The sequence below is a fragment of the Arthrobacter sp. AFG7.2 genome (assembly GCF_002892835.1).
Taxonomy (GTDB): domain Bacteria; phylum Actinomycetota; class Actinomycetes; order Actinomycetales; family Micrococcaceae; genus Arthrobacter.
Genome location: NZ_PJMB01000006.1, coordinates 57,672 through 169,474 on the forward strand (window position 1 = coordinate 57,672; position 111,803 = coordinate 169,474).

The window sequence follows — 111,803 nt, forward strand, 5'->3', positions numbered from 1 at the left end:
ACGTCGTGGCGTTCGGGGATATGCCCAACGACATCGAGATGCTCCGCTGGGCCGGGCACGGCTATGGCATGGCCAGCGGGCATCCGGAAGCGATTCGTGCCGCTGGCCGGCAGGCGCCGCATTTTGACGACGACGGCGTGGCCCAGGTCCTGGAGTCACGGCTGGCCTCACTGGGCGTTCAGCTCAGCTGATCCTGGCGAAGGCGGCACCCCGCCACGCGGCATTCCGGACGGTATGCCGCGCCAATTACACAGCTGGCGCTCACCTGGCGTTCACTTTTGAGCCCTAGCGTGGGACGCGGAGAGCCCAACCTCTCCATTCCGGCTCGAGGGGTAGCAATGGCAAGAAAAGCGAAGTTTGACACCGCGGAGGCGCCCCTGCGCCAGGCAACACCTGCGCCGCACTGGGAAACGCTGAGGCAAGGTGACCGGGTCCGGGTCCTCCTCGCTCCGGGTTTCGAGGCCAATGGCCTGGTTGACGCCATCACCGCCGACCACTCTGCCGTATGGATCGATTTCGACGGCGGGCGCGGCAGGACGCTGCTGCACTGCAGCGACGGGGTGGATATCGTTCCGCGCGAAAGCTGACGGGTTGCCCGGGGCTGAAGCCCGCAAACCGGAGCGAACGGACGGGAGTACGCTCGAAGCGTGAGCCTGCCGTTCTTCGACCACACCGGCCCCGACGGGTCGCCCTTGCCTATCGCGATGGCCCATCGCGGGTTTTCACGCGAGGGCCTGGAAAACTCGATGGCCGCGTTCCGCGCCGCCGTCGACCTGGGCTATCAGTACCTGGAGACCGATGTCCACACCACGGCGGACGGCGTGGTGCTCCTCTTCCATGACGGGACGCTGGACCGGGTGACAGATGGCAGCGGGAAGGTCTCCGAGCTCCCCGCCGCGACGGTGGCCGGGGTCCGCATCGCCGGGCAGGAGCCCATTCCCCGGCTGGATCAGCTGCTCGCGGAACTTCCCACAGTTCGGCTCAATGTGGACGTCAAGGACTGGAACTCCGTACGCAGCATCGCTGCCGGCATTGAAGAACACCAGGTGCACCACCGGGTTCTGCTGACCAGTTTCTCGGACCGCCGGCGGCGGGCGGTGTTGAAGTTGCTGAGCCGGCCGGTCGCGGCATCGGCCGGGGTTGTGTCGGTGGGCCTGTTCACCGTGCTGGGCCGCCTGCTCCCGGGGCCGGTCTTCAGATGGAGCATGCGGTGGAACCTCCGCGGAGTCCACGCCCTGCAGGTGCCGGTGCGCTACGGCAGGGTGGAAGTGGTGACGGCAGGTTTTGTCCGGCGGGCGCACGCCCTCGGCCTCGTGGTCCATGCCTGGACCATCAACGACCCGGGGGAGATGCGCCGCCTTCTCGAACTGGGCGTGGACGGGCTGGTGACCGACCGTGCGGACCTGCTCCGTGATGTGCTGCTGGAACGCGGAGAATGGCCGCACAGCTGACTTAGCCGCACACTTGCTCTGCCGCGACCGGCTGCCCCGATCCCCTCCTGAGGTTCTCCCGCCTGCTGACGCTTTGGCTAGCCGCGGCCGGTGCTGGTGGACGGGTCCTGGTCGCCTTCCGTCGGGTCGGCCCGCAACTCGCCAGGGTTACTGTCGGGCAGGCCTGCCGACCCCGAAACGCCGCCGGGATCTGCCCCTGTCCCGCTGGTGGGGGCAGAGGCACTGCCGGCCAGGCCGCCGTCGTCCTGGCCTGCTCCGCCTTGCTCCTGGCTGCCCTGGCCCCCGCCGGTCTGACTTGTGCCGCTGTCCTGCCCCGTGCCGCCGTCCGGTGCATTGGTGTCCTCGTCCCCGCCGAAGGGATTCTCAGCTACAGGGCCCGGAGCTGCGCCGGTCTTCAGTCCCGGAGCCTTTTGCTTTTCCGCTTCCATCGCATTGGAGCCCTCGCTGAGGGAGGAATGCACTTCCACCTCGTCATTGGGATCAGTGGGATCAGGAACGTGCGTTTTCTCAGTGGCCTTGGACGTCCCTGCCAGATCCTCCATGGCGTTCTCTGCTGCCTTGCCGATGCTGTCGCCGATACCCATGTCACTGCTCCTTCTGACTTCGTGTCCCGGCCACCCCAGCGGATGCCCGGATTACCCTTCCAGAATTATCAGCATGCTTACAATTAGTCCAGAGCCGGGGAAAGGAACCGCGGCCGGGCAGGAAGGACGCCAGCATTATGAGCAGCTACCATCCGGAAAACGATCCCGCGAACCCTGACCAGCCAGGCAAGGACCGGCGTGACGAGGGCCAGGCAGGTGCAGGGCAGGCCGGCGGCCGGGAGGGCAGTGCGGAGTCCGCGGGCTCGCCGAATCCGGACCCGGCCGAAGGCAATGTGACTGGTCTGGAACCGGGCGGGGGAGTGCCTCCGGGCGAGACTCCGCCGGCAGAAGACCAGATGAGCCGCGACCAGGGCCACAGCGAATAACGGCGTTGGCGGGCCGGCAGCCGGCGGCCTTGAGGACTCCTCGGGCCGCCGGGCCGCCGTCAGCCGTAGCGGCGGGTTGCGTCAGTGCTGTTCGTTTGTGCCGGAAGGTCCGCCGGACTGCTCACGTCCCACAAGCTGGCGCTTGAGCCCGTCCACGTCAAGGCGGGTGTTCCAGCTGGCCCAGTCCTTGGGCCGGACGGATGGCCTGCCCAGCAGGTAGCCCTGCCCGGCGGAGATTCCCAGCTCGGTAAGGACCTGGAGCTCTCCAACGGTTTCGATGCCCTCCGCCACGAGGGTGGTGCCTATCTGCTCGGCGAAGTCCACCAGGCAGGCGGCCAGGGCGCGCTGGATGCCGTCCTTGTCCACGTCTCCAATGACGTTCCGGCCCAGCTTCAGGAAGTCAGGCCGGAGGTGCACCATCCGGCTCAGCGCTCCCGCCCCTGAGTGTGTGTCGTCCACGGCGATCCGCAGGCCCTTGTCCCGCAGCGGATTAATGGCGGAAATGAACTGCGGGTATTCCTCGTCCTTGACGGTGTCCGTCAGTTCAAGCACCACGCGGTCAATGGGAAGCTCGATATGCTCGAACAACTCCGGCAGCCGCGGGTCCAGGCAGGAATCGGGCGAAATGTTGAGGGACACGAACATGTTCCCCGGAAGGGCTTTGGCGGCAGCGGCGGCGGATCCCAATGCAGAGAATTCGAGGTTGGCGCCAAGACCCACGGCGGCCGCCTCGGCAAACCACAATTCAGCGGCGGCCCCGTCGTCGCTGACGAACCGGGACAATGCCTCCACTCCCAGCACGCTTTTGTCTTCCAGCCCGTAAATGGGCTGGAAAGCGGTCATCAGCATGTTGCTTTGGAGCAGCGCGCTGATGCGCGACATGCTGCGGATGGCGTCGATTTGCTCCGCTACTTTCGGCGGAATTGCGGGGGTGAGCCGCATCTGCCGGGCGCTCTCCAGCGTTTCCGCCGTGTTGGCGTCACTGCGCCGCGTTTCCAGCAGGTACTCGAGCAGTGCCCGTTCCGGCACGCCGGGATTTTCATCCAGGCTGGTGCTCAGGCGCTGCCGGACAGCGGCTCCGGACGGATCAGTATCCGCCAGGACGCCAGCAATAATTCCCCATGCTTGTATTCGAACCGACATTAGCTACGCCCCCAGTTGACGAAGTAATGACCCAGTGGCCCTTTTATTGTTCAATTTCCAGATGCCTTTAGAGTCCGGTGTATCTGCTAATCCTGATTTTCGCGGCGACGAAAACCAGACACCGCACGATGATCGTATATCGCGGAAACCAAAAGCGCAGTACTTTCAGGTCGGGCGGGCAGCGCTTTCCGCCTGGCCAGCCAGCAATTCCGGAATTTGTTCAGGCGGGACCGGCCTGCTGAAGAAATAGCCCTGCGCGCTCAGGCAGCCCAGGCTGCGCAGCATTTCCGCCTGTTCGGCTGACTCCACGCCTTCCCATACCGCCTCCAACCCGCAGGCCCTGATCAGCTGCAGGACCGCTGCCACCAGGTCGGGCTGCGAGGGGTCTTTTCCCAGCCCGCTGATCAATGACCTGTCCACCTTGACCCGGTCCACTGGCAGCCGGCGCAAATAGCTGATCGATGAGTAGCCGGTGCCGAAATCATCTATTTCGATGCCTACGCCCAGGCCCCGCAGCCCGCCCAGCGAATAGCGGTCCAGTTCGTTGCCTTTGACGATGGCCACTTCCGTCAGCTCCAGCACCACCTGGTCCGGCTGCACGCCGGTTTCCTTGAGGATGTTCCGGACGTCCTCGATGAACTGCAGGCTTTGCAGGTCCGTGGCGGAGATATTGATCCGGACGGAGAACTGTCTGTCCACCAGTCCGGCGTTGATCCAGTCGCGGAGCTGCCTCACCGCGGTGCGGAGCACCCACAGCCCCAGTTCGGAGATCAGCCCGGCTTCCTCGGCCAACGGAATGAACTCGTCGGGCATGATGAAGCCGCGTGTGGGGTGGTTCCAGCGCACCAGCGCCTCCACACCTTCAATCCGTCCGGTGGCCAGCTCCACCACGGGCTGGTAATGGAGCGTCAGTCCGCCGTCCTTGATGGTGGCACGCAGGTCCTCCACCAGCTGGCTGCGGAGCCTGCGGACCAGCAGGAGCCCTGGCTCGAAGCGGTGCAGCCGGTTCTGGCCTTCAGCCTTCGAGGCATACATGGCGACGTCGGCCTCCATCAGCATGTCCTCGGGCGTCTTGCCGGCGATGCCTGCACTTAGTCCGATGCTCGCACCGCAGCGCACGGTGCGGCCGGGCAGTTCCACGGGCTGGCCCAGGGCCGCCAAAATGCGGTGCCCCACAATGCTTGCCTGGTCCGGGGAGGCCGAAGGCAGGACGATGGCGAACTCGTCCCCGCCGAGGCGGGCAACAACGTCGCTGTCGCGGACGGCACCGCGGATCCTTTCCCCCACAGTGACCAGCACATGGTCTCCCGCAGTGTGGCCCAGGCTGTCATTGATGGATTTGAATGCGTCCAGATCCATTAACAGGAGCACCGGGCCCTCACCTGAACCGCGTCCGGAATCTTTGCTGAGCGCGGCCTTCAAAGCATCAATCAAGGCAGAGCGGTTCGCCAGGCCCGTGAGCGGATCCTGCATTGCCATCTTCTGCATTTCCAGATGGGCTTCGTGCAGGAGCTGGGTCCGGACCTGCACCCGCTGTTCGAGCTCTTCGTAGATGATCTGCAGATCCTCGGCGAGCAGGTTGGTGCCCATGATGATCGCGTCGAGCTCGTCGCGCGCCGGGGACACCTCGATCCGGGAGCTGAGGTCGCCGGATGCCAGCCGGACAATGCCTTCCAGGAGCCGGGAGAGCCGCGGGTCGTTATCCGCAAACATCGTATTCCTGCATGGTGCTCAGTTTTCCCGGCTGCGGTGGATATCGAGGGGGAGGCTGACTGTGACTGTCGTGCCGGTGCCGAGGGTGGAAGAGACATCTATCCGGCCGCCGTGGCGGGAAACAATGTCCTTGGTGATGGCCAGCCCCAGGCCGGTCCCGGGGATGGCGCCGGCCATGGCGTTGGAGGCCCGGTAGAACCGGGTGAAGACGTGGTCGATCTCGTCGCTGGAGATACCGATGCCGTTGTCCGCTACACGGACCGTAGCCCAGCGGGAACCGTCAGCGTCCGCATGGGACTGGCTGCCCACGTCGATCCGCCCACCGCTCGGAGTGAACTTGATGGCGTTGGAAACCAGGTTGGTGAAGACCTGTTGCAGCTGGACCTCGTCGGCGAGGATCTCCGGATCCTCCGGGACCGGCTCCACGGCAATGGTTACGTTTTGCAGTGTGGCCAGCGGACGAAGCGCGGCCGCGACAAGGTCCAGGGTCTGGCCCAGCCGCACTGGGGTGAGATGCATCAGGCTGTCATCGAGGCCATTGCGTGAGACGCTCAGCATGTCTTCGATGAGGATCCTGAGACGCTCAGTGTTCCGGACCACGATGTCCAGCATCTGGTGCATCTCGGGTGACACGGGCTGCTCGGTGCTTTCCTGGATCATGTCCAGATAGGCCATGATGGACGTCAGTGGCGTCCTCAGCTCGTGGTTCACCGTCGCCAGGAAATCCGTTTTGGCTTTATCGAGCTGCTGCAGCTGCTTCACGACCTGCTGCTGGCTGCTGATCAGGTGGCTCTGGATCAGCCCGTGCGCCGTGTTGCCCGCCACGTGCTGGATGAGCCCCAGCTCGGTGCCGGACCACGTCCGCTGCTCATCGAGCATCACTATCCAGATGATGCCCAGGGAGGTGCTGCCCTCGCCCATGGGCACTGCCAGGGCTGAGGCGGCGTTGGCGATGCCAGGTGCAGGAGCCCCGCCCGCCGCCGGCTCCTCCGTTCCGCCTGTGGACAATGTCCCCGCTTCGGCCCACAGCCGGTCAGCAGTCTGCCGCTCATACTGGTCGTCCGGAAAGGCCTGCCCGGGCAGCGGATCAAGGCCCGTCCTGCTCCAGGCGGCGTTAATCCGGGGAACCCGGGTGTCCTCGAAAGTGGACAGCAGGACGTGGTCGGCCTTGAAAGTCCGGCCGAAGCCGGCCACAACCAGGCGCGCGATCTCCTGGGGGTCGTTGGTTGCCCGAACCGCGGCGGATACAAGCCGAAGCTGTTCCCGAAGCGCTTCGGTTTCCTCCCTCGCGGCTTTGCGCCGGGCCACCTGGTCGACCAGGACAGCGGTCCGGTGGACCAGTTCCCTGGGCGGCGGCGGCTTGGCGATGCAGTCGTGGATTCCGGAGGGCGTGACGGCCGCCAGCTCCGCAGGATTGTCCAAATCGACCACCACAAGGACCGGCGCGGCCGCGTCAACCCCGGAGAGGGACGCGTCAACCACAATGACGGAAGGGTGGGAGGCGTCCACTGCCGCAGCGAGTTCGGCAGCGTCCCCGGCGCAGAGGACGCTGTAGCCGGCATCCCGCAGGATCCTTGCATACGATGCCAGCCGCCCGCCGTCGGGATCTCCCACGACGGCGGTGCGCGGCGCGCGCAGGCCACTCGGCGTTTCAGCCGCCACAGTGCCCCCTTCCCTCCCAGTTGACTACATTGTATGGCTGCCGCCGGCGTGCGGGCGGCGAGAATCGGGACGTGAAGTGTGGAGCCGGGTCCGGCGTCCGGCCGCGGCGGGTGGGAAGACCGGGAACGGAAGACATGCCGGCGCAATAATGCAGCGGGAGCGCTGCCCCGGATCGGCCTGCACCTATATTTGATCCGTGCCCTCCCCAGTGAACTTTCCGGCCGTAAAGACTCTGCGATCAACCCTGCAGAAGTACTTGCTGATCCCCAGGCTCATCGGCCTCTCCCGTTCTGCTCCCAAGGACCGGCCGCTGGCCTGGGACACCTACTGGGCCGGTATCCGCGGAAGGGGCGCCGGCAGCGGAATTCTTTGGGACTCCGGCACGGACAATGAGTTCCTTGGCTACAGGGACGTGCTGCTCCGTTACCTGGACCGCGAACTCCCCGTTGTGGACGTGGGCTGCGGACACGGCCGCTTCACCAGGGCCCTGGCCGGCGTCTTTCCCCAGGCCATCGGTGTGGACATTTCCGGGCATGCCGTAGCCCACGCCGGCGCGCACAGTTCATCCCGTGGTTCCCATGGCGCAGCCGGCAGCATCCGGTACGCGGCGCGGGACATGACTGTTCCGGGCGCGGCCAGGGAGCTGGCGGGCCAGGGTGATGCGAATGTCTTCATCCGGGGCGTTCTCCATGTCCTGGATGAGGCGGACAGGGCAGCCCTGGTGGAGAACGTGAGGCTGCTGGCGGGAAGCCGGGGCACCGTGTTCCTGGCGGAAACAAATTTCCAGGGCAACCCTGTGGAGTACGTCTCCCTCCTTGGCGCAACAACCCAAAGCATTCCGGCGCCGCTTGAAATGGCAATCCGCGGGCTGCCCATGCCCGGCCACTTCGGCCCGCAGGAGCGCGCGCTGGCCTTCCCGGCTGAGGCCTGGGAACTGTTGGAAGACGGCGACGTGGCCATCGAAACCCACCCGCTGACCGGGGTGGCAGGGCAGAGCCAGGTCCCCGGATACTTTGCGGTGCTGCGCCCTCAGGGTTAGCGGCTGTCCCCTGTCCGTACCCTGCATATACCCACAGTTGTTCCGCAAGGTGCTGCCAAAACCCTTGACACGGGTGCCGGTCCGGAGGCTACATAATAAGTAGACTTACTAGTTATGGCCCTGGGGAAAGGATGCCGCCGTGGCGCAGGACAAGGGCAACAGGTCCCGTGAAGCTGACGCGGGCGCAGACGTGGATGACCTGGGTCCTGGCCCCGATGACGGCAAGGTCCGCACTGGTCCCGAGTCTTCAAAATCCCTCAAATATTCACAGGAGGTCACCTCAACGGAGGACGAACCCGAGCGCGAGGGCCGGAGCCTGGCCACCACGCACCACGAAGTGATCCGGCAGTGGGCCGAAGAGCGCGACGGCGTTCCGGCCACCGTGGAAGGCACCGAGCACGGTGACCATCTGGGCGTGCTGCGGATCGACTTTGGCGGTGAAGACGACAAGCTCCGCCACATCAGCTGGGAGGAATGGTTTGAAACCTTCGACTCCCGCGGGCTGAACTTCATCTATCAGGAACAACGCAGCGACGGGCGGCAATCAAACTTCTTTCGGCTGGAAAATCCCGGCCGGGAAGACGCCTGAAGCCGCAACCCTCCAGTAGCGGACCCCAGCACCGGACCAATACAAGCCGGCGCAGCTCCGCTACCGGCGGACGTGAAACGTACAGGACCTACCATGCGCAAACTCATTCCCTCGGGAACCCTCCGCACCATGCTGCTGCCCCCCACCTACGGCCAGCACGTCACGCATTCCACGGAGTTCACCGTTCTCTCGGTCGAAATCTGGGCCACCGGACTGGTGGTCAATATCCATCTGGCCTCCGATGGCGGCCCGGAGCCACGAATCATCCTCCAGGACCACTTCGGCACGGAATATTCCTTCCGTGAGTCTGCGACGGTGGGGTCCCGCAACCTGCAGACGTTCACGCCGTCGGTGCCTCCCGGTACCAGGAGCCTGACAGTGCGGTCCGCCGATGATCCGGACGGCCGCCCGGTGGTGACCTTTGCCGTGCCGTTGATGGCGGTGCCTGATGAATCCCGCTCCCCGCAGGACGGAAACTACCAGGAATCGCGGGAACTCCGCCGCCCGGCCTGACCCGCAACACAGCCTCATCTTCCGTAACGTGATGCCCGCTCCAACCGACCGAAAGGCTGCCCCATGCAGGACACCGCAGAATTCGCCCCAAGCACCGCCATCGTGACCGCATCCGACTCCGGCATAGGGAAGGCAACCGCCGTCGCCCTCGCCCGGGCAGGAATGGATGTCGGTGTCACCTGGCACTCGGATAAGGCGGGGGCCGAGGACACCGCCGAGGAAATCCGCCAGCTGGGCCGCAGGGCCGTGGTGCGGCAACTGGACACGACGGAGCTGCGGGCAGCCGCTGCCGTAATCGACGAACTGGCGGACGAGCTGGGCGGAGTTGACGTCTTCGTCAACAATGCCGGCACCGGTGACGGGACCAAATTCCTGGACCTGGAGATCGACACCTGGATGCAAACCCTGGACACCAACCTGAACGGGGCGTTTGTTTGCCTCCAGGCGGCCGCCCGGCGGATGGTCAAGGCGGGCAGGGGCGGCCGGCTGATCGCCGTCACCAGCGTGCACGAATTTCAGCCCAGGGTCGGGTCTTCCGCATACGACGCGTCCAAGCATGGCCTGGGCGGGTTGATGAAGACCCTGGCCCTCGAGCTGGGGGAGTACGGGATTACGGCCAACAGCGTGGCTCCGGGCGAGATCGCCACCCCGATGACCGGCCAGGACAATGAAGACCCCACCACGAAGGACAGGCCGGGCGTTCCGCTCGGACGGCCGGGCAATGCCTGGGAAATCGCAGCGGTCATTGCGTTTCTGGCTTCACCCGCCGCCAGCTACGTCAACGGGGCCTCCTGGCCCGTGGACGGCGGCATGCTGCAGATGGGTCCGCAGGCAGGCTCGCACATCACCAGCAACGAGTGGCGCGAGGCGTAGCCCGGGGCCGGAGGCGCTGACGCGTCCGGCCGGGGCTAATGGATGTCCGCATAGCGGATTTGGCAAGCGCTTTCCCGCGCGCTGCTGGCATGATGGAGCGCATGCGCATTCTTATTGCTCCGGATAAGTTCAAGGGTTCCCTGACCGCGGCCGAGGCCGCCGCCGCCATTGCCGAAGGCGCACTGCGCGTATACCCCGACGCCGTCGCCACCCAGTTCCCCATCGCCGACGGCGGTGAGGGCACCCTGGAAGCGGCGGTGGCCGCCGGCTATGAGGAGCACATCAACGCCGTTGTAGGCCCCATCCTTGCGCCGCTTGGTGCTGCCTGGGCCACCAGGAAAGACGACGGCAACGTTGCCGCCGTGATCGAGACGGCCCAGGCGTCCGGCCTCGCGGACATGGAGCCCACCCCGGCCAATGCGCTCCGTGCCCACAGCTATGGCTGTGGACAGCTCATCGCGGCGGCGCTGGACGCGGGTGCCACCGAGATCGTGCTGGGGCTCGGCGGATCGGCCATGACCGACGGCGGCAGCGGCGCCCTGCGCGCCCTCGGGCTGAAGCCGCTCGACTCGGCCGGAAACGTGGTGCCCCTGGGCGGCGGCTCGCTCGCCGACGTCGTGGCACTGGACACCAGCGGGCTGGACCCGCGGCTTGCCGCCACCACCTTCCGCATCGCCGTCGATGTACGCAACCCGCTCTACGGGAACCTGGGCGCGGCGCACGTCTTCGCCCCGCAGAAGGGTGCCGACCCGGACGCCGTGGAACTGCTCGACGCCGGCCTTCGCAACTGGGCATCGGTGCTCCGTACCGCCACCGGCCGGGACGTCAATGTCCCCGGGGCCGGGGCTGCAGGCGGCTTCCCGGCGTCGTTCCTTGCCTTCACCGATGCCACGCTGGAAGGCGGGTTCGCGTTGGTTGCCGGACTTACCGGCCTGGCCGCGCAGCTCAGTGAGGCCGACCTGGTGATCACCGGGGAAGGATCCCTGGACTCGCAGTCACTGACCGGTAAGGCGCCCATTGCGCTCGCTGACGCTGCCCGGGACCGGGGCATTCCGGTGATTGTGGTGGCCGGCAGGATCCTGGTCACGCCGGAGGACCTTGCCGGGCACGGGGTGGTGGCGGCCGCGCAACTGCTGGACGTGGCACCCAGCCCGGAGGACGCCGTCGCACACGCCGCCAAGTACCTGGCCTGGGCAACAAGCCAGGTACTCGAGGGCGCGTAAGAACCTAGACGATGGTGGTGTTGCGGCGCCGCCGCCAGATCAGCACCACAATCAGTGTGGCCAAGGCGATCCCGCCAATGACCCAAGGCGCAAAGTTGACCCTGGTGGACTCGTTTTGAGCTGATTCGCCGGTCCCTGGGTTGGCAGGGCCGGTGGAAGCGGTATCCCCGGGAGACGGCGTGGGAGATACGGCCGTCATGGCCCACGCCCCTCCTGAGGATCCCGTACCCGATTCCATTGCGGCTGGTGCAGGGCCCGCCGCGGGGGTGGCGTGTGCCGTCCCCAGCGAGAGCGCAGGCGCGGAGATCAGCAGCAGGGCAAAAAGGGCAGTTCTCAGGATCTTTCGCATACGGTTTTCCTTTCGTAGGGCATTGTCATTCCTGCCGGGGGCCGGAGGAGCCTGTTCCGGCAACGGCGCGCTTGTTCAGGTGGATGGGAACATAGACCAGAAGGACCAGCATGACCGCCATCAACGCTCCGCCGGCAGTAAGCCCCGCCTGGCGCCCCGCGGTCACATCGAAAACCAGGGCCGCAGTACCTGCACTGAGCAGCGCGATTCCGGCGAGCGTGATCTTGGCGATGGTGTCCCCGCTGGACACCAGGGTTTCCTTGAGCCGCTTACGGAAAAGCCGCCGGTGCACGCTGACCGGCAGGAGGATGAGCGCGGTAGTCAGCGCGGCGATCACCACGTTGGTCAGGTAAAGCCCAATCTGGAAATCGTCGAGGTCCTCAAACCGTTCCTGGAAGGGGAGCGTCAGGAGGAAGCCGGCGAGGATCTGGACGCCCATCTGCAGCACGCGCATCTCCTGCAGCAGTTCGGCCCAGTTACGGTCCAGCTGTTCCTCACGGGTCTCGTTCCTTCCCGTTCTGCCCGTGTAATCCTCAACCTCGGACATGTGGCTCTCCTTCCTCCTGCCGGCCTGGTCTCTGTTCTACTCTTCCCATACCCAAAAACAAGGCCGGCGTTGCGCCATGGCCAGCATTTGATAAGTTTACTGATTATTCCTTCCGAGCGGTGGACTTTGCTCCTCCGGCCGGGATAGCTTCGAAGAGCCGGTACATGGCGGAGCCCTTCGAAAACCGACACAGGGAGCAGGCGGACTATGAGCGGGACAGACAAGCAGACAGACCAGCCAAAGGATCCCCGGGGCGGCTACCACTCGGGCCCGTTCCCGGAGCAGGAACAAAAGCAGCCCGGCCTCACAGCGCCCATGGAACCGAAGCCGGACCACGGGGAACTCAGCTACGAGGGACACGGAAAACTGCAGGGAAAGGCGGCGCTGATCACCGGCGGCGACTCCGGAATCGGCAAGGCCGCCGCCATCGCCTTCGCACGTGAGGGCGCAGACGTGGCCATCTCCTACCTCCCGGAGGAGGAGGAAGACGCGCAGGACACGGCGGACTGGATCCGCAAGGCAGGCCAGCGCGTCCTCCTGTTTGCCGGAGACGGCCGGGAAGAGGAATTCAGCACCCGCATCGCAGAGGAAACAGCGGCTGAATTCGGGCGCCTGGACGTGGTGGTCCTGAACGCCGCGTACCAGAAGAACCGGGAAAGCCTGGAGTCGCTGCCCACCGAGGAATTCGACCGGGTTTTCAAGACAAACCTCTACTCCCTGCTTTGGACCGCGAGGGCCGCAGTGCCGCACTTGAAGGCCGGAGCGTCCATCATCACCACGGCGTCCATCCAGGCGTTCAACCCGTCGCCGGGACTGATCGACTATGCCATGACCAAGGCTGCCCAGGTGGCGTTCACCAAAGCGCTGGCCCAGGAACTCGGACCCAAGGGTATCCGGGTGAACGCCGTAGCGCCGGGGCCAATTTGGACCCCACTGATTCCGGCCACTGAATGGCCGGAGAAGCTGCCAAAATTCGGCCAGGACACGCCGCTGGAACGCGCCGGCCAGCCGGCGGAACTCGCCGCCGCCTACGTGCTGCTGGCCTCCGAGGACGGCTCCTACATCTCCGGGGCAGTGCTACCGGTGACCGGCGGCAAAGGCCTCTAGCGGTACAGCCAGAACAGTTTTATCCGAACGGACAACAGGAGGAACCATGACGCAGGAAAACCAGCACGCCCAGCCCGAAACGGACCCGGGCGGATACGGCACTCCCACTGCTGAGCAGGAGATGGGCGGAGCCCAGGCCTCCGCTGACGGCAGTGGCACGGACAGCGTCGGCACCAACGAGCCGCAGTCCAACACCAGCGAAGATCCTGTGCCCCGGGACGTGGACCTTCCCTCAAGCGCCGCCGAAATCGATGAGTCCAACGACGACTCCCAGGGGTCCGCTCCGGTTTCCTCCGAGCCCGGACAGGAAGCCACCGGAATTCCGGACGGCAGCGGCAACGACCTGCCGGAGGAGAAGTCACCGAACGACGACGGCGGCGAGAGCTTCGACGCCGGCTGACAAGTGCGTGCCGCCCTGAGGGGCAGCGCGGGGATTGTGTGAAGGCCTCCGCCCCTGTTGTTCCTGAGGAACCACAGGGGCGGAGGCCTTTGCCGCGCCGGCATAGATCCCGGTGATGTGGGTACGGATGACGACGAACCCGATTCGCTATCTACGCCGGTGCCGGCGGCAGGAGGTGGGCTGTGAGCAGGAGATCATCAGAACAGTGGGGACAGCGGGTCGAGCTGCCGCGCAGGGTGGACGTGGACGTACTGCTGCCCACGTGCAACCGTCCGGGTGAGCTCGCCGTCACCCTCGCGGGCCTTGCGGCGCAGTCCGAGCCGGCCTTCGCCGTCGTTATCAGTGACCAGTCAACGGCCAGCCCCGGCTGGGAACATCCTGCCGCCGCTGCCATGGTGCGGGTCCTCGAAGCGCAGGGCCGGCCCGTCACCCTCCTGCGCCACCTGCCGCGCCGCGGCCTGGCCGAACACCGCCAGTTCCTGCTGGAGCAGTCCACCGCGGAAAAATGCCTCTTCCTTGACGACGACGTCTGGCTCGAACCCGGAGCGCTGGACAGGCTCAGCTGCGCCCTGGACACGCTGGAGTGCGGATTCGTGGGAATGGCACCCCAGGGCCTGTCTTATCTGGATGACAGGCGGCCGGAGCAAACAGCAGTCTTCGAGGCCTGGGACGGTCCGGTGACGGCGGAGCGGATCCGCCCCGGGGCCCCCGGTTTTGAGCGGTGGCCCCTCCACAGCGCCGCAAACCTCAGCCACGTCAGCGCAGACCTGTCGCTCCAGCCGGGCCAGTGGGTGCCTTACCGGGTGGCCTGGCTGGGCGGCTGCGCCATGTACCGCCGGGATGCCCTTACTGCCGCCGGTGGCTTCAGTTTTTGGGACAGCCTCCCGGCGGACCACGCAGGCGAGGACGTCGTGGCCCAATGGCAGGTGATGGAGCTGTTCGGCGGCGCCGGCATCCTTCCCTCGGGGGCCGTGCACCTGGAGTCACCCACCACGGTGACCGACCGGCGGGTGGAGGCGTATGACCTTGTGCTGGCCCAGGAGCAGAACGGCTGATCCGCACTGCCCCTCCCTTGAATGGTGCCGGGGACGTATTCTTAAAGGTGAGGTTTTGCAGTAGGCCGCAGCGCTCGACCAAGGCGTAAATTATGGCCGCTGAACCCGCAGGGCAACTCGGCTGGGGACCTTTTCCATTACCCCCGGAGCAGGTATTCGACAGCAAGGACGTCGAAGCCTACCTCTGGGAGGTCACCCGTGACTTCATGCGGGACATCAAAGGCGACCAGCGCGGGATCAGCTGGGCAGCGACCCTCTTCCGCCTGGGGCAGGCACGCACTGTTGCCGCCGGCAGCGACACGGCCCGTGAGGCAAACCGGGAACAATGCTCTTTCGCTGACGGGCCCGTCATGGAAGCGCTCCGGACCGGCGAATTTGTGCTGCTGTCCGATGTCAGCCGGGACCGGCGCTGGCCGGGCTACTCCAACGCGGCGGCAGGTCACGGCGTGCAGTCGCTTCTGTCCATGCCCATCGCGTCCGAGGGGGGAACAAGTGCGGCCATCAGCCTCTACGCTGCGTTTCCGCACGTTTTCAGCAGTGATGACCTTCTGCGGAGCCGGAGCTACGCGGAGCAGGTGGCGCGTGCACTGCGCGTGGTAGTGCGGGTGGCCGAGCGTGCCGAGGCGACAGCCGGGATGGCGGTCGTGCAAAGTTCCCTGGTCCTGGTGGACCTGGCGGTGCGCAGCCTTATGGACGAGTACGGGCTCAGCCGCGAGGGCGCCCTCCGGTTCCTGCAGACCCAGGCATTGCACCACGAGCTCGACCTGCGTGATGCAGCCCTGAATGTTGTTGCGCCCAATCCGGCCAGGGACACTTCCCGGGTGGGGGATTCCGGCAGGGAGCCTGCCGGGCTCAGGCAGGGAACGCCCGACGGCGTGGGGGACTTCCGCCTGCTTCCCCCGGCCGAGCTGGACCAGCAGGAGGAAACACCCCGCGGCCGTAAAGGCAGGCGGGGCAAGGGTCCTCCACACCCTGCGGAAGGGAGGACGGCATGACCGCGGAAAAGCAGGAGTACCCTGCCGGGGAGCGGGCAGAACCTGGATTGACGCGTCCGGGGGAACAACCTCCCGCGGCGGTGCAGCACCAGTGGCACCGTTTCGTGGCTCTCGGCGATTCCTACACGGAAGGCATGGGCGACCCCGAGCCGCGCAGCCCGGGAGGACTCCGCGGATGGGCGGACAGGGTGGCTGAGGAACTGGGCAGCGGCCGGCCGGACTTCACCTACGCCAACCTGGCAGTCCGGGGCATGCTGCTCCAGCAGATCCTTGACCGGCAGCTCGCCCCGGCCCTGACCCTCGCGTCGGACCTGGTGGCAATGTCCGGCGGGGGCAACGATATTATCTTCCGCCGGGGCGACCCGGACAAGCTTGCCGAAATCATGGACCAGGCAGTGGGCCGGCTCGCGGACACAGGCGCCACGGTTCTTCTGTTCGCCGGTCCCGACTGGGGTACCACCCCGCTCCTGGGCCAGGTCCGCGGACGGGTGGCCGTGTATAACGAGAACCTCCATACGATCGCCGCGCTCCACAAGGCCACCATGGTGGACCTGTGGTGCCTGCCTGAACTCCAGGATGTCCGGATGTGGGACCGGGACCGGCTGCATCTTTCCCCGCTGGGCCATCACACCGTGGCCGTGGCAACCCTCGAGGCGCTGGGCGTGAACCACACCCTCAAGCCGCTCATGCCGCGGCCTGCGCCCGTCCACGGCTGGACCCAGGCCAGGGCGGAGGACCTGATCTGGGCGGGGCAATACTTCCTGCCCTGGGTGCTGCGGCGGCTGCATCCACGCCCTGCCGATGAGTTGCTCGCGGCAAAGCGGCCCGAGCCGGGCCCCGTCCTCGGCCTGGGCCGGCCTGGCCAGAGGCCGGGTCCGCCGGTGCAAGGACCGGCGCAAGGAGAAGTCGCCTGACCGGAGTGTTCCTTGCGGAGCTACCGCTTTTTGGGCGTCCGCTTGGCTGCGTTGATTGCGGCCTTTGCTGCCGGTGGCAGGCCGGCGTGCTCCGTCTCGGGCTCCGCTACGGTGCCCCGTGCCTTCGCAATGGCCTTCATGCCGTGGTAGATCACCAGGGCTGCGGCGGAGCCGAGCGCGATGCCCGTGAACGTCAGGTCACCGATGGTCCAGGTGTAATCCGCGATGCCGATGATCAGGGCTACGGCGGCTGTGGTCAGGTTGACCGGGTTGGAGAAGTTCACCTTGTTCTGCACCCAGATCTTGACGCCCAGGATGCCGATCATGCCGTACAGCATGGTGGCCGCGCCGCCCAGCACTCCCGCCGGGACAGTGGCGATGAGCTCGCCGAATTTCGGAGAGAAACTCAGCAGGATGGCGAAGACGCCCGCCACCCAGTAAGCCGCCGTGGAATACACCTTGGTGGCGGCCATGACCCCGATGTTTTCGGCATAGGTGGTGGTGCCGGAACCGCCGCCGAAGCCGGCCAGGACGGTGGCGGCGCCGTCGGCCATCAGCGCTCGGCCGGAGACGCCGTCGAGGTTCTGGCCCGTCATGGCCGCCACGGACTTCACGTGGCCGATGTTCTCAGCCACCAGCACCAGCACCACGGGCACGAACAGGCCCAGGACGCCCACATGGAACTCGGGGGTCTGGAACTGCGGCAGCCCGATCCAGGCGGCGGCCTCCATCTTGTCGTAGCTCACCTCGCCGCGCAGCATGGCCACGAGGTAGCCCACCACCACGCCCACCAGGATGCTCAACCGGCCCAGGATCCCGCGGAACAGGACACTGACCAGGATGATGGTGGCCAGCGTAACGACGGCGGTGACGGGAGCGGCGTCGAAATTGTTCTTTGCTGCAGGGGCGAGGTTGAGCCCGATCAGCGCCACGATGGCGCCGGTGACGATCGGCGGCATGAGCTTATTGATCCAGCCCGCCCCGAACTTCTGCACGATGGCGCCCACCAGGGCAAGGGTGGCGCCGGCGAGCACCACGCCGCCCAGTGCCCCAGGAACGCCGAATTGCTGCTGGGACGCCATGATGGGGGCAATGAACGCGAAGCTCGAGCCGAGGTAGCTGGGCACCCGGCCCTTGGTGATGACCAGGAACAACAGGGTTCCAATGCCGGAGAAGAACAGCGTGGTGGCCGGCGGCATGCCAGTGATGATGGGCACCAGGAACGTGGCGCCGAACATGGCGACAACATGCTGCATCCCCACACCGATGGTCAGCGGCCACGCGAGGCGCTCGTCCGGAGCCACCACATGGCCGGGCTTAATCGACTTGCCGGTGCCGTGCAGCTTCCATTTGATTCCGAGCATGCTCATGGGCGGAGGCCTTTCAAGGGGGTTGCCGCGGAGGGCGAAGAGTAACGGGTCAAGAATACCGCCCGCGCCGGGCCCCGGTCTGCTGTGCTGGACGTCACGTACCGTCACGGGAAGAGGACGCAAGTACTTGAAGTTGCAACTATGGAAAGCAACGAGGCCCCACCCGTAGCAAGCGGGGAGGCACAGCGAAAGGGAAGCCAATGACCACTGCCCATGAAGAAGCCGTTATCGACCCGGCCGCGGTCGACGCCATCTTCGCGCAGGCCCGCACCGCCAACTCGTTCACCGGACAGGTGACCGACGAGCAGGCGCAGGCCATCTACGAGCTGACCAAGTTCGGGCCCACGGCTTTCAACTCCCAGCCGCTGCGCGTCACCTATGTCCGCTCCGACGAGGCCCGCGCCACGCTGGTGGACGCCCTGATGCCGGGCAACCGTGCCAAGACCGCATCCGCCCCGCTGGTGGCCATCCTCAGCTACGACACCGACTGGGCCGGTCAGTGGGACAACTTCCTCCCCGGCTACAACGCACCCAAGGCCATGTACGACGCCAACCCGGAACTCGCCGCCGCGACGGGCAACAACAACGCCCACCTGCAGGCGGGCTACTTCATCCTGGCTGTCCGCTCGCTCGGATTCGCCGCAGGCCCCATGACCGGTGCCGATTTCGGTGCCATCGATGCGGCCTTCTTCCCGAACGGCGACCAGAAGAGCTTCCTGATGGTCAATATCGGCCAGCCGGCAGAGGATGCCTGGGGCGAAGCCAAGCCCAAGTTCGCCTACGAGGACGTTGTCCGCACCGTCTAACCGTCGGTTGCTCTATCACTTATGGTCCCCATCCACTCGGAATGGGAGCCATGAGTGATAGAGCATCGTGTTTAACGGGGGCAGTGGCAGACTGGGCAGATGCGGAACCTCATCCTCGTGGCCTTCGTCGAGCCTGTGACGGACGGGCTGGTGTTCCCGCGCACTGCATGGCCGCTGCACATCACCCTGGTGAGGTTCGACGTCGGCACGGATGTCCTGGCCGAAAGAGTGGCAGTGCTGGCCGCGCCGCATGCAGAAGCTGCACTGGGTGCCACCCTCGCAGTGGGCGAGGACGCCGGTTTCGGCCGGAACGGCTCGGTGCCCGTCAGCCTCATCCGGCCGCAGCAGGACCTGCAGGCCCTGCACGAGCAGCTTGTCAGGGCAGCGGACAGCCTCGGCGGGACAATCCTCACCCCGGCCCACACCATGTCCGGCTACCGGCCGCACGTCTCACACCATGGTGAGAAACGGCTGAACCCGGGCGACGCCGTCGTGCTTGACCGGGTCGCACTGGTGGACATGGCGCCGGACGGTGACCGCACCGTCCGGCGCATCCTGCGGCTGTGGAGCCGCCCGGAAACCGGAGTCAGCTGAACTAGGCGATGACGCTGTCCACAAGGGCCTTGGCCTCGGCCTGCACCTGCTTGAGGTGCTCTTCGCCCTTAAAGGACTCTGCGTAGATCTTGTAGACGTCCTCGGTCCCGGACGGGCGGGCAGCAAACCAGGCGTTCTCGGTAACCACCTTGAGCCCGCCGATGGACGCGCCGTTGCCGGGCGCCTCGGTCAGCTTGGCGAGGATCGGCTCGCCGGCCAAGGTGGTAGCGCTGACGTCCGACGGCGACAGCTTGCCGAGTGCCGACTTCTGCTCCCGCGTGGCTGCTGCGTCAATCCGGGCGTAGACGGGGGCTCCGAACTGGTCCGTCAGGCCTTTGTAGAGCTGGGACGGGGACTTGCCGGTCACCGCGGTGATCTCCGAGGCGAGCAGGGCCAGCAGGATGCCGTCCTTGTCCGTGGTCCATACACTGCCGTCCATCTTGTTAAACGAGGCGCCGGCCGATTCCTCGCCGCCGAAGGCGCCCTCGCCGGAGAGCAGGCCCGGCACGAACCACTTGAAGCCGACCGGAACCTCAACCAGCTTGCGTCCCAGGCTTTCGGCAACCCGGTCAATGATGGAGGACGACACGAGGGTCTTGCCCACCACGGAGCCCGGGTTCCAGCCGCTGCGGTTGCGGTACAGGTAGTCGATGGCCACGGCGAGGTAGTGGTTCGGGTTCATCAGGCCGCCGTCGGGGGTCACGATGCCGTGGCGGTCCGCGTCTGCGTCGTTGCCGGTGGCAACATCGAAGGCTCCGCCGTCGGACATGCGCTGGATCAGCGAGGCCATCGCGGCCGGCGAGGAGCAGTCCATCCGGATCTTCTCATCCCAGTCCAGGGTCATGAAGGCCCACTGGGGATCCACTGTGGGATTCACAACGGTGAGGTTCAGGTGGTGGCGCTCGCCGATTTCACCCCAGTAGTCCACGGAAGCTCCACCCATGGGGTCAGCTCCGATGCGCACGCCCGCCTCCCGGATAGCGTCCAGGTTCAGCACCGAAGGGAGATCGTCAACGTAGCTGCTGAGGAAGTCGAACTTGCCGGTGGTATCCGCGGCCTGGGCGTCGGCCAGGGGAATGCGCTTCACACCGCGGAGGTCGTTTTCGAGCAGTTCGTTGGCCCGGTTCGCGATCCAGCCGGTGGCGTCAGAGTCGGCAGGTCCGCCATGCGGGGGGTTGTACTTGAAGCCGCCGTCGGCCGGCGGGTTGTGGCTGGGCGTGACAACGATGCCGTCAGCCTGCGGAGCGCCGGCACCGGCGTTCCTGTTGTACGTGAGGATCGCGTGGCTGAGGGCCGGAGTGGGGGTATAGCCGTGGCGGGCGTCGATGAGGACCTGTACACCGTTGGCTGCCAGGACCTCAAGGGCCGAGTTCTGCGCCGGCTCACTGAGGGCGTGCGTGTCCTTGGCCAGGAACAGCGGCCCGGTGATGCCCTGCCCCGCCCGGTATTCCACGATGGCCTGGGTGATGGCCACGATGTGTTTCTCGTTGAACGACGCCTTCAGGCTGGAGCCGCGGTGCCCTGACGTGCCAAACGCCACACGCTGGCCCGGATCACCAAGATCCGGAGTGATGTCGTAATACGCGTCAAGAAGCGCTGTGATGTCAACAAGGTCCTGGGGTTGGGCAACTGTGCCCGCGCGGCTAGCCATGCCACCAGCATGCCAGACAGGGGCCGCAGTCAAAACGATCCGTCCGGAATCCGGTCCCTGTGTCCGGACCTATGACGGAATATCGTCATCAAACGAGTAGCCAACCTGAGTACAGGCCCTGGCAAAGTACTTATATACCGCCGCCAGTGTGCCCTGTTACGTTCGAGAAAGTCGGGGAAATTCATCCGAAAGTAAGGCACGGCGGCGGCCATCCGCCGTCGTTCTTCCGGCAGGGAAGCAGGGGCGGCCATGGGGGCAGGAGACTGGGAGGCCGAGCAGTGCAGGCTGGCCGCGGAGAGGGTGGCCCGGCTCAAGCGCCGGCTCGATGAGGCTGAAACTGCTGCAAAGCCATGGGACGCCGGGGCCGTGGGCCCGACCGTGGTGGCGGACAAGCTGGGCGAACTGGTTTCCCGTGGCTGGTACGTGCTCCAGGATGTGCACTGGCCCGGCCGGCCCAAAGCCACCCTGGACCATGTCCTGGTTGGGCCGGGCGGCGTGGTGGTGGTCGATGCCAAGAATTGGACGGGCGATATCCGGATTTCCTCCGGAGTGCTCTGGCAGGGGCGCTTCGCGAGGACCCAGGCCGTGGAAGGCGCCCTTGCCCAATGCGCCGCCGTGACGTCCGTGGTTGCGCCGCAGCACCGGAGGCTGGTCCGTCCGCTGATCTGTATGGCGGCCCAGCCGGACCTGTTGGGGGTGACAACGTCTGACGTGGCCGTTGCCGGTACCGAACGCATTGTCGGCGTCATTAATGCCCTGCCTCCGGTGCTGGACCAGCGGGCGGCGGCGGGGCTGTACGCTCACCTTGGCCAGGTGCTGACGTGTGAACAGGAACCCGGCATCACGGCCTTCCGTAGTGTTCGCCCCGGAACGGTGGTTCCGCCCCGGGAACCTGCCGCGGGTTCGGGAAGACCCGCTGGGAGGACGGGCTCGTCATCCCTTCCGGTGGTCCGGCGCAACCCTCGCGCCACCGGGGCAGGGAAGGTGCGGAATGCGGCGCGTAAAAGTCCGGGGCCGAAGGCCCGCCAGCATGGGACTGGTGCTGCGGGACGCTTGGCTCTCCTGATGGCGTTTGTCATCTTTGCCGTGTACGTCTTGCCCTATTGGGGACAATGAATCCGGCTTTCGGCCGGGGGTAGGCTGGAACTACAGTCCTAGGGGGAAAACGATGTCCGACCAGCCCAGCCACCGGCCTGAATCCGGCCAGCCCGTACCCGGCACACCGCAAGGCTCTGAGCCGCCCCGGTTTGCGCCGCCGTACGGCAGCGGCACTCCATCCCCGCCGTTGAATCCGTACAACCAGCAGCCCGGCCCATACGGGCAGGAGCCGGGTCCCTACAACCAGCCGTCGAGCCCGTACAACCAGCAGCCCGGCCCCTACGGGCAGTACCAGGGCCCTTACGGCCAGCAGGGGTATTACGGCATGCCCGCCGAACCGAAGACGCTTAGCATCGCCAGCATGGTGTGCGGCATCGCGTCAGTGATTATGGGCTGGATCCTGCTGCCGCAGCTCGCCGCGATCGTCACGGGCCATTTGGCGCTCAAACGGGAACCCACGGGGAAAGGCATGTCCATCGCCGGGCTGGTCCTGGGCTACCTGTGCCTCCTGGGCTACGGTGCCTTCTGGCTGCTGCTGATCATCGGGCTTGCGGTCGCCAGTTCAAACAGCGGGCCCACCTACACCTTCTGAACAACCCGGATACGTCCGCTGCACACGCCTGCCGGCGTCCCGCCGTCGTGCCTTCAGCCAGGTGATGTACGCGTCGGCGGAATGTTGTGGTTAAGGCGAAAGACATTGTGCGGATCGTAGCGGTCCTTGAGACCCACCAGGCGCTGGTATTTAGCCGCTCCATACGCGGCGCGGGCGGCGTCCGCTTCCTTGATTCCAACTTCCGCGCCCAGGAAATTAACGTACTCTCCATGCTCCGCGAACGGCTGCATGAGCCCGTAGGCTTTGCGGGCAAACGCCGTCAGCCGCTCGTCCTCGGCGGGGTCCCGCCAGAACCCGTAAACGTTCAGCCAGTACCGCGCAGACCGGTTCGGGAACGCGGTGGCATCTTCCGGTACCCGTCCGAACGCTCCTCCCATCTGGTGGATATCAATGCCGGTGCCCTCCCACGCCAATTCGGATGCGAAACCAAGCAGGACGTCCACCGTCTCCTCGTCCAGGCGCGAGAAGGAAACATTTTTCCAGTAGCCGCGGGAACCTTTGGGAAAGACGCTGTCCATGGCGCTCTGCCAGTCCAGCCAGGAGGCGGGGCCAACTTCCTGCTCGTCCGGCGGGGCGGCGGCCCGGAGCTGGTCGGCAAGGGAGAGGCCGGCCTGGTGGTCCTCGGCAACCCAGGCGAACCCGATGATCATCCACGGATCACTGCCCATCCCGAATTCCTCCGGGAAGACCAGGAACGAAACGATGGGGTTCATCTCGTCCGGCAAATCCCGGGACCAGCGGGCAAACGCCAGGAGGGCGTTGCGCCAGTGCCCGGGCCGGTAGAACAGGTTCCCGCCCAGCGGTGCCGGCGGCAGGTGGCGGGCACGAAAGGTGAAGGAGGACACCACGCCGAAGTTTCCACCGCCGCCGCGCAGTCCCCAGAACAACTCAGGGTTTTCCTGCCCGCTGGCGTGCAGGTGCTCCCCGGCGGCAGTGATGACCTCGGCTGATTCCAGATTGTCCAAGGTCAGGCCGTTGGAGCGCGTCAGCCAGCCCACGCCGCCGCCCAGGGTAAGCCCCGCCACACCGGTTCCGCTGATCACGCCCAGCGGGACCGCGAGGTTGTGTACGGCCGTAGCACGGTCGACGTCGGCAAGTGTCACCCCTGGCTCCACTGTCACCAGCTTGCTCCCGGCGTCCACTTCAACGCGCTTCAACGGTCCCAGGTCCAGCACCAGTCCGCCGTCAACAGTGCCATGGCCGGCGATGTTGTGGCCTCCGCCGCGAACGGCCATCGCAAGGCCGGTCCGCCGGGCCGCTTCCAGCGTGGCGTCGATGTCCGCAATCGCCCTGGCCCGAACCACGGCCCTTGGCCGGAGGTCCACCATGCCGTTCCATACCTGTCGGGCTTCCTCATAGTGAGGATCCTGCGGCCCGACCAGGGAACCGGACAGTTTCGCCCGCAACTCCTGCAGCGCCTGCTGGATCGCACGTTCCGGGGTGGTGTAGTGAACTGTGGACATTGTGGGTGCTTCCGAATAAGGGTTAACGCCTTTGCTGGTGAGGCTGGACAGGAGAGGCGCCGGGCGCCTCAACGGAAGAATGACCGGCACCGCCGCCGGCAGGCTCACGCGATGTCCAGAGTTTAAGTTCGCCGCAGGGACCGGTCAATGACTTTTTGGTTCGCCTGCCGTCCTTTGGCGGGGGCCTGGCCGGCAGGGCTGTGGTGAAACTTTTGTTGTTCATTTCCGGCTGGTATCACTGCTGCTGGAGCAGGGGAGGGGGAATACCTGGTGATTGATCAGATTGCCGCAGTGTCAGCCTGCACAGTCCTGGCCGTGCTCGCGCTCTTCCAGGCCGCCCTTATCGCCGGGGCCCCGCTTGGCCGGCTCGCGTGGGGAGGGCAGCACGACGTGCTGCCGCCGGGGCTGAAGGTGGGGAGCACGGTCTCCATCGTGCTGTACGTTCTCTTCGGCTACGTGGCACTTGCGGCCACTGGCTTGGTACCCCTGGTTGTGGGCGGGGCTTTGATCGCCACCGCTGCCTGGGTGCTGGTGGCCTATTTTGCTCTGGGCATCCTGATGAACGCGGTGTCCCGCAGCAAGCAGGAGCGCCTGGTCATGACACCCGCAGCGATTGTCCTGGCCGGACTCTTCCTGGTGATTGCCCTCGGCTAGCAACGCACGCGATCAGCTGTACCGGCACGGAGGAAGGTGCCACCCTGCGGGATCAGGATGCCTCGGCAGCTGCTACGTCGATTGCCGGGAGCGCGACCGGTGGGCGTTCCTGCGGAGCTGGAGGATGCGGGCGCCGCCGGCCATGGCCACCAGGACCCCGCCGGTCACGCTGGCAATAAACAGCGCCATGCCCAGCGGGACAAGACCCTCCAGGCCGAAGTAGCGCACTGTCACCTGGTCCTGGTTCTGCAGGATAAAGATGATCAGCAGGATCAGGAGCACCAGAGCAGCCACTACTGCTGCCCACACCACCCCGGCGCGGGTCACCCTCGGTTGGTCCCCAGCACCGGGAACTTTGGGTCCGGGCGTACCAGTCGGTGCCGGAACGCCAGGTGCTGCGTCCGGACGGGCCGGTGTGGAATCCGCAGAGGACGTGCCCGGCGAGGGCGTGCGGGCCGAAGACGAGGGCTCATCGGCATAGTTTCCGGTTCCCGGCTCCGGCTGTCCGGCGGGTGGGTAGTTTCCGGTACTCATGCTGGTTCCCTTCGTCAGATGCAGATAATAAGCATGCTTACGGTCCAACCATAGTGGGAGGGTTTGCTGCAGCACAATGCGGGGTGGCCACGGCGCCGTGGCGGACTGCCCAACCGCGGACGCAACGGAAGGGCCTCCAGTGAAGGCCCTTCCGCTGACTGTGCCGCACCGGCTTCAGACTCTCTCTTTGCTCTTTTCGGCCGAGGGGGCGTCCGGCGTCCGCGTTTTCCGCCAGCCCGGGAAAGCCCAGAACGTAAAGTCCTGCGCCCTGGCCGGCTTTTCCGGGGTTTCCACCGGTGTTTCCTGCTGTGGCTTCGCTTCGCTGTCAGTTTCTTTCCTGATGCTCCACCCGAAGTCCTTGCTGGATGAATAGCACATCACAGACCTCCTTACAGTGACTGCCCTTTAATCGTCCTCCCGATCAGCGGCGGAGTCGACACTTTTGCGGAAGGCCTCCCAGCGGTTTGGGGCATTTGTGGGTCCGGCGCCGGTCACCCGCCTGCCAGCACGTCCCCGACGTCCTGGGGGCGGTGGAACTCGCAGGGGCCAGGATGCCGGAGGGGGAGGAAGCAGGTTCGGCCGGTGGGCAGGTGGACCAGGGCACAGCGGCCGCTTTCGGCCACGTCTTCCCTGACGTTGGCATTATTCACGTCAGGCCTGGTTTCAGCCGGCGGCGGGACCGCCCCGGCTGTGGCTGTACTGGGGTGTTCGGCGTTCATAACGGCAACTCCTCCTGGCAGTGGCCGGCGGAGAGGTGCCGCGGCCTGACACGTACACAGTCTGCTACCGGACGGTTACCGGGGGATTAAGCGGGCGTTAGGGCCAGGTCAATAATCCGTTGCCATGAAAAACCTGGCGACTCAGAAACCAAGCTGGCAGGCAACCTGCAGGAGGAGGGACTCCGATCCCAAGGGGCCAACAAGCTGGATTCCCATCGGCAGCCCATGCCCCCGCATTCCGCCGGTCCAGTGCACGGGCAAGGTAATGGCCGGCAGGCCGCATACATTGACCATGGAAGACCACGGGGCGTATTCGCACTGTTTGCGGTAGTCGCCGTCGGCATCCCCGGGCCACTGCGTCGCCGGCCAGTTGTCACTGCCGTGCATGGTGCCGGTGAACCAGCCCACGGGGCGTGGCGTCTGGGCAAGGGCGGGCGTGAGCAGCAGGTCCCACTGCGCATACTGAGCTGCGGTGTCGTGCTCGAACTGCCGCAGGAGTGCCAGGGATTCAGCGAGCTTTGCCGGGCTGCGCTGCTGTGCACGGCGCCGGAACGTCCGGGTCAGGGGCGCCAGCAGCGCCTCCCGGTGGGGGCTGATCCGGGCTGCCCCAACCGCCGCCGTCCACGCCGTGGTGAAAGCGTCCGGGTAGCGGTTGTCGTACCGGATGGAAGCTTCGCTGAGGGCATGTCCCGCATGCTCCAGCAGGTCCGCTCCCACCTTGAGGGCATCCAGGGCGTCCTGCTCGGGGCTGAAGGGAAAGGTGCCGGACCACGGGCTGTCCAGGCTGACGCCAATCCGGAGCTTCGGCGGCTCCTGCCGGACCGCTGCCAGGTAGCCGCCCTTCGGGTAGGTCGAGGGTCCGGGACTGGTGGGAGGGGGCACCAAAGCGTCCATCATTAGTGCCGCGTCACCAAAGCTCCTGGCGATGGGGCCGGCAACCACCAGGCGCGCGGGATCGCCAAGGCTTTCCCCGGCCGGGACCAGGCCGCGGCCCGGTTTGAGTCCTATGACTCCGCAGGCAGCGGCAGGAATCCGGATGGACCCGCCGCCGTCGGTGCCTGGTGCGAACGGGAGCAGTCCGGCAGCCACGGCACCGGCGCTGCCGCCCGAGGAACCGCCTGAGCTCCTGCTTAGGGCATGCGGATTGCGCGACGGCGGCGCAATCCGGTTTTCGCTGTACGCAGTCAGTCCGAATTCGGGAACCTGGGTCTTGCCCAGCGAAATGGCGCCCGCCTTCTTAAGCAGGGCTGCCAGCGGACTGTCGCCCTGTGCCGGTTTGTGGTCCAGCGCCGCGCTGCCGTGCGTGGTGACGACGCCCGCCACGTCCGTCAGGTCCTTGAAGGCCAGCGGCAGGCCGTGCAGCAGGGGCAGGTCCTCGTCCGGAACCCTGGCCTGCAGGGAATCCGCGGCGCCGGCATCGGCCATCGCCTGTTCCGCCGTCACCGTGACGAACGCACCCAGCATCGGGTTCTGCTGTTCGATCCTTGCGAGGAAAAAGCTTGCTGCTTCGGTTGCGGACACTGTTCCCTGCCGCAGCAGGTCCCGAAGCTCGACGGCCGGCAGTTCGTGCAGTTCAACCAAGGGGGCACGCACCCTGGCAAGGACTGTCATGGTGGAGGAAGCTTCCGCCTCCCGTGCTCTCGGGGGTGGGCTGGGCAAGGGCCAAAGGTTCCTCCTAGGGTCTTCCAGAAGCCTAACGTGGCTGGCGGCAGCCTCCTTCGGCGGGGTAAGCACTAGGCTTAAACCGACCCCGATCCGCGAAGGCAGGACTCCATGAGCGATTTCGACAACGTCCCCGTCCACGGCATCCCCGACGATGCAGTCATCCTTGATGTCCGTGAGGACTACGAGTGGGTGGCCGGCCATGCCGACGGTGCTCTCCACATTCCACTGGACCAGCTTCCGTCACGGCTGGAAGAGCTTGATCCGGACGAGGACCTCTACGTGATCTGCCGTACGGGAGGCCGCTCCTTCCGGGCAGCGCAGTGGCTCACCGGCCAGGGTTACACCGCCATTAACGTTGCCGGCGGCATGGACATGTGGCTGGAGGCCGGGAAGCCCCTCGTCTCGGACAACGGGCTGAAGCCCATGGTGCTGTAAGCGAGGGATATGCATGCCGGCGCCGCCCCCATCCGGGCAAATACCAGGCCTTCGGGACGGCACGCGCCTGGTGGGAAAGACCTACTCCAACGCCTTATGAGAGGCCGCTGAAAGCGGTTCCGCCGCTTCGCCCTAAGCGTAGGTGAATGCCCTTCGAAGTACTTCCGCGGGTTGTGGGCAATGCGTATGCTTACTTGATCCACCGGGGATGGCCCCTAGCGAAGGGAGCGCGTCATGACTACCAGCAGCACCGAGAACGACGGCCAGGGGATGATCGTCAATCCCCGGCCCACTGCCGACAACCAGGACTGGGACGGCGACGAAGCGGACCGTGCTGACCGCCTGCGCTTCGAAGAAGAGCAGGCCATGATTCGTGAACAGTCGGAAGCCCACGCGGCGGCAAAGGCTGCCGAGGAGAACAAGCGCGCCGGCGAATAGCCGCTACCCCAGCGCCTTGACCCGGACCAGCAGGGACCGCGGCTCCACCTGGACGCTGACTTTCGTAGCTTCGCCGGCAGTGTCGCCGTCCAGCTGGGTGGCCATTGGTTCCGGGCATTTGATGACGATCCTGCCAGACCGGTAGACGGTCATGGCGGGCAGCTTGCCGGTGTGCTTGAACATGATCTTGACGTACATCAGAAGCCAGCCGAGAGCGCTCCGCGGGCTCATTACCACCACGTCCAGCATGCCGTCATCGATCATGGCCTGGGGGATGAAGTCGATCCCGCCGGGGATCAGGCCGCAGTTTGCGAACAATACGCTCCGGATGTTCCGGACCTGCTCGGGACTGCCGTCAAGGGAAATGGAGATCTTCTTGCGGCGCCCGGGCAAATGCCTCATGCCGGCCTCGGTATAGGCCAGCCATCCCACGGCCTTTTTCAGGCCGGCGTTGGTGTCCGCCAGGATTTCAGCGTCCATGCCGATGCCGGCTATTACCAGGAAGACGTGCTCTGAAGAACTTCCGGTGCGGGAATTTTCGATTCCCATCCGGGCCGTATCAATGTAGCGCTGGCGGCCGAAAAGGGCCGTGTTGACGCTGGCGTGCAGGTCGTTGATTTCCCCGTTCACGTTCCGCGCCAGCAGGTTGCCGGTGCCCAGCGGAACAAGTCCCATGGGCACGTTGGTGTGCACGAGCGACTCGGCTACCACGCGGACGGTCCCGTCGCCGCCGCCCACCAGGATCACGTCGGGCTTGCAGGCCAGCGCCGCCTGCACCTGGGAATAGCCGGGGTCTTCGGCCGTCGTTTCGAAGAAGACGGGATTCTCCCAGCCGGCCGCAAGGCAGCCCCGCTGGATGGTGGCCCGCGCTTCTTCCGACCTGGCCTTGATGGGGTTGAGGATCACGGCGACACGCTGCTCGGTGAGGCCGGAGTCCTGCGCATCCCCGCCCACCGTGCTGCGGATGTGCAGGGCCTTGAGCCTGCGCACGCCCCACCAGCTGGAGATGGCGAACGCGAGGGCCACCACAGTCAGCAGGTACAGGATCCAGTCGCTCATGGTGCTTCAACAGTAGCCCGGCGGAAGCTTCGGGGCCGCCGCGCCCGCTGCCGCCCGCCGTCGTGCGCGGGATTGGATACCCTTGTGAGGTGATCGACGTAAAAGACCTCAGCGAAAACCCGGAAAAGTACCGTGCCAGCCAGCGTGCCCGCCGCGCAGACGAATCAGTGGTGGACGCGATCATCTCCGCGGATTCCGCCCGCCGGGCGGCGCTGATCCGCTTCGAGAACCTCCGTGCCGAGCAGAACGCCTTTGGCAAGAAGGTGGCGCAGGCAAAGGGCGACGAAAAAAAGGCCCTGCTGGCCGAGGTCAAGGAGCTGGCCAACTCGGTCAAGGCAGCCTCGGCAGAGGCAGACGCTGCGCAGTCGAAGCAGGACGAACTGCTCCGCACCCTGCCCAACCTCATCGAGGACGGCGTGCCCGAGGGCGGCGAGGATGACTACGTGGTGGTCAAGACCGTCGGTACCCCGCGCGAATTCCGGGATTTTGAGCCCAAAGACCACCTGGAGATCGGCGAGTTGATCGGCGCGATCGACATGGAGCGCGGCGCCAAGGTTTCCGGCGCACGCTTCTACTTCCTCCGCGGCGTGGGTGCGCGGCTGGAGATGGCGTTGCTGCAAATGGCCATGGACCAGGCGATTGAAGCCGGTTTTGTCCCGATGATCACGCCCACCCTGGTACGTCCCGAGACCATGCAGGGCACCGGCTTCGATGTGAAGCACGACGCCGAGATCTACCGCCTCGCGGAAGACGACCTGTACCTCGTCGGCACCTCGGAGGTTGCGCTCGCCGGGTACCACGCGGACGAAATCCTGGACTTTTCCGCCGGCCCGATCCGCTACGCGGGCCAGAGCTCCTGCTACCGGCGTGAAGCCGGTTCGCACGGCAAGGACACCCGCGGCATTATCCGCGTGCACCAGTTCAACAAAGTGGAGATGTTCATCTACACCACCGTTGAAGAGGCTGCCGCGGAGCACGGGCGGCTGCTGGCGTGGGAAGAGGAAATGCTGGCCAAGTGCGAGCTTCCGTACCGCGTCATCGACACCGCAGCCGGTGACCTTGGCATGTCTGCCGCGCGGAAGTTCGACTGCGAAGCGTGGGTCCCTACCCAGGGCGCTTACCGTGAGCTGACTTCCACGTCCAACTGCACCAGCTTCCAGGCCCGCCGCCTGAACATCCGCGAGCGTGCGGTGAACGAGGCCGGCGTCGCAAAGGGCACCCGCGCCGTGGCCACCCTGAACGGAACGCTGGCCACCACGCGTTGGATCGTGGCGCTGCTGGAGCACCACCAGAACGCGGACGGCTCGGTCACCGTGCCCAAGGCGCTGCAGAAGTACCTGGGCGGCCTCGAGGTCCTCCCGGTCCTGTAGGTTTCGCAGCTACCGCTCCAGTTGAAGGTAACCGAAATTTTAATGTGGTGTTCAACAAATCTGCGGCCCGCGTCCTAGCGTCTGAAGGGGACGTCTGGTTCACTATGTGAATGACAACGCTGACTGAAACCTCAGTCGCCGGCAACGATGACCGGCGAGACAACAACGAGAACACTGACCAGAAGCTGATGGTCGCACTGGACGTGGATGGCACACTGGTGGACCACGACGGCCACATGTCCCCGGGTGTCCGGGAATCGGCGCAGGCAGTGGTGGCGGCCGGGCATGAGGTCATGATCGCCACGGGCCGGTCGCTCAACGCCACCCTGCCCATCATTGAAAAGATCGGGATCGAGCGAGGCTACGCTGTCTGCTGCAACGGCGGCGTGACTTTGCGCCTGCACCCGGGCCTGGACCGGGGTTACGAGGTCATCCACAAGGCCACCTTCGACCCCGCGCCCGCCCTCCGCGCCCTCCGTGAGCGCCTTCCCTCGGCCAAGTACGCGCTGGAGGACGCCGACGGCAACTTCCTGTCCACCGAACGCTTCCAGGACCCCAGTTTCGGCGTCGAGGCTGTCGGCGTGGATTTCCACACCATGCTCGAAGCCACGGCCGTGCGCGTGGTGGTGTTCAGCACCGAGAACACCCCGGAGGAGTTCAACGAGGCAATCGAGCACGTGGGCCTTGCCGGAGTCACCTACTCGGTGGGCTGGACTGCGTGGCTGGATATCGCCGCGGCCGGCGTGACCAAGGCCAGCGCCCTGGAGAACCTCCGCGGGAGGCTCGGCATTGAACAGCACCTCACAGTAGCCATCGGCGACGGCCGCAACGACATCGAGATGCTCACCTGGGCAGGCCGGGGAGTTGCCATGGGCCAGGCTCCCGAGGAAGTCATCGCCGCCGCGAACGAGGTCACGCATTCAGTATTCGAAGACGGCGCCGCCCACGTGCTGCGCAGTCTGCTCTGACGCACGTACAAGGCAGAATGGAAGTATGACCCTCACGACGTTCGCCCTCATCCGCCATGGCCAGACCGACTGGAATGCGCAGCGCCGGCTGCAGGGATCCACTGACATTCCCCTGAACGACGTCGGCCGTGCCCAGGCCCGCGATGCCGTCTCCGTCTTGTCAGCCTACGAATGGGACGCGATCGTGTCCTCGCCCTTAAGCAGGGCAGCCGAAACGGCGGACCTGATCGCCGCCGGCCTGGGGCTCACCGATGTCCGTCGCGTTCCGGAACTGAAGGAGCGCAGCTTTGGGCCCGCGGAAGGCATGCAGGCCGGTCCCGAGCTGGAAGCCCTGCGCATCCCCGGTGGCTTCCGGGGCGCCGAAAGCGAGGACGAGGCAGCTGACCGGGGACTTGCAGCGCTGGAGGCACTTGCCGAGGAGTTCCGCGGCAGCCGTCTCCTCGTCGTCGCCCACGGTACGCTCCTCCGGGTCAGCCTCAGCCGCGCCGTCGGGAGTAAGTTGACCAGCATCGACAACGCCGTGCTGAACCTGGCCCACCACCATGCGATTGACGGCTGGCAGCTCGAATTCTTCAACGGTGAACCGGTGATGGCGGCGACCCAGCGGTAAGGCGGGCAGCCGCTTAACGCACCTCAAGGATCAGGGACAGCAGCCTCGCCGCCGCAGGCCGGGCCGCGTGTTCCTCATTCCACTGTGCCCGCGCCACCGCCTTGCTCACGGCCTGGGTGGTGATTCCCAATTCCTGGGCCACCGCCTTCTGCTGCCCGCGGACACCTGGCGTCATCAGGTCCAGTACCCGCCATTCAGCACCGGACCGGTCCCGGACAATGTGTCCCAGCAGCCGCAGCACGGCTTCGGCGTCATGGGCAACATCCGCCAGGGGCCCCTCCACCGCCACCGGAATCCGTTCCTTGCTGTTCCGCAGCCGGTCCACGGCGCGACGCGCATAGACCAGCCCGTGCCCTGAGGCGTCCTTGATCTGGTTGGGCAGCGGCTCGTTGACGGGCCCGACACCTATACCCACGTACCAGGACCCGCACCGCAGCGCGATGAGCGCCGCTTCCACCGCCTGGTGCGGGCACTCCACAATGCCCTGGACCTCGTCTTCCACGGAGCGGTCAAAGTCCAGGCGCGCAGGAATATGCCGCAGGTCCTTGAGTAACTGCGGCACCCGGTCGCCATCGCGCCGGCTATCCGTTTGGTTGATTGTCAGCGTGAACATCTGAATCCAAAGACTACCCGCTGGTAGCAGCGTCCAGGCAAGCGGGGTTGCCTCCTGCCGGCCCATCTGATGCGATGGGGGAACGGCCGGCCCTGACGGTAACGAATGTGGCGCGGCGAACGCGACGTGAGGATGGTTATGACCGGCAGCATGGGGCAGGACGAGCTTGAACGTGTGGACCGCTGGTGGCGCGCCGCCAACTACCTCTCTGTTGGCCAGATCTACCTCCGCTCCAACCCGCTGCTCCGCGAGCCGCTGAAGGCCGAGCACACGAAATCCCGGCTCCTGGGCCACTGGGGCACCACTCCCGGGCTGAACTTCGTCTACGCGCACCTGAACCGCGCCATCCGCCGCGACTCCGCCGAGATGCTCTTTGTGGCGGGTCCCGGGCATGGTGGTCCCGCCGTCGTCGCCAATGCCTGGCTGGAAGGCACGTACTCGGAAATCTATGGCCACGTCAGCAACAACGCCGAAGGCATGGCCGAATTGTTCCGCCAGTTCTCCTACCCGGGTGGGATTCCCAGCCACGCCGCCCCTGAAAGCCCCGGCTCCATCAGCGAGGGTGGCGAACTCGGATATTCCCTCGCCCACGCCTACGGCTCTGTACTGGATAACCCCCAACTGGTGACCGCCGTCGTGATTGGCGACGGCGAGGCCGAAACCGGCCCGCTGGCCGCAAGCTGGCACTCGCACAACTTCCTGGACCCCGCCACGGATGGCGCCGTGCTGCCCATCCTGCACCTGAACGGCTACAAGATCGCCAACCCCACGGTCCTGGCGAGGATGCCGGAGGAACAGCTGGAACAGCTTCTCCGCGGCTTCGGGCATGAGCCGTACTTCGTCACCGTCAAGGACCCGGACAACACCGAACAGGCACACCGGGATTTCGCCGGCGTCCTGGACCGCTGCCTCGCGGACATCCGGGCAATCCAGGATTCACGCCGGGCACCGCAGGCAGGAACGGACGAACTGGATGGCGCCCCGCGCTGGCCCATGATTGTCCTGCGCTCGCCGAAGGGCTGGACGGGGCCGCGCGTGGTGGACGGGCTGCAGGTTGAAGGGACGTGGCGGAGCCACCAGGTGCCGCTCTCGGAGGTCCGCACCAACGGGGAGCACCTGAAGCAGCTGGAAGAGTGGCTGCAGTCGTACCGGCCGGAGGAATTGTTCGACGGCGACGGCCGGCTCCGGCCCGACGTTGCCGACGCCGCCCCCACAGGGGACTTCCGGATGAGTGCCACGCCGCACGCCAACGGCGGACTGCTCCGCAAGGCGCTGAAGCTGCCCGCCTACCGGGACCACGCCGTCGAGGTTGCCCGGCCGGGCACCGAACGGGTCAGCCCCATGATCACGCTGGGCTCCTGGATGCGGGACGTCATCTCGCTGAACATGGAAACGTTCCGGCTCTTCGGCCCGGACGAGACGGCCTCCAACCGGCTGCAGAATGTCTACGAGGTCACGGACAAGGTGTGGCAGTACCGGATTGACGACGTCGACGAGCACCTCGCGCGGTCCGGCCGGGTCATGGAGGTGCTCAGTGAGCACCTGTGCCAGGGCTGGCTGGAGGGCTACCTCCTGACGGGGCGGCACGGCGTCTTCAGCTGCTACGAGGCCTTCATCCACATCGTCGATTCCATGTTCAACCAGCACGCAAAGTGGCTGAAGGTGCACCGGCAGCTGCCCTGGCGCCAGCCGGTGGCCTCACTGAACTACCTGCTGTCCTCGCATGTCTGGCAGCAGGACCACAACGGCTTCTCGCACCAGGATCCGGGTTTCATCGACCACGCCGTGAACAAGAAGGCGGAGGTCATCCGGGTGTATCTTCCGGCCGACGCCAACACGCTGCTGTGCGTCATGGCCCATTGCCTGGCCTCCACGGACTACGTGAACATCGTGGTCAGCGGAAAGCAGCCTTCGCCAACGTGGCTCGGTCCCGCCGATGCCGCCAACCATTGCCGCCGGGGCCTGGGCATCTGGGACTTCGCCGGGTCTGAGGTGCCAGGCGAGGAGCCCGACGTCGTGATGGCCTGCGCAGGCGATGTTCCCACGGTGGAGACGGTGGCCGCGGCAGAAGTCCTGAAGGAGGGTGTGCCGGGGCTGAAGGTCCGGGTGGTGAATGTCGTGGACCTGATGCGTCTGCAGGACGTGAGCGAGCACCCGCACGGGCTCCCTGCGCGGGACTTCGACGGGATCTTTACCACGGACAAGCCGATCATCTTCGCCTACCACGGCTATCCCGCGCTGATCCACCGGCTCGCCTACCGCCGGACCAACCAGGACGGGCTGCACGTGCGCGGGTACAAGGAAGAGGGGACCACCACCACCCCGTTCGATATGGCGATGCTGAACGGGATCGACCGTTTCCAGCTGGCCATTGATGCGATTGACCGAGTTCCCGGACTGGCCGAGAGGCATTCCTCCCTCCGCCAGCACCTCCAGGACCGGCGGATGCAGGCGCGGGAACACACACGCGTGCATGGCGAGGATCCGGAAGAGATCCGGAACTGGAAGCTGGGCTGACGTTCCTTAGCGGGGGAGCCGGTCGAGGCCGCCGACGGGCAGATGGATCCACCCCTCGCTGAGGGCGGCTGCGGCGTGGACGTCATCCGGGTGCACGGTCAGGCCGACGGCGACGGCGCGGGCTGTCAGGGAAGCAACGACGGCGTCGAACAGGTCGTCCGAGGCTGCCAGACGCTGCTCCTGGCCGGCGAGGTCCAGCCAGGGGGCCTGCTCCCGCAGGGTCCCAAGGAGCACGGCAAGCCGTTCCGTCTCAGGGCTGCCCCGCCCTTTGTAGCCGCGGGCGCTCAAGCCCCAGAGCTTCAGTGACGCAGCAGGGTAAACCTCGGCGAGACGTCCGGAACCGTCCCGAAGCTGCGGGCCGTGGAGCACTGCGATCCTGGCCTGGATGACGGCGCAGCGCATGGCGGGATGGGCAAGGCGGTCAGCCGAGACGCTGAGCGGAATCAGGCCCGTCCGGCTCGTGACAAAACGGTCTGTGTCCCGGTATGCCAGCCGCCGCCGTCCCTCGATGCCGTCGTGTGCCAGGACGGGCCCGCCGTCGAAGGCCGCGTGCCCGGTAAGGAACGGAACGAGGGCGTCCGGCCAGCCCACCGGGCAGTCGATGCCGGTCATGTCCGTGGCAGCGAACAGGTTAACGATCTCCTCATCGCCCGCGCCCAGCCCAAGGTGCACCAGCCGGGCGGAACCGGTGCTCCATTCGATGACAGCCACCGCCGTTTTCTTCGCTGCTGCCGCGAGGTCCACTCCGAGCGTCTTCACGTGACCAGACTCTACCTCCGGCTGTTGCAGTGCCGTGGTGGGCACCAGGTGACGAACCGGCCCAGGTTCTGCAACGCTGATACGTGGCGTGCCGCCCGGCAGCCGCGTGCCCGAAAGGACCATAAGCATGCCCTGGCTGGATTTGCTCGGCAACGACATCCACTACACGGACTCAGGCAGCGGCCAACCGGTGGTGCTGCTCCACGGTCACGCCTCGGCGGCGGCCTGCTGGGAACCGATCATCGCTGAACTTGAGCAGGACTTCCGGGTGCTGGCTTATGACACCTACGATCACGGCTGGTCCGCCAACTCCCCACGGCAAGGACCTTTTGTTGACCGGGCCGCAGAACTGGACCGCTTCATCAGCTCCCTCGGCCTGGAAAATCCGCTGATTGTGGGGCAGTCCATGGGCGGCATGACAGCGCTGCGCTGGGCCGTCCGGAACCCGGGCGGTGCCGCCGCCGTCGTGGTGTGCGGGATGGGCTGGCCCTTGGTAGTCCCGCCTCCGGGCCAGCCCGGCCGGCCGGAAAAGTTTGAGGTGTTCAGCTCGCTCGATGCCGACGAGCGGATCTGGCTGGGCGTGGGCAACTCCTTCACCCAGCGGTGGATCGCGGAGAACCCGCATGATTACGCCCGCTATATCCGTGTCCGCTCCACCGCAACCGCTATTGAGGCAGCCCGCCATCCACGCAGCCTCGAACAAAGCCAAGGGGAGTTCCTCAGCGCCGACCCGCGCGACGTCGACTGGTTCCAGCAGGGGCTCGAATCAGTAACCAGCCCGCTGGTGGTGATGATTGGGGACGAGGAAAGGCCACGCATCCGCCGCGGGGCCGAGCACGTTGCCGCCACGGTGCCCGGCGCTCATCTCCTGGTTGTTGAAGACGCCGGCCACAACGCCTACTTCCAGCGCCAGGACATCCTGGTGGACGCCATCCGAAACACCGCAGCCACTGCCTGATACCGGCTGAAGTTTCTGTCCAGACGTGCAGGATTCCCTGTCCCGGTGGTCCGCGTACAACTCCTGGTCAGGCTGAGTGATAGGTCAGCGCCCCGGGAATCCCGCCCTTGTCGTCCAGTCCGTCACCCCGGGCAAACGCAGCCCACAGGCTGCGCAGCTCGCGTCCCACGAAGTTCACGTCCTCCCAGGGTGCGCCGGCGATCAGCCCGACGCCGTCCCACGTTGTGCGGTTGCCGAGCAGCAGTGGGAGGTCAATGGTGTGGGCTGCGCCGAAGATGTTTCCCGGCGCATGCCAGTGCAGGATGTAGCGGTGAGCTTTACCGCCGGCGAGGGCATGGCGTCGCGCGAACTTGCGGGCTGCCCGGCCGTAGACCGTTTCGGTGACCACCCAGTCGATGGCGCGGACGGCTGCGGTACCGGCGACAGGAATTTTGGCCAGCCGGCTGAGGTACCGGCTGCGTGGCAGGAACAGCCGCGCCTCCTCGGAGGTATGACCAATCAGCACCTCGATGCCGGGAGCGGAACGGTTCCAGGCGTCCTCTATGCCGGCTTCCTCCGGCAGCGGCGCGTGCCCGTACTGGGTGCCGAACGGCATGGCGGCAAGCATGCCGAATTTCCGGGCCACCTGCGTCACATGGTCCTCACGCTCCACCACTTCCATTGCCGGCGTTTCCTCGGTGACGGCTTCGGCGGCGATGCCCATTGCGTGGTTCATTTTGTCCCGGCCGCGCGAGATGCCCAACGGCGCGCTCTGGATGATGGCCCGCTGGAACAGCGTCGGCGCCTCGGGAGTGGCCATGAGGTGGGCGATCGCGTCACCACCGGCCGACTGGCCGAAGGCCGTCACACAGCCCGGATCGCCGCCGAACGCTGCAATATTCCGCTGCACCCAGCGGAACGCTTCCAGCTGGTCCAGCAGCCCCAGGTTTCCCGGCCGGCCCGACCGGGTCCCGAGGAAGCCGAACAGTCCCAGGCGGTAGGTCACCGAGACCACCACCACCCGGTTTTCGGCCACCAGTACCGCGGGGTCGAAGATGGCGAGGTCGCCGGAACCGGTTGTGTAGGAACCGCCATGGATCCAGACCATGACGGGCAGCCTCTCGCCAGGTGCAAGGTCTGCGGGCATGGTGATGGAGAGGTTCTGGCAGTCCTCGCTCCCCGGAAGTTCGCCGTAGCGGGTGCCCAGGACGTCGTCGAGGAACGGCACCGGACCCTGCGGACAGGCAGGGGCGGGGGAGGTGGCGGCGTAGGCTTCGTCCCAGTCAGGTGCCGGAACGGGAGGCTGGAAACGCGCGGCCGTGGCGTATGGGATGCCGGTGGCCCGGAGGACGTCGCCGTCTTGCCAGCCGACGACGGGACCGCAAGGCGGGTTGAAAGTTGGTGTGGAGCTCACTGACTCAACTTTAAACCCAGTGCGGGGTCACTTCCGGCCCATCCCCGTGCTTCGGATGGGGGAACGAAGTGACCCCGCGTCGGGAGGCGGTGGGGATCAGTGGCCGGTGGGCACGTATCGCTTGATGGAGGCTTCCAGCTCAGCTTCGGCGGCGGCGCGGTCGCCCCAGCCCTCAGCCTTAACCCACTTGCCCGGCTCCAGGTCCTTGTAGCGGGTGAAGAAGTGCTCGATTTCCTTGATCAGGAAGTCGTTGACGTCGCTGACTTCCTGGATGTGGTCGAAGCGGGCGTCTACGGGGACGCAGAGGATCTTGGCATCTCCGCCGCCGTCGTCAGTCATGTTGAAAACGCCGATGGGGCGGGATTCAACGATCACACCGGGGTGCAGGTCGAAGTCCTGGAGGAGCACCAGTGCGTCCAACGGGTCGCCGTCCTCGCCGAGGGTGTTCTCGAAGTATCCGTAGTGCGTGGGGTACTGCATGGAGGTGAAGAGGACGCGGTCCAGGCGGACGCGGCCGGTCTCGTGGTCAACTTCGTACTTGACGCGGGATCCCTTGGGAATCTCGATGGTGACGTCATGCTTCATGGAATGCTCCTCGGCAATTGCAGGGGGTTCGCGGCACTTTTGACGGGCAATAAAAAGGACTGTCAGTGCCGCCGACTATTATTGAGGATATAGCGAGCGGCCCTGGAATCAGGAACTTGTGGGGATATTTCAGGACGTGAGGACCGGCACCGGCATGACCAAAACAATCGGCACGGATCAGGGGCCCGGCCGTGCCCGGCAGGCCGCGCGCAGCCTGGTCAGCGGCGTGCGGGGGTCCTGGCCGCTGGTGTTTCTGTCGGTGCTCCTGGTTGCACTTGGCGTCCCGGCGGCCCTCCTGGTGGCCCCGGGTTTCGTGGGTCCGGAACCCCCTGCCCCCGTTCCGCCCGCGCCGGCATGGCATCAGCCTCCCGCCACCGTCCCGCCCGTTCAGGGGCTTGCCCCGCTGAATGACTCGGCCGCTGTTCCGCTTGCCTCCAGCGTCACTGCCCAGCTGGAGCCGCTGTTGCAGGCTGACGGCGGTGGAACGTTCACCGGCCTGGTGCAGGATGCTCTCACCGGCGAGGTCCTGTTTGACCGCGGCGGTTCGGACAGCCGGGTGCCCGCTTCAAACCTGAAGCTGCTCACCGCTGTTGCCGCTCTGCGGTCCCTCGGCCCTGAGCACCGTTTCTCCACAAGGGCTGTGGCCGGGCCCGCGCCCGGGCAGGTCGTGCTGGCGGGAGGTGGCGATGTCCTGCTTGGGTCCGGGGAATCCAGCGGGGACCAGGTCATGGGCCACGCTGGATTGGCCACCTTGGCGGCCCAGACGGTGACGGCACTGCAGCAGGGCGGCGCGGCAGGGGAAATTAGAGTCCTGGTGGATGATTCCCTGTTTTCCGGCCCTGCGCTGAACCCGGCCTGGGAATCCGGGGATGTGGCCGCAGGGGAAGTGGCGCCCTTGTATTCCCTGGCGCTGAACTCCGCCCGCTACGATCCTGCCGTCACCACCGGCCCGCGCCCGCAGGATGCGGCAATGACCGCAGCGGAGGAGTTCGCAGCCCGTCTGCGGACAGCCGGTGCGGCTGCAGGATTCACCGTGGCAGCCGCCGTCGAACGTGCTCCCGGGGCGGCGGCAGCAGGCACTGCGGCAACAGCCGGCCCCGGGGAGGGCTCCAATGGGCCACGGGTCCTGGCCGAAGTGCAGTCCGCCACCGTCGCCGGGCAGGTGAACCTGATGCTGCGGGACTCGGACAACTACCTGGCGGAAGCATTGGGGCGGCTCGCAGCGTTGGCGCACGGATTGCCGGGCAGTAACGACGGCGCCACGGCGGCGGTCCAGTCGCAGCTCGCAGATGCAGGCCTCGCCTTGGGCGGCCTGAAGCTGGTGGACGTGTGCGGCCTGGCCATGGGCAACCAGGTCCCGGCCCGGCAGTTTTCCGAGGTGGTGCGCGCCATCACCTCCGGGACGGACACCAGGCTCCGGGCCGCGCTGGACGGCTTCCCGGTGGCCGGCCTGACAGGCACGTTGGATGCCCGATACAGCAGTGACGCCACTGCACGGGGCGCGGGACTGGTCCGGGCCAAGACGGGAACGCTGAACACTGTGCTCGCGCTGAGCGGCTATGTCGTGGACGCTGACGGCCGGCTCCTGGTCTTTTCCTTCATCGGCAACGGGCTGACTCCCGGGGCCGCCGGCAACAAGGAGGCGCTGGACCGCGCCGCCACCGCGCTCGCCGGCTGCGGCTGCCGCTAGGAACATTGCCCACGTCCCCCTGGGGAAAGGTGCTGTGCACGGTGGTACCAGGGGATCGAAGGTTCGCCGGTGAGCGAACTTAAGGACTATCCCCAGCCTGCTGTGGTCTGATGGGAACCATGGAGTCCACTGCACGCGAGTCGTCAGACCAGACGTTGTCCGCCACGGCACAATCCCTGATCAACTGGGACCTTGCCGCCTCCACGGCCGCGCGCCTGGCTCCTGCCGGGCCTGTGCTGAGCAAGGCAGAAATCAGCGAGGCGGTGGACAGCCTCCGGCGCCTGGCGGACGTGTCGGTGGAACACGTCCATGAGATCACCGGGCTGGAAGCGGCACGTAACCTCAGGGACTCTTCCGTGCTGGTGGTGGACCGTGCGTCCTGGGCCAAGGCGAACACGCAGAGCTTCGCCGTGATGCTCAAGCCGGCCATGGAAAAGATGCTGGAAAGCAGGCGCGGCACCCTGAGTCCAAGCGCCGCGAGCGTCAGCGGGGCCATCACCGGAAGCCAGCTCGGAGCGGTCCTGGCGTTCCTGGCCAGCAAGGTCCTGGGCCAGTACGATCCCTTCGCCGCCCTGGCGGAAGGTTCCAGTGCGCCGCCCGCCGGCCGCCTCCTGCTCGTTGCCCCGAACATTGTGGCAGTGGAGCGCGAACTCAACGTCACGCCTGAAGATTTCCGGCTCTGGGTGTGCCTGCACGAGCAGACCCACCGCGTACAGTTCGCCGCGGCGCCTTGGCTGCGGCACCACATGCTGGAACAGATCGATGAACTCAGCGTGCACCTGCTGGGAAATGTCGATTCCCTGATGGACCGGGCCACCGCTGCTGCCCGCTCATTGAAGGACCGTACGGCTACGGGAAACACACCCGGCCGCGGCGCCATCCTGGACCTCCTCCAGGACCCGGAAGAGAAGGCAGCGATCTCGCACCTCACCGCCGTGATGAGCCTCCTGGAAGGGCACGCGAACGTGGTGATGGATGCCGTGGACGCCAGCATCATTCCGTCCGTGAAGACCATCCGGCAGCGCTTCAACGACCGCGGCAGGGACCGCGGCGTGATCGAGAAGTTCATCCGCAACCTCCTGGGCCTGGACGCCAAGATGCGCCAGTACTCGGACGGCGCCCGGTTCGTGCGCGCCGTGGTGGACGTGGCCGGAATGGAAGGCTTTAACAAGGTCTGGGAGTCCGCGGACCACCTGCCCACCGAGCCCGAGATCCACGACGCCAGGCTGTGGCTTGAGCGGATGGGACTCTGATTGCCGCGCAGCCAGTCACCTGACGCAGCTGCGGCTGTTGAGGCTGCCGCTGCGGGCGGCGTGTCCAGCGGACGACGACGGCCCGGACGGCTGGCGCCTGTCGTCGGCAAGGCGCGCAACGCCCTCGCGGACGCCTTGGCCCAGGCTGGTTATCCCGGTCACGTCCTGGTGGCGTGCAGCGGAGGCCCGGATTCCCTTGCGCTGGCAGTGGTTGCTGCCTACTTTGCCCGGCGCGGCCACGTGGACGGCCATCCTGTGACGGTGGGCGCCGTGGTGGTTGACCACCAGCTCCAGGAAGGGTCCGCCGATGTCGCGGCCTCCACGGCCGACACCCTGCGGGATCTCGGCCTGGCCCCCGTGGAGGTCCGTGCGGTCACGGTGGCAACGGCCGGGATGGGCCCGGAAGCCGCAGCACGGGAGGTGCGGCACGCGGCGCTCCAGGCAGCCGCGGAAAACCAGGGCGCTCAGGCCATCCTGCTGGGGCACACCCTTGATGACCAGGCCGAGCAGGTACTCCTGGGGCTTGCGCGCGGCTCCGGGACGCGCTCCCTGGCAGGCATGCGGCCGGCAAGGGGCCTCCTGCTGCGGCCGTTCCTGGGACTCCGCCGGGCTGACACGGAAGAGATCTGCGAGGTGGAGGAGCTGCAGCCCTGGCACGACCCCACCAACGCCGACCCCGCCTTCGCCCGGTCGCGCACCCGCGTTGAAGTGCTCCCGCACCTGGAAGAGAAGCTGGGCCCCGGCGTCGCGGAATCCCTTGCCCGGACAGCATCCATCCTGCAGTTGGACGCCGACTACCTTGAGGACGTGGCGGAAAGCACGTTCGGTGCCCTGGTGGAACGGAACGGTCCGGAACTGAGTCTTCCGGAGGAGGCGTTGCGGGCCCTGGCCCCTGCCATCCGGTACCGCGTGATCGCCAAGGCAGCGGCCGACGTCGGCGGGCAGCAACCCGGCTACCGGCGCCTTCTGGCGGCGGAGGCACTGCTGCGGCGGCAGGGCTCGGCGGGGCCGGTTGAGCTCCCCGGCGGAGTGGGCGTTTACCGGCTGTCGCTTGCCCAGATAGACGCGGCGGAAGCTGAAGGCGGCCAGGCCCGGGCTGATAAAGCAAACCCCGTTCCCCGTGGAGGGCCGCGCTGTGGGAAGCTAGTGTTCCGGCCTCAAAAGCCGCCCGCAAAATAGTCGCACCCCGCATCTACACAGGAGCCATTGGTGGATTCAAACGACGTCCAGGCAGACCTCAAGCACGTTCTCTACACCAGGGAGCAGATCCAGCAACGGATCACGGAGCTCGCTGCACAGATCGACAAGGACTACGAGGGGCGCGAGATCCTCATTGTGGGCGTCCTCAAGGGCGCCGTCATGGTCATGGCTGATCTTGCCCGCGCACTCCACAGCCACATCTCCATGGACTGGATGGCGGTGTCCTCCTACGGGTCCGGCACCCAGTCGTCCGGCGTGGTCCGCATCCTGAAGGACCTCGACACGGATCTGATGGGCAAGGACGTGCTCATCGTCGAGGACATCATCGATTCCGGCCTTACCCTGTCCTGGCTCAAGACCAACCTGGAATCGCGCGGCACGGCATCCGTGGAAATCTGCACCGCCTTCCGCAAGCCCACCGCCGCCAAGGTGGAAATCGACGTTAAGTACGTGGGCTACGACATCCCCAACGAGTTCGTGGTGGGCTATGGCCTGGACTACGCCGAGAAATACCGGAACCTGGACTTTGTGGGCACCCTGGCGCCGCACGTCTACGAGTAGGCCTCTCGGCACGCACCGCATCTGCAAACCCTGGCGCTGAACCCCGTCTTCCGGCGTCCTGGCACCGCTACGCCCACAGGGAACTTTTGCCCTCCATCATGCGTGATCTACTCCGGACGGTGTATAGCTAGAAGCTGACGCAGCACCATCACGCGCGCAGATCAGTCGCCGTGCAGCACTACCAGAAGGGACGGGGCCGGCCCCCGATCAGATGAAAGCTAAGAACTTTTTCAAAGGCCCGGGAATCTGGATCGTCGTTGTGGTCGGTCTGCTCCTGGTGGCCTTTGCGACGCTTGCCCCCGGTGGTGCGGCACGGATCGACACCGACAAGGGCCTTGAATTGCTCTCCGGCAAGCAGGTGGAACAGGCGAAGATCTTCGACGGTGAAAACCGCGTTGACCTGACGCTGAAGGACAACCTGCAGCTTGAGGGGCAGGACAAGGGCAAGAGCGTCCAGTTCTTCTTCGTGGATGCCCGGGCCGAGGACGTCGTGAAGGCTGTCACTGACGCGAAGCCGGCCCAGGGCTACACGGACCAGCCCATCGAAAGCAACTGGTTCTCGGGCCTGCTGTCCCTTCTGATTCCCGTCATCCTCCTCGGTGCACTGTTCTGGTTCCTTATGACCCGTATGCAGGGCGGCGGTTCAAAGATCATGCAGTTCGGCAAGTCCAAGGCCAAGATGGTCAGCAAGGACATGCCGCAGGTGACATTTGCCGACGTCGCAGGCTCCGACGAAGCTGTCGAGGAGCTGCAGGAGATCAAGGAATTCCTGCAGGAGCCGGCCAAGTTCCAGGCCGTGGGCGCCAAGATCCCCAAGGGTGTGTTGCTGTACGGCCCTCCCGGAACGGGCAAGACACTGCTGGCCCGCGCCGTCGCAGGCGAGGCCGGCGTCCCCTTCTTCTCCATCTCCGGCTCCGACTTCGTCGAGATGTTCGTCGGCGTCGGCGCCTCCCGCGTCCGCGACCTCTTCGAGCAGGCCAAGGCAAACTCCCCGGCCATCATCTTCGTGGATGAAATCGATGCCGTCGGCCGCCACCGCGGTGCCGGCATCGGCGGTGGCAACGACGAACGCGAGCAGACCCTCAACCAGTTGCTGGTGGAGATGGACGGCTTCGACGTCAAGACGAACGTGATCCTGATTGCGGCCACCAACCGGCCGGACGTCCTGGACCCGGCGCTGCTGCGTCCAGGCCGCTTCGACCGTCAGATCGGCGTGGAAGCGCCTGACCTCATCGGACGTGACCAGATCCTGCAGGTCCATGCCAAGGGCAAGCCGATGGCACCGGGCGTGGACCTCAAGGGCGTGGCCAAGAAGACCCCCGGCTACACCGGTGCGGACCTGGCGAACGTCCTGAACGAGGCCGCGCTGCTTACCGCCCGCTCCAACGCGAACCTCATTGACGACCGCGCCCTGGACGAAGCCATTGACCGCGTTATGGCGGGGCCGCAGAAGCGCAGCCGGGTCATGAAGGAGCACGAGCGCAAGATCACCGCCTACCACGAAGGCGGGCACGCCCTGGTGGCGGCTGCGCTGCGGAACTCCGCGCCGGTCACGAAGATCACCATCCTTCCGCGCGGCCGCGCCCTCGGCTACACCATGGTGGTGCCGGACAATGACAAGTACTCCGTGACCCGCAACGAACTGCTGGACCAGATGGCCTATGCCATGGGCGGCCGGGTTGCGGAGGAGATCGTGTTCCACGATCCGTCCACCGGCGCTTCCAACGACATTGAAAAGGCCACCGGCACCGCCCGCAAAATGGTCACCGAGTACGGCATGAGCGAACGCGTCGGTGCTGTCCGCCTGGGCCAAGGCGGCGGTGAGCCGTTCCTGGGCCGCGACGCCGGGCACGAACGCAATTACTCGGACCAGATCGCGTACGTGGTGGACGAGGAAGTGCGCCGCCTCATCGACCAGGCCCATGACGAGGCATACGCCATCCTCACCGAAAACCGGGACGTACTGGACCGGCTGGCCCTGGAACTGCTGGAACGCGAAACCCTGAACCAGGCCGAGATCGCCGATATCTTCAGGGACATCCGCAAGCGTGACTTCCGGGAAGTGTGGCTCTCCAAGGAGACACGTCCGGTGCAGCTCGCTGGCCCCGTGGAGTCCCGGCTGGAGAGGGCGGAGCGCGAGGCCCAGGAAGAAGCCAAGCAGGCCCGGCTGGATGAGCCGCTCGACGCCCAGCCGCCGCACGCGCAGGGTGTTCCGGAGGATGCACCGTTCCGGGGCGGAGTCACCGACGCGGGTCCGGACGCCCTTCGCGGCTAAGCTTTTAGACGTGACCCACTTCGACGACGACGACGTTCCCGCCTCCGCCGGCTACCCGGCGGAGGACGGCGCCCACCACTCCAAGCACCCGAAGGTGGACCGGCCCCGGATCGAGGCGGCCGTCCGTGAGATTCTCCTGGCCATCGGAGAAGACCCGGACCGCGGCGGCCTTATCGATACCCCAAAGCGGGTGGCCAAAGCCTACGCGGAGGTGTTTGCGGGGCTGCACCACGACCCCGCGGATGTCCTGTCCACCACCTTCGACCTTGACCATGAGGAGCTTGTCCTGGTCAAGGACATCCCCTTCTACTCCACCTGCGAGCACCATCTGGTGCCTTTCCATGGCGTGGCCCACGTGGGGTACATCCCCTCGCATGAGGGCAAGGTAACGGGCCTGAGCAAACTTGCCCGGCTTGTGGATATCTACGCCCGCCGCCCGCAGGTACAGGAACGGCTCACTACTGAGATTGTCGAAGCGATGGTCCGCCACCTCAAACCCCGTGGCGCAATCGTCGTTGTTGAATGCGAACACATGTGCATGTCAATGCGCGGTATCCGCAAGCCCGGAGCGAAGACCGTCACCAGTGCGGTCCGCGGGCAGCTTCATGACCCGGCCACCCGTGCCGAAGCCATGAGCCTCATCCTCGGAAGGTAACCATCAACCATGGACTCACTAGCTGCTGCGCCGGGAACCGGCCCCGCAACATCTCCGCTGCCCATCCTGCGTAAACCGCGCCCGGCGGCACGATTCGAAGACCTGCCTGCGGACCGAACCCTCGTCATGGGCATCCTGAACGTCACCCCGGACTCCTTCAGTGACGGTGGCAAGCACGCGACGGCGGACACCGCCATCGCGGCAGGGCTCCGGATGTTCTACGCCGGCGCAGACATCATCGACGTCGGCGGCGAATCCACGAGGCCCGGTGCGGAGGACGTCAGCCCGGACGAAGAACAGCAGCGGGTTGTGCCTGTCATCCAGGCCCTGGTGAAAGCCGGAGCACTGGTGAGCATCGACACCACCCACGCCTCCACTGCCGCTGCCGCGGTGGAAGCCGGCGCCGCCATCATCAATGACATTTCCGGACTCAGCATCGAGCCTGAGATGGCCGAGTTCGTGGCCGCCGCCAAGGTTCCCTACATCCTTACCCACCGCCGCGGGGACGCGCGGACCATGAATTCGCTGGCCGAATACAAGGACGTTGCGGCTGAAGTAGCAGCGGAGCTCGCAGGGGTGCGGGACAAGCTCTATGCCGCGGGCGTCAGCCAGGACCAGATCATCGTCGACCCCGGCCTGGGATTCGCCAAGAACGACGCCCAGAACTGGGAGCTCCTGCAGAACCTGGACCAGCTGGATGGCCTGGGCCACCGCGTCCTGGTGGGCGCCTCACGCAAGCGGTTCCTCGGCACCCTGCTGACAGTGGCCGGCAAGTCCGCCGCTCCTGAGGAACGCGACGGGGCGACCGCCGCGATCACGGCCATCAGCGCCTACCGCGGCGCATGGGCTGTCCGCGTGCACAACGTCGGCCCCAGCCTTGACGCCGTCAAAGTTGCCGCGCGCATGGCCGCACCCCGTACTGAGCGCTAAGCGCGCCCATGGACAGGATTACGCTGAGCGGTGTGACCGCCGTCGGCCATCACGGCGTTTTTGATTTTGAGCGCCGCGAGGGCCAACCTTTTGTTGTGGACGCAGTGTTGTACCTCGATTTCGCCAAGGCAGCGGAGTCCGACGACGTCCGGGACACCGCGCACTATGGCGAGGTGGCGCAGCGTATTACTGAGTGGATTTCCGGCGAGCCGCTGAACCTGATCGAGGCGCTGGCGGTGCGGATCGCCGACGGCCTGCTGGACGAGTTCAGGCTGCAGGCCGTGGAGATCACCGTGCACAAGCCCCAGGCGCCGATTGAGGTGCCTTTCGGTGACGTGGCGGTCAGCGTCCACCGTGGCCGGAACAACGGTGAAAGACAAGCCCAGGGGGAGGGCCCATGAACAGCGGTTACACGAAAGCGGTCCTTGCGCTCGGCAGCAACCTGGGCGAGCGCAATGACACCTTGTCCGGGGCCGTTGCCGACCTCGTTGACCCGCCGGAGGTGCGACTGCTTGCCGTCTCGCCTGTCGTGCAGACCAAGGCGGTGGGCGGGCCGCCCAACCAGCCGGATTTCCTGAACATGGTCCTCACGGTTGAAACGAGCCTCACCCCGCGTGAACTGTTGGCGCACTGCCAGGCGGTGGAAAACAAGCACCACCGCGTGCGCGAGGTGCGGTGGGGGCCGCGGACACTCGACGTCGACATCATCACGTACGGCGACCTCCGCAGCGACGACCCCGTGCTGACCCTGCCCCACCCCCGCGCCGCGAGCCGCGCCTTCGTCCTCTACCCCTGGTCGCTCATCGAGCCGGCCGCCACCCTCGGGGGTGAGCGGATCAGCAGCCTGGCCGCGAGTGCTGCGGACTTTGACGACCTTGCCCTGTTCGACGGCTTCGGCGACTTCGACGGCGTGTCCACGGCAGGGGCGGTGGACGAACGATGAAACCCATCAACCCGCTGCGCCTCCTGCTGATCGGCTTCATCCTGGCCGTGGCCGGCTGGTCCGCCACAGTGATAACCAGCCGGTACAGCATGGCCACTCCCGTCCTTCCGGCCACAGCCCTTGCCACCATGGGCGTCATTGTTGCCATCACGCTGATCCTGGGCATCAGGGTCCTGAAGTGGCGCAACAGCCTCAACACCAACGGCCCCGGGACGTCCGCCAGGAAGCGGCCGGTGCTTGATCCGCTTCTCGCCGCGCGGACCCTCGTGCTGGCCCAGGCCTGCGCCTATGCCGGTACCGTCCTGCTCGGCTGGCACGTGGGCATCTTCCTGGACCAGCTGAGGATCTGGAGCCTGCGCAGCGACCAGGGCATCACGTGGCTCGCACTCGCCATGGCCGGCGGGGGACTGGTGATGATTGTCGTGGGCCTGCTGGTGGAGCGGTTCTGCAAGATTCCACCGGAGGACGGCGATACGAAGGGCGTCGACGGGAAACCTGGCCGCGCCGTGCACGGTGAAGCCGCGGGGGAAGGCGAATATGCATACCGAGGCGATTGATCCGCCGGGCATTATCTGGCAGCGCGTTTCTCCCAAGTACGTCACAGTCAGGGTGGTCCAGTGGGCGGTGGGGAACCTGCTCACTGTGCTGGTCCTCGCCCTGCCCCTGTTTCTGGTCCTCATGGACGTTTGGGCCTGGCCGCCGTTGTGGCTGGCCGTCACCGTCCCGTCCGTTGCACTGGTCCTCGCGATCTGGCGGCTGGTGCTGATCCCGCGCCAGGTGCGTGCCATCGGATACGCCGAACGGGACGATGACCTGCTGATCAGGACCGGCATCTTTTTTCAACGCACCATGGCCGTCCCCTACGGACGCATGCAGTACGTGGACATCGGCGTCGGCCCGGTGGAACGCGGGCTGGGCCTGTGCACCCTGAAACTCCATACCGCATCGCCCGGCACCAACGCACACATTCCCGGACTGCCTGCCGCGGAAGGCGCCAGGCTCCGGGAGCAGCTGGCGGCCCGGGGCGAAGCCAGGCTGGCAGGGCTGTGACTGCAGACGGGCCGCGTCCCGAGACCGGTGCCCCCATCCCTGGTACCGGGAACGCAGCACTGTACCCTCAACCAGGCAACGCGCCCGACGGCGAATGGCTGCGCGTGCACCCGGCGTCGCCTTTTGTCCGGGGCTGGGTTGCACTGGCTGCCATAGGCTTCTTCTTCGGCCGTGACGTTTTCGAACGGTCCCTGCAGGGCCGCCCGGTGTTCGACGACGAGCTTGCCGGGCGCGCGCCCTGGCTTCTGGTGGGCGGCGCAACGGTCCTGCTGGTCTCGGTGCTCGGCTTCATCCTTACCTGGTACTTCACCAAGTACCAGGTGAGCGGCGGCTACGTCCGCGTCAACAGCGGCTTCCTGTTCCGGCAGCAGCGCCAGGCCAGGCTGGACCGGGTCCAGGCCATCGACATCGTTCAGCCCCTGCTGGCCCGGATCTTCGGTCTCGCCGAACTCAGGTTTGAGGTGGCCGACGCCGGAGAGTCGGCGGTGCGGCTGGCATATTTGAAGATCGACGACGCCCGGCAGCTGCGTGCCACCATCCTGGCCCGGGCAGCCGGAGTCACCACCGGACCTGACCGGCCGGGCGAACCGGCACCGGAGGCGCCCGAATACCAGGTGCTGTCGGTCCCGCCGTCGCGCCTTGTCGGTTCCCTGCTGCTCAGCGAGCAGAGCTTGTTCGTGCTGGTGGGCGGCATCGCGTCCGTGGTGCTTTCTGCCGTCACTGACAACCAGGCGTTTTACTTCTACCTCATTCCAGCCGTCCTGGGCCTCGCGGCCAGCTACTGGGGGCTGTTCAACAAGGGCTACAACTTCACGGCCGCGATCTCCCCGGACGGCATCCGGCTGCGCTACGGCCTGCTGGACACCCAGGCGCAGACCCTGCCGCCCGGGCGCATCCAGGCAGTGAAGATCAGCCAGCCGCCGCTGTGGCGGCCCCTCGGCTGGTACCGGATTCAGGTTAACGTGGCCGGCTACGGCATTGTGGAAAACGCCGGTGAGGGTTCCGCCCGGACAACGCTGCTGCCCGTCGGCACACTGGGAGACGTGATGAGCATGCTGGCCCTGGTGCTGCCGGACCCCGGTACCCCGGAGCCCGCGGTCGTCTTCGCTGCCGGGCTGAACGGCCTGGACTCCGACGGCGGATTCATCACCACCCCGCCCCGCGCCCGCTGGCTTGCCCCCCTCGGCTGGCGCAGGAACGGCTTCACGGCCACGGACACCGCACTGCTGCTCCGCTCGGGGCGTTGGTGGCGGCAGCTCGTGGTGGTTCCGCACCAGCGCACCCAGTCCATGGCACTGCACCAGGGCCCGCTGGCCCGCCGGTTCCGCGTTGCGGACCTGGTGCTGCACACCACCGCCGGGCCTGTGGTGCCGCGGCTGACCCAGGCGGGGACCGGTGCAGCGCTGGCGCTGTTCGACGAGCAGTCGGCGCGCGCCCGCCTGGCCAGGAAGCGGCAGACGACGGAACAGTGGCTCCGGCAGGTGGTTCCTGCCGGTTCTGAAATACCCCACGGATCACCTCAGGAAGGCGGGCAGCATGGCTAAGCCGGGACGCCTCGGCGTCGGAATCGTCGGCGCCGGCAAAGTGGGTGCGGTCCTTGGCGCCGCACTGCGCGCCGCCGAACATGCCGTCGTCGGGGTATCAGCAGTTTCCGAGGCAAGCCGGGAGCGTGCGGAAACGTTGCTCCCCGGCGTTCCCGTCCTGGAAGTCCAGGACATCGTGGAGCGCGCCGAACTGGTCCTGCTCGCCGTTCCCGACGACGCCCTGCCGGGCCTGGTGGACGGGTTGGCCAAGCTCGGGGCCTGGCAGCCGGGCCAGCTGGTTGCGCACACCTCGGGCCGCTTCGGGGTGGGGGTCCTGCACCCCGTGCGCGCCGCCGGTGCCGTCCCGCTCGCGCTGCATCCTGCCATGACGTTCACCGGGATGAGCCTGGACCTCACCAGGCTGCTGGACTGCACCTTTGGGGTGACAGCCGATGCCGCCATGCTTCCCATTGCCCAGGCGCTGGTGGTGGAGATGGGCGCCGAACCGGTAGCCATCGCCGAAGCGGACCGGACGCTGTACCACGCTGCACTGGCGCACGGTTCCAACCACATGGTGACCCTCGTTGCGCAGGCGTCCGAGCTGCTGCGCGAGGTGGGCGTGGAGCTGCCCGAACGCATGCTGGGGCCGCTGCTGCGGGCAACCCTGGAAAACGCGCTGGCATCGGGGGAGTCTGCCCTGACCGGTCCGGTGGCGCGCGGTGACGTGGGAACCGTCGCGGCCCACGCGGAGGCGCTGCGGGAGTTCGACGGCGGCGGGCACGGCGATGTGCTGGCCGCGTACCTGGCGATGGCACGCGCCACGGCCCTGCGCGCCGAAGGGCGCGGGCTCCTGAAGGCTGACCAGCTGGAAGGGCTGCGCGAAGCCCTTGATCCCAAGGAGGACTGAAGATGGCCATCAAACTCGTCACCACCGTGGCTGAGCTGCGCGCCGAGGGTGCCCTGCTCCTGGGCTTAAAGCAGGGAACATCTCAGGGGCTCGTGCCCACGATGGGTGCGCTTCACGAGGGACATGCCGCCCTGGCGCGTGCCGCCGTCGAGCAGAACGATGTGGTGGTGGCCACTATTTTCGTGAACCCGCTGCAGTTCGGTGACGCCGTTGACCTGGACCGCTACCCCCGAACCCTGGACGCAGACCTGGCGCTGCTGGAGGAACAGGGTGTCGACCTGGTTTTTGCGCCATCGGTGGAGGAGGTCTACCCCGGCGGCCAGCCGCTGGTGCGCGTCACGTCCGGGCAGCTCGGTGAAAAGTGGGAGGGCGCATCCCGGCCAGGGCACTTTGACGGTGCCCTTACGGTGGTGGCCAAGCTCCTGCATTACGGCTTACCCGCCGCGGGGCTGCCTGCCGCCCCGGGCGGCCTGCCTGCCTACCGCGCGTACTTCGGCCAGAAGGACGCCCAGCAGCTGGCGCTGGTCCGGCGCATGGTCGCGGACCTGAACTTCCCGGTGGACATCGTGGGGGTTCCCACGGTGCGGGCAGCTGACGGCCTGGCCCTCTCCAGCCGCAACCGCTTTTTGTCGGACGATGAACGGGAGGCGGCGCTGGTGTTGTCCCGTGCCCTTCGCCTGCTGGAGCAGCGGGCCACCGCCCGCGAACCGCTGGACGTGGAGTCTGCCTCCGCACTGGTGGAATCGCAGCCGCTGGTGGCGCTGGACTACTTTGAGGTGGTGGACCCGGAAACCCTGGAGCCGCTGGCCGAGAATTGCCGGGAGACACCGTTCCGCGGTGAAGCGCTGGCACTTATTGCTGCCAAAGTGGGACCGGTCCGGCTTATCGATAACGTGCCGCTGAGCTCCTGACGGTCCGGCCGCCGCTAAATGCCCGGCACCTTCCGGTTGATCGTCAGCTGTTCGAGCAGTGCGCGTTCCGGCTTGCCCGGATGGTTGGCCACGCAGCGGCGGAGCCTTGCCCTCGCGAGCTCTTCGCCCGGTTCGCGGCCGGAGAGGACTTCATCAATGATTTCCTGCGCCTGCCAGCGGAGGGACTCAATGGCGAACTGCCGGATCTCGTCCGGAGTATCGCCTGCCATCCACGGGTCCGGGTCCGACGGTACGCTCTGAAACATCCGCCCTGCTGACATCGGGGCCTCCCTGCACCTTTCCGAAGCGGCCGGGGCCCCCGCGGCGTCTGAGCACTGCGCTACAAGAAATTTTACAGGGCGCAAGACCAGTCTGTCTGCCCCGGGGTAGACTAAAAATGCGATGAATCCAGAGACGAACGTCCCGGCAGCCGCCGTCGTTTCCCCGACGGCGAAGTCCGTTCCTGCCACGTCGTCGGACAGGATCATGGCCGTGGCGTATGAGCTGTTCTCCACCCGCGGCGTGCGGGACGTCGGCGTCAATGAGCTCATTGAACGGTCCGGCGTTGCCAAGGCCACGTTTTACCGGCATTTTCCCTCAAAGGATTCCCTTGTCCTGGCATTCCTGGAGCAGCGGGACAAACGGTGGACCATGGATGCGGTCCTCTCGGAAGCGCTCCGCCGGGGCAGCACTCCACGCGAGCAGTTGCTGGCAATCTTCGACGTGTTCGGTGACTGGTTCGCGCGGGAGGACTTTGAGGGCTGTTCCTTTGCCAAGGTCCTGGTGGAGATGGGCCCGGTCCATCCACTGGGGCAGGCCAGCATCAGCTACCTGGCAAAGATCCGCGGCCACATCCAGGCCGCCGCCGAAGCGGCTGGGCTCGTGCGCCCCGAGGAGTTTGCCTATTCGCTGCTCGTGCTGATGAAGGGTTCCATCCTGCAGGCAATGGAAGGTGACCTGCAGGCCGCCAAACGCGCGCAGCGGATGGCGGTTTGGCTGATGGAACACCACGGCGCCTGATTCGGACGAAGGCCGGATCGGCTGGACACTGCAGATGGCGTACTGGACGGCAGCGCGTAGGGGAGCAGTCAGCGGGCCCCAAAATGCTCAGCTTGCTTATCAATTGCTGCCTTCCTAGGCTGGAAACTGTCAGCAACAACTCTGGAAGCGGCACCTCAGGATGCCTCAAGGCATCCGGGGCCGCCTCCGATGAGGAGGAAAAATGTCAGAGCACAGCATTAAAGGCAAGAAGGTCGCATTCCTGCTGACCGACGGCGTAGAGCAGGTTGAGCTCACCAGCCCCTGGCAGGCCGTCAAAGAGGCAGGCGGCGTGCCCACCCTCGTGGCTCCGGCCAGCGGAAAGATCCAGGGATTCGAAGGCACTGAGAAGGGCGACACATTCGACGTCGACCTGACCGTCGCAGAGGCCAATGCGGCGGACTTTGACGCCCTGGTGCTTCCGGGCGGCGTCGTCAACGCCGACCACCTTCGGGTGGACAAGGACGCCCAGAGTTTCACGCGCAGCTTCTTTGAGCAGCACAAGCCGGTGGCGTCCATCTGCCACGGTCCCTGGCTGCTCATCGAGGCCGGCGTGCTGCGGGGACGGAACGTCACGTCGTACCACACGCTCCAGACGGACCTGCAGAATGCGGGCGCGACCTGGACCGATGAAGAAGTGGTGGTGGACCAGGGCCTGGTGACCAGCCGCAACCCGGACGACCTGCCGGCCTTCAACAGCAAGCTGGTGGAGGAAATCGCCGAAGGGGAGCACGCGGGCCAGACCGCCTAGTCCCAATACACCCCAAGTGTTCCCTCAGGCTTAAGAAAAGTTCCGGTGAAGGGGAATTACTCCAACCGGTAGAGTGTTGGCATCTGCAGCGGCACTGTTTCCGCGCATCATCCGCAACACTCCCTGAGGGAACACCCATGTCTACCGAAGTCTCTCCGAACGCCAGCGGCCAGTCCGTTAAAGCTGCCGGAACAAAGTCCGCCGCGCCTGAGAAGATGTCCCGTGAATCGGTGACCATCATCAGCACGCTGCTGGTGGCCACGTTCGTGGTGATCCTCAATGAGACCATCATGAACGTTGCCCTGCAGCGGCTCATGGTGGAACTCCAGGTTGATGCGCCTACCGTCCAGTGGCTCTCCACCGGCTTTATGCTCACCATGGCCGTGGTCATCCCCACCACCGGCTTCATCCTCCAGAGCCTGTCCACGCGGGCCGTTTTCATGCTGGCCATGGGGCTCTTCGCAGGCGGTACCGCGCTCGCGGCGGTGGCTCCCGGTTTCGAGCTGCTGCTGTTGGCGCGCATTATCCAGGCCGGTGGAACCGCCATCATGCTGCCCCTGCTGATGACCACCATCCTGACGCTGGTGCCCCTGGCGAAGCGCGGTGCCGTGATGGGCAACGTCAGCATCGCGATTTCGGTGGCGCCTGCCATGGGACCCACGGTTTCCGGACTGATCCTGGAGCACTTCACCTGGCGTTTCATGTTTGTCTTCGTCCTCCCCGTGGCACTCGCGGCCCTTGCCATCGGCGCCAAGTACCTGACCAACATCGGTGAGGCGGAAAAGACAAAGCTGGACGCAGTTTCCGTGGTCCTCACCGTCCCGGCATTCGGCGGCCTGGTGTATGGCCTGAGCCAGATCGGCGGCGGCCACGGCGGCCAGGCCGGTCCCGGCCCCGTCGCCATCGGCGCGCTGATCATCGGCGTGGCCGGGCTGGCGGCCTTTGTACTTCGCCAACTGCGCCTGCAGAAGGCCGAAGCCCCGCTGCTGGACCTGCGCGCGTTCAACTTCCGGATGTTCACCGTTTCGGTCCTGCTGATGGTGGTGGCCATGATGGCGCTGTTCGGCGGGGTCATCCTGCTGCCGCTTTACCTGCAGGAGATCCGCGGGCTGGGCTCCCTCGAGACCGGCCTGGCGCTGCTCCCGGGCGGGCTGGCCATGGGCCTGCTGGGTCCTGTGATCGGACGGCTGTTTGACCGGATAGGCCCGCTGCCTCTCACCATCACCGGCTCCATCCTGATGGTGCTCGCCCTCTGGCAGTTCTCAATGCTCGACGCCGGCACATCCGTCGCATGGATCGTCACCCTTCACGTGGGGCTAAGTTTCGGCCTGGCGCTGCTCTTCACTCCGGCCTTCACCACCGGCCTGAATCCGCTTCCCCCGCACCTCTACTCACACGGTTCGGCGATCATGAGCACCACCCAGCAGGTGGCGGGTGCCGCCGGTACAGCGCTGCTGGTGTCCATTTTCGCGGTGGTGTCGGCAGCGTCCGGCCTCGTCGCGGGGATGAGTGCCGCCTTCATGACGGCAACCGTCATAGCCCTTGCCGCCGTCGTGCTCTCCTCGATGATGCGCAAGACCGAAGGCGCCGGCCCGGCTCACGGCGCTCACTGAACCATCCAGGTCGCGCCAAGTGTCGTTTGGAACCCCCAGAACGACGCTTGGCGCTACTTACTTGGGTCAGCCGGCACCCGGTCAGCCGGCGTAAAAGTCTGCCAGTTCCTTGACCAGCTTGTCCGGGGCCTTGATGACGCCGTCATGGCCGTAACCGGGGAGGATGGTGTAGCTGGATCCGGAGAGGACATCGTGGATCTGGCCGCAGGCAATCCCGAAGTACGCCGGGCTCTTTTCGCCCACCACGATCAGGGTTTCCAGCGGCAGTTCCAGGAACGGCTCCGCGGGCATGTCCGCCGCGATGATCGCCTTGATTTCACGGACGCCGGTCCGCATCATCTCGCGCTGCTGCTTGCCCTCTGAGGTTCCGGCGGTCAGCTTGTTGGCAAGGGTCAGCATGGAAACGGGCATCCGCGACGAGAACGGTCCGCCGGCGTCAAGTCCGCGCTGCAGGACCGCGAGGGCGCGGTCATCGTCGCCCGCAGCGGCAGCGCGCTCGTATTCTGCCGTCCAGTCGGCCTTGACGCTGTGGTTCACCGAGACTGCGGGGTCGTAGACAGCGAGCCGCTCGACGGGCAGGGTCCGTGCGGCATGGAGGGCAACCGCGCCGCCGAAGCTGTGCCCGAAGACGTCCGTGCTGGAGGTGTGTTTCATAACGGTGTCCAGGTCCCGGATGTCCACGTCCAGCGTGTAATCCTCCGGCTGGGGCGATGACGAGCCCCGGCCGCGGCGGTTGAACGTATGGACCGGACGGCCCAGCGCTGCACTGAGCTTCTGCGCGAACCTCGTGTAGTCCGCGGCGGTCACCATTGAGGGCGGGACAATAACAACGCCCGAACCGGCGGAAGCGAACTCCGCACCCGTGGAGAAGAGCTCCAGCGTGCCGCCGTCGGGGGTCCTGATGTTCTCACGCGTCATGATCCGAGCCTAGCCGAGCAACCTGAACGCGGGCACCATGGACGCCGGAGCATCCTGATAGCCGGTGGGGGCCGGCAACTGCCTTTAGCCCTTGAAATACTCCGAAATGTCCGTGACGAGCTCGTTGACCGCGGCGGGGATGGAACCGTGGAAGCCTTTGGGTGAAAGCTCGTACGTGCTGCCGGGGACCGCCGCGTGCAGCCGCTCCGCGGTTGCTTTGTAGTAGCTGGGGCTTTTGCCGCCTGCCATGAAGTGGGTGTTCGCAGGCAGCACACTGAAATCCCTCGCGTGGTCCGCTTCTTTATACGCAGCCCGCAGTTCCCCTACCCCGCTGGGCATGACCTCGCGGAACATTTTGTTCACCTTGGTCCTGGACAGCAGGGCCATGAGCCCGGCGAGCACGGGCTCGGGGATTCTCGCCATCGCCGACCCGGGACTCGTGGCCTTCTTCATGTGTGCGAGGGCGTGGCCCACCTTGCCGTTGTTCACGGCATCCTCGAATCCGGACAGCCAGGCGGTGTCGATGCTGCCATCGATGTTGACGGCGGCGTCATAGACAGCGAGCTTGTCCGGCACATGGGCGGTGCCGGTAAATTCCTGGACCGCGTTCAGGGCCACCGACCCGCCCAGGCTGTGCCCGAGGATGTTCCGGGCGCCGGTGGCGTCCAGCACAGTCCTCACATCAGCGATTTCGGTGGCCATGGAGTAGTCCGCCGGCTGTCCGGACGAGCTGCCACGGCCGCGGCGGTCATAAACATCCACGGCCCACCCCTCGCCCAGGCCCTTTGCCAGCGACACCGAAAACGGCCGGTAGATCAGGGCAGTCAGGAACGCTCCGCCGATCAGGAGCACCCGGCGTTCTCCCGGCGCACCCTCGGTACCGTAGCTGTACAAGGCCAGGCGGCCGCCGTCGTGCGTTGGAATGACCCGTTCTTTCACCACCCCATCCTAGGCAGGAGCGGGGCCCCCTCCCCGCCCGGTAAACTTGTGGACTGTGACTTCCCAAAACACCCCCGCGCCCAAGAATGCCCCAGAGCCCCTCGACGCCAGCGAGCAAATGCGGATCCGCATGGAGAAGCGCGCCAAACTGATTGAGCGCGGCACCGAGGCGTACCCGGTGGGGGTGGAGCGGACGCACTCCCTCGCCGAGATCCGCGAAAAGTATGCCCACCTCGAAGCAGACGACACCACCGGCGACGTCGTCGGCGTCACCGGCCGCGTTGTGTTCGTCCGCAACACCGGAAAGCTGTGCTTCGCCACCCTGCAGGAAGGCGGCACCGACGGGAAGGGCACCCGGCTGCAGGCAATGCTCAGCCTCGCCAACGTGGGAGAGGAGGCCCTCGCGGACTGGAAGGCGCTGGTTGACCTCGGCGATCACGTTTTCATCAAGGGCGAGGTCATTTCCTCCCGCCGCGGCGAACTGTCCGTCATGGCCGAGTCCTGGTCCATGGCCTCGAAGGCGCTCCGCCCGCTGCCCGTGCTGCACGCGGAACTGAACGAAGAGACCCGCGTCCGCCAGCGCTACGTTGACCTGATGGTGCGCGATGAAGCCCGCGAAATGGTCTACACCCGCGCGGCCATCACCAGGTCCATCCGCGAAACGCTCTTCCGCCACCGCTACGTTGAGGTGGAAACCCCCATCCTGAACCTGGTCCACGGCGGCGCGCTCGCACGGCCGTTCGAGACCCACATGAACGCCTTCGACCAGAAGATGACCCTGCGCATCGCCACCGAGCTTTACCTCAAGCGTGCAGTGGTGGGTGGCATCGACAGGGTTTACGACATGGGCCGCGTGTTCCGCAACGAGGGCGTGGACTCCACCCACAGCCCCGAGTTCACCACCCTTGAGTGCTACGAGGCGTGGGCCGACCAGTTCGTGATGGCCGAGCGCATCAAGGAGATCATCCTGGACGCCGCTGACGCCGTGGGTGCCGGGCGCGTCCTGCAGACCGAGGCGGGGGAGATCAACCTCGACGGCGAATGGGCCTGGCTTGCCGTGTACCCGGGACTTTCCGAGGCAGTGGGCCAGGAAGTCACGCCGGATACACCGCTTGAGGTGCTGCGGGACATCGCTGAAAAACACGAGGTCAAGGTGGACCCGAAATGGGACGCCGAAAAGCTGGCTGTTGAGTTGTTCGGCGAGATCGTCGAGCCAACCCTGATGAACCCCACCTTTGTCTACGATTACCCGCCCTCCGCCCAGCCGCTGGCCCGCCCGCACCGGGAGGACGGCAGGCTGATCGAGGCCTGGGACCTGATCATCGGCGGCATGGAGCGCGGCACCGCCTTCTCCGAGCTGATCGACCCCGTCATCCAGCGCGAACGCCTGACCGAGCAGTCCCGCCATGCTGCCGCCGGTGACGACGAGGCCATGCAGCTGGACGAGGACTTCCTGCGCGCCCTCGAATACGGCGCCCCGCCCATGGGCGGAATCGGCCTGGGCATTGACCGCCTGGTGATGCTGTTCACCGGGGCCGGTATCCGTGAAACCATCCTGTTCCCCCTGCTTAAGCCCGAGGGCAACTGACCATGGAATATGTAGCTGTCCTGCTTCCCTCCATCGTGGTGGGTTTACTCTTCTGGTTTGCCATGAAGTCAATCTTTAACGCCGATAAAGCGGAGCGGCAGGCTGAAGCCCAGGCCCAGGCGGAAGCCGATAGCCGGGCCGGATCACCTGTTGACGGTCCGGAACCGGAATCGGACAGATAAACCCCTAATTTTCCCCCACAATATCCACAGGAACCAATTCCCGCTTTGACGCGTTGCCATAAAGAGGGTCATACTTTTTAGGGAAACATCCTGCTTTTCTGAAAACCGAACCCTTTCCAAGAGGAAGACTTTTAATGGCACAGAAAGTAAACATCATCCTCGTTGATGATCTGGATGGGGGATCCGCAGACGAGAATGTTAAGTTTGGCCTCGATGGGGTCAACTACGAGATTGATCTTTCGGCGGCGAATGCCGCTGAACTCCGCTCCGCATTGGAACGGTTTGTAAACGCAGCGCGGAAGGCTTCAGGCGGTGGCGGCCGGGCTCCCCGGGCAAAAGCGGCCACCGGCGGCGGCCGCAGCAACGACTCGGCACAAATCAGGCAATGGGCCCGCGAAAACGGCTACACGGTTAACAGCCGCGGCCGAATTCAGGCCGAAATCCAGGAAGCCTACCAAAAGGCGAATTCCTAGTTCCGGCCCACCTGCCGCCTATTTTGGCCCTGCCTTCGCCTGAGTGCGCAGGCAGGGCTTTTTTCATGCGAGCGGAGCACGGACGGCCACAGCCAAGACGATTCCGTCCCGAATGGTCCATCGGCCCTTCCAGCTCAGCAATGTCAAATCTCCGGGCTGGTTTTCCCGAAGGCGAATTGAAACCCTGAAGGTACCGTCCGGACCAAGCCAGGCAGAAGCCTGGGTCATTGGCAGCCACGTCCTTGTTAGCGGAAACCATGCTTTGTATACGGCTTCTTTTACACAGAACAGCACTGTGCCCCAGTGGACGCCGGGTGCGCCGTCCTGCAGACGGCCAAGAAGCTGCTTCTCGGGGACGCCGGCGATGAGGTCAAGGACCCCGTGGGGGAGGGGACGGTGGACTTCGGCGTCGATTCCGGCGGACCGCCCGTGGACTGTCCGCCCTACGATTGCTGCACGGTACCCCTCGCAGTGGGTCAGGCTCCCGATGATCCCGTCAGGCCAGGATGGGGCACCGTTTGGCGTCCGGGGGATGGCGGCGGGGGGTTGCCCCAGGCGTATCAGTGCCCGGCGTGCACACTCCCTTGCCATCAGGGACTGGTAGCGGTTCTTGGCCCAGCCGGGGCCAAGAAGTCCATCTTCTCCCGGCCACGGAGCACATTCCTCCTCCTGGCCGCGGTGTTCCTCCACAACGAACCCCTGAGGGACCAGTTCGGCCACATCAGGCAGGGTTTCCCTGGACGTTCCTGCAGGGGTTGCCAGCACCGCCGCGCCTGCGGACATCATGACTGTCCCAGCGCAGCCCAGGCAATGCTGAGCGCTACCAGGGCGGCCAGCGCCAACCAGGTGCGGTGCATATTCCATTGCGTCCATTTGCCCTCAAAAGAGCGCCGGGCTGCAGCGGCGTCCCCGGAAGCTGCAGCGTGGCCGAGACGGTTGTTCAATGGGATGTTCACGGTGAAGGTTATTGCCAGCGTGCCGGCGTAGCAGGCCAAGGCCACGGTGGCGGGGACGGCGCTGCCATAACCGTTGGCCCAGGAATACGCAGACGCGGCCGCCAGGGAAAGGAATGCGCCGAAAAAGCTCAGGGCGAACACGGGATTCTGGATCGCGGTGTTGATCCGCGACATGGCACTGACGAACGTCGCATCATCCGTTGAGCGCAGGCCCGGCATCACGGAGCACGCATACGAGTAGTAAAGCCCACCGATCCCGGCAAGGGCCACGGTAGAGGCCGTCAGAAGCAAGGTGATAACAAGCATGGCTCCGGTCCTGTGCCGGGGGCTTGGGGCCCCCGGCGGTAGATACATGAATAAACATCCTGCGGGAAGGCCCACAAAGCTGTTCGCTAGGTGATGGAGACTCCGCCGTCGATACTGATGACCTGCCCGGTCATGTAGTCCGCATCAAGGAAGAATCCCATACTTGACGCTACCTCCGTTGTGGTGCCGAACCTTCCCATGGGGCACTTGTCCCGGATGCCGTCCTTGACGGCGTCCGGGAGGGCTTCAGTCATCCCGGTGATCATGAAACCGGGTGACAAGGCATTGGCGGTGACGCCACGGCGGGCGCATTCCGCGGCCAGGGTGCGGGTCATTCCGATGACTCCGGCCTTGGACGCGGAGTAGGCAGTTTGGCCGGCCGTCGCAATAATGCCCGACGGCGACACGATGTTAATCACCCGGCCCCACCTTTGGCTCAACATGTGCGGGAGGCAGGCCCGGCTCACATGGAAGGTACCGATAAGGTTCGTGGCGATGACTTCCTGCCAGTCTTCCGGCACCTGCATGGCCATCAGCGAATCCTTCCGCAGGGCGCCGTTGTTGACCACCACGTCAACCGGCCCGAGTTCGGAGCTGATCTGTGCGTATAGCGCGGTCACTTCGTCCCACGACGAGATATCGCCGCCTACCACCACTGAGGGATTGACCAGCGTGGCTGCGAGTTCCTTCGCGGCCTGTTCTGACCGGTTGTAATGGACCGCCACCCGGCAACCCAAGCGGTCGAGTTCTACCGCGAGCGCCCGGCCCAGGTCGCCGGAAGCACCGGTGACAAGGGCTACCGGAGACTCTGGGCGCCCGCGGACGGGTTTCTTGGCCGTGTTCATTTGCCACCCCACGTCATCAGGACTGAACCCCAGGTCATGCCTGCGCCGAACCCGGCCAGCAACACCAGGTCCCCCTGCTTGAGGAGGCCGGAGTCGAGGGCCTCGGTGAGGGCAATGGGAATGGACGCAGAGGCCGTGTTCCCGTAGCGCTCCAGGTTGGTGAAGATCTGCTCCTGGGCAAGGCCGGTGTGGTTGGCTATGGAATTGATGATGCGGATGTTTGCCTGGTGTGGAATCACCAGGTCCAGTGCTTCCACCGGTTTTCCGGCAGCCTGCAGGGTTTTGCGGACGGTGGCGACAGTAAGGCGGACGGCATTGAGGTAGATCTCGTTGCCGTTGATCTTGGCGTAATGGAGGCCGTTGTCCAGTGCCTCCTGCGTCATGGGCATGCGGCTGCCGCCGGCTTTCGCCTGGAGGCTCCCGGTCCTGGAACCGTCAGCGCCAAGGTCCCAGGAATGGATCCAATCGGTTTCACCCGGCGTCAGCACGATGGCGCCTGCTCCATCACCCACCAGGATGCCCAGGTCCCGGTCAGCCGGGTTGGTCGTCAGGGAATGGGTGTCGCTGCCGATAAGCAGGATGGGACGAGGATCTATCTGCATCAAAGCGGACGCCATGATCAGCCCGTAGACAAAGCCGGAGCATTCGGCATTGATATCGTGCGCGCTGCCGGCGACGCCCAGTTCGTGCTGGACGAAGGCGGATGTGGCGGGGGAAGGCTGTTCGGGGGTTGCCGTCGCCACGATCAGGTGGGCGATGTCTCCGCCGGTGAGCCCGGCCCGTTCCATTGCCCGCCGGCCGGCTTCAACCGCCAGCGAAGCCGTGGTCTCGCCGTCGGCGACGAAACGCCGTTCCCGAATACCGCAGCGGCTGACGATCCAGTCCTCGTCAACGCCGAATTTTTCCGCTATCTCTGCGCTGCTGACCGTCCTGTCCGGGACGGAAACGCCCCAGCCGGTGATCTGTATGTACGCCATGGATCAGGCTGAAACGGCGGTATCGAGGGCCATGAGGCGTTCGTGCACCAGTTTCAGGGTGGTCTTGCCGTCCTCGTTCTCAAAAAGGGAGGCGTCAGCTTTGGCCTCCGGAAACTCGTTCTGGAAGCTGTAGAGCCATTCCATGAGGTCCATGGAGTCCACATCGGGGATCTGCATGAGCGGAACCTCCGGGTTGATCTGCTGCGCACCGGAAACGGACTCGAGCTGGCCGACCAGGTCTTCAAGAGCAGGCATGTTCATTTCAGTTCTCCTTGGGGAAAGTGGGTGTCCGGATCAAGGGGTCCCTTGCCGGCACACGGCCCGCGGCGGGTCCTGCAACCAAGACAACCCGCCGGGCGCAATGCCGGCGCAACGCCGCCCGTAGCCGGGGTGTTGCGGATCCTGGGCCAGTGCCGTTGCGCTGCTCTTGCGGCCTGGCGCGAACCTCTACAGGAAAGAACGGGCTGGAATTCCTCCGCCCGCGGATGAGAGGCACTACAGCCATGACCACACATGATGAGACCGGCTCCGTCGATGTCATAGACATCCAGGATCCGCCTGCCGGCCGCACCCCGCACACGCGGGTTGCGGTAATTGGTGCGGGATTTTCCGGCCTGGGTGCCGCAATCCGCCTCAAGCAGGAGGGCACCAGCGACTTTCTGATATTCGAACGTGCAGGTGAACTGGGAGGCACCTGGCGGGATAACAGCTACCCGGGCTGCGCCTGCGACGTGATGTCCCTGCTCTACTCGTACTCTTTTGCCCAAAACCCCGAGTGGTCCACGACCTTTGGGAAACGGGACGAGATCTTCCAGTACCTCCTGGACTGCGCCACGAGGTTCGGGATACGGGAGAGCATCCGGTTCAATCACAGCCTCGAGAAAGCCACCTGGGATGACTACGCGCAAGTGTGGCGGCTGCAGACCTCGCAGGGCAACTACACAGCGAACATCCTCGTGACGGGCACGGGCTACCTCAGCGACCCCGTGCTCCCGGAGATTAAGGGGCTGGACGGTTTTACGGGGGACGTCTTCCACAGCTCCAGCTGGAACCACAGCCTGGACCTCACCGGAAAAAAGGTCGCGGTGATCGGCACGGGCGCATCAGCCATCCAGTTCATCCCCAAAATCCAACCGCTGGTGGCTTCCCTTGACATCTACCAGCGCACACCCGCCTGGATTGCTCCCAAGCCGGACCGGAAAATCAGCTCCTCCCAGCTGTGGCTGCGGCGCCATGTCCCGGGCTACCAGGCCTTCCGCCGAAACTTCAACATGTGGGGCCGGGAAATCCTCGCCTTCATGATGGCCCGCCCGGCAATCATGCAGAAAACCCTCCAGGGCTCTGCGACGGGCCACCTGGCCAAGCAGGTCCTGGACCCGCAGCTGCGGGAAAAGCTCACGCCGTCCTACACGGTGGGCTGCAAGCGGATCCTGTTCTCGAATGACTATTACCCGGCGATCACCCAGGCCAACGTCGAAACTGTCACGGGCGGCGCCGAGGAAGTGCGCGGCTCCACCATCGTCAGCGGAGGCAAGGAACGGTCCGCCGATGTCATCATCCTTGCCACCGGATTCCAGGCGGTTAACCGGCCCATCGCCAAACTGATTGAAGGCAAGGACGGCGCCACACTGGAGCAGGCGTGGGAGGAGCGGATGTCCGCGTTTGCGGGTACCACCGTGTCCGGCTTCCCCAACTTATTTATGTTGCTGGGACCGAATACTGCCCTGGGCCACTCTGCGCAGACCGTCATGATCGAAGCTCAACTCGAGTACCTCGTCTCCGCCCTGAAAGTGATGGACCAGCGCAGCCTCAGCTCCGTTGATGTCCTTCCCGAAGCGCAGGCCAAGTACAAGGACTGGCTGAACAAGCGCTTTGAGGGGACCGTCTGGGCGGCAGGCAACTGCGTCAGTTGGTACCAGGACAGCAACGGTGAAAACCCATCCATCTGGCCCACCTACACCTGGCTGTTCCGCAGACATACATCGCAGTTCAAAGTGGCCGACTACCTCCTCACCGCCACCGCTGACACCAGCGCAACCGATACTGCCGGAACACCGGCCGTCCACGCCTAACCTCCGCCACCGGAACCACACCACAGAAGGTAACCCATGCACACCACACCACTCGCCCGCCGTACCCTCCTCAAGGGAGCAGCCCTCGCCGTCGTCGGTTACAGCGTCTCCCAGGCGGCCTGGACAACAGGTGCCGCCCAGGCTGCCGACCTGTCCAGGACGCCCCGGCTGGACGGAACGCTGGAACTCTCACCCGCTGTCCGCTCCCAATTCTCAACGGACTTCGGCCACTTCGTCACAGCCCAGCCGGCGGCTGTGCTGCGGCCGGGCTCCGTCAAGGACATCCAGGCCATGATGCGCTTTGCCTTTGACAAGCGGATCAAGGTGGCCGTCAACGGCCAGAGCGGGGAGGGGGCGGACACGGAATCGCATTCCAACTACGGCCAGGCCCTTGCACCGGGTGGCCTCCAGATCGATGCGCAGAGCATGTCCACGATCCACCGCATCTCTGCCGATTCGGCCTGGGTGGACATGGGCGTCACCTGGGCGCGGCTGGTGGACGCCGCACTGCCCCACGGGCTCACCGTTCCTGCGCTCACCGATTACCTGCACCTGTCCATCGGCGGCACCGTTTCGGTGGGCGGCGTAGGTGCTAGCGTCCAGCGCTACGGACTGCAAAGCGACATTATCAGCGAGATCGAGATCGTCAATGGTCGCGGCGAGGTCTCGCTGGCTTCCCGCACCAGGAACGCGCAACTGTTCCACGCCGCCTTGGCCGGGGCGGGCCAGGCCGGTGTCATCACCAAGCTGCGCGTGGCGCTGGTGCCGGCGAAGGGCACCGCCACCATCACCAACCTCTTCTACAGCAACGTCCAGGACTATGCTGCGGATCAGAAAGCCTTGATGGCGGCGGGCCGCTATGACCACCACTCCGGCGAGGTCCTCCGGAACGCTGACGATTCGGGCTGGCTCTACAAGATTGAACTGGGCTCCTACCTGACGCCGCCGGAGCAGGGGCCGGCTCCCGAAACCCTTGACGGTCTCAGGGATGACCGGGCGCTGCGCACCAGTTTCACGCTTCCGTACCGGGACTGGGCGTTCCGGATCGACGAGTTCGCTGTCTACCTGAGGGAGGCCGGCCACTGGGCGCAAAAGAAGCCTTGGCTCAGCCTGCTTATTCCAGGGGACAAAGTGGTGGAGTTCGTCAACGCCACCATGCCGGAACTGACCAAGGCTGACCTGGGCGACGGCTTCTGCCTTCTGTCCCCGCTGGATCCTGCAAAGATCAAGAGCCCCATGTTTGTCCTTCCCCACAGCTCTGACGGAACCGTGTTCTTCTTTGACCTGCTGAACTTCTACAGCCCCGAAACCACCGGGTTCGAGGCCATGCTGGAACGTAACCGGCGCCTCTACGACCGACTGGTGGCCATGGGTGGCAAGCGCTACATCATCGGCGCGGTACCCAATATGACCGTCACCGACTGGAAGCGCCACTTCGGGAAACAATACGACGTGCTCCAGCGGAACAAGGCCGCCTTTGATCCCCGCTATCTCCTGGCACCGGGCCAGAACTTCTTCGGATGAGCCGGGGCGGATACACACGGGCCGGCTACAACCTCGTTGACCAGGCGGTCATTGCTGCTCCGCCCGCCAAGGTCTGGGAGGCCCTTATTGCGGAGCTCAGCGGCGCCAGCGGCTGGTGGAACGAGAAGAACAGCTTCACCCCTACACACCTGCGTCCCGGCACTGAGGGTGCGCTGACGGAGATCGCTGTGCGGCCCAACGGGATGGGTAAACCGGGTCCTGAGCTGCGGTTCACGGCAAAAACCACCCGTGTGGTCCCGGCGGAACTGCTGCGGATGGACTATGTCAAGGGAAACTTCTCAGGGAGCGGCACGTTCCGGCTGCGTCCTGCCGGGCACGGCCGCACTTCATTGTCCATGGAGTTTCGGGCCAGCCCTGAAGGATGGCTGAAACTGCTCGCCAGGGCTAAGGATGTGGGTGCAGAACATTCCCTGGGCACTGCGGCCGCTTTCCGGAAGCTGAACCGGCAGTTCGGTGCCGGCGGTCCTGCCGCAGGGGATAACCCTTTACCAAGCGAAGCGTGGGAAGAAGCCTGGGAAGAGGACGCCGCCGGCAGGTGGGAGGGCGTGATCAGGACGGAAGACGGCGCGCTCCTCAGCGTGGTGGACAGGAAACCGGTGGCGGTTGCCGTTGGGGTGGGGGCGACCGGCACCGAAACCGGAACGGCCCTGCTGATCCACGGATGGGGCGGCTGCCAGAAGGACTGGGAACCTGTCGCCAAAGGCCTGCTGCGATCCGGGATCCGGGTCCTGACGCTTGATCTTCGCGGTCACGGCCGGTCTTCCCTGGGCCGGGCGGCCCTGTCCCTGGACCTGTTGGCGACTGATGCGGGGGCAGTACTTGCCGGCCGCGGCGTGCAGGACCCCCTACTGGTTGGGCACTCAGGCGGGGGCCTGGCTGCGCTCCTTCTGGCGGCCTCCCCGCCACGGCACAGCCCAGACACCCGGCCGGTGGGGGTGCGTGGCCTGGCCCTGCTGGGCACGGCAGTTCACGGCCAGCAGGTTTCCGCGGCGGAACTTGCCCTGATGGGTAGCCCGTTGTTTTCCTTGGTCCTGGGGATTCCACTGCTCGCAGGCCGGATCCTGGCAACAACGATGGGTCCCCGCGGGCCGTTCCCCGGCCGGATGGACGTGGCTGCACACCTCGCTGCCACCCCGCCGCCTGTACGCCGCGCCTATTTCAGTCTCATCAAAGCGCTGGACCTGCGGGACGAAGCATCGCAGCTGAGCTTTCCCGTGGTGCTGATGAGCGGCGGGGAGGACCGTGTGGTTCCGCCAGCAGTGCTGCACGAAGGCTCCCGGAGCTTCCTGCAGCCGTTGGTCATTGACGTCCCCGGCCGCGGCCATGCACTGCATGTTGAAGCTCCGGACGCCGTCGTAGCGGCCGTCAGGGAAATATTCAACGAACAAGCGGCGAACCAGCCGGCTACGGGATACGGGAGCGCATGAAGGTGAGTGGAGCGAGTATGTCCGGCGGCCCGCGCTGTTGGTTCGATTGAAGCATGGAAAACAACCAGCCCGTTGGGGCAAGCACACAGGCAAACGACAACACGATCCTGGTCATCGGCGGCACCGGCAAGACCGGCCGCAGGGTAGCCGAGCGGCTGGCAGTCCGGGGTATCCCGGTCCGCATCGGTTCCCGCACAGGATTCCCCGCCTTCGACTGGGACGACGACAGCACCTGGGTCGCTGCGCTTGAGGGAATCGACAAGGCCTATGTCACCTACTATCCCGATCTTGCCTTCCCCGGAGTGTCCGAGCTGATTGCGCGGTTCGCCAAGACAGCTGCGGACCGCGGGGTCAGGAAGATCGTGCTGCTGTCCGGCCGGGGCGAGGACGGTGCCGTGGCAAGCGAGGAGTCGGTTCAAAACTCCGGCATCGCCTGGACTATCGTGCGCTGCAACTGGTTCAACCAGAACTTCAACGAGAGCTTCTTCCTCGGCCCGGTGCTTGACGGCGTCATCTCCATTCCCGCCGGCGACGCAGTGGAGCCGTTCGTGGACGCCGAGGATATTGCCGACGTCGCGGTTGCCGCCCTGACTGAGCCGGGCCATGACGGCCAGGTTTATGAGTTGTCCGGCCCCCGGCTCCTTGGATTCCACGAAGTCGCCCGCGAGATCAGCGCAGCAACCGGCCGGGACATCGTGTACAGCCCGGTGACGGCGGTGGAGTACGAAGCCATCCTCGCCAAGGAAGGCCTGCCCCGCGACTTCGTTGACCTCTTCACCTTGATCCTCGACGGGCGCAACGCGTCGCTGACGGACGGCGTCCAGCGGGCACTGGGCCGCGAACCCAAAGACTTCAGTGAATTTGCACGCGAGGCCGCTGCAACGGGCATCTGGGAAGTTGCTGACCAGCCGGTCACAGCCGGTCACGGGGGCCACTGACGTGTACCCGGAGATGCGGTCCGGAACTGTCCTGGTGGCAGCTGCGGACCGGGCCGGCCGTGCCTGGTTCGCAGGACAACTGGATCTTGCAGGACAGCAGGCGGGCGTCTGGTGCCGTCTGGATACCGCCCTGGTCCCGGAGGCGGCACAGGCGGCTGAGGCCATCTGTTTCGACACGAGCTATGACGCATTGCAGGTACTGGCGAGAATCATGGCGGCAGCCCCGCTGGACGGGGTGGACATCAGCCTTGGCCTGGTGGCTTTTGGCTGGGGAGACAGTGCAGATCCCCTGGACGCTGCCGGTGCGGTGGCCCTGGGGCTGCGCCTGCTGGCCGTGGCACCGCCCGGCACCGCAACCACGTGCGGTTCTGTTGCCATGGTTGCGGGCCCGCTGCTCGGTCCGTCCCTCACCATGGTCTGGACCGAAAATGTCGTGGACGGGCCGGGCAGGCGTGAACAGGTGTTCCGCTTCCTTGTCCGGACCGGGGAACCACGAGCCCAGGCGCCGTGCGTCGAGTGGGCAAGGAGATGGGCATCCGGCACCCGCCGGGCTGACCCGCAGGGAGCACAGGCGTCCGACGGCGGGCTGCCGCGCCTGGCCATTGCCAGGCCGCGGGAGGACAGCCCGCTTGAGTCCGAGATCGCCCGGCTCGCCCTGCAGGCGCACGCCCGCGGGGATGTGGTCCTCCGCTTGCAGCACCCGGCCGGACCAGCCCAAGGGGACGGGCGCGACGACGGAAGGATCATCCTGCTCGATGTGATGTTGAGGCACCTGTCCCGGCAGGAACCCGGGACGGGCCTCCCTGTCGAGGTGCGGCAGGGGCCGGGCTTCAGCTGCCTCGATGACATCGAGATGTGGCTGCGCGCCCTGGTCCGCCAGGCTCCGGCCACCCTTGTTGTTCCGGACGTGTGCGCCGTGGACGAGGCGAGCCGTGTAGTCATCGAAAGGCTGCTGCAGGACGCCTCACTGCCCGGGTTTTCCGTCATCGCGGCCCAGCCGGGGGACGCTGTTCCCGACGTCCTCCGCCAACTTATGTCCAAGGCCAGGCGGACCGGGTCAGCGCCTCTGCTGGTCAGCCAGGGGCGGTGAGGGGTACGTCACGTCCTTCGGCAGGCCCCGCATAGCCGTGGACAAGGCGGGTGGCCTCAGCCAGCAGCGCCTCGATCAGCCGCGCGTCCCCTGGACGCCCCCGGGATTGCAGGATCACAGCGAGTTCCCGCTGTGCCAGAGCCACCCATGGCCGGGCGGAAATGGCCGAGGCCTGGTTGATCGAGGCAGTCACAAGCTCTTCTGCTTCGTCCACGTGGTGCGTTATCCGCGCCAGGCGGGCGAGGTGGTAGGAAGCAGGGCCGGCGAAGCTTTGGATCCCGTGGCACGCCATCAGGTGCCGCAACGGAGAAAGTAATCCATAGAGTTGCTGCGCTGCTGTAACATCTCCCAGTTCCGCTGCTGCGGTTGCCATCACGGCCAGCGAGTGGAATTCGGCATCGTTCCCTGGCGGAAGGGTTGGCTCGAGGAGCAGCCCGCGGAGCCGGAGCCTTGCCGTTCCCAATTGACCGTCCAGCACGTCCTGGAGACACTGGTCGGCGCGGTACCCGGGATGGGTCAGGCCCCGGTCCGTTTCAACGGCGAGGTGCTGGGGGTGCTGGGGGTGCGGACCAAAAACGGAACGGATCCAGCGGGCCACCAGGAGCTGCCGCTGGGCGCCGCTGCCCTTCAGGTGTGGGCCGGTGCACTTCCAGAGGGCCCACCCGCTGGAAACCTGGGTCATCAGCACCACGGCGTCCAGGAGATGCCGAAACCGTTCAGGATGGTCATGGCGCTTGACCGTTTCCTCCAAACGGGCGGACCATTCAGCAAGGGCCCGGGCATCCCCTTGGATTGCCGCAGCGGCTGCCCGGTTCCGGGCAGCCTCAACAGCCAGGTCCGGATGGCCTGCTGCCGAGGCAAGCTGCCACAGATCCTCGGCGGTGCGGGCCCGCTGTGCACCATGGGTGGGCGGGGCGAAGTTGGCCAGCTGCCGGTGGAGGGCGTCCATCGCCCGCTCTGCAAGTGCTGGCGCAGGACGGGACGTGGCCACGGCATACGACCTGGCCATGAACCTGCCCAGCGCGGCGCCTTCCTCTTCCGCCGCAGGCCGGTCCGCAGGGAGCCCTGCTACTTCCTGCAGCACCAGGTCCGTCAGCGCCGTAGTCTCGCCCTGGAAGTGGGGAACACCGTCAAACTGCTCAATGAGGTCGCTTGCTGCGTCGAGTGCAACGGTGATGGAGCGGCATTGCAGGGCAAGCAGCGCTCCATCGCGGAGGTGGTCAATCGCCCCGGGAAGCGCATGGGCCGCCTCCAACCGGCCCAGCTCAGCCAGGGTCCGTGCCCTGAGCTCCACGTGCTGCGGGGGTGCCAGCTCAAGGGTCTGCAGGTAGAGCCGCACAGCGTCGCTGACCCGGCCGCGGCCAACTGCGGCCGCGGCCGCTTCCCGGCAGGCTTCCACGCTGTCGGACAATCGCAGTGAAGGCCCGTCATGGTCAAGGAGTTGTTTCCCCAGTGACTGCTTGGCCAGCAACTGGCGGGCCAGCTCGGGAACTGCCCGGGCAGGCGTATGCCGCTGCAGCTCCCGGAGGGTGCTGAAGAGCCGTGAATGGATCTCGAAGCGTTCGGCAGTGCCCAGCCCGGCGTAGATCGCTTCCCTTACCAGCCCGTGCCGGAAATGGTGGAAATGACCGTGTAGGCCGGCATGCCCGGAGCTCGGGCTTTCCATGAGGAGCCCGGCGCGGACCAGGGAACCGATGGTGCCTGCGGTTATTCCTGTGCGGCCGGCAGCCTTTGACACCACATCAAAGTCGATGGTTTCCCCGGACGCGGAAGCATAGGCGAGCAGGGTGGCGGCATCCGGGTCAAGCCCCGCCGTCCTGGTATGGACGTAGTCCAGGACAGGAAGGGAAACAGCGTCGTTTCCCGTGCCCTGGCCCGCACCGGCGGCCATAAGGGCGGAAAGCAGGAACGGGTTGCCGCCGGAGCGGTCCATCAGTTCACCAATGCCAGGGCGGCGGACCTTTCCGTCATCCGGCACTGCGGAGACGAACTCGTGGACCTCGTAGGGTGTGAAGGGCGCCAGTTCGATGGCTTGGAAAGCGTTGGGGTGTGGCAGTTCGTGGGCATGCCGCAGGAAGTTTGCGGCGCTCCGGGATGACGTGGAGGCAGCCGCCAGCGTCAGCCGTACGGCGGGGCCGGTGTGGAACACCAGGCGCCGCACCACAGCCTGTGTTATTCCATCCGCGGTGTCCAGGTCGTCCAGGATCAGTGTGGTTGGCAGCTTGGCGGCGACCTCCAGGATGAGTTCCACCAGGGACCCGACTGCCGCCCCGGCGCCAGGCCCGGAAGCGTCCCAGTTGCAGTCCGAGGCCACCTTCTCCAGCCGGCGTTGGACGCGGGCGAACACGCTGCCCTCGGCCGCCAGGGCTGCGACTTCTGCCAGGCTGGAGGCAATCGCAGGACGGGTGGGCGGATAGGCCTGGCACTGCACAGGCACCACCACTTCCTCCGTATGGTTCAATTGCCGGCCAAACTCATGCAGTACGCGCGACTTTCCGATGCCCAACTCACCCGTCAGCAGAATCATCTGCACGGAGCCCCGCTGACTTGCCCGGTGTGCCCGGTCCAGAGCCTCCAGGGCGGGCCCGCGCCCCACAAAATGCCGCCGGCGCCGCGCCTGCTTCAGAGGTGCCCCGGCTGTTCCGGGGCCGGTACCGAGAATTTCGTAGTACAGCTGCTGGGTTTCCGGTGAGGGGTCTACTCCCAGCTCGTCCCTGAGGTGGCTGCGGAGGCTGCTGTACGTGGCGAGGGCATCACCGCGGTTGCCTGCTTCCTGATACGCGCTCATGAGGTTCCGGTAGGCGCTCTCACGGAGCGGGGCGCGGGATATCAGTTCCGCGGAGTGCGAGATCGCAGCTCCGATCTCGTTGGCGGACAGTGCCGCCTGCGAAGCAACTTCCAGCCCGTGGTTCGCCCTGTCGGCCAGATGCATCCGCATGTGGGCGGCCCAGTCGCCCTCCCGGTTGGCCAGGAACGGCCGCCGGAGGCAGCGCACCGCGTTTTCGGCTTCCCGCAGGGCGCACAGCGCATCTGCTTCCTCCGTGACGACGGCGGCCGCCTTGGCCAGCTGCTTCTCGGCCTCTTCGACGTCCACCACGATGCCCGCCGGGAGGAGAAGATAGTAGCGCCCGCCATGCGATGTAAGGTCCGCCCCGGCCACGCCGGAAGCGGCAAGGAACCGCCGGATCCTGCTGACGACACTGCGCATTGCCGATGCCCACGTGTCCGGCAGGCCTTCCGGCCAGATGACGTCCGCCAGCTGCTCGCGGGGTGTGCCGTTGCCCAGGCGGTCAAGGACAAGGCGCGCGACCGCGGCCTGGGCTTGGGCGCTCGCCAGCCGGACGGGTTCGTGCCCGGCCACCATCAGGCACACCGGGCCGGTGAGGCGCAGTTCGGTGTGCGCCAGGTTCGGCGCGGCGGGCCATGTTTGTGGCAGGGCGCCTGCCGGGTCTGTGCGGACTGGCTCGGCCTGCGGCCGGATATCTTGTTTCATGCCTGGATCCCACCCCCGTGGATCGGTATAGCACTTGGCGACGTGCCCGGTCCGGCGGCGATCCGGCCCGGGACAGGTTCATCATAGGGGATGAAAAACACGCAGAGGTTCGGCCGCCGTGCCGTGTGGGCGCAGTTGCAGGGCAGGCAGCGTGCCCTGCAGCCGCCGGGGCATCAGCCGGCGTAGGACTTTGTTTGCGCGCTGGCGGGAACAGCGGTTCCAGCGGGACGCAGGGCGGACAGCACCAGCGCACCGGCGCCGGCGACCGAGAGCGCAGCCCGAACATGGTTCCCGCCGGTCCACTCGGCCAGGAAGCTGTCCCACGCAGCAGGGGCCGCCGACGCTGAGGGATCCAGTGCGGCCAAGGCGTCGTTGCGGGGCACATGGAAGGCGACCGTCAGCAGGAACCCGGCCAGGTACATTCCCGAACCGGCTGCCCGAAGGGCTGACCGGGGCCGGGAACCGCCTGCCCCGGCTTCCTTCGCCAGCGTGTAGGCGCTCAATGCAGCGGTGCCAAAAAACAGCGACATGAAGGGCCACATGACAGCGCCGCGATTGAATTGCTGCATGCGCTCGATCGCTTCCGCGGCCGGCAGCGCAGCAAGCGCTGGCATCACGTTAAGGGAGAACGTGCTGTAGACAGCGCCGACGGCGCAGGAACCCAGGCCGGTGGCGAGGGCGAGGAACCGGGGAGTGCGGGCCATGGAAGTCTCCTTGCTTGGGGTTGTTACCTGATCCAAGCCTTGCAGGGTAAACGGAGACTATCCATTATCTGAACAGTCTTCTCCATACGCCATGGTCTACACTCGCCCTATGGATCCCCTCACAGACTTCCTTGACGGGCCGCGGGCCCGCAACGCCTTCCTGCTCCAGGTCAAGATGTCCCCGCCGTGGTCAATCAAGGTGGAAGATGATGCCCCCCTCACGGTTGTGGCCATGCTGCGGGGCACTGCATATTTCCGGCAGCGCAACTGTGACCCAATCCTCCTGGAACCTGGCGCCCTCCTCCTGATCCGCGACCCGTCTGCCTATGTCCTGGCCGACCAGCCGGACGGAAAACCCTCCTACTTCATCGGCATCGACCAGAACTGTTCCGGTTCCAACGGCGAAGACCTCGCCCAGGACCTGCGCACCGGCCTGCGCACCTGGGGGAACGACGCTGCCGGCCCGGACGCCATGCTCGTTGGCACGTACCGCAGCAGCGGCGAAGTGGGGGACCTGCTGCTGTCCTCGCTGCCGCCCCACGTACTGATCCAGCAGGCAGAGAACCCCATTGTTGCGGTCCTGATGGAGGAAATAGACCGGGACGGTGTTGCCCAGGCCAGCGTGCTGGACCGGCTTCTGGACCTGCTCCTGATCGGTGCCGTCCGGTCCTGGACGGCACAGGTTCCCAACGCGGAACACAACTGGCTTACCGCCGAACGGGACCCTGCCGTCCAGCAGGCCATCCGACTGATCCACAGCTCACCGGATATGCCATGGACGGTAGAGTCCCTGGCCGGCAGGGTGGGGGTTTCGAGGGCGTCACTGGCACGCCGCTTCCATGAACGCGTGGGTAAACCCCCCATGGCATACCTGAACCATTGGCGCCTTGCCAAGGCTGCCGACCTGATGGCCGATGAACGGCTTACCCTCACCACCATTTCGCGGCAGGTGGGATACGCCAGCCCCTTCAGCTTCAGCACCTCTTTCAAGAAACGGTACGGCGTAAGCCCCCAGGAATACCGTCGCCGGCAACCAGCCACCGGGGTTGCAGCCCCCTTGGGCGGCTAAACCCCCGCCTGCCCCTGTTGCGCTCGCATTGCGCTGACTGGCCTACAACAGTCATATCCGCAATCAACCGGCCAAGGCCTGGACATTCCATCCAGCTGCCCGCCGGTCCCAACAGGAGGACAGCCGCGAATGACCGCAACCCTTGCACCCGCATCCCGGGACAACCTCAACGCCAAAGTCCGGGGCACCCACCGGCGGGTGAAGGAACTCGAATCCGAGCCCAACCGCCGCAACAGCTTCATGCCGTACGTCCCCGTGCCGGGGACGCCGTTCGTCGATCTTTTCGGCGAACGGCTGCTGATGATGTCCGGCTACAGCTACCTTGGCCTCAGTGGTGACGCGCGGGTCAACGAAGCCGCCAAGCGCGCGGTCGACATGTACGGTACCGGCAGCCACGGGGTCCGGGCGCTCGCCGGCACAACACCGCTCCACGAGGAACTCGAAACCGAACTGGCCGGCTTCAACGGCAGGGAAGCGGCCCTGGTGTTCAGCTCGGGCTACGCCGCGAACGTTGGGACGGTCGGTGCCATCTGCGGCCCGGGGGACCAGGTATTCATCGACAAATACGACCACGCCAGCATCGTGGACGGCTGCCAGCTCAGCGGCGCAACCGTCACCCGTTTCCGCCACAACGATCCTGAACACCTGGACCGGCGGCTCCGCGACGCTCCTGCAACTGGCGTCCGGCTGGTGATCGTGGACAGCGTCTACTCAATGGACGGGGACATTGCCCCGCTGCCGCAACTACGCAAAGTCTGCGATGACCACGGCGCCCTCCTGATGGTGGATGAGGCACACGCCATGGGCGTCATTGGAGCTACCGGCAGGGGCATCGAGGAGCACTTCAACTTCGAAGCGCTCGCCGACGTCAAACTCGGGACACTGTCCAAAGGGATCCCGTCGATGGGTGGCTGGGTGGCTGGAACCGCAGAGTTCATCTACCACCTGCGCTACGCCGCCAGGCCTTTCCTCTTCTCAGCCGCGCTCGGAGCAGCACAGACCGGCGCTGCGCTGGAGGCAGTGCGGATCCTTGACCGCGAAGCCTGGCGCGTTGCACGTATCCAGGCCGAATCTGCACGGTTCCGCAGCACCATCTCGGCAGCCGGGATGAACACCGGAGCCAGCGAAACCGCCGTCGTGCCTTTGATCATTGGCACTGACCTCGAAGCCTATGACTTTGCCACGGCCTGCCGCGACGAAGGCATCATCGGGCTCCCCGTGGTCACGCCTGCTGTTCCTGTCAGCACGGCCCGCCTGCGGATCGCCATCACCGCTAACCACTCACCGGAGATACTTGACGAGGCTGCCCGGGGTTTCCTCCGCGCCGCCGCCCGCTGCAACCTGATCGGCGGTTAGGCCAGCCATGGCGGCCTCCGCAATTGCCGTGACGGGCATCGGGCTGGTCACTCCAGCGGGAAACTCCGCGGACACCTTTTGGGAAGCCATAGTGGCAGGGAAGTCCAAGGCTTCCCTCCTCGATGGCGAAGAATTCGCCGGCCACCCGGTCCGGCTGGCATGCCGGGCCGTGGAACCAGCGGTTCCCTCCGGAACCTCGGCAAAGGAACTGCGCCGGCTGGATCCCTTTTCGCACTTCGCCCTGGTGGCGGCGCTGGATGCCTTCAGGGACGCAGGATCCCCGCAAACCGACACTGTGCGAACGGCAGTGGTGGTGGGCAACGCAGTGGGCGGCAGGCTCACCAGCGACCAGCAAAGCAGGCTTTTCCATACCGCAGGGCCGCAGGGCGTCAGCCCGCTGATGCCGCTGATGACCATGCCAAACGCGGCAGCGGCAATGATCTCCATGAAGCTGGGCACCATGGGCCCGGCGCTGACGGTGGCAACCACATGCGCCAGTGGGGCCGACGCCATCGGCCACGGCATGGCCATGCTCCGCGCCGGCGTCGTGGACGTTGTCATCGCCGGAGGATGCGAGGCGACCATAACGCCCGTAACCCTGGCCGCCTTCGCCAACCTCGGTGCCCTGTCGGGCAGGAATGACAACCCGGGCTCTGCGTCAAGGCCGTTCGATGCCGGCCGCGACGGCTTTGTGATGGGGGAAGGCGCCGCCTTTGTGGTCCTTGAAAGGCCGGCCGACGCCCAGGCGCGCGGTGCCAAGAGTTACGGGCACGTGCTCGGCTATGCCTCCACGGCCGACGCCCACCACCTCGCCATGCCGCATCCTACGGGCCTCGGGGCCCAGCATGCGATGCGGGCCGCGCTCGCCAGTGCAGGCGTGGCAACCGATGAGATCGGCCATGTCAATGCGCATGGCACGTCAACGCGGCTGAACGACCGCATCGAGGCAGACGCCATCTCAGCAGTCTTCGGCCAGGACGCCCCGCCGGTCACGGCCACGAAAGGTGTTACCGGCCACCTCCTGGGCGCCGCCGGAGCCGCGGAGGCCATCGCCACCCTCTTGGCCCTTCGCGCCGGATGTGTTCCGCCGGTCGCCAACCATACCCTCACAGAACAAGGAATCGAGCTCGATATCGTGCACACCGAACCGAGGAACATTTCTTCTGCCCCGGCCCTCTCCAACTCCTTCGGGTTCGGCGGACACAACGCATGCCTGGTGATGGCATCATGACCGCACCCGCTGGCCTGGGCGCGAGGCCCCATCTCGAAGGACTGTCCGTCGCCACCAGGACAGACGTTGCCGCAGGTGACATTGCCGGCTACCGCCAGGTGGTGCGCAGCCTTCTCTTCCGCCCCGCTGCAGACGGAGCCAGCCCTGTCCACGGCTTCGTCCTGTCCCATCCTGCCTTCAACGCGCTCATTGAACGCCTTTTCCCGGGCAACACCAGCCTTGTCCACCTGCAGCAGGAGCTGACGGTCCACCGCGGAATTCAGGCGGGGGACACCATCCGGACCTTCGCCGAAGTGACATCGCTGCGGTCGGAACCACAGGGCGCCCGCGTCACTATCGCATGCAGCCAGACCGACGACGGCGGCGGCCCTGTGACCGACCTTAAGGCCACCGTACTGCTCAAGGGCTACCTGCAGGGGGAAGACTTCGGTGCCAATGCACAGCAGGCTTCGCCGGTGCGGGCGCTTCCCGGCGCGGACCCTGTGGAATTCGAGGTCACCCCAACGCAGTCCTTCATCAACGCCTACGCCCTCGCCTCCGGGGACCACAACCCCATCCACACCAGCCCTGCCGCTGCCAGGGATGCCGGCTTCCCGGGTCCCATTGCGCACGGAATGAGCAGCCTGGCGGTCGGTTGCGAGATCGCTGCCGACAGGCTTGGAAGCGGCCGGATCAGTACGGTCCGGAGCCTCGGTGCCCGGTTTTCCCTCCCCATCCTTCCTGGTGAACCGCTGGTATTCTCCTTCCGTCCAACCGCTTTGGCAGACACCTTCGTGTTTGGCTGCACCACGCCCCGCGGCCCGGCCATCAAAGCCGGCTGGATGCGGATCTCCGATGCTGCGGAGCCAAGGCCGTGAACCGCCTCTACGAACAGATCATGGCGCACGCAGCCTCGGGGCCGGGTACACCTGCGCTGATCGAAGGAAACGGGCCTGTCAGTTACGGACAGCTGGCCCGCCTGGCTGAAGAGCAGGGCGCGGTCCTCGCCGACGCAGGTGTTTCCGGACCGGATGCTGTGGCGATCGTTGCCCACAAATGCAGTGAAACCATCGCAGCGGTCCTGGAGTGCCTGCGCCAGCGGAGGCCCTTCCTGCTGCTGTCACCCCTCTTGCCTGTTTCATCCCGCGCCGCCACAGCAGCAGAGGCAGGGTGTACAGGCATCCTGCACCCGGCGGACCGCCGCGTGGAGCTCCTTCAACCCGACGCCGGGCCCGTCATTCCTGCAGATGTCCGCTTCATGCTCACCACTTCCGGGTCCACAGGCAGGCCCAAAATCGTTTTCCTTGGCTTGCAGGAAACAGACAATTTCGCCGGGTGGGCGGCAGCGGCCTTCACTCTCCGGCCGGCAACCACAGTGCTGAGCCTGGCCCCGTTGAATTTCGATTTATCGCTGCTGGACGTCTGGACCACCCTCGCCTGCGGAGGATGCGTTGTGCTGGTCCCGCCTGCAAAGGCGGTTGATGGCAGCTACGTGCTGGCGCAGGTGCTGGAACACAAGGTGGAGATCATCCAAGGAGTACCGATGTTCCTCCAGCTGCTTGCGGATGCTGCGGCGGCCTCCCGGGAGAGGGCGGACAACCCGGGCAGCAGCAGCGGGCACCCTTACGTCCGGCACGTCATCTTCACCGGTGACGAGGCATTGCCCCGGACGGTCGACGGCATGCGGCACGCATTTCCCGAAGCCACCATTCACAACGTGTACGGCTGCACTGAGACGAACGACAGCCTGATGTACAGCCTGCCTCCATCCCGTGCCGTCCCGGAGCGACTTCCCGTTGGAAGCCCGGTGGCCGGCGCCGAGGTCTGCCTGCTGGATGCGGAGGGCCGGGAAATTTCAGGTCCCGGTGAGGGTGAGCTCCTGGTCCACACTCCGTTTATGGCCGCAGGCTACTCGGACCCCCAGCTGACGGCCAGGAAGTTCGTTCAGCATCCGCGGCGCCATGGCATCACGGCCTTCCGCAGCGGAGACCTCTTCCGCCGTGACAGCAGTGGTTACCTGTTCCTGCTCGGACGAACGGACCACCAGGTGAAGGTTCGCGGCGTTGCCGCCAACACTGCCGAGATTGAGAGGGTCATCGGACTGCACCAAGCCGTGGCGGCAGCGGCAGTGATGACCGAGGCGGACCCCATCGGGGGCAGGCGGCTGCTGGCCGTCGTCGAACGCTCCGCAGGTTCCACCCTGTCTGTCCTGGATCTGCGCACGCACTGCGCCACCCACCTGCCCCGCACTTCCATCCCCGCCGTGATCCGGATCACGGAAACGGCCCTGCCCCTGACCACCACCGGAAAAATCAACCGGCAACAGACCCAGCGGGAGTACTTCCCGCTCACGTCACAACACCCGCGCGCACCACAACAAGGAGTACTTACGCCATGAACACCACCGACACCATTCGCCAGTACGTCATTGAAGAGTTCCTTCCCGGAACGGATCCCCAGGAAATCCCGAGTGAGATGGACCTGCTGAACAGCGGCATTATCGACAGCCTTGGCCTGCTGAAAATGATCGCCTGGATCGAGACGACCTTTGAGGTTTCCGTGGGGGACGAGGACCTGGATCCGGAAAACTTCCGCAGCCTCACCAGCATGGCCGGTTTTATCCGTGCGGCCAGCCTGAACCGTACCGCGGTCTAGCCGTGACCACGGACGTCCTGGAAACCCTGGTACGGCGGGAGGAGAGCGTTTCAGCAGAGCAATGGGCCGGGTTCTGGGCTGCCCTCACTCCCGGGCACACCAGCCGGGCTGAGGTGGTGGGGGTGCTGTCCTCGCTTGCCACGGATCTCCCGGACACCGCCACCATGCTGGCCTTCATCGAAAGTGTTGGGCCGCGTGAGGGCCGGACGGACCTTCCTGGCGGCGCGGAAGGCACAGTGAACATAGTGGGAACCGGCGGCGGGCCGCGGACCATGAACATCTCCACTGCGGCGGCGTTCGTTGCTGCCGCTGCCGGAACCCGGGTGGTCAAAACGGGGTCGCGTTCCTACGCCAGTTCCCTGGGATCGATTGACCTGCTGGGCCGTGCGGGGATCCCGACCACTGCAAATACGGAGGAGACGCTCCGGCAGCTCCGGCAGTCCGGGCTGGCCTTTGCCGGGCAGTATGTCTATCCCGCCGAACTGATCCGGCTCGCACGGACCATCGTGCCGGTGGGCATGAAGGCTTTTGGCCGGTTCCTGAACGTGGTGGGTCCATTCATTGCGGACGTTCCCGCGCAGGCCCAGCTGACAGGTGTATCCGCAAGGGCACCCCTGGCGATGGTGCGGGAACTGGCCCAGGGGCATCAGGCTCGGGCGGTCTGGGTCACGGCCAACGATTATGGCGTCGATGAGCTCTTGAGCTTCGCCATGAACAGCGTGTACCGGCCGGACGGAACCGTCGAGTACCTGGAACCCGCTTCCGTAGCGTCCGGGAAGGGAGAGCTGGCGGATCTGGCGCCGGTCCCTCCGGATGACGCCGTCGGCCATTTCCTGGCGGCACTGGCCGGCACGGTGAACCGGACCGTCACGGAAACAGTCTGCCTCAATGCCGCCGCACTGCTCATGGCGGCAGGGGACTCCGCCACCTGGCCGGGTGCTTACGACACCGCGATGGACAGTGTCCGCGGGGGACACGCTGCTGAGCTGGCCGCCAGCCTCATCCCCGTGGAGTCCGCGCCGGGGCCCGGGGGGATGCCATGAGCAGCTTCTTCGAACGTCCGACGGCGGCTGGTCCGGGTACAGTGATCTTCCTCAACGCCGGCGATCCACCCCTTGGCGAACTTGTTGGGCTGGTCCTGGACATGGACCGGGCGGGAGTGGACTGCCTGGAGCTGGCCGTGCCCTTTCCCGATTCCGTGACTGACGGTCCGGTCATCAGGCGCTCTGCCTCGAGGGCGCTGGACACTGGCATCACGCTGGAGCAGGTGCTGGCCTTCATTGACGGCATCAAACCCCAGCTGCGGCGGCTGAAGATCGTCCTCCTGGCCGATTGGAGCCATACGGTCAGGCAGCCCGGCTTGGCGAACTTCCTGGCTGCGGTGGCAGCGTCAAGTGTGGACGGCCTGCTGATCCACGCCCTGCCGCCCATCCTGCGCGACGAATACCGGCGCTCGGCAGCGCTCGCCGGCATTCCGGTCGTTACCACCTGCTATGACGTCGTCTCCAGCCAGGAAACCCTGCGGGACGCAGCTGCCTCCGCCTCGGCCTACGTCTACCTTGTGGCCAAGTATGGACGCAGCGGTTCCCGTCCCACAGAAGGCTACGAGTCCCTCAAAGGCACCGTCCAGGATTTGCGCACGTACGGCGCGGAATCAATCGCCGTCGGGTTCGGAGTCAGCACCAGGGCAGACCTGGATCAGCTGGCTGCCACCGGCACCGACGCCGCAATCATCGGCACGGCCGCCGTGGCGGCCGTGGAAGCCGGCTCCGCGGCCGGCGATGTCCGGGCAGCCTTCAGCGCGTTCCTCCACAACATCACACCGCATCAACCACTTACCGAAGGGATTTCCCATGTTTGTTCGCAGGCGTGAAGACGTCAACACTGTCAACTGGGGCAACGGCACCAGCAGCCGCCTCCTCGTGGAGCAGGACAGCATGGGTTTTGCTGTTGCCCACACCGTGGTCAAGGCAGGCAGCAGTTCCATGCTGAAGTACTCCCGCCACCTCGAGGCCTGCTATTGCATCGCAGGATCCGGGTCCGTGGTGGAGCATGACGGGACCAGGCATGAAATCGTTCCCGGGGTGCTGTATGCCCTGGACGAGCACGACGCCCACCACCTGCAGGCCGCGGACCATGAAGACATGCACCTCATCTCCGTTTTCAATCCACCCCTCCGCGGAGACGAGGCCCACAGCCTCGACCCTTCCGGCTACTCCTCCTACTAGGGGTGGACAGATGACTGCTACTGCTGAACACACAGTTGCCGCCGAACGCACTGCTGACGCTGAACACGCGGCGACCATTGCGGCGCGCTTGCGCGGCCTCGGCCCGGTTTTGAGCAAAGACCACCTGGACAATGACAGGAACGGGCACTTCAGCAGGGAGTCCTGGGATGCGCTCCGCGCAACAGGCCTGCTGGGCATGCCTTTCGACTCCCGGTTCGGCGGCTCAGGCGTGTCCATCCCCGAGACCATGGAGGCCCTGGAGGTACTCGGCGAGGTGTCCCGTGACGGCGGCCTTGCATTCTCGGCGGTCACCAGCATGGCGAGCTCGGCCACCCCGCTTAACGATTTCGCGCCGCCCGCACTGAAACAGGCTTACTTGCCGGGGCTGTGCGACGGCAGCCTCATCGGAGCCCATGCCATTACCGAGCTGGACAGCGGGTCCGACGCCCTCAGCATGGAAACCCGCGCGGTCCGGAACGGCGGAGATTTTGTGCTGGACGGTGCCAAGGCGTTCATCACGAATGCTGGACTGGCAGACGTCTACGTGATCTATGCCAAAACGGCTGAGAACGCGGGCCCGCTTGGGATCACCGCTTTCCTGGTGGAGGCCGGAACCCCCGGACTCACCGCCGGTGCGCCGGTTCGGAAAATGGGGCTTGGAACGTCCCCCATGGCCGAGTTGACCCTGGAATCCTGCAGGGTTCCGGCCGGGAACGTGATCGGCAGGGTAGGCGGCGGATTCCTTGTACTGGACCACGTCATGGAACGGGAAATCCTCTATTCGTTCATCGTCAACGTGGGGGAGATGTCCGCAAGGCTCCAGCGCTGTGTCGAGTACGCCCGCGTACGCCGGCAGTACGGCAAGACCATTGGCAGCTACCAGCAGGTTGCCCAAAAAATCGTGGACATGTCCATTGGGACCTCAACATCGCGGATGTGGCTTTTCGAGGCCGCCCGCCTCATCTCCCAGGGCAAACGCGCCACCCGGGAGGTATCCATCGCCAAACTGCTCACCAGCCGGTACAACCTCGCATCAAGCCTCGACGCAGTGCAGGTCTTCGGCGGCCGCGGCTACCTCACCGAGTCTGGCCTTGAACAGGAAGTCCGCAACTCGATCGCCGGCTCCATCTACTCAGGCACCAATGAGCTGCAGTACAACAGGATTGCCTCGATGATCGGACTCAAGTGAAGAACCGGGTCCAGCTGAAGGCCTGCGGAGCAGTCAGCAGGGAAGATCTCGGCGCACTTGGCGACGGCGGGGCGACGCTGGCCGGGCTCTGGTGGGGGATTCCAGGTTCTATGCGGTCCCTCACCGACAGCCAGGTCGAGGAGCTCGCCGGATTGTGCGCCGGCATCGACGGACTCCAGCCTTGCCTGGTCACCTTCTCACCGGACGCCGCCCGCTTGGCGGACCTGATGAACAGGACCGGGATCCGGTGGGTCCAGCTGCATGCGTTCCAGACGCCGAAAATGGTGGCTGAACTGCGAACCCTGCTGCCGGCGGATGCGGTCATAGTGAAGGTGTTCCACCTCCAGGGAGGTGCGTGCCTGGAAAAGCCGTATTTCGGCGCCTACCGCAGGGCGGGCACCGACGTCGCAATTTTTGATGCCATGACCGAGGACGGCCGCATCGGCAGCACGGGTCAGGAAGTACCCGCGGAAGCCTTGTTTGATACAGCCCGGAGCCTTGGCTTGCCGTTCCTCGTTGCCGGTGGCGTGACGGCAAGCAATGCTGCCGCGCATGCCGCCCTCCGGGCCCTGCCCACCTACCGCGGTGTGGACGTCGACTCAGCCACCCGCGGACCTGACGGTTCCTTTTCTGCACTGAACATCGAATCCATCGGTGCAGCGTGGCTCGGGGCAGCATCCGGTGTGGGATCGGCGGCTGCGCTGTGACCGGTTTTGTCGAAGCGGTGCTCGCCGGCCCAAACCCACTGATCATGGAAATCAAGAAAAAGGACGCTGCCGGCCGGGACTTGCTCAACGGCAGGTCGGTACCCGAAATCGTGGAGGCCTACCACCTGGCTGGAGCTCCGTGCATCTCCGTTGTGACCGGGCGGTGGTTCGGCGGCAACGATGAGCTCCTCCGGCAGGTGCGGAGCCTCACCCACCTCCCCATTCTCCAGAAAGACTTCATCACCCGCCGGGACCAGTTGCTCAAGGCCAGTGATCTTGGCGCCTCCGCGGTGCTCCTCACCGCACAGTTGTTGCCGGTCAAAGGCCTCAACACCCTCGCCGAACATGCGGCGGAGCTAAAGCTCACGCCGTTCATCGAAGTTGTCTCGGAGGTGGAGATCGGCAGTATCCACAGCCCGGCCGGGTCCGTCATGGCAGTCAACAACAAGGACATCCGGAACAGGGAGAGGGGTCCCGACAGCGTGGGCCGCAGCATCCGGCTGATCGACGCTGTCAAGGAGGCAGGTACCCCCTGTGCAGTCAGCGCCAGCGGCATAGATTCCCCGGACACGGCCCTCCGCCTTCTCCGCGCGGGCTACCAGGCGCTGCTGGTGGGAACCGCTGTCCTGTCCGGTCAACCGGAGGAGTGGGCGCATGTCACCAGCGGGAGCTACCGCACCGGGACGGTGGCCTGACGTGCCCGCGCGTCCCCTGGTATGTTGCCTGCCGCCGGCAGGTGGATCCGCCGCCACCTTCAGGCCCTGGCTGCGTGCACCGGGCAGGTTGGACCGGCCGCTTGACATGCAGGCGGTGAACCTTCGCCTCCTGCAGGCGCAGCAGGACATGACGCTGCTGGACCTCGCCGCGGCAGTGGCCGGCCAGGTTCCGGCGGACCGTCCCTATGTCCTCGCCGGGCATAGCCTGGGCGGACTGCTTGCCTACGAAGCCGCCGTCGAACTGCACCGGCGGGGAGGCCGGCTTCCGGCCTTTGTCCTGGTGATGGGCAGCCGTCCGCCCCACCACTCGTCCGCCGACCTGTTTGCCCCCGTGGTCGAACTGCCCGATGAAGCGTTCCTGGACACACTCGAAGCCGTAGGGGCGGTTAACAGCGCCTTGCGCACCAGCCCATTGCGTCCCTTGTTCCTTCCAGCCCTGCGTGCTGACCTGCGCATCATCACCACCTACCGGCCGGACACAGCCAGCCGCCGCCGGGACCCCTTGCCAGTCCCCGTCATTTCCTGGTGCGGGTCAAGCGATCACCTGGCCCCGCCGTCGCTCCTTTCCGGCTGGGAGGAGTACACCCTTTTTCCCACCCCGGTGCGGATTTTCGACGGCGGACACTTCTTTCCCTTCGAGGAGGCGCGGGAGTGCCTCGCCGCCTTGGAGGCCCTCTGCGGCGATCTTGCCCTGCTTCGCGGAACCGCTCCGGTTTCCCCTGTGGCGAACACGCTCCACAAGTCTGGGTCCGCCACGTAGCATCAAAGTACGTCGTAGCTAGGAGTGTGGCGAAATGTTTGAGCGATTTACGGACCGTGCCCGTCGCGTAGTTGTGCTTGCCCAAGAAGAGGCACGCATGCTGAACCACAATTACATCGGTACCGAACACATCCTCTTGGGTTTGATCCATGAGGGTGAGGGTGTTGCCGCCAAAGCTCTTGAGTCCTTGAGCATTTCGCTCGACGGCGTTCGCGAGCAGGTGCAGGAGATCATCGGACAGGGCCAGCAGGCGCCGTCCGGCCACATCCCCTTCACCCCCCGTGCCAAGAAGGTGCTGGAGCTCTCGCTGCGCGAGGCACTCCAGCTGGGCCACAACTACATCGGCACGGAGCACATCCTGCTGGGCCTCATCCGCGAGGGTGAGGGTGTTGCCGCCCAGGTGCTGGTCAAGCTCGGCGCAGACCTGAACCGGGTCCGCCAGCAGGTCATCCAGCTCCTCTCCGGTTACCAGGGCAAGGAAACCACCGGCGCAGGCGTCGGCTCGGGCCAGCCCGAAGGTGCGCCGGCCGGTTCCGTCGTCCTGGACCAGTTCGGCCGCAACCTGACCCAGGCTGCCCGCGAGAACAAGCTGGACCCGGTCATCGGACGCGAGCAGGAGATGGAACGCGTTATGCAGGTCCTCTCCCGCCGTACCAAGAACAACCCGGTCCTGATCGGTGAGCCGGGCGTCGGCAAGACGGCCGTCGTCGAGGGCCTCGCCCAGGCGATTGTCCGCGGCGACGTCCCCGAGACCATCAAGGACAAGCAGCTTTACACCCTGGACCTCGGTTCCCTGGTGGCGGGCTCGCGGTACCGCGGTGACTTCGAAGAGCGCCTGAAGAAGGTCCTCAAGGAGATCCGCACCCGCGGCGACATCATCCTCTTCATCGACGAGATCCACACCCTCGTGGGTGCCGGTGCCGCCGAAGGAGCCATCGATGCTGCGTCCATCCTGAAGCCCATGCTGGCCCGCGGTGAACTGCAGACCATTGGTGCCACCACGCTGGACGAGTACCGCAAGCACATCGAGAAGGACGCCGCCCTGGAGCGCCGCTTCCAGCCGATCCAGGTCAAGGAACCCTCCGTGGCACACGCCATCGAGATCCTCAAGGGCCTGCGTGACCGCTACGAGGCGCACCACCGCGTCACCATTACCGACGGCGCCCTGGCCTCCGCTGCCAGCCTCGCCGAGCGCTACATCTCGGACCGCTTCCTGCCGGACAAGGCGATCGATCTGATCGACGAAGCCGGCGCCCGGCTGCGCATCCGCCGCATGACCGCTCCGCCGGAGCTCAAGGCCATGGACGAGCGCATCGCCAAGCTGAAGATGGAAAAGGAGTCCGCGATTGACGCGCAGGACTTCGAAGGTGCAGCTTCGCTCCGTGACAAGGAGCAGAAGATGATCACCGAGCGTGCGGAGAAGGAACGCCACTGGAAGTCCGGCGGCATGGACGACATCTCCGAGGTGGATGAGGATCTCATCGCCGAGGTGCTGGCCAACTCGACCGGAATCCCGGTGTTCAAGCTGACCGAGGAAGAGTCCTCGCGCCTGCTGAAGATGGAAGACGAACTGCACAAGCGCGTGGTGGGCCAGAACGAGGCCATCAAGGCCCTGTCCCAGGCCATCCGCCGCACCCGTGCAGGGCTCAAGGACCCCAAGCGCCCGGGCGGCTCGTTCATCTTCGCCGGCCCCACCGGCGTCGGCAAGACCGAGCTCGCCAAGGCACTCGCGGAGTTCCTGTTCGGTGAAGAGGACGCCCTCATCACCCTGGACATGTCCGAGTACTCCGAGAAGCACACCGTCTCGCGGCTCTTCGGTGCCCCTCCGGGCTACGTGGGCTACGAGGAAGGCGGCCAGCTGACCGAGAAGGTCCGGCGCCGTCCGTTCTCCGTCGTTCTGTTCGACGAAGTGGAAAAGGCCCACGCGGACCTCTTCAACTCGCTGCTGCAGATCCTGGAGGACGGCCGCCTGACCGACTCCCAGGGCCGCGTGGTGGACTTCAAGAACACCGTGATCATCATGACCACCAACCTCGGTACCAGGGACATCTCCAAGAGTGTTGCCACCGGCTTCCAGTCCGGCACCGACACGCAGACCGGCTACAACCGCATGCGTGCCCGTGTCACTGAAGAGCTCAAGCAGCACTTCCGCCCCGAGTTCCTGAACCGTGTGGATGATGTTGTGGTGTTCCCGCAGCTCACCCAGGACGAGATCATCGAGATCGTGGACCTCTTCGTTACCCGGCTCGAGAAGCGGCTCAAGGACAAGGACATGGGCATCGAGCTCACGCCCGCTGCCAAGGTGCTCCTCGCAACCCGAGGCTACGACCCCGCAATGGGTGCCCGGCCGCTGCGCCGCACCATCCAGCGCGAGATCGAGGACCAGCTCTCCGAGAAGATCCTGTTCGGCGAGATCCACGCCGGCGACATCGTCGTAGTGGACGTGGAAGGCGACGGAGACGACGCCAAGTTCACGTTCGCCGGCAACGCCAAGCCGCGCATCCCGGAAATCGCCCCGAGCGTCTAGACCTTAGACAAACGGCACCACCTCGAAGGCCCCGCCAGCTCCCAGAGCAGGCGGGGTCTTTCGCTTAACCCTCCGCCCCGTCAAAGGTTGGCATCCGGCACTGCCGTGGCTGGGACTATGCCTCGGTTCCGTCCGGTGCCGGCCATCAGAGATTTCCCGGCGCCTGCTCCTTCGTCGCTCTGACGGCGCCTACATAAATCCCTGATGCCCGGCACCTCGAGCGCGGCGGCGCCCAGCGCAGGTGCCGGGGTCATTTGTGTAGCTTGCGTCAAAGCGACGAAGGAGCAGCAAGCGGCAAATGGCGCCGGTGGCGGCGCGACCCCGCCCTGTCCGCCCGGTGCCCGCACCAGCATCTACGCTCGTCGTCGATCCGGGCACAGAGCGCGCGTCGCCGTGCCTGTTTGTGATGTGGGACACCGTCGGGTTGAATCGGGGGCATGGCTAACTTGAACCCGGCGATCCCGGATGAGCAACCTTTGACCCCTTTCCATGATCTGGACCATTACCTTTCCATCCCGCGGGTGAGCGGGCTCGCGTTGAGCCCGGACGGCACCCGGCTGGTTACCACCGTGGCCACCCTCAACGGGAAGGGCACCGAATTCGGTACCGCCCTGTGGGAGCTCGATCCCGCCGGGCAGAGGCAGGCGCGGCGGATCACCCGCAGTGCCAAAGGCGAGGCCGGGGCCGCCTTCGCCGCCAACGGGGACGTTTACTTCACGTCAGCGCGGCCCGACCCTGACAGCCCTGAGGGCGACCCCGTTAACGCGCTGTGGCTGCTGCCCGCAGATGGTGGGGAGGCGCGGGTAGTGCTGAACCGCCCGGGCGGTGCTAACGCTGTCATGACAGCCAAGGCGGCCGACGCGGCGTTCGTCATCGCGGAGGTGTTGGCGGGCTCGGCCGATGAAGAAGATGACGCGGGGCGCAGGAAGTCGCGCAAGGACAACAAAGTCTCCGCAATCCTGCACAGCGAATACCCGGTCCGCTACTGGGACGCGGACCTTGGCCCGGGCCAACCGCGGATTTTCGCCGTCGAGCGGGGAAGCGGGCAGGCCGCAGGGAAGCCGGCAACGGTGGATGCCATGCCGCCGCTTGCCCTTCGGAACCTGACGCCTGATGCCGGACCCCGGCTGCGCGAAGCGGAAACTTCCGTCAGCCCTGACGGAAAAACCATCTATGCGAGCTACACCAAGCCGCTGGCCAAGGCTGACAGCCGCTCCATCCTGGTGGCCGTGGATGTGGCATCGGGGAGCACCAAGGTGCTTTTGGATGAAGAAGGCATGAGCTATGTCCCCGGCCCCGTGAGCCCGGACGGCAGCACCCTGGCGGTGGTCAGTGAAAGCGACACCACGCCGGAGCAGGCACCCCGGGTCAAGCTCCACCTGCTGGACGTATCCGGGACTGGCGGGGACGCCCCCGGCGGCCTCACTCCCGTGGCGCACGACTGGGACCGCTGGCCCACGCCGGTGGCCTGGCTTCCCGACGGATCCGCCCTGCTGGCCACCGCAGATGACGACGGCGCGTCGCCGGTTTTCCGGATCTCCATCCCCGCAGCTGCCGCCCAAGTGAGTGTCACCCGGGTGACGGAGGACGCCTCGGCCTACACCGACGTCGTGGTTGCGCCCGACGGTCGCAGCGCCTACGCGCTGCGGAGCTCCTATGAGTTTCCGCCCGAAGCTGTGCGCATTGACCTTCAGACTGGTGAAGTCACGCGGCTGCCGGCTCCAGCGGAACGGCCGGTCCGCCCCGGCAGGCTGGAGCGCATCGCTGCCACCGCCGCGGACGGGTCCCGGGTTCCGGCCTACCTGGCGCTGCCGGAAGGTGCGTCCGCCGAGTCCCCGGCACCGATGCTGCTCTGGATCCATGGCGGACCGCTTGGCTCCTGGAATGCCTGGACGTGGCGCTGGAATCCCTGGCTGCTGACTGCCAAAGGCTACGCGGTGCTCTTGCCTGACCCCGCCCTTTCCACAGGGTACGGCCAGGCCCACATCCAGCGCGGCTGGGGAACCTGGGGCAATGCGCCGTTTACGGACCTGATGGCGGTGACGGACGCCGCCGTCAAACGCCCTGATATTGACGCCGGCCGCACCGCTGCAATGGGCGGTTCCTTCGGGGGCTATATGGCCAACTGGGTGGCAGGACAGACAGGCCGGTTCAAAGCGATAGTTACCCACGCCAGCCTCTGGGCACTGGACCAGTTTGGTCCCACGACCGACGCCTCCCAGTACTGGCTGAAGGAAATGACCGAGGAGATGGCGCTGGACAACTCGCCGCACCTTCATGTGGAAAACATCAGTACACCCATGCTGGTGATCCACGGGGACAAGGACTACCGGGTACCCATCGGCGAGGGGCTGCGGCTGTGGTACGAACTGCTGTCCAAGTCGAAACTCGCTGCGGACCAGGACGGGCAGACACCGCACCGGTTCCTGTACTTCCCGGACGAGAACCACTGGGTGCTCCAGCCGCAGCACGCCAAGGTCTGGTATGGCGTGGTGGAGAGCTTCCTGGCCCGGCATGTCCTGGAGCAGGATGTTCCAGTGCCCGCTGATTTGGGCCTCTAGAAACCTCCTGCGGGGGTGCCGGGCATTTTGCCGCACCCCCGCCCGGCGCCGCAGTTTTCGCCGGTAAAAATGCCTGTGATAACCATAGGGCCGTGGCTCCGGAGAGCCGAATGCCATGTGGGGGGAATGGCCGGCAAAGGGGCATATTTTCAGCGAAGCGCTCCTCTGATGGAGTGTGTGGGGCGATCAACGCTATCGCCCCGCAAAGAAACTCCTATGGCGAATTTTTCTGTGTACGTCAAAGTCGAACTGGAGTGGTACGGGAATTCATGAAATGCGGCCGGTCGGGCCGGGCCGCCAGCACCAAAGCCTGAATGCCGGGGCTATTGTGCACAGCCAAGCGGGAAGCGAGTGGCAAACAGCGCCGGCCCATCAGTCATCGTGGGCCGGCAGGGGCTGTCCAACTAGGATTGCCCTGTGACTGACTCCTTCCAAATTCGCCCTGCCCGCACCAGTGATGTCTCCGCAATCAAGAAACTGGTGGCACCGCTGGCAGAGCAGCGGATACTTATGGCCAAGGAAACGGTGGCCTATTACGAAAGCCTGCAGGAATTCCGGATTGCCGAGTCCCCTGACGGCGAAGTTATTGGCTGCGGGGCACTGCACGTCATGTGGGAGGACCTGGCTGAAGTCCGGACCCTGGCTGCATCGGCCGACTGGCGCGGAAAAGGCATAGGCCACGTACTGGTGGAGAGCCTGCTTGAGGAAGCCCGCGCCCTGGGCGTGGCCCGCGTCTTCTGCCTGACGTTCGAGGTGGACTTCTTCAAACGCCACGGCTTCGAAGTGATGGCCGACCAATCCGCAGTGGATCCCGTGGTGTACTCGGAGCTCCTCCGGTCACATGATGAGGGCGTCGCCGAATTCCTGGACCTCGCGAGGGTCAAGCCGAACACCCTGGGCAACACCCGGATGATCAAGGTGCTGTAGGAGCCGTCCCCCTGGTCCGGGCGTGCGCGGAGCACGCCCTGCCCTTGAACGTGCCTGAAATGGTTAGGCGTCCATCTGACCTGCGAGGACTTGTGTTATTCGAATTGGTGGATAAACTGACTGAGGCCGGGATGGGGGGCCCAGGGGAAGGGACAGTCATTGGGGGCTGTCCCTTTTCTGCGTCCGCGGCGGGCCCCTTTATCAGGATCGGGAAACCTACCGCTGCCGGGCCCGCCGGTAGTAGGGTCAAGGTGACATTCTCCAGGAAGCAGAGCCAGGAGCACCGCCATGAAAAAACTGATCAATGATCCCCGGGCCGTCGTCGATGAATCTGTTGAGGGCTTTGGCCTGGCCCACCCACATCTGGTCACCGTCAGCGCAGACCCCACCTATATCACCCGCAAAGACGCGCCGGTGAGCGGCAAAGTGGGCCTGGTTTCCGGGGGAGGCAGTGGCCATGAGCCGCTGCACGCAGGCTTCGTGGGGCAGGGAATGCTCGACGCCGCCGTGCCGGGGGCGGTGTTCACCTCACCGACGCCTGACCAGATCCTCCCGGCGACCCTCGCGGTCAACTCAGGAGCCGGCGTCGTCCACATCGTGAAGAACTACACGGGTGACGTCCTGAACTTTGAAACAGCGGCCGAACTCGCGGAGGCCGAGGGCGTCAGCGTCCGCACTGTCCTGGTTAACGACGACGTCGCCGTGGAGGATTCGCTGTACACCGCGGGCCGCCGCGGCGTGGGTGGAACGGTGCTGGTGGAGAAGATCGCGGGTGCTGCGGCGGAAAGGGGCGATGACCTCGAGGCAGTGGCCGCCGTCGGGGAACGCGTGAACGCAAACGTCCGCACCATGGGGGTGGCGCTGTCCGCATGTACCGTCCCGCACGCGGGCTCACCCAGCTTTGACCTGGCCGAAGATGAAATCGAAATTGGCATCGGCATTCACGGCGAGCCCGGCAGGCACCGCATCCCCATGGAGAACGCGGACGGAATCACCGACCGCCTGCTGGAACCCGTCCTGGCCGATCTGGGCATCGCCTCGGGGGACAAAGTGCTGCTGTTCGTCAATGGCATGGGCGGCACGCCGCTGAGCGAGCTCTATATCGTCTACCGGCGGGCGGTGCAGGTCCTGGCCGGCCGGGGTGCCACGGTGGAGCGGTCGCTGGTGGGCAATTACATCACAGCACTGGAAATGCAGGGGTGCTCCATCTCGGTGTTGAGGCTGGACGATGAACTCACGGAACTGTGGGACGCCCCGGTGCACACCGCTGCCCTTCGCTGGGGCGTGTAGCGGTGGTGCTGGACGTGAACTGGGCGGTGAAGTGGCTGACACTGTCCGCGCAGGCAATGGCCGAGCACCGCGTGGAGCTGATCGAACTGGACCGTGCCATTGGAGATTCGGACCATGGGGAAAACATGGACCGGGGTTTCCAGGCTGTCCTGGACAAGCTGGCTGAAGCCCCGCCCCAGACCCCCGGCGCCGCCCTGAAACTGACAGCCATGACACTGATGTCAAAGGTCGGCGGGGCTGCCGGGCCGCTCTATGGCACGGCCTTCCTCCGGGCGGCAACATCGCTGGGGGATTCCGCCGAAATTGAACCTGAGGCCTGGGCAACCGCCCTGGCAGCAGCCCGTGACGGCATTGTGGCACGCGGAAAGGCCGAATCCGGGGACAAGACAATGGTGGATGCGTGGACACCGGCAGTAGAAGCAGCCCGGAAGGCAGCGGCGGCCGGTGACGCGGATGTCCTCACCGTCCTGGTGGCGGCTGCAGAGGCAGCCGAGGCGGGTGCCGTTGCCACCGATCCCATGGTGGCGCGGAAAGGCCGCGCAAGCTACCTCGGGGAACGCAGCGCCGGGCACCGGGATCCTGGTGCTGCCTCTTCCGCCCTGATCCTCCGTGCAGCGGTGGGGGCTGCTGCGTGACCGTCAGCATCGTGGTGGTTTCCCACAGCGGGAAGATTGCCGACGGCGCTGCCGAGCTTGCAGCGCAGATGGCCCCTGACGTCATGGTGCTGACAGCCGGCGGCACCACCGACGGCCGGATCGGCACGAGCCTGGAAAAGGTCCTGGCCGCGCTGGACAAGGCTGGGAGCGGGGGCACCGTGATCCTCACCGATCTGGGGTCCGCAGTGATGACGGCCGAATCTGCGCTGGAGTTCGCTGAGAACCCGGAAACCATGGTGTTGGCTGACGCGCCCCTCGTGGAGGGGCTTGTTGCAGCGGCCGTGGCAGCGCAGGGCGGAGCGGACATTCACGAGGTCAGGCGCGCAGCCGAAGCTGTTGGTGGTCCCGCCCACCCGGTTGGTTCCCCGGCAGGATGGCCCGGAGATGGATCCGTAACCGGCAGGGAGCCGGACTTCGCGGGCGACTTTGAGCTGGTCAACCAGGCGGGAATGCACGCCCGACCGGCTGCGAAAATCGCCGGAGCCATCTCGGGAATGGACGCCGAAGTGACGGTCAACGGGGTGGACGGTGCCTCCATGACAGGACTCATGACGCTTGGCGCAGGTAAAGGATCCGTGCTGCATGTGCAAGCCTGGGGTGCCGATGCGGAACGGGCCGTGAATTATGTTGGCGGCCTGGTGCAGGAAGGATTCGGGGAGCCCTGAGCTTCGCCGGCCTGCCCACATCAGCAGAAGCTGCAACGCGGCGGCACCGCCTGAATATCCTTCCAAATCCTGCTCCTGCGGTGTGGTTCCAAGGGTGCGGCGGTCCCTGCGAATAGGCTCGATGGCATGGAACGGCCCCAGCTCGAAGACAGCTCCGCGGATATTGAAGTACTGGAGGGTCAGACGTCCGTCGAGGAGCTGCTGGCGGATCTGGGCTTCGAGTGGCGGCATGCCGCACCCATGCAGGACGCGGCGCCCGCAACGGCTGACGATGACGCGTTCGGCCAGCCGGCGCTGTTCTAGCCGGCACTGCTCGAAACGGCCCCGCCCAAGCTCCAGCATTCGAAGATTAGTCCCGTTGGTGCAAACCCCCGGCGTCCAGCACTACCGATGCGCTGATGAACCGGCCGCACTGCTCCCCAAACGGATAGTCGCCGCGCGGCCGGAAATCCAGGGTATGGACCGGCAGGGCTGTGCCGTCGAAGCTGGTCCCCGTGGCCGTCACGGACATGGGCGATTCGCTGAGCGTTTCGAGCATCAGCGACCCCGTTTTGCTGCCGTTCGGAGATGCCGTGGCCGAGCAGACGCCGTGGGAGCAGCCCTGGTCGATGGATGAGCTTCCCGGGCGGAGATCCACGGTGTCCCCGGTGCAGGCGCCGTCCTGGCAGGCCCGGAGGTGCAGGGATGCCACCTGCTGCGCATAACCGGCCGGGATTGATACGGAAACAGCGGTAGCCTGCGCGATGGCAGGACAGGCCACGGCACCCGGGCCGGGGCCGCATGCCGTGGTGAGTCCCGCCGTCGTGATCAATGCCAAAAGCAGCCACTGCCTGCGCATACTTTCAGCGTAGGGCGGCGTGGTCCGCGTTGGCCTCCCTGAGGGCAACTGATGCCCGCATTGTTACGCCGCAGCGGCGAAGGCTGCCGAACGGACACCTCGTTGGAAGGAACAGATCACTTCACCGGAAAGACACTGATGAACCACAGGGAGGCAAGGGCGAAAACAGCGAAGAAGGGCATCAGGCACCCCATGGTGGTCCGGGGCGCGGAGGAAACCGGCCGGGACTGGTTCGGGTCGGCAGGGTTGTACGCCACCTCAATGGCAGACCCTGGAACCGGCTGGCCGGCAAACGAGATATCGGATTCACCGGCAAACAGGGTCCCCTGTGCATCCAGAAACTGATACTTGGGAAAGAAGCGCCGGCTGCGGCTGGAACCGCCGCCGCCGTTGGTCCACCCTGCCACGCTGCCGGTGACAGTGGCCTGCACCTTGGCCCACGAGGCAACCTCCTGCTCGTCGCGCCGGGCAGTGCGCGCGGCATGGACAGCAGCGAAGAAGGCTGCCGTGACGAACAGCGCCCACACGATATAAAGAATCAGCTTCATGGCTTTGGCTTCCCCCCTGGTTCCAGTCACCAAAAGTATGCCAGCTTACGCATACGTGTCCGGACCCTCGTGCTCAGGCAGGCAGCTGGTAGGCGCCGTCGTTCATTTCCGCCAGGCCGTCGGCGAGCAATCCTGCCAGGGCCCGCTCCAACTGTTCCGGCGCGGAGTTGAGCCGGTGCAGGGCAGCCAGGGGAACGCCGATGCCCGCCGGCGCGAATCCCAGGTCGGCAGGCTCGCGGTAGAACATCTCGGCTGGAACAGGGGTCTCGGCCAGCCGCAGCACCGCCACCACGGCGCCGCGGACCTGCCGGTCCGTTCCGTGCCAGGCCTGGCCTTTCGGGATGTACGACGGCGGCGGCTCACCTGCCGCCCGCCAGGCACAAAGATCATTGACCGGGCAGGCGGCGCACTTGGGCGCCCGCGCCGTGCACACGAGCGCACCCAGTTCCATCACCGCTGCGTTCCAGCGGACAGAAGGCCCAGCGCCGGCGGGCAGGAGCGAAGCGGCCAGACGCATCTCCGCTGCGGTCAGGGAAGGGGCGGGAAGGGCGGTGCCGGAGACCAGCCGCGCATGGACCCGCCTGATGTTGGTATCCACGACGGTTTCACGCCGGCCATAGGCGAAGGCCGCCACGGCGGCAGCTGTGTAACTGCCGACACCGGGCAGGGCCAGCAGTTCCGGGTAGGTGTCCGGGACCTTTCCGTCATGATCGCGGGTAATTGCCACGGCTGCAGCATGGAGGCGAAGCGCCCGGCGGGGATACCCCAGCCTGCCCCAGGAACGCACCGCTTCCCCTGCCGGTTCTCCAGCCAGCCCTGCAGGGGCAGGCCAGCGTTTCAGCCATTCGTGCCATACCGGAAGGACGCGGACCACCGGAGTCTGCTGCAGCATGATCTCGCTGACCAGGATGCCCCAGGGCGAGCACGCGGGTTCACGCCAGGGAAGATCGCGGGCGGTGTCAGCGAACCAGGTGCTGATGCGTTCGTGCAACAGGCTAAGCCCCGCCCCGCTTCCGGGAGGGCCGGCGGAAACGGCGGTGGAGGAAAGTGCAGTGTCGATGCCAACACTGTAATGGATGTGTCTGCCGGGGTTGAAACAGGATGTGACCAGGGCGTTGGCCCCGCGGCGGCGTGGTGGGTGAACAGATGCGGGGCGGTTCTCTAGCCTAGGAGGATGGGCAGGCAAGGCGAATCATCACCACGTGGCAGGGCACCGGGATCCGGTTCCACTGCCGTCCGCAAACCAAGCGCGGCAGTGTACCGCCGGCGTCGGCTGTTTGTGGGCGGGGCACTCCTGCTGATCATTGCGCTGGTCAGCAGCTTCGCCGTTGCCGGTGCCTTCAACGGCAGGTCAGAGCAGGCCTCATCCACGGCACCAGGAGCGACCGCCTCTGCCGATCCTTCCGCCGGGGCGTCACCGTCGGCCTCGGCGTCCCCATCAGCACCAGCGGCTACGCCTACGCCGTCGGCCACCCCCGGCTGCAACCAGAACCTGGTGACGGTCTCCGCCTCCACTGACAAGGCGGCCTACGGGCCTGAAGAGAATCCGATGCTTACCCTCAAGGTGACCAACGGTGGCACCATGCCCTGTGAAGTGAACATTGGCACCTCGCAGATGGAGTTCCTGGTGACCAGCGGGGCGGACCGGATCTTCTCGTCCCGGGACTGCCAGGCAGTAAGCGAAGACCTGGTCAAGATGATTGCACCGGGAGCCAGCGAAACCGCGAACTTCCCGTGGTCCCGCAACCGTAGTGTGGAGGGCTGCCAGCCCGTTGAAGCCCAGCCCGGCGGCGGCGGCGCCTACTATATTTTCACGGCGAAGCTCGGTTCCAAGGCCAGCCCCAAGGCTGTTTTCCAGCTCAACTGACACGGCCGGGCCGTGGGGCCGCGCCGAAGGGCGTGGCCGTGGCCGGGGTCTGGGCGAGGCAGGGGCTGGAGCCAGCCAGTGAGGCTAAAGGAACCGGTCCAGCAGGCTTGCTTCCGCCATCCGGCTGAGCCCTTCCCGGACGGTGCGGGCGCGCTGGTCGCCGATGCCGTCAACTGTCATCAGGTCATCGATGGTGGCGGCCATCAGGAACTGCAGACCGCCGAAGTGGTCCACGAGGCGGTCGGCAACAGCCTTGGGGACCGCTTTTAGGCCCGAGAGCAGGCGGTAGCCGCGCGGCTGGACAACAGCGTCGAGGTTCGCCTCGCCGCCCGCGAATCCCACGATCCCGGAGATCTTTCCGAGGTCGATCAACTCGGTGGGGCCAAGGCTCACCAGGGCGTTGACGGCATTCTCGATGTCCTCGGGAGTGGCATCAGGAGCGCCGTAGTCACGGATGATGACGTCACTGCCGGGTCCGCGGCCAACCGTCAGCTCATCGAGCTGGAGCGAGAGGAGACGGCCGTCCTCGCCGAGTTCCAGGACATACTGGGCGATTTCCTCGGAGATCCGGCGGACCATTTCCTGCCGCTGCAGGGTCACAGCCACGTCCCGCACGGTGACCATCGCCTCTATTTCCAGGGCGGAGAGCGAGCTGGTGACCTGGTCCAGCCGGGAGCGGTAGCGCTCCAGGGTTGCCAGGGCCTGGTTTGCCCGGGCCAGGACCTTTTCCGATCCTTCCAGCACGTGGCGCAGGCCGTTCACGTAGAGGGCGATGATCTGCATGGACTGGCTGACCGAGATCACGGGCACGCCGGTCTGGATGGCCACGCGCTCCGCGGTGCGGTGGCGGGTGCCGGACTCCTGCGTTTCGATGCTGGAATCCGGGACGAGCTGGACGGCAGCGCGGAGGATGTTTCCGGCGTCCTTGTCGCAGATGATGGCGCCGTCCATCTTGGCGAGTTCCCGGAGCCGGGTGGGGGAGAAATCGATGCCGATGTCGAACCCGCCGGAACAGATCGAGTCGATGGTCCGGTCCGAGCCCAAAACGATCAGCGCCCCGGTGCGTCCGCGCAGGATTCGCTCCAGGCCGTCGCGCAGGGGAGTTCCGGGTGCCACCCTGCCCAGAGTTGCCCTGAGTGATTCTTCGGGGCTCCGCGCCATAGGTGTTCCCTTCAAAGGTGCGGACCGCCGCCCGCAAGAATGCCGGCTTTACCGCTGGGCCGGCAGGATCTGAAAGTACTCAGTTTCCCGCAAGCTCAATGATAGGGGCAAGCAACCCCAACTTCCGCACGGGCAAGCCCCAAAGTGCCTCATGAGGGGGTGCCGGTGAACGTCCGGGAAGCGGGTTCGGCGGCGGGTTGCCGGCTGGGCACTTTGGCACACTTATTCTCGCTCGACCCTGGTCGCGGTGCTTTCGGCTGCTGCTGTCAGTCCTCGGCGGCGGCCAGCTGGCCGCATGCCCCGTCGATCTCCTTGCCGCGCGTATCGCGCAGGGTGCAGGGCACCCCTGCGGCCCGCAGCCGCGCAATGAATTCCTGCTCCACCGGCTTGTCCGAGGCGGTCCAGATGGAGCCGGGGGTGGGGTTCAACGGAATCGGGTTCACGTGCACCCAGCCGCGGCCGCGCTGGTTGAGCTTCTTGGCCAGCAGGTCTGCACGCCAGGGGTGGTCATTCATGTCCTTGATCAGCGCGTACTCGATGCTGACCCTGCGGCCCGTCTTGCGGTAGTAGTCGTACGCCGCATCGAGCGCCTCGTCCACCTTCCAGCGGTTGTTCACCGGGATGAGTTCGTCGCGGAGTTCGTCGTCGGGAGCATGCAGGGACAGTGCGAAGGTAACCGGGATGTCCTCGTCCGCAAGCTTGCGGATGGCAGGAACGAGGCCGACGGTTGAGACGGTGATGTTGCGGGCAGACATGCCCAGGCCCTCGGGGGCGGGGTCCACGAAGCGGTGGAGGGCTGCCATCACGCGCTTGTAGTTGGCCAGCGGCTCGCCCATTCCCATAAAGACGATGTTGGTGACCCGCTCGTCGTCGTGCTCCTTGGGGCCCAGTTCGCCGGCTGCTATGACCCGGTTTGCGGCCACCACCTGGTCAACGATCTCCGCGGTGGACATGTTGCGGGTCAGCCCGGCCTGGCCGGTGGCGCAGAACGGGCAGTTCATGCCACAGCCGGCCTGGGAGGAGATGCAGAGAGTGATGCGGCCGGGGTAGCGCATCAGCACGGACTCCACCAGCGCGCCGTCGAACAACCGCCAGAGGAACTTAATGGTGTCTCCCTTGTCGCTTCGCTGGCGGCGGACCTCTGTGAGCAGCGGCGGGAACATCCGGGAAACGAGTTCCTCCCGGCCTGCCTTGGGGAGGTCGCTCATGGCGTCCGGGTCCACAGTCCAGTGCTGGAAGTAGTGTGTGGAGAGCTGTTTCGCCCGGAAGGCGGGCAGGCCCAGCTCCTTCATCTTCGCGCCGCGTTCGGCCAGGCTCAGGTCAGCCAGATGCGTCGGCGGCTGCTTCACCCGCGGTGACGCGAATTGAAGCAGTGGGCGGCCCTCGACGGTGCGTGCCTGCTCCCAGCCTTCGGCAGTCGGGCGGATCTGGGGGCGGGTGCTCTCCGGGGCCTCTTGGCGGGCGCGCGCGGGAGCTTCGGAAGAAGCGGTGGGGGAAGTCATCCCCTCTATTGTCCCATGCCGGGCAAGCGCCGGTGAAGAGGCAGGAATTGCCCTGCCTAAGTGCTTTCCAGCGGCGTGACCGTCCTCGTCCTGCTGTCCCACACCCTCGCGCCGGTGCACTCGCCCGCCAGCCCGAGGTCCAGGAGTTCCACGGCTGTCCCCAACAGGTGGTGCGGGACGCGGCGGGCGAGAGTGACGTGGGGTGTCCACGCATCCGGCAGGGTGAGGTGCGTTGCGCCGGCCGCCTCCGCATGGACGAAGCGGTGCAGTTCCAGGAGTTGCCGGGTCAGGACCACCGACCTCGCGAGGACGTACTTTCCCGGACCACCCGGAAAGACGAGGACACCGGAAAACTCTGTACGGACCGGCAGCATCCGCGGTATGTCCTGCACTCTGTCGGACAGCTTCAGGTCAGGACCAGCTGCAAGGGTGACGTGCGGCCGGTTGCTCTGTCCGGTATGACCAGCCAGGCTCGGCACCCCTGCCCCGGCGAGCATGGCCCAGTCCGCCCGGATGCGCGCGTCGATGGCGTCCTCAAACGTCAACTCGATACTTCGCATGCTCCCATCATGCCGCTCCGGGCATTCATGGGCGGGGTAAAGCGGCCCCGTGGATTTGCCGCCCTGCGATAAACTGGAACTTGGCTTTCCGCCAGCCCGATTCCCGGCCCACAGCCGCAGTGCCCGGCGCATAGCTTCGAAAGGCGCCCGGGCAGTCCCAACCGCAGCGAAAGTAGCACCGTGTCCCAAGATGTCCTGACCCCCGCCCGGATCTCCGGTATCCACAAAGAGGCCGGCCGCCGCAGGACCTTTGCTGTCATTTCCCACCCTGACGCAGGCAAGTCCACCCTGACCGAAGCGCTGGCACTGCACGCAAAGGTGATCGGCACGGCCGGTGCGTCCAGCGGCAAGGCCAACCGCAAGGAGACCGTGTCCGACTGGATGCAGATGGAGAAAGACCGCGGCATCTCCATCAGCTCCGCGGCGCTTCAGTTCTCCTACCGGGACACCGTCATCAACCTGCTGGACACCCCTGGCCACGCGGACTTTTCCGAGGACACGTACCGGGTGCTGGCCGCCGTGGACTGCGCCGTGATGCTGGTGGACGCCGCCAAGGGCCTGGAAACGCAGACCATGAAGCTGTTCGAGGTCTGCAAGCAGCGCAACCTGCCCATCATCACCGTTATCAACAAGTGGGACCGTCCGGGCCTGGACGCGCTGGCGCTGATGGACGAGATCACCGAGCGCACCGGCCTGCAGCCCATGCCACTGACCTGGGCCGTGGGTATATCCGGCGACTTCCGCGGCGTCTGGGACCTCCGCAACGACCGTTTCGCGCGGTTCCAGCGCAACAACGCGGGCGCCCAGATTGCCCTCACCGAGTATTTCACCCCCGAGGAAGCCGCCGAAACCCAGGGCAGCAACTGGACGGATGCGGTGGACGAGGCGGGCCTGGTGATTGAGTCGAACCTGGAGTTCGATGTCGAGGCCTTCCACGCCGGCAAGGCCACCCCCATCCTGTTCAGCTCCGCCGCGCTTAACTTCGGTGTCAAGGAGCTGCTGGACGCGCTGGTGGATTTCGCGCCGTCGGCCGCCCCGCGCCCGGACGTTGATGGCACCCCGCGTCCCGTGGAGTCACCGTTCTCCGGCTTTGTGTTCAAGGTCCAGGCAGGCATGAACAAGGCCCACCGCGACCATGTGGCCTTCATCCGCGTCTGCTCCGGCGTCTTCGAGCGCGGCATGGTGGTCACACAGACCAGGACGGGGAAATCTTTCGCCACAAAGTACGCCCAGCAGGTGTTCGGCCGGGAACGCGAAGTGATTGATGAGGCGTACCCAGGAGACGTGGTGGGCCTGGTCAACGCATCGTCCCTGCGCGTGGGGGACAGCCTCTTCCTTGAGGGTCCCGTGGAGTATCCTGCCATCCCGCTGTTCGCTCCCGAGCATTTCCAGGTGGCGCGGTCTAAGGACCCCAGCAAGTTCAAGCAGTTCCGCCGCGGCATCGAGCAGCTCGAGCACGAAGGCGTCATCCAGGTGCTCCGCTCCGACGTCCGCGGTGACCAGGCGCCGGTGCTTGCCGCCGTCGGACCCATGCAGTTCGAGGTGGTGGAGGACCGGATGGCGCACGACTTCAGCGCTCCCATGCGCCTTGAGCGCCTGCCCTACTCCCTGGCCAGGATCTCGACGGCGGATGCCATGCCGGCGCTCGCCAACGTACCGGGCGCCGAGGTGCTTTTGCGGTCCGACGGCGAGTACCTCGCCTTGTTCAATGACGTCTGGGCGCTGCGCCGCATCGAGAAGAACCACCCGGACCTCACCCTCGTGCCTATCGGCACCCACAACCCCGCAAAGTAGGAACCGTGAACGCAGGCCAGCCCGCCGCAGCTCAACCCCGCGCCGTCATCACCGGCGCCGGAACCATCAACCCGGTCGGTTCTTCAGTGCCCGAGACCTGGGCGGCACTGGTGGCCGGAAAATCCGGCATCGCTGCGCTCGAAGAGGCCTGGACCGAGCAGCTGCCGGTGAAGATCGCCGGGCAGGTTACCGATGACCTCACCGAACACCTGAGCACCCGCGAGATGAAGCGCATGGACCGCTGTGGGCAGCTCGCCCTCATTGCTGCCCGGGAAGCGTGGAACCAGGCCGGCGCCCCGGACGTGGATCCGGAGCGTTTCGCGGTGGTGATCGGTTCGGCGTACGGCGGGCTCGGCTCCACGCTGGAACAGGACCGCACCCTTGCCGCCTCGGGCCCCCGCAAGGTTTCCCCGCACACCCTGACCCGGCTCATGGTCAACGGCCCGGCGGCCTGGGTGTCCATCGACCTCGGTGCGCGCGGCGGTGCCCGAACGCCGGTCAGCGCGTGCGCCTCCGGGGCTGAGGCGATTGTCCAGGCAGCTGAAATGATCCGCTCCGGTGCTGCCGACGTCGTCATTGCGGGCGGCGTGGATGCTTCCGTCAATGACCTGGTGATAACTGGCTTTTCCCAGATCCGCGCGCTGTCCAGCCGCAACGATGATCCGCAGCGCGCATCACGCCCGTTCGACGGCGGCCGGGACGGCTTTGTCCTCGCGGAGGGCGCCGGCGTGGTGGTGCTGGAGAGCGAGGAGCACGCTAGCGCCCGCGGCGCTGCAGTGCTGGGGGCCGTTGCCGGCGGCGCCGTTACCTCCGATGCCAACGACATTGTGGCGGCGGACCCCGCCATGCAGCGGCGCGTCATGCAGAAAGCCCTTGCATCCGCGGGCATGGCGGCGGAAGACATCGGCTTTGTCCACGCCCATGCAACGTCCACCCCGGTGGGGGACAAGCTTGAGGGCCAGGCCATCAACGCCATCTTTGGTGCAGAAATCCCGGTTACGTCCACCAAGGGCCACACCGGGCACCTGCTGGGCGGCGCCGGTGCGCTGGCCGCCGTCGTGGTGCTTGAGGCCCTGCGCACCGGGATGCTCCCGGGGACCCTCAACGTCCAGGAGCTGGATCCGGAAGTGGACCTCAACGTCGTGACTGAGGACGTCCGCCAGCTTCAGCCGGACAGTGCTGCCGCCGGCCTGGTAAACGCCTTCGGCTTCGGCGGCCACAGCGTTGCCCTGGTGATTACGGCGGATTAGGCGTCAAGGGGCAATCCCTCAAGCCGCTCCGTCAGGGCGTCAAGGACGGGAAGCTGGCCTTTCACCAGCTTGAGCCTTGCCTCCTCCAGGGGAAACCAGCGTGCGTCGTCAATTTCTGGGTAGTGCTGGATTTTTCCGGATCCCTTGGGCCACTCGAGCGGGAACGAGTTGCTGACGATCTGTTCCGGCGCGAAGTCCTGCTCGGCAGCGTAGATGGTAATCACTTTTCCGGACGGCTGGCGGAATTCGCCGAGGTGCATGTAGTCGGCTGCCGGCGGGGGAGTGCCCATCTCCTCACCAAACTCGCGAAGTGCGGCAGCCAGGGGATCCTCGTCGGACGCGTACTCGCCTTTTGGAATAGACCAGGCATGGGCATCCTTGCGGGCCCAGAACGGCCCGCCCATGTGCCCGATCCAGACCTCCAGGCGCTCCGGTCCAGCGGATGGACTGTCCTCTGGCTGCCCGCCGGACTTCCGGGACGCCACGCCAAGCCTGTACAGGAGTAGCCCTGCGCTTCGAACCGGCATTTTTCCTCCACTTCGGCGGTTTCCAGAGTTAGCCGTCCCGCGTTAACCCGCAGTTCACGGCACTGCTTTAGGTTATTCCCTCAGGCACTTTGCTCGAAGGGACCCGTCATGGCCAGTATTGCTGAGGTTTTGGGACGGCTGACGCCGGAAGAACTTGAAGAGCTGCACAGCCTTGGTCCCAATGGACACCTGCCGCGGCACCTGGTCGAGGCCCTGGACCGGGCGGCCGGGGGTCCCGGCTCCGGCCGCGGCTACTACGTGCCAACAGGAAATGTGACCGCCACAGGCGGGCCGTTGCTGGTGCTGCGCAGCGACGTGTCCGGCTGGCTTTTCAGCTCCCGCCACGATGACCCTGAAACGCTCCCGCGCCACAACAACTAGCGCGGGCCGGGCTGCCCACTAAACTGCAAATTCCCGTCCGCCATCAGCCGATCAGCAGGCTCAGGGCCTCGGTAAGGTGCTCCACTTCCCGCACTGAAAAGCCCGCCGGGATGGGCCCGGGACCGGCGTGGCTTGCAGGAACAACAGCGTGGGTAAACCCGAGCCGGTGCGCCTCCTGGATGCGCTGGTTGATCCCGGGAACCGGCCGCACCTCACCCGCCAGGCCCACCTCGCCGAAAGCTATGAGGCGGATGGGCAGCGGCTTGCGCGCCTTGGCCGATGCCACGGCCAGGGCAACCGCCAGGTCCGTCGCAGGCTCGCTGAGCTTCACGCCACCCACGGTGGCAACATAGGAGTCGTCCTTGTGCAGGAGGGTCCCCGCCCGCTGCTGCAGGACCGCGAGCAGCATGGACACCCGGGAACTGTCCAGGCCGCTGGTAGCGCGCCGCGGCTGCGAGGTGGGGCTCTCGGCGAGCAGTGACTGAACCTCGGCCAGCAACGGACGCCGGCCCTCCATGGTGACGGTGATGCAGGTGCCCGAGACCGGTTCCTTGGTGCGGCTGACAAACAGCCCGCTGGGATCGGCAAGCCCTTCAATGCCGTTCTCGTTCAGGTCGAAGCAGCCGACGTCGTCGGTAGGCCCGTAGCGGTTCTTGACGGCCCGGAGCAGCCGGAGCCGGGAGTGGCGCTCACCCTCAAACTGGCACACCACGTCCACCAGGTGCTCCAGCAGCCGCGGGCCGGCTATGGAGCCGTCCTTGGTCACGTGGCCCACCAGCAGGGTGGTCATGTTCCGCCGCTTTGCGGCCGCAATAATGGACGCTGCCACTTCGCGGACCTGTGAAACGCCTCCGGCGCTGCCGTCAACGTCTGCGCTGCTGAGGGTCTGCACCGAGTCCACGATCAGGAGGCGGGGTTCGATTTTCTCCACCTGCCCGAGCGCCTGGCCCAGGTCCGTTTCGGCGGAGAGGTACAGGGATTCGGCCACGGCGTCGATCCGCTCCGCACGCAGCTTCACCTGCGCTGCCGATTCCTCACCCGTCACGTACAGCACGTCCTGTGCCGTCCGGGCGAACTTCGCCGCAACATCCAGCAGCAGCGTGGACTTGCCAACGCCGGGTTCACCGGCCAACAGGATGACGGCGCCCGGGACAAGCCCGCCACCCAGCACGCGGTCCAGCTCGTCCACTCCGGTAGGCAGGAAGGCGGCAGTGGTGGCGTCCACCTCGGCAATCCGGCGGGCCGGCTCGAGGACTGTAGTGGCCGCCGTCGTACGCGCAACGGCGGTGCCGGTTTCCTCAACCGTCCCCCAGGCCTGGCATTCGCCGCACCGCCCCACCCACTTGACGGTGGTCCAGCCGCACTCAGCACATTTGTAGGCGGGCGCCTTGGCGGCCCGGGAGGTCTTTGTTGCCATGCGTTCAACCCTAGTGGCGGGCGCGGACATTGCCTGCCGGCACCGGGGGAGCCGCCGGCAGCACTTTTCGCGAGGGGTTGAGAGAGCGCTCTCTTGACAGTGATCTGCGCCACCTCTACTCTTGAGGAACTTGCCAGAGAGCGCTCTCTCAGCGCCGGAAGTCCCACAAAGGAGTGACCTTGAAATTCGTACGTCGACACACTGCGGCCGCCATCGCGGGCGCAGCAGCCCTGGCCATGATGGCCACAGGCTGCAGCAGCAGTTCGGAACAGGCAGCAAGCGCGGACAATCCCGTAGAGCTTACGGTTACCACTTTTGGAACCTTCGGCTATGACGATCTTTACGCTCAGTATGAGCAGGCCAATCCCGGCGTCAAGGTCAAAGCCACCAACATCGACCGCGGAGCGAACGCCCGCACTGATGCCTTCACCAAGCTCGCGGCCGGCTCCGGCCTCAGCGACGTGGTGGCCATCGAGGAGGGCTGGCTTGGTTCCATCATGGAGGTGTCGGACCAGTTCGTGGACCTCAACGAGCACGGTGCGGGGGACATCAAGGACAACTGGGTGGACTGGAAGTTCAAGCAGGGCACCGATCCTGACGGCCGCGTCATCGGCTACGGGACAGATATCGGCCCCCAGGGCCTCTGCTACAACGGCAAGCTGTTCGAAGCTGCCGGCATGCCCAGTGACCGCGAGTCAGTGGCTAAGCTCTTCGGCGGCGAGGAGGCAACCTGGGAAACATACTTCAAGCTCGGTGAGCAGTACAAGGCAGCCACCGGCAAAGCCTGGTACGACCAGTCCGGCTTCGTCTGGAACTCCATGGTGAACCAGATGGAAGAGGGCTACTACACCAAGGACGGCGAGCTGAACGTCGACGGCAACTCCGAGATGAAGGCCAAGTTCGAGATGCTGGCTGCCGGCACCGCCTCCGGATTGTCCGCAAACCAGACCCAGTGGGACTGGGGCAACGGCAAGGCCTTTGTTGACGGCTCCTTTGCCACCTTCGTCTGCCCGGGCTGGATGCTCGGCACCATCAAGGGCCAGCTCGAATCTGCAGGCGGCGGCACGGAAAGCGGCTGGGACTTCGCCGACGTCTTTCCCGGCGGAGCCTCAAACTGGGGTGGCGCTTTCCTCTCTGTGCCCAAGACCTCCAAGCACCCCGCCGAGGCCGCCAAGCTCGCGGCCTGGCTCACTGCGCCTGAACAGCAGGTCAAGCAGTCAGCTGCGGCCAACAACTTCCCCAGCACGATCAAGGCGCAGGAGAAGCTCGTCGCGGATGCCGCACCCAACGTGGTGTTCAACAACGCTCCCACCGGTGTCATCCTCGCCAACCGTGCCAAGGGCGTGGTGGCCCAGTTCAAGGGACCGGACGATTCGGTGATCCAGGAAAACGTCTTCGGCCCCGCGCTGAAGATGCTCGACGGCGGCACTGCCGATGCAGACAAAGCCTGGTCCGAAGCCCTGACCCTCCTCAACGACCTGGTCGTAAACAACTAGCACCACCCGCTGTGGGGCCTCCCGGAAGGGAGGCCCCCCGATGGAGGGCAAGAGCCCAATGACAACCACCCTGAACCGCCCGGCCAAACCACCAGCGGCCGCCAAGCCCAAACCCACCTTCAAACAGAGGCTGAACGTCTTTGACGTCAAGGCATCGCCCTACCTCTACATCGCCCCCTTCTTTATCCTCTTCGCGCTGGTGGGACTGTTCCCGCTGGTCTATACCTTCGTGGTCAGCCTCTTTGACTGGCATCTCCTCAAAGGCCAGGGCGACTTTGTAGGCCTGCAGAACTTTACGGAAGTCCTGCATGACCGCTTCTTCTGGAACTCCCTGTTCAACACCGTCAGCATCTTCCTGCTGTCCGCCATCCCGCAGCTTGCCGTGGCGCTCTTCCTGGCCGCAGTACTGGACCAGAACCTCCGGGCCAGGACGTTCTGGCGGATGAGCGTCCTCCTGCCCTACATCGTCACCCCGGTGGCAGTAGCAATGATCTTCACCAACATGTTCGGCGAACAGTACGGACTGATCAACAACGTGCTGGGCAATTTCGGCCTGGACCCGGTGATGTGGAAAAGCGAGACGCTGCCCAGCCACGTTGCCATCGCCACCATGGTGAACTGGCGCTGGACCGGATACAACGCCCTTATCCTGCTGGCGGCAATGCAGGCCGTTCCCCGTGACCTGTACGAGTCGGCCGCCCTGGACGGTGCCGGAGCCCTGCGCAGGTTCTTCAGCATCACCCTGCCGAGCATCAGGCCCACCATGGTCTTTGTGGTCATCACCTCGACCATCGGGGGGCTGCAGATCTTCACCGAACCGCGCCTGTTCGACCCCGCCACCGCCGGCGGTTCGCAGCGGCAGTTCCAGACCACCGTGCTGTACCTCTGGGAAATGGCCTTCCAGCGCCAGAACTTCGGCAAGGCGTCCACCATCGCCTGGCTGCTCTTCCTGATTATCGTGCTGTTCGGCCTCATCAACTACCTGATCTCACGGCGGATTGCCACCGCGGATGCCGCCAAGCCCTCCCGGGCCGCCCGGAGAGCCACCCGGCACCGCCCTGAAAGGACCAAGCGATGAGCATCATCGAAGGGGCGCCCGCCGCGCCCGCCGGCACAGTTCCTGCTGAATCCAAACCCGCCGGCAATCCGGCCCCGGTCCGCAGGCGCTTCCTGGGCTCGGGCGGCAGGCCGGGATTCCTGACCTACGGACTTCTCCTCGCCTTCCTGGTGTCGTCGGCCTACCCGCTGTGGTGGTCAGCCGTTATCGGCAGCCGCTCCAACGAGGCCCTTGGCGAGACCTGGCCGCCGCTGCTCCCGGGCGGGAACTTCTGGACCAATGTGGGCGAGGTCTTTGACACCATTCCGTTCTGGCTCGCCCTGGGCAACAGTGTGCTGATTTCATCCATCATCACCGTGTCCGTGGTGGGGTTTTCCACCCTGGCCGGCTACGCCTTCGCCAAGCTGCGCTTCAAGGGCCGGGACGGGCTCATGCTGATGGTGGTGGCCACCATGGCCATCCCCACCCAGCTGGGCATCATCCCGCTCTTTATGGTGATGCGCACCCTGGGCTGGACAGGTGAAATCGGGGCCGTAGTGGTCCCCACCCTGGTCACTGCGTTCGGCGTCTTCTTCATGCGGCAATACCTCGTGGACGTCATCCCGGATGAGCTCATCGAGTCCGCCAGGATGGACGGGGCCAACATGATCTCCACCTTCTGGCACGTGGCCATCCCGGCAGCACGGCCCGCCATGGCAATTCTTGGCCTGTTCACGTTCATGACAGCCTGGACAGATTTTCTCTGGCCCCTGCTGGTGCTCGACGCCGGCAATCCCACGTTGCAGACGGCGCTCAGCCAGCTGCAGTCAGCCCGCTACGTGGACTACTCCGTGGTCCTCGCCGGAGCGGTACTGGCAACACTTCCGCTGCTGGTGCTCTTCGTGCTCGCCGGCAAACAACTCATCTCAGGAATCATGCAAGGAGCAGTGAAGGGCTAATGCAGCACCGGACATATCAGCGGCAATGGCCCGAGGGCTTTATGTGGGGGTCGGCGACGGCGGCCGCACAGATAGAGGGCGCCGGCCACGAGGGCGGCAAGGAGGATTCCATTTGGGACCACTTCGCGAGGATCCCGGGAGCGATTGCGAACGGGGAGAACCTTGAGCAGGCCGTGGACCACTACCACCGGATGCCGCAGGACGTCCGGCTGATGAAAGAGCTGGGACTCGACTCCTACCGCTTTTCCACCAGCTGGGCGCGGGTGCGCCCCGCGGACAGGGCCGTTAACCGGGAGGGGCTGGACTTCTACTCCCGGCTGGTGGATGAACTCCTTGAAGCAGGGATCCTGCCGTGGCTCACCCTCTACCACTGGGACCTGCCGCAGGCCCTGGAGGAGAAAGGCGGCTGGGCCAACCGGGACACCGCGTACAGGTTCCTGGAGTACGCGAATGACGTCTACTCGGCCCTGGGGGACAGGGTCCAGCACTGGACCACGTTCAACGAGCCTTTCTGCTCATCCCTCCTGGGCTACGGGTCCGGAGTGCACGCCCCGGGCCGCCAGGAGCCCGCTGCAGCCATCGCTGCCGTTCACCACCAGCACCTGGCCCACGGGCTGGCCGTGAATGCCCTGCGTGAGCGGGGTGCCCGGCACCTGGGCATTACCCTGAACCTGAGCAACTCGATTCCGCGGGACAGCCAGGACCCCGTGGACCTGGACGCAGCAAGGCGCTTTGACTCGCTGCAGAACCGGATTTTCCTGGATCCGATCCTGCGGGGAGCCT

General features: G+C 65.8%; 114 protein-coding genes (2 of these 114 cut by a window edge). 79 read left to right on the forward strand and 35 right to left on the reverse strand.

All coding sequences use genetic code 11. From position 1 onward, the window contains the following. From CXX84_RS12110 to CXX84_RS12120, 3 genes are all read left to right on the forward strand, one after another. Positions 1–191: the end of an HAD family hydrolase gene (locus tag CXX84_RS12110; RefSeq protein WP_102976968.1), read on the forward strand. The gene continues 628 nt to the left of window position 1, outside the view; only the last 191 of its 819 coding nucleotides appear in the window; its start codon lies off the left edge, out of view; the stop codon is at positions 189–191. Between the two features lie 147 nt (positions 192–338). Continuing rightward, entirely contained in the window at positions 339–587 is a 249-nt protein-coding gene (locus CXX84_RS12115) for a hypothetical protein (RefSeq protein WP_102976969.1), read from the forward strand. Between the two features lie 60 nt (positions 588–647). Continuing rightward, positions 648–1,451, forward strand: a complete 804-nt coding sequence (locus CXX84_RS12120; RefSeq protein WP_102976970.1) for a glycerophosphodiester phosphodiesterase — start codon at positions 648–650, stop codon at positions 1,449–1,451. Positions 1,452–1,528: 77 nt separating this feature from the next. Here CXX84_RS12120 and CXX84_RS12125 read toward each other — a convergent pair whose 3' ends face one another. After that, complete coding sequence (locus CXX84_RS12125) at positions 1,529–2,035, reverse strand: hypothetical protein (protein ID WP_102976971.1); 507 nt, start codon at positions 2,033–2,035, stop codon at positions 1,529–1,531. Positions 2,036–2,172: 137 nt separating this feature from the next. On the opposite strand from CXX84_RS12125, the gene CXX84_RS12130 reads away from it, so the two are divergent. Next, positions 2,173–2,421 carry a DUF6480 family protein gene (locus CXX84_RS12130; protein ID WP_102976972.1) on the forward strand — a complete coding sequence of 83 codons (249 nt, stop codon included), beginning with the start codon at positions 2,173–2,175 and terminating at the stop codon, positions 2,419–2,421. An 81-nt stretch (positions 2,422–2,502) separates the two neighbouring features. On the opposite strand, the gene CXX84_RS12135 is transcribed toward CXX84_RS12130, so the two are convergent. From CXX84_RS12135 to CXX84_RS12145, 3 genes are all read right to left on the reverse strand, one after another. Next, entirely contained in the window at positions 2,503–3,564 is a 1,062-nt protein-coding gene (locus CXX84_RS12135) for an EAL domain-containing protein (protein ID WP_223253080.1), read from the reverse strand. Positions 3,565–3,729: 165 nt separating this feature from the next. After that, on the reverse strand, positions 3,730–5,277 hold the full coding sequence (locus tag CXX84_RS12140; protein ID WP_102976973.1) for a putative bifunctional diguanylate cyclase/phosphodiesterase: 1,548 nt from the start codon (positions 5,275–5,277) through the stop codon (positions 3,730–3,732). 18 nt (positions 5,278–5,295) lie between these two features. Continuing rightward, positions 5,296–6,939 (reverse strand): ATP-binding protein, encoded by a 1,644-nt coding sequence (locus CXX84_RS12145; RefSeq protein ID WP_102976974.1) that lies wholly within the window; start codon positions 6,937–6,939, stop codon positions 5,296–5,298. Positions 6,940–7,171: 232 nt separating this feature from the next. Between CXX84_RS12145 and CXX84_RS12150 the strand changes: the two genes are divergently transcribed. The 5 genes from CXX84_RS12150 (at position 7,172) to CXX84_RS12170 (ending at position 11,176) form a co-directional block, all read left to right on the forward strand. Next, positions 7,172–7,978, forward strand: a complete 807-nt coding sequence (locus CXX84_RS12150) for a class I SAM-dependent methyltransferase (protein ID WP_102977128.1) — start codon at positions 7,172–7,174, stop codon at positions 7,976–7,978. A 139-nt stretch (positions 7,979–8,117) separates the two neighbouring features. After that, the gene (locus CXX84_RS12155; protein ID WP_223253081.1) at positions 8,118–8,567 is read left to right on the forward strand and encodes a hypothetical protein; all 450 of its coding nucleotides are present in this window, start codon (positions 8,118–8,120) and stop codon (positions 8,565–8,567) included. A 93-nt stretch (positions 8,568–8,660) separates the two neighbouring features. Then, positions 8,661–9,080, forward strand: coding sequence for a hypothetical protein (locus CXX84_RS12160; protein ID WP_102976975.1), 420 nt, complete (start codon positions 8,661–8,663; stop codon positions 9,078–9,080). Between the two features lie 63 nt (positions 9,081–9,143). Continuing rightward, positions 9,144–9,953: an SDR family oxidoreductase gene (locus tag CXX84_RS12165; RefSeq protein ID WP_102976976.1), complete on the forward strand. Its 810-nt coding sequence runs from the start codon at positions 9,144–9,146 to the stop codon at positions 9,951–9,953. Between the two features lie 101 nt (positions 9,954–10,054). After that, on the forward strand, positions 10,055–11,176 hold the full coding sequence (locus CXX84_RS12170) for a glycerate kinase (RefSeq protein WP_102977129.1): 1,122 nt from the start codon (positions 10,055–10,057) through the stop codon (positions 11,174–11,176). Positions 11,177–11,180: 4 nt separating this feature from the next. Here the strand turns inward: CXX84_RS12170 and CXX84_RS12175 are convergent, their stop codons facing one another. Next, positions 11,181–11,525, reverse strand: a complete 345-nt coding sequence (locus tag CXX84_RS12175; RefSeq protein ID WP_102976977.1) for a LuxR family transcriptional regulator — start codon at positions 11,523–11,525, stop codon at positions 11,181–11,183. Positions 11,526–11,550: 25 nt separating this feature from the next. Continuing rightward, the gene (locus tag CXX84_RS12180) at positions 11,551–12,072 is read right to left on the reverse strand and encodes a DUF6328 family protein (RefSeq protein ID WP_102976978.1); all 522 of its coding nucleotides are present in this window, start codon (positions 12,070–12,072) and stop codon (positions 11,551–11,553) included. 207 nt (positions 12,073–12,279) lie between these two features. Here CXX84_RS12180 and CXX84_RS12185 point away from each other — a divergent pair, with 207 nt between their 5' ends. The 5 genes from CXX84_RS12185 (at position 12,280) to CXX84_RS12205 (ending at position 16,543) form a co-directional block, all read left to right on the forward strand. After that, on the forward strand, positions 12,280–13,179 hold the full coding sequence (locus CXX84_RS12185) for an SDR family oxidoreductase (RefSeq protein WP_102976979.1): 900 nt from the start codon (positions 12,280–12,282) through the stop codon (positions 13,177–13,179). A gap of 46 nt (positions 13,180–13,225) precedes the next feature. Next, positions 13,226–13,579, forward strand: coding sequence for a hypothetical protein (locus tag CXX84_RS12190; RefSeq protein ID WP_102976980.1), 354 nt, complete (start codon positions 13,226–13,228; stop codon positions 13,577–13,579). A 182-nt stretch (positions 13,580–13,761) separates the two neighbouring features. Continuing rightward, positions 13,762–14,634 carry a glycosyltransferase family 2 protein gene (locus CXX84_RS12195; RefSeq protein WP_223253082.1) on the forward strand — a complete coding sequence of 291 codons (873 nt, stop codon included), beginning with the start codon at positions 13,762–13,764 and terminating at the stop codon, positions 14,632–14,634. Positions 14,635–14,726: 92 nt separating this feature from the next. Beyond that, the gene (locus CXX84_RS12200; RefSeq protein WP_102976981.1) at positions 14,727–15,629 is read left to right on the forward strand and encodes a GAF domain-containing protein; all 903 of its coding nucleotides are present in this window, start codon (positions 14,727–14,729) and stop codon (positions 15,627–15,629) included. Then, positions 15,626–16,543 (forward strand): SGNH/GDSL hydrolase family protein, encoded by a 918-nt coding sequence (locus CXX84_RS12205; RefSeq protein ID WP_102976982.1) that lies wholly within the window; start codon positions 15,626–15,628, stop codon positions 16,541–16,543. The genes CXX84_RS12200 and CXX84_RS12205 overlap by 4 nt, the downstream gene beginning before the upstream one ends. A gap of 20 nt (positions 16,544–16,563) precedes the next feature. Here CXX84_RS12205 and CXX84_RS12210 read toward each other — a convergent pair whose 3' ends face one another. Next, entirely contained in the window at positions 16,564–17,913 is a 1,350-nt protein-coding gene (locus tag CXX84_RS12210; RefSeq protein ID WP_102976983.1) for a uracil-xanthine permease family protein, read from the reverse strand. A gap of 200 nt (positions 17,914–18,113) precedes the next feature. On the opposite strand from CXX84_RS12210, the gene CXX84_RS12215 reads away from it, so the two are divergent. Together CXX84_RS12215 and CXX84_RS12220 are read left to right on the forward strand one after the other, a co-directional pair. Next, the gene (locus CXX84_RS12215; protein ID WP_102976984.1) at positions 18,114–18,719 is read left to right on the forward strand and encodes a malonic semialdehyde reductase; all 606 of its coding nucleotides are present in this window, start codon (positions 18,114–18,116) and stop codon (positions 18,717–18,719) included. A 99-nt stretch (positions 18,720–18,818) separates the two neighbouring features. After that, a complete protein-coding gene (locus CXX84_RS12220; protein WP_102976985.1) occupies positions 18,819–19,313 on the forward strand; it encodes a 2'-5' RNA ligase family protein in 495 nt (164 codons plus the stop codon). 1 nt (position 19,314) lies between these two features. Here the strand turns inward: CXX84_RS12220 and pgm are convergent, their stop codons facing one another. Next, positions 19,315–20,964 carry a phosphoglucomutase (alpha-D-glucose-1,6-bisphosphate-dependent) gene (pgm, locus tag CXX84_RS12225; RefSeq protein ID WP_102976986.1) on the reverse strand — a complete coding sequence of 550 codons (1,650 nt, stop codon included), beginning with the start codon at positions 20,962–20,964 and terminating at the stop codon, positions 19,315–19,317. 249 nt (positions 20,965–21,213) lie between these two features. Here pgm and CXX84_RS12230 point away from each other — a divergent pair, with 249 nt between their 5' ends. Together CXX84_RS12230 and CXX84_RS12235 are read left to right on the forward strand one after the other, a co-directional pair. Continuing rightward, a complete protein-coding gene (locus tag CXX84_RS12230) occupies positions 21,214–22,080 on the forward strand; it encodes an NERD domain-containing protein (RefSeq protein WP_102976987.1) in 867 nt (288 codons plus the stop codon). A 52-nt stretch (positions 22,081–22,132) separates the two neighbouring features. After that, the gene (locus tag CXX84_RS12235) at positions 22,133–22,654 is read left to right on the forward strand and encodes a DUF4190 domain-containing protein (protein ID WP_102976988.1); all 522 of its coding nucleotides are present in this window, start codon (positions 22,133–22,135) and stop codon (positions 22,652–22,654) included. Between the two features lie 53 nt (positions 22,655–22,707). On the opposite strand, the gene CXX84_RS12240 is transcribed toward CXX84_RS12235, so the two are convergent. Beyond that, complete coding sequence (locus CXX84_RS12240; protein ID WP_102976989.1) at positions 22,708–24,138, reverse strand: FAD-binding oxidoreductase; 1,431 nt, start codon at positions 24,136–24,138, stop codon at positions 22,708–22,710. Positions 24,139–24,408: 270 nt separating this feature from the next. Here CXX84_RS12240 and CXX84_RS12245 point away from each other — a divergent pair, with 270 nt between their 5' ends. Next, positions 24,409–24,792 (forward strand): hypothetical protein, encoded by a 384-nt coding sequence (locus CXX84_RS12245; RefSeq protein WP_223253083.1) that lies wholly within the window; start codon positions 24,409–24,411, stop codon positions 24,790–24,792. A gap of 72 nt (positions 24,793–24,864) precedes the next feature. On the opposite strand, the gene CXX84_RS19345 is transcribed toward CXX84_RS12245, so the two are convergent. The 3 genes from CXX84_RS19345 to CXX84_RS12265 all read right to left on the reverse strand — a co-directional run bounded on the left by CXX84_RS19345 (position 24,865) and on the right by CXX84_RS12265 (position 27,626). After that, positions 24,865–25,326 carry a lipopolysaccharide assembly LapA domain-containing protein gene (locus tag CXX84_RS19345; RefSeq protein ID WP_102976990.1) on the reverse strand — a complete coding sequence of 154 codons (462 nt, stop codon included), beginning with the start codon at positions 25,324–25,326 and terminating at the stop codon, positions 24,865–24,867. Positions 25,327–25,817: 491 nt separating this feature from the next. Further along, the gene (locus CXX84_RS12260) at positions 25,818–26,045 is read right to left on the reverse strand and encodes a hypothetical protein (protein WP_102976992.1); all 228 of its coding nucleotides are present in this window, start codon (positions 26,043–26,045) and stop codon (positions 25,818–25,820) included. Positions 26,046–26,186: 141 nt separating this feature from the next. Further along, positions 26,187–27,626 (reverse strand): amidase, encoded by a 1,440-nt coding sequence (locus CXX84_RS12265; RefSeq protein WP_102977132.1) that lies wholly within the window; start codon positions 27,624–27,626, stop codon positions 26,187–26,189. Between the two features lie 192 nt (positions 27,627–27,818). Here CXX84_RS12265 and CXX84_RS12270 point away from each other — a divergent pair, with 192 nt between their 5' ends. Further along, on the forward strand, positions 27,819–28,145 hold the full coding sequence (locus CXX84_RS12270) for a rhodanese-like domain-containing protein (protein WP_102976993.1): 327 nt from the start codon (positions 27,819–27,821) through the stop codon (positions 28,143–28,145). A 234-nt stretch (positions 28,146–28,379) separates the two neighbouring features. Next, on the forward strand, positions 28,380–28,583 hold the full coding sequence (locus CXX84_RS12275) for a hypothetical protein (RefSeq protein WP_102976994.1): 204 nt from the start codon (positions 28,380–28,382) through the stop codon (positions 28,581–28,583). 3 nt (positions 28,584–28,586) lie between these two features. Here CXX84_RS12275 and CXX84_RS12280 read toward each other — a convergent pair whose 3' ends face one another. Continuing rightward, on the reverse strand, positions 28,587–29,642 hold the full coding sequence (locus tag CXX84_RS12280; protein ID WP_102976995.1) for a diacylglycerol/lipid kinase family protein: 1,056 nt from the start codon (positions 29,640–29,642) through the stop codon (positions 28,587–28,589). An 89-nt stretch (positions 29,643–29,731) separates the two neighbouring features. On the opposite strand from CXX84_RS12280, the gene serS reads away from it, so the two are divergent. The 3 genes from serS to CXX84_RS12295 all read left to right on the forward strand — a co-directional run bounded on the left by serS (position 29,732) and on the right by CXX84_RS12295 (position 32,590). Further along, a complete protein-coding gene (gene serS, locus CXX84_RS12285) occupies positions 29,732–31,012 on the forward strand; it encodes a serine--tRNA ligase (RefSeq protein WP_102976996.1) in 1,281 nt (426 codons plus the stop codon). Between the two features lie 110 nt (positions 31,013–31,122). Further along, positions 31,123–31,980 (forward strand): HAD family hydrolase, encoded by an 858-nt coding sequence (locus CXX84_RS12290; protein WP_102976997.1) that lies wholly within the window; start codon positions 31,123–31,125, stop codon positions 31,978–31,980. Between the two features lie 25 nt (positions 31,981–32,005). Continuing rightward, positions 32,006–32,590 (forward strand): histidine phosphatase family protein, encoded by a 585-nt coding sequence (locus tag CXX84_RS12295; protein WP_102976998.1) that lies wholly within the window; start codon positions 32,006–32,008, stop codon positions 32,588–32,590. Between the two features lie 13 nt (positions 32,591–32,603). Here the strand turns inward: CXX84_RS12295 and CXX84_RS12300 are convergent, their stop codons facing one another. Continuing rightward, positions 32,604–33,203 carry a hypothetical protein gene (locus tag CXX84_RS12300; protein WP_102976999.1) on the reverse strand — a complete coding sequence of 200 codons (600 nt, stop codon included), beginning with the start codon at positions 33,201–33,203 and terminating at the stop codon, positions 32,604–32,606. A 138-nt stretch (positions 33,204–33,341) separates the two neighbouring features. On the opposite strand from CXX84_RS12300, the gene CXX84_RS12305 reads away from it, so the two are divergent. Next, a complete protein-coding gene (locus tag CXX84_RS12305) occupies positions 33,342–35,720 on the forward strand; it encodes a phosphoketolase (RefSeq protein WP_102977000.1) in 2,379 nt (792 codons plus the stop codon). A gap of 6 nt (positions 35,721–35,726) precedes the next feature. Here CXX84_RS12305 and CXX84_RS12310 read toward each other — a convergent pair whose 3' ends face one another. Further along, positions 35,727–36,479: a DUF429 domain-containing protein gene (locus CXX84_RS12310; protein WP_102977001.1), complete on the reverse strand. Its 753-nt coding sequence runs from the start codon at positions 36,477–36,479 to the stop codon at positions 35,727–35,729. Positions 36,480–36,606: 127 nt separating this feature from the next. Between CXX84_RS12310 and CXX84_RS12315 the strand changes: the two genes are divergently transcribed. Beyond that, a complete protein-coding gene (locus CXX84_RS12315; protein ID WP_102977002.1) occupies positions 36,607–37,437 on the forward strand; it encodes an alpha/beta fold hydrolase in 831 nt (276 codons plus the stop codon). Between the two features lie 67 nt (positions 37,438–37,504). On the opposite strand, the gene CXX84_RS12320 is transcribed toward CXX84_RS12315, so the two are convergent. Both CXX84_RS12320 and CXX84_RS12325 read right to left on the reverse strand, forming a co-directional pair. Continuing rightward, entirely contained in the window at positions 37,505–38,830 is a 1,326-nt protein-coding gene (locus CXX84_RS12320; protein WP_102977003.1) for a carboxylesterase family protein, read from the reverse strand. A gap of 96 nt (positions 38,831–38,926) precedes the next feature. Next, positions 38,927–39,415 (reverse strand): inorganic diphosphatase, encoded by a 489-nt coding sequence (locus CXX84_RS12325; RefSeq protein WP_079596875.1) that lies wholly within the window; start codon positions 39,413–39,415, stop codon positions 38,927–38,929. A 154-nt stretch (positions 39,416–39,569) separates the two neighbouring features. On the opposite strand from CXX84_RS12325, the gene dacB reads away from it, so the two are divergent. The 14 genes from dacB to panC all read left to right on the forward strand — a co-directional run bounded on the left by dacB (position 39,570) and on the right by panC (position 53,313). Then, entirely contained in the window at positions 39,570–41,105 is a 1,536-nt protein-coding gene (gene dacB, locus CXX84_RS12330; RefSeq protein ID WP_102977133.1) for a D-alanyl-D-alanine carboxypeptidase/D-alanyl-D-alanine-endopeptidase, read from the forward strand. A gap of 119 nt (positions 41,106–41,224) precedes the next feature. Next, positions 41,225–42,358 (forward strand): zinc-dependent metalloprotease, encoded by a 1,134-nt coding sequence (locus CXX84_RS12335; RefSeq protein ID WP_102977134.1) that lies wholly within the window; start codon positions 41,225–41,227, stop codon positions 42,356–42,358. A gap of 90 nt (positions 42,359–42,448) precedes the next feature. Continuing rightward, positions 42,449–43,537, forward strand: a complete 1,089-nt coding sequence (gene tilS / locus CXX84_RS12340; RefSeq protein ID WP_102977135.1) for a tRNA lysidine(34) synthetase TilS — start codon at positions 42,449–42,451, stop codon at positions 43,535–43,537. A gap of 30 nt (positions 43,538–43,567) precedes the next feature. Further along, positions 43,568–44,119 carry a hypoxanthine phosphoribosyltransferase gene (gene hpt / locus CXX84_RS12345; RefSeq protein WP_102977004.1) on the forward strand — a complete coding sequence of 184 codons (552 nt, stop codon included), beginning with the start codon at positions 43,568–43,570 and terminating at the stop codon, positions 44,117–44,119. 211 nt (positions 44,120–44,330) lie between these two features. Continuing rightward, positions 44,331–46,394, forward strand: a complete 2,064-nt coding sequence (ftsH, locus tag CXX84_RS12350; protein WP_102977005.1) for an ATP-dependent zinc metalloprotease FtsH — start codon at positions 44,331–44,333, stop codon at positions 46,392–46,394. Between the two features lie 10 nt (positions 46,395–46,404). Next, positions 46,405–47,049, forward strand: a complete 645-nt coding sequence (gene folE / locus CXX84_RS12355; RefSeq protein ID WP_102977006.1) for a GTP cyclohydrolase I FolE — start codon at positions 46,405–46,407, stop codon at positions 47,047–47,049. A 9-nt stretch (positions 47,050–47,058) separates the two neighbouring features. Continuing rightward, a complete protein-coding gene (gene folP / locus CXX84_RS12360) occupies positions 47,059–47,979 on the forward strand; it encodes a dihydropteroate synthase (protein ID WP_102977007.1) in 921 nt (306 codons plus the stop codon). An 8-nt stretch (positions 47,980–47,987) separates the two neighbouring features. After that, on the forward strand, positions 47,988–48,380 hold the full coding sequence (folB, locus tag CXX84_RS12365; RefSeq protein ID WP_102977008.1) for a dihydroneopterin aldolase: 393 nt from the start codon (positions 47,988–47,990) through the stop codon (positions 48,378–48,380). Then, the gene (folK, locus tag CXX84_RS12370; RefSeq protein ID WP_102977009.1) at positions 48,377–48,922 is read left to right on the forward strand and encodes a 2-amino-4-hydroxy-6-hydroxymethyldihydropteridine diphosphokinase; all 546 of its coding nucleotides are present in this window, start codon (positions 48,377–48,379) and stop codon (positions 48,920–48,922) included. Before folB ends, folK begins: the two co-directional genes overlap by 4 nt. After that, positions 48,919–49,479 carry a DUF3180 domain-containing protein gene (locus CXX84_RS12375; RefSeq protein WP_102977010.1) on the forward strand — a complete coding sequence of 187 codons (561 nt, stop codon included), beginning with the start codon at positions 48,919–48,921 and terminating at the stop codon, positions 49,477–49,479. Before folK ends, CXX84_RS12375 begins: the two co-directional genes overlap by 4 nt. Beyond that, positions 49,460–49,972: a PH domain-containing protein gene (locus tag CXX84_RS12380; RefSeq protein ID WP_102977011.1), complete on the forward strand. Its 513-nt coding sequence runs from the start codon at positions 49,460–49,462 to the stop codon at positions 49,970–49,972. Before CXX84_RS12375 ends, CXX84_RS12380 begins: the two co-directional genes overlap by 20 nt. Beyond that, positions 49,969–51,516 (forward strand): PH domain-containing protein, encoded by a 1,548-nt coding sequence (locus CXX84_RS12385; protein WP_411266210.1) that lies wholly within the window; start codon positions 49,969–49,971, stop codon positions 51,514–51,516. Before CXX84_RS12380 ends, CXX84_RS12385 begins: the two co-directional genes overlap by 4 nt. Beyond that, positions 51,509–52,402 (forward strand): Rossmann-like and DUF2520 domain-containing protein, encoded by an 894-nt coding sequence (locus CXX84_RS12390; RefSeq protein WP_102977012.1) that lies wholly within the window; start codon positions 51,509–51,511, stop codon positions 52,400–52,402. Before CXX84_RS12385 ends, CXX84_RS12390 begins: the two co-directional genes overlap by 8 nt. A 2-nt stretch (positions 52,403–52,404) precedes the next feature. Continuing rightward, positions 52,405–53,313 (forward strand): pantoate--beta-alanine ligase, encoded by a 909-nt coding sequence (gene panC / locus CXX84_RS12395; protein WP_102977013.1) that lies wholly within the window; start codon positions 52,405–52,407, stop codon positions 53,311–53,313. 14 nt (positions 53,314–53,327) lie between these two features. Here the strand turns inward: panC and CXX84_RS12400 are convergent, their stop codons facing one another. Beyond that, positions 53,328–53,579, reverse strand: a complete 252-nt coding sequence (locus CXX84_RS12400; protein ID WP_223253084.1) for a hypothetical protein — start codon at positions 53,577–53,579, stop codon at positions 53,328–53,330. Between the two features lie 136 nt (positions 53,580–53,715). Between CXX84_RS12400 and CXX84_RS12405 the strand changes: the two genes are divergently transcribed. From CXX84_RS12405 to CXX84_RS12415, 3 genes are all read left to right on the forward strand, one after another. Next, positions 53,716–54,333, forward strand: coding sequence for a TetR/AcrR family transcriptional regulator (locus tag CXX84_RS12405; protein ID WP_102977015.1), 618 nt, complete (start codon positions 53,716–53,718; stop codon positions 54,331–54,333). 202 nt (positions 54,334–54,535) lie between these two features. Beyond that, positions 54,536–55,102, forward strand: coding sequence for a type 1 glutamine amidotransferase domain-containing protein (locus CXX84_RS12410; RefSeq protein ID WP_102977016.1), 567 nt, complete (start codon positions 54,536–54,538; stop codon positions 55,100–55,102). Between the two features lie 137 nt (positions 55,103–55,239). Continuing rightward, positions 55,240–56,715, forward strand: a complete 1,476-nt coding sequence (locus tag CXX84_RS12415) for a DHA2 family efflux MFS transporter permease subunit (RefSeq protein WP_102977017.1) — start codon at positions 55,240–55,242, stop codon at positions 56,713–56,715. Between the two features lie 81 nt (positions 56,716–56,796). On the opposite strand, the gene CXX84_RS12420 is transcribed toward CXX84_RS12415, so the two are convergent. Both CXX84_RS12420 and CXX84_RS12425 read right to left on the reverse strand, forming a co-directional pair. Next, positions 56,797–57,633, reverse strand: coding sequence for an alpha/beta fold hydrolase (locus CXX84_RS12420; protein ID WP_102977018.1), 837 nt, complete (start codon positions 57,631–57,633; stop codon positions 56,797–56,799). 84 nt (positions 57,634–57,717) lie between these two features. Continuing rightward, positions 57,718–58,572, reverse strand: coding sequence for an alpha/beta fold hydrolase (locus CXX84_RS12425; protein WP_102977019.1), 855 nt, complete (start codon positions 58,570–58,572; stop codon positions 57,718–57,720). A gap of 55 nt (positions 58,573–58,627) precedes the next feature. On the opposite strand from CXX84_RS12425, the gene lysS reads away from it, so the two are divergent. The 3 genes from lysS to CXX84_RS12440 all read left to right on the forward strand — a co-directional run bounded on the left by lysS (position 58,628) and on the right by CXX84_RS12440 (position 60,815). Next, entirely contained in the window at positions 58,628–60,160 is a 1,533-nt protein-coding gene (gene lysS / locus CXX84_RS12430; protein WP_102977137.1) for a lysine--tRNA ligase, read from the forward strand. A 2-nt stretch (positions 60,161–60,162) separates the two neighbouring features. Then, complete coding sequence (locus CXX84_RS12435; protein ID WP_102977020.1) at positions 60,163–60,342, forward strand: hypothetical protein; 180 nt, start codon at positions 60,163–60,165, stop codon at positions 60,340–60,342. 134 nt (positions 60,343–60,476) lie between these two features. Next, complete coding sequence (locus tag CXX84_RS12440) at positions 60,477–60,815, forward strand: histone-like nucleoid-structuring protein Lsr2 (protein WP_102977021.1); 339 nt, start codon at positions 60,477–60,479, stop codon at positions 60,813–60,815. A 63-nt stretch (positions 60,816–60,878) separates the two neighbouring features. Here CXX84_RS12440 and CXX84_RS12445 read toward each other — a convergent pair whose 3' ends face one another. The 5 genes from CXX84_RS12445 to CXX84_RS12465 all read right to left on the reverse strand — a co-directional run bounded on the left by CXX84_RS12445 (position 60,879) and on the right by CXX84_RS12465 (position 64,160). Next, positions 60,879–61,601, reverse strand: a complete 723-nt coding sequence (locus CXX84_RS12445; protein ID WP_189337581.1) for a 4'-phosphopantetheinyl transferase — start codon at positions 61,599–61,601, stop codon at positions 60,879–60,881. Beyond that, positions 61,598–62,077 (reverse strand): DUF1772 domain-containing protein, encoded by a 480-nt coding sequence (locus CXX84_RS12450; RefSeq protein WP_189337582.1) that lies wholly within the window; start codon positions 62,075–62,077, stop codon positions 61,598–61,600. The genes CXX84_RS12445 and CXX84_RS12450 overlap by 4 nt, the downstream gene beginning before the upstream one ends. Before the next feature lie 86 nt (positions 62,078–62,163). Beyond that, positions 62,164–62,922, reverse strand: a complete 759-nt coding sequence (locus tag CXX84_RS12455) for a 3-oxoacyl-ACP reductase family protein (protein WP_102977024.1) — start codon at positions 62,920–62,922, stop codon at positions 62,164–62,166. Further along, entirely contained in the window at positions 62,919–63,899 is a 981-nt protein-coding gene (locus CXX84_RS12460) for a 3-oxoacyl-ACP synthase III family protein (protein WP_102977025.1), read from the reverse strand. Before CXX84_RS12460 ends, CXX84_RS12455 begins: the two co-directional genes overlap by 4 nt. A gap of 3 nt (positions 63,900–63,902) precedes the next feature. Beyond that, positions 63,903–64,160, reverse strand: coding sequence for a hypothetical protein (locus CXX84_RS12465; protein WP_102977026.1), 258 nt, complete (start codon positions 64,158–64,160; stop codon positions 63,903–63,905). Between the two features lie 242 nt (positions 64,161–64,402). Here CXX84_RS12465 and CXX84_RS12470 point away from each other — a divergent pair, with 242 nt between their 5' ends. From CXX84_RS12470 to CXX84_RS12490, 5 genes are read left to right on the forward strand one after another with little or no spacing between them, the layout of a single operon-like run. After that, complete coding sequence (locus CXX84_RS12470) at positions 64,403–65,971, forward strand: flavin-containing monooxygenase (RefSeq protein ID WP_102977027.1); 1,569 nt, start codon at positions 64,403–64,405, stop codon at positions 65,969–65,971. Positions 65,972–66,007: 36 nt separating this feature from the next. Beyond that, positions 66,008–67,495 (forward strand): FAD-binding protein, encoded by a 1,488-nt coding sequence (locus tag CXX84_RS12475; RefSeq protein WP_102977028.1) that lies wholly within the window; start codon positions 66,008–66,010, stop codon positions 67,493–67,495. Beyond that, entirely contained in the window at positions 67,492–68,943 is a 1,452-nt protein-coding gene (locus tag CXX84_RS19150) for an alpha/beta fold hydrolase (protein WP_189337583.1), read from the forward strand. Before CXX84_RS12475 ends, CXX84_RS19150 begins: the two co-directional genes overlap by 4 nt. A gap of 53 nt (positions 68,944–68,996) precedes the next feature. Then, positions 68,997–69,881 carry an NmrA family NAD(P)-binding protein gene (locus tag CXX84_RS12485; RefSeq protein ID WP_102977029.1) on the forward strand — a complete coding sequence of 295 codons (885 nt, stop codon included), beginning with the start codon at positions 68,997–68,999 and terminating at the stop codon, positions 69,879–69,881. 13 nt (positions 69,882–69,894) lie between these two features. Next, positions 69,895–70,971, forward strand: a complete 1,077-nt coding sequence (locus CXX84_RS12490; protein ID WP_146031878.1) for a hypothetical protein — start codon at positions 69,895–69,897, stop codon at positions 70,969–70,971. On the opposite strand, the gene CXX84_RS12495 is transcribed toward CXX84_RS12490, so the two are convergent. After that, the gene (locus tag CXX84_RS12495; RefSeq protein ID WP_102977031.1) at positions 70,955–74,464 is read right to left on the reverse strand and encodes a BTAD domain-containing putative transcriptional regulator; all 3,510 of its coding nucleotides are present in this window, start codon (positions 74,462–74,464) and stop codon (positions 70,955–70,957) included. The genes CXX84_RS12490 and CXX84_RS12495 overlap by 17 nt on opposite strands. 173 nt (positions 74,465–74,637) lie before the next feature. After that, positions 74,638–75,168 carry a DUF1772 domain-containing protein gene (locus CXX84_RS12500; protein WP_102977032.1) on the reverse strand — a complete coding sequence of 177 codons (531 nt, stop codon included), beginning with the start codon at positions 75,166–75,168 and terminating at the stop codon, positions 74,638–74,640. A gap of 109 nt (positions 75,169–75,277) precedes the next feature. On the opposite strand from CXX84_RS12500, the gene CXX84_RS12505 reads away from it, so the two are divergent. From CXX84_RS12505 to CXX84_RS19155, 20 genes are all read left to right on the forward strand, one after another. Then, complete coding sequence (locus tag CXX84_RS12505) at positions 75,278–76,237, forward strand: AraC family transcriptional regulator (RefSeq protein ID WP_102977033.1); 960 nt, start codon at positions 75,278–75,280, stop codon at positions 76,235–76,237. Between the two features lie 129 nt (positions 76,238–76,366). Further along, the gene (locus CXX84_RS12510) at positions 76,367–77,593 is read left to right on the forward strand and encodes an aminotransferase class I/II-fold pyridoxal phosphate-dependent enzyme (RefSeq protein ID WP_102977034.1); all 1,227 of its coding nucleotides are present in this window, start codon (positions 76,367–76,369) and stop codon (positions 77,591–77,593) included. A gap of 7 nt (positions 77,594–77,600) precedes the next feature. Further along, positions 77,601–78,824 carry a beta-ketoacyl-[acyl-carrier-protein] synthase family protein gene (locus tag CXX84_RS12515; RefSeq protein WP_102977035.1) on the forward strand — a complete coding sequence of 408 codons (1,224 nt, stop codon included), beginning with the start codon at positions 77,601–77,603 and terminating at the stop codon, positions 78,822–78,824. Next, a complete protein-coding gene (locus CXX84_RS12520) occupies positions 78,821–79,681 on the forward strand; it encodes a MaoC family dehydratase (protein WP_189337584.1) in 861 nt (286 codons plus the stop codon). The genes CXX84_RS12515 and CXX84_RS12520 overlap by 4 nt, the downstream gene beginning before the upstream one ends. After that, positions 79,678–81,201, forward strand: coding sequence for an AMP-binding protein (locus CXX84_RS12525; RefSeq protein ID WP_102977037.1), 1,524 nt, complete (start codon positions 79,678–79,680; stop codon positions 81,199–81,201). The genes CXX84_RS12520 and CXX84_RS12525 overlap by 4 nt, the downstream gene beginning before the upstream one ends. Further along, the gene (locus CXX84_RS12530) at positions 81,198–81,458 is read left to right on the forward strand and encodes an acyl carrier protein (RefSeq protein ID WP_102977038.1); all 261 of its coding nucleotides are present in this window, start codon (positions 81,198–81,200) and stop codon (positions 81,456–81,458) included. Before CXX84_RS12525 ends, CXX84_RS12530 begins: the two co-directional genes overlap by 4 nt. 2 nt (positions 81,459–81,460) lie before the next feature. Beyond that, positions 81,461–82,501 (forward strand): hypothetical protein, encoded by a 1,041-nt coding sequence (locus tag CXX84_RS12535; RefSeq protein WP_102977039.1) that lies wholly within the window; start codon positions 81,461–81,463, stop codon positions 82,499–82,501. Beyond that, positions 82,498–83,331: a tryptophan synthase subunit alpha gene (gene trpA, locus CXX84_RS12540; RefSeq protein WP_102977040.1), complete on the forward strand. Its 834-nt coding sequence runs from the start codon at positions 82,498–82,500 to the stop codon at positions 83,329–83,331. The genes CXX84_RS12535 and trpA overlap by 4 nt, the downstream gene beginning before the upstream one ends. Continuing rightward, positions 83,312–83,686: an ectoine synthase gene (locus tag CXX84_RS12545; protein WP_102977041.1), complete on the forward strand. Its 375-nt coding sequence runs from the start codon at positions 83,312–83,314 to the stop codon at positions 83,684–83,686. The genes trpA and CXX84_RS12545 overlap by 20 nt, the downstream gene beginning before the upstream one ends. Positions 83,687–83,696: 10 nt before the next feature. Then, positions 83,697–84,875 (forward strand): acyl-CoA dehydrogenase family protein, encoded by a 1,179-nt coding sequence (locus CXX84_RS12550; RefSeq protein ID WP_189337585.1) that lies wholly within the window; start codon positions 83,697–83,699, stop codon positions 84,873–84,875. Further along, positions 84,872–85,582 (forward strand): N-(5'-phosphoribosyl)anthranilate isomerase, encoded by a 711-nt coding sequence (locus tag CXX84_RS12555; RefSeq protein ID WP_102977043.1) that lies wholly within the window; start codon positions 84,872–84,874, stop codon positions 85,580–85,582. Before CXX84_RS12550 ends, CXX84_RS12555 begins: the two co-directional genes overlap by 4 nt. A gap of 17 nt (positions 85,583–85,599) precedes the next feature. Further along, positions 85,600–86,277 (forward strand): hypothetical protein, encoded by a 678-nt coding sequence (locus CXX84_RS12560; protein WP_223253094.1) that lies wholly within the window; start codon positions 85,600–85,602, stop codon positions 86,275–86,277. Further along, entirely contained in the window at positions 86,237–87,058 is an 822-nt protein-coding gene (locus tag CXX84_RS12565) for a thioesterase II family protein (RefSeq protein ID WP_102977045.1), read from the forward strand. Before CXX84_RS12560 ends, CXX84_RS12565 begins: the two co-directional genes overlap by 41 nt. Positions 87,059–87,092: 34 nt before the next feature. Beyond that, entirely contained in the window at positions 87,093–89,585 is a 2,493-nt protein-coding gene (locus CXX84_RS12570) for an ATP-dependent Clp protease ATP-binding subunit (RefSeq protein WP_102977046.1), read from the forward strand. Between the two features lie 437 nt (positions 89,586–90,022). Beyond that, complete coding sequence (locus CXX84_RS12575) at positions 90,023–92,146, forward strand: prolyl oligopeptidase family serine peptidase (RefSeq protein WP_102977047.1); 2,124 nt, start codon at positions 90,023–90,025, stop codon at positions 92,144–92,146. Positions 92,147–92,563: 417 nt separating this feature from the next. Next, complete coding sequence (locus CXX84_RS12580) at positions 92,564–93,073, forward strand: amino-acid N-acetyltransferase (RefSeq protein WP_102977048.1); 510 nt, start codon at positions 92,564–92,566, stop codon at positions 93,071–93,073. Between the two features lie 288 nt (positions 93,074–93,361). Further along, the gene (dhaK, locus tag CXX84_RS12585) at positions 93,362–94,363 is read left to right on the forward strand and encodes a dihydroxyacetone kinase subunit DhaK (RefSeq protein ID WP_102977049.1); all 1,002 of its coding nucleotides are present in this window, start codon (positions 93,362–93,364) and stop codon (positions 94,361–94,363) included. Between the two features lie 2 nt (positions 94,364–94,365). Further along, positions 94,366–94,998: a dihydroxyacetone kinase subunit DhaL gene (gene dhaL, locus CXX84_RS12590; protein WP_102977050.1), complete on the forward strand. Its 633-nt coding sequence runs from the start codon at positions 94,366–94,368 to the stop codon at positions 94,996–94,998. Beyond that, positions 94,995–95,684, forward strand: a complete 690-nt coding sequence (gene dhaM, locus CXX84_RS12595) for a dihydroxyacetone kinase phosphoryl donor subunit DhaM (RefSeq protein WP_102977051.1) — start codon at positions 94,995–94,997, stop codon at positions 95,682–95,684. The genes dhaL and dhaM overlap by 4 nt, the downstream gene beginning before the upstream one ends. A 126-nt stretch (positions 95,685–95,810) precedes the next feature. Beyond that, positions 95,811–95,987, forward strand: coding sequence for a hypothetical protein (locus CXX84_RS19155; RefSeq protein WP_189337586.1), 177 nt, complete (start codon positions 95,811–95,813; stop codon positions 95,985–95,987). 46 nt (positions 95,988–96,033) lie between these two features. Here the strand turns inward: CXX84_RS19155 and CXX84_RS12600 are convergent, their stop codons facing one another. The 3 genes from CXX84_RS12600 to CXX84_RS12610 all read right to left on the reverse strand — a co-directional run bounded on the left by CXX84_RS12600 (position 96,034) and on the right by CXX84_RS12610 (position 98,064). Then, complete coding sequence (locus tag CXX84_RS12600; protein WP_102977052.1) at positions 96,034–96,522, reverse strand: hypothetical protein; 489 nt, start codon at positions 96,520–96,522, stop codon at positions 96,034–96,036. A 116-nt stretch (positions 96,523–96,638) separates the two neighbouring features. Next, on the reverse strand, positions 96,639–97,070 hold the full coding sequence (locus CXX84_RS12605) for a DUF3592 domain-containing protein (RefSeq protein ID WP_102977053.1): 432 nt from the start codon (positions 97,068–97,070) through the stop codon (positions 96,639–96,641). 73 nt (positions 97,071–97,143) lie between these two features. Continuing rightward, a complete protein-coding gene (locus CXX84_RS12610; protein ID WP_102977138.1) occupies positions 97,144–98,064 on the reverse strand; it encodes an A/G-specific adenine glycosylase in 921 nt (306 codons plus the stop codon). Positions 98,065–98,244: 180 nt separating this feature from the next. Here CXX84_RS12610 and CXX84_RS12615 point away from each other — a divergent pair, with 180 nt between their 5' ends. Then, entirely contained in the window at positions 98,245–98,937 is a 693-nt protein-coding gene (locus CXX84_RS12615; RefSeq protein ID WP_102977054.1) for a hypothetical protein, read from the forward strand. Between the two features lie 84 nt (positions 98,938–99,021). On the opposite strand, the gene disA is transcribed toward CXX84_RS12615, so the two are convergent. From disA to CXX84_RS12630, 3 genes are all read right to left on the reverse strand, one after another. Further along, positions 99,022–100,098, reverse strand: a complete 1,077-nt coding sequence (disA, locus tag CXX84_RS12620) for a DNA integrity scanning diadenylate cyclase DisA (protein WP_102977055.1) — start codon at positions 100,096–100,098, stop codon at positions 99,022–99,024. Between the two features lie 266 nt (positions 100,099–100,364). Next, a complete protein-coding gene (gene rlmN / locus CXX84_RS12625) occupies positions 100,365–101,600 on the reverse strand; it encodes a 23S rRNA (adenine(2503)-C(2))-methyltransferase RlmN (protein WP_102977056.1) in 1,236 nt (411 codons plus the stop codon). A 56-nt stretch (positions 101,601–101,656) separates the two neighbouring features. Further along, positions 101,657–102,160 (reverse strand): 2'-5' RNA ligase family protein, encoded by a 504-nt coding sequence (locus CXX84_RS12630; protein WP_102977057.1) that lies wholly within the window; start codon positions 102,158–102,160, stop codon positions 101,657–101,659. Between the two features lie 180 nt (positions 102,161–102,340). Between CXX84_RS12630 and CXX84_RS12635 the strand changes: the two genes are divergently transcribed. Both CXX84_RS12635 and CXX84_RS12640 read left to right on the forward strand, forming a co-directional pair. Further along, the gene (locus tag CXX84_RS12635) at positions 102,341–103,954 is read left to right on the forward strand and encodes a peptide chain release factor 3 (protein ID WP_102977058.1); all 1,614 of its coding nucleotides are present in this window, start codon (positions 102,341–102,343) and stop codon (positions 103,952–103,954) included. A 5-nt stretch (positions 103,955–103,959) separates the two neighbouring features. After that, entirely contained in the window at positions 103,960–105,204 is a 1,245-nt protein-coding gene (locus tag CXX84_RS12640; protein ID WP_102977059.1) for a beta-ketoacyl-[acyl-carrier-protein] synthase family protein, read from the forward strand. On the opposite strand, the gene CXX84_RS12645 is transcribed toward CXX84_RS12640, so the two are convergent. Then, the gene (locus tag CXX84_RS12645; RefSeq protein ID WP_102977060.1) at positions 105,201–105,731 is read right to left on the reverse strand and encodes an NUDIX domain-containing protein; all 531 of its coding nucleotides are present in this window, start codon (positions 105,729–105,731) and stop codon (positions 105,201–105,203) included. The two genes, CXX84_RS12640 and CXX84_RS12645, sit on opposite strands and share 4 nt — an antisense overlap. A gap of 108 nt (positions 105,732–105,839) precedes the next feature. Between CXX84_RS12645 and CXX84_RS12650 the strand changes: the two genes are divergently transcribed. Then, entirely contained in the window at positions 105,840–106,112 is a 273-nt protein-coding gene (locus tag CXX84_RS12650) for a hypothetical protein (protein ID WP_102977061.1), read from the forward strand. A gap of 43 nt (positions 106,113–106,155) precedes the next feature. Here the strand turns inward: CXX84_RS12650 and radA are convergent, their stop codons facing one another. Beyond that, positions 106,156–107,529 carry a DNA repair protein RadA gene (gene radA, locus CXX84_RS12655; RefSeq protein WP_102977062.1) on the reverse strand — a complete coding sequence of 458 codons (1,374 nt, stop codon included), beginning with the start codon at positions 107,527–107,529 and terminating at the stop codon, positions 106,156–106,158. A gap of 236 nt (positions 107,530–107,765) precedes the next feature. On the opposite strand from radA, the gene CXX84_RS12660 reads away from it, so the two are divergent. The 4 genes in view from CXX84_RS12660 to CXX84_RS12675 are tightly spaced (at most 58 nt apart) and all read left to right on the forward strand, a layout consistent with a single transcriptional unit that may run on beyond the window. Beyond that, the gene (locus CXX84_RS12660; protein WP_102977139.1) at positions 107,766–109,025 is read left to right on the forward strand and encodes an extracellular solute-binding protein; all 1,260 of its coding nucleotides are present in this window, start codon (positions 107,766–107,768) and stop codon (positions 109,023–109,025) included. 58 nt (positions 109,026–109,083) lie between these two features. After that, positions 109,084–110,103 carry a carbohydrate ABC transporter permease gene (locus tag CXX84_RS12665; RefSeq protein ID WP_102977063.1) on the forward strand — a complete coding sequence of 340 codons (1,020 nt, stop codon included), beginning with the start codon at positions 109,084–109,086 and terminating at the stop codon, positions 110,101–110,103. Further along, positions 110,100–111,020: a carbohydrate ABC transporter permease gene (locus tag CXX84_RS12670; RefSeq protein WP_102977064.1), complete on the forward strand. Its 921-nt coding sequence runs from the start codon at positions 110,100–110,102 to the stop codon at positions 111,018–111,020. The genes CXX84_RS12665 and CXX84_RS12670 overlap by 4 nt, the downstream gene beginning before the upstream one ends. Continuing rightward, positions 111,020–111,803, forward strand: partial view of a GH1 family beta-glucosidase gene (locus CXX84_RS12675; protein ID WP_102977065.1) — the 5' portion only. It continues 659 nt past the right edge of the window; the window shows 784 of its 1,443 coding nt (coding positions 1–784); it begins with the start codon at positions 111,020–111,022; its stop codon lies beyond the right edge, outside the window. Before CXX84_RS12670 ends, CXX84_RS12675 begins: the two co-directional genes overlap by 1 nt.

Excerpts from the sequence above, each read along its gene's own strand:
- CXX84_RS12260 (WP_102976992.1), bottom strand. The coding sequence starts at position 26,045 with ATGAACGCCGAACACCCCAGTACAGCCACAGCCGGGGCGGTCCCGCCG.
- CXX84_RS12450 (WP_189337582.1), bottom strand. The coding sequence starts at position 62,077 with ATGCTTGTTATCACCTTGCTTCTGACGGCCTCTACCGTGGCCCTTGCC.
- CXX84_RS12455 (WP_102977024.1), bottom strand. The coding sequence starts at position 62,922 with ATGAACACGGCCAAGAAACCCGTCCGCGGGCGCCCAGAGTCTCCGGTA.
- CXX84_RS12325 (WP_079596875.1), bottom strand. The coding sequence starts at position 39,415 with ATGAAGCATGACGTCACCATCGAGATTCCCAAGGGATCCCGCGTCAAG.
- CXX84_RS19150 (WP_189337583.1), top strand. The coding sequence starts at position 67,492 with ATGAGCCGGGGCGGATACACACGGGCCGGCTACAACCTCGTTGACCAG.
- CXX84_RS12295 (WP_102976998.1), top strand. The coding sequence starts at position 32,006 with ATGACCCTCACGACGTTCGCCCTCATCCGCCATGGCCAGACCGACTGG.
- CXX84_RS12605 (WP_102977053.1), bottom strand. The coding sequence starts at position 97,070 with ATGAAGCTGATTCTTTATATCGTGTGGGCGCTGTTCGTCACGGCAGCC.
- disA (WP_102977055.1), bottom strand. The coding sequence starts at position 100,098 with ATGGCGCGGAGCCCCGAAGAATCACTCAGGGCAACTCTGGGCAGGGTG.
- CXX84_RS12485 (WP_102977029.1), top strand. The coding sequence starts at position 68,997 with ATGGAAAACAACCAGCCCGTTGGGGCAAGCACACAGGCAAACGACAAC.
- CXX84_RS12315 (WP_102977002.1), top strand. The coding sequence starts at position 36,607 with ATGCCCTGGCTGGATTTGCTCGGCAACGACATCCACTACACGGACTCA.
- CXX84_RS12565 (WP_102977045.1), top strand. The coding sequence starts at position 86,237 with ATGTCACCAGCGGGAGCTACCGCACCGGGACGGTGGCCTGACGTGCCC.
- CXX84_RS12230 (WP_102976987.1), top strand. The coding sequence starts at position 21,214 with ATGGGGGCAGGAGACTGGGAGGCCGAGCAGTGCAGGCTGGCCGCGGAG.
- CXX84_RS12570 (WP_102977046.1), top strand. The coding sequence starts at position 87,093 with ATGTTTGAGCGATTTACGGACCGTGCCCGTCGCGTAGTTGTGCTTGCC.
- folP (WP_102977007.1), top strand. The coding sequence starts at position 47,059 with ATGGACTCACTAGCTGCTGCGCCGGGAACCGGCCCCGCAACATCTCCG.
- CXX84_RS12490 (WP_146031878.1), top strand. The coding sequence starts at position 69,895 with ATGCGGTCCGGAACTGTCCTGGTGGCAGCTGCGGACCGGGCCGGCCGT.
- CXX84_RS12650 (WP_102977061.1), top strand. The coding sequence starts at position 105,840 with ATGGCCAGTATTGCTGAGGTTTTGGGACGGCTGACGCCGGAAGAACTT.
- CXX84_RS19345 (WP_102976990.1), bottom strand. The coding sequence starts at position 25,326 with ATGAGTACCGGAAACTACCCACCCGCCGGACAGCCGGAGCCGGGAACC.
- CXX84_RS12115 (WP_102976969.1), top strand. The coding sequence starts at position 339 with ATGGCAAGAAAAGCGAAGTTTGACACCGCGGAGGCGCCCCTGCGCCAG.
- CXX84_RS12505 (WP_102977033.1), top strand. The coding sequence starts at position 75,278 with ATGGATCCCCTCACAGACTTCCTTGACGGGCCGCGGGCCCGCAACGCC.
- CXX84_RS12375 (WP_102977010.1), top strand. The coding sequence starts at position 48,919 with ATGAAACCCATCAACCCGCTGCGCCTCCTGCTGATCGGCTTCATCCTG.
- CXX84_RS12440 (WP_102977021.1), top strand. The coding sequence starts at position 60,477 with ATGGCACAGAAAGTAAACATCATCCTCGTTGATGATCTGGATGGGGGA.
- CXX84_RS12275 (WP_102976994.1), top strand. The coding sequence starts at position 28,380 with ATGACTACCAGCAGCACCGAGAACGACGGCCAGGGGATGATCGTCAAT.
- CXX84_RS12545 (WP_102977041.1), top strand. The coding sequence starts at position 83,312 with ATGTTTGTTCGCAGGCGTGAAGACGTCAACACTGTCAACTGGGGCAAC.
- panC (WP_102977013.1), top strand. The coding sequence starts at position 52,405 with ATGGCCATCAAACTCGTCACCACCGTGGCTGAGCTGCGCGCCGAGGGT.
- trpA (WP_102977040.1), top strand. The coding sequence starts at position 82,498 with ATGAGCAGCTTCTTCGAACGTCCGACGGCGGCTGGTCCGGGTACAGTG.
- CXX84_RS12415 (WP_102977017.1), top strand. The coding sequence starts at position 55,240 with ATGTCTACCGAAGTCTCTCCGAACGCCAGCGGCCAGTCCGTTAAAGCT.
- dacB (WP_102977133.1), top strand. The coding sequence starts at position 39,570 with ATGACCAAAACAATCGGCACGGATCAGGGGCCCGGCCGTGCCCGGCAG.
- CXX84_RS12410 (WP_102977016.1), top strand. The coding sequence starts at position 54,536 with ATGTCAGAGCACAGCATTAAAGGCAAGAAGGTCGCATTCCTGCTGACC.
- CXX84_RS12280 (WP_102976995.1), bottom strand. The coding sequence starts at position 29,642 with ATGAGCGACTGGATCCTGTACCTGCTGACTGTGGTGGCCCTCGCGTTC.
- CXX84_RS12210 (WP_102976983.1), bottom strand. The coding sequence starts at position 17,913 with ATGAGCATGCTCGGAATCAAATGGAAGCTGCACGGCACCGGCAAGTCG.
- CXX84_RS12175 (WP_102976977.1), bottom strand. The coding sequence starts at position 11,525 with ATGCGAAAGATCCTGAGAACTGCCCTTTTTGCCCTGCTGCTGATCTCC.
- CXX84_RS12170 (WP_102977129.1), top strand. The coding sequence starts at position 10,055 with ATGCGCATTCTTATTGCTCCGGATAAGTTCAAGGGTTCCCTGACCGCG.
- CXX84_RS12290 (WP_102976997.1), top strand. The coding sequence starts at position 31,123 with ATGACAACGCTGACTGAAACCTCAGTCGCCGGCAACGATGACCGGCGA.
- CXX84_RS12670 (WP_102977064.1), top strand. The coding sequence starts at position 110,100 with ATGAGCATCATCGAAGGGGCGCCCGCCGCGCCCGCCGGCACAGTTCCT.
- CXX84_RS12405 (WP_102977015.1), top strand. The coding sequence starts at position 53,716 with ATGAATCCAGAGACGAACGTCCCGGCAGCCGCCGTCGTTTCCCCGACG.
- dhaK (WP_102977049.1), top strand. The coding sequence starts at position 93,362 with ATGAAAAAACTGATCAATGATCCCCGGGCCGTCGTCGATGAATCTGTT.
- CXX84_RS12335 (WP_102977134.1), top strand. The coding sequence starts at position 41,225 with ATGGAGTCCACTGCACGCGAGTCGTCAGACCAGACGTTGTCCGCCACG.
- CXX84_RS12390 (WP_102977012.1), top strand. The coding sequence starts at position 51,509 with ATGGCTAAGCCGGGACGCCTCGGCGTCGGAATCGTCGGCGCCGGCAAA.
- CXX84_RS12660 (WP_102977139.1), top strand. The coding sequence starts at position 107,766 with ATGATGGCCACAGGCTGCAGCAGCAGTTCGGAACAGGCAGCAAGCGCG.
- CXX84_RS19155 (WP_189337586.1), top strand. The coding sequence starts at position 95,811 with ATGGAACGGCCCCAGCTCGAAGACAGCTCCGCGGATATTGAAGTACTG.
- CXX84_RS12160 (WP_102976975.1), top strand. The coding sequence starts at position 8,661 with ATGCGCAAACTCATTCCCTCGGGAACCCTCCGCACCATGCTGCTGCCC.
- CXX84_RS12185 (WP_102976979.1), top strand. The coding sequence starts at position 12,280 with ATGAGCGGGACAGACAAGCAGACAGACCAGCCAAAGGATCCCCGGGGC.
- CXX84_RS12140 (WP_102976973.1), bottom strand. The coding sequence starts at position 5,277 with ATGTTTGCGGATAACGACCCGCGGCTCTCCCGGCTCCTGGAAGGCATT.
- CXX84_RS12600 (WP_102977052.1), bottom strand. The coding sequence starts at position 96,522 with ATGCGCAGGCAGTGGCTGCTTTTGGCATTGATCACGACGGCGGGACTC.
- CXX84_RS12530 (WP_102977038.1), top strand. The coding sequence starts at position 81,198 with ATGAACACCACCGACACCATTCGCCAGTACGTCATTGAAGAGTTCCTT.
- CXX84_RS12300 (WP_102976999.1), bottom strand. The coding sequence starts at position 33,203 with ATGTTCACGCTGACAATCAACCAAACGGATAGCCGGCGCGATGGCGAC.
- CXX84_RS12550 (WP_189337585.1), top strand. The coding sequence starts at position 83,697 with ATGACTGCTACTGCTGAACACACAGTTGCCGCCGAACGCACTGCTGAC.
- CXX84_RS12475 (WP_102977028.1), top strand. The coding sequence starts at position 66,008 with ATGCACACCACACCACTCGCCCGCCGTACCCTCCTCAAGGGAGCAGCC.
- CXX84_RS12515 (WP_102977035.1), top strand. The coding sequence starts at position 77,601 with ATGGCGGCCTCCGCAATTGCCGTGACGGGCATCGGGCTGGTCACTCCA.
- pgm (WP_102976986.1), bottom strand. The coding sequence starts at position 20,964 with ATGGCTAGCCGCGCGGGCACAGTTGCCCAACCCCAGGACCTTGTTGAC.
- rlmN (WP_102977056.1), bottom strand. The coding sequence starts at position 101,600 with ATGACTTCCCCCACCGCTTCTTCCGAAGCTCCCGCGCGCGCCCGCCAA.
- CXX84_RS12645 (WP_102977060.1), bottom strand. The coding sequence starts at position 105,731 with ATGCCGGTTCGAAGCGCAGGGCTACTCCTGTACAGGCTTGGCGTGGCG.
- CXX84_RS12435 (WP_102977020.1), top strand. The coding sequence starts at position 60,163 with ATGGAATATGTAGCTGTCCTGCTTCCCTCCATCGTGGTGGGTTTACTC.
- folK (WP_102977009.1), top strand. The coding sequence starts at position 48,377 with ATGAACAGCGGTTACACGAAAGCGGTCCTTGCGCTCGGCAGCAACCTG.
- CXX84_RS12520 (WP_189337584.1), top strand. The coding sequence starts at position 78,821 with ATGACCGCACCCGCTGGCCTGGGCGCGAGGCCCCATCTCGAAGGACTG.
- CXX84_RS12615 (WP_102977054.1), top strand. The coding sequence starts at position 98,245 with ATGGGCAGGCAAGGCGAATCATCACCACGTGGCAGGGCACCGGGATCC.
- CXX84_RS12510 (WP_102977034.1), top strand. The coding sequence starts at position 76,367 with ATGACCGCAACCCTTGCACCCGCATCCCGGGACAACCTCAACGCCAAA.
- CXX84_RS12240 (WP_102976989.1), bottom strand. The coding sequence starts at position 24,138 with ATGTCCACAGTTCACTACACCACCCCGGAACGTGCGATCCAGCAGGCG.
- folB (WP_102977008.1), top strand. The coding sequence starts at position 47,988 with ATGGACAGGATTACGCTGAGCGGTGTGACCGCCGTCGGCCATCACGGC.
- CXX84_RS12575 (WP_102977047.1), top strand. The coding sequence starts at position 90,023 with ATGGCTAACTTGAACCCGGCGATCCCGGATGAGCAACCTTTGACCCCT.
- CXX84_RS12400 (WP_223253084.1), bottom strand. The coding sequence starts at position 53,579 with ATGTTTCAGAGCGTACCGTCGGACCCGGACCCGTGGATGGCAGGCGAT.
- CXX84_RS12465 (WP_102977026.1), bottom strand. The coding sequence starts at position 64,160 with ATGAACATGCCTGCTCTTGAAGACCTGGTCGGCCAGCTCGAGTCCGTT.
- CXX84_RS12235 (WP_102976988.1), top strand. The coding sequence starts at position 22,133 with ATGTCCGACCAGCCCAGCCACCGGCCTGAATCCGGCCAGCCCGTACCC.
- radA (WP_102977062.1), bottom strand. The coding sequence starts at position 107,529 with ATGGCAACAAAGACCTCCCGGGCCGCCAAGGCGCCCGCCTACAAATGT.
- CXX84_RS12180 (WP_102976978.1), bottom strand. The coding sequence starts at position 12,072 with ATGTCCGAGGTTGAGGATTACACGGGCAGAACGGGAAGGAACGAGACC.
- ftsH (WP_102977005.1), top strand. The coding sequence starts at position 44,331 with ATGAAAGCTAAGAACTTTTTCAAAGGCCCGGGAATCTGGATCGTCGTT.
- CXX84_RS12135 (WP_223253080.1), bottom strand. The coding sequence starts at position 3,564 with ATGTCGGTTCGAATACAAGCATGGGGAATTATTGCTGGCGTCCTGGCG.
- CXX84_RS12445 (WP_189337581.1), bottom strand. The coding sequence starts at position 61,601 with ATGATGTCCGCAGGCGCGGCGGTGCTGGCAACCCCTGCAGGAACGTCC.
- CXX84_RS12305 (WP_102977000.1), top strand. The coding sequence starts at position 33,342 with ATGACCGGCAGCATGGGGCAGGACGAGCTTGAACGTGTGGACCGCTGG.
- CXX84_RS12500 (WP_102977032.1), bottom strand. The coding sequence starts at position 75,168 with ATGGCCCGCACTCCCCGGTTCCTCGCCCTCGCCACCGGCCTGGGTTCC.
- CXX84_RS12380 (WP_102977011.1), top strand. The coding sequence starts at position 49,460 with ATGCATACCGAGGCGATTGATCCGCCGGGCATTATCTGGCAGCGCGTT.
- CXX84_RS12220 (WP_102976985.1), top strand. The coding sequence starts at position 18,819 with ATGCGGAACCTCATCCTCGTGGCCTTCGTCGAGCCTGTGACGGACGGG.
- CXX84_RS12495 (WP_102977031.1), bottom strand. The coding sequence starts at position 74,464 with ATGAAACAAGATATCCGGCCGCAGGCCGAGCCAGTCCGCACAGACCCG.
- CXX84_RS12125 (WP_102976971.1), bottom strand. The coding sequence starts at position 2,035 with ATGGGTATCGGCGACAGCATCGGCAAGGCAGCAGAGAACGCCATGGAG.
- CXX84_RS12200 (WP_102976981.1), top strand. The coding sequence starts at position 14,727 with ATGGCCGCTGAACCCGCAGGGCAACTCGGCTGGGGACCTTTTCCATTA.
- CXX84_RS12665 (WP_102977063.1), top strand. The coding sequence starts at position 109,084 with ATGACAACCACCCTGAACCGCCCGGCCAAACCACCAGCGGCCGCCAAG.
- CXX84_RS12470 (WP_102977027.1), top strand. The coding sequence starts at position 64,403 with ATGACCACACATGATGAGACCGGCTCCGTCGATGTCATAGACATCCAG.
- CXX84_RS12165 (WP_102976976.1), top strand. The coding sequence starts at position 9,144 with ATGCAGGACACCGCAGAATTCGCCCCAAGCACCGCCATCGTGACCGCA.
- CXX84_RS12460 (WP_102977025.1), bottom strand. The coding sequence starts at position 63,899 with ATGGCGTACATACAGATCACCGGCTGGGGCGTTTCCGTCCCGGACAGG.
- CXX84_RS12215 (WP_102976984.1), top strand. The coding sequence starts at position 18,114 with ATGACCACTGCCCATGAAGAAGCCGTTATCGACCCGGCCGCGGTCGAC.
- CXX84_RS12630 (WP_102977057.1), bottom strand. The coding sequence starts at position 102,160 with ATGCGAAGTATCGAGTTGACGTTTGAGGACGCCATCGACGCGCGCATC.
- CXX84_RS12130 (WP_102976972.1), top strand. The coding sequence starts at position 2,173 with ATGAGCAGCTACCATCCGGAAAACGATCCCGCGAACCCTGACCAGCCA.
- CXX84_RS12420 (WP_102977018.1), bottom strand. The coding sequence starts at position 57,633 with ATGACGCGTGAGAACATCAGGACCCCCGACGGCGGCACGCTGGAGCTC.
- CXX84_RS12270 (WP_102976993.1), top strand. The coding sequence starts at position 27,819 with ATGAGCGATTTCGACAACGTCCCCGTCCACGGCATCCCCGACGATGCA.
- CXX84_RS12205 (WP_102976982.1), top strand. The coding sequence starts at position 15,626 with ATGACCGCGGAAAAGCAGGAGTACCCTGCCGGGGAGCGGGCAGAACCT.
- CXX84_RS12190 (WP_102976980.1), top strand. The coding sequence starts at position 13,226 with ATGACGCAGGAAAACCAGCACGCCCAGCCCGAAACGGACCCGGGCGGA.